The sequence below is a fragment of the Methylophaga sp. UBA3613 genome, assembly GCF_002375415.1.
In the GTDB taxonomy this organism is placed as follows: domain Bacteria; phylum Pseudomonadota; class Gammaproteobacteria; order Nitrosococcales; family Methylophagaceae; genus Methylophaga.
The window spans coordinates 517,939-605,052 of record NZ_DFLS01000004.1; the positions used below are offsets into that span (position 1 = coordinate 517,939).

At 44.4% G+C, this 87,114-nt stretch carries 68 protein-coding genes and 3 tRNA genes (1 of these 71 only partly in view); 45 read left to right on the forward strand and 26 right to left on the reverse strand.

Features of this window, described 5'->3' with window-relative positions; genetic code table 11:
• Both B3S93_RS04650 and B3S93_RS04655 read right to left on the reverse strand, forming a co-directional pair.
• Positions 1 to 113, reverse strand: partial view of a PA2778 family cysteine peptidase gene (locus tag B3S93_RS04650; protein ID WP_292399561.1) — the start only. The gene continues 883 nt to the left of window position 1, outside the view; 113 of the gene's 996 nt are visible here — the first part of the coding sequence; it begins with the start codon at positions 111 to 113; the stop codon falls past the left edge of the window.
• A gap of 14 nt (positions 114 to 127) precedes the next feature.
• Entirely contained in the window at positions 128 to 505 is a 378-nt protein-coding gene (locus B3S93_RS04655) for a DUF6627 family protein (RefSeq protein ID WP_292355742.1), read from the reverse strand.
• Positions 506 to 796: 291 nt separating this feature from the next.
• Here B3S93_RS04655 and B3S93_RS04660 point away from each other — a divergent pair, with 291 nt between their 5' ends.
• Positions 797 to 3,541, forward strand: coding sequence for a sensor domain-containing diguanylate cyclase (locus B3S93_RS04660; RefSeq protein ID WP_292399558.1), 2,745 nt, complete (start codon positions 797 to 799; stop codon positions 3,539 to 3,541).
• A gap of 17 nt (positions 3,542 to 3,558) precedes the next feature.
• Here B3S93_RS04660 and B3S93_RS04665 read toward each other — a convergent pair whose 3' ends face one another.
• Genes B3S93_RS04665 through B3S93_RS04675 form a run of 3 tightly spaced genes read right to left on the reverse strand, consistent with a single transcriptional unit; the run spans position 3,559 to position 7,895 of the window.
• Positions 3,559 to 4,614, reverse strand: a complete 1,056-nt coding sequence (locus tag B3S93_RS04665) for a TIGR01620 family protein (RefSeq protein ID WP_292399555.1) — start codon at positions 4,612 to 4,614, stop codon at positions 3,559 to 3,561.
• Entirely contained in the window at positions 4,614 to 6,023 is a 1,410-nt protein-coding gene (locus B3S93_RS04670) for a YcjX family protein (protein ID WP_292399553.1), read from the reverse strand. The genes B3S93_RS04665 and B3S93_RS04670 overlap by 1 nt, the downstream gene beginning before the upstream one ends.
• A gap of 39 nt (positions 6,024 to 6,062) precedes the next feature.
• Complete coding sequence (locus B3S93_RS04675; protein WP_292399550.1) at positions 6,063 to 7,895, reverse strand: sensor domain-containing diguanylate cyclase; 1,833 nt, start codon at positions 7,893 to 7,895, stop codon at positions 6,063 to 6,065.
• Between the two features lie 206 nt (positions 7,896 to 8,101).
• Between B3S93_RS04675 and B3S93_RS04680 the strand changes: the two genes are divergently transcribed.
• The 17 genes from B3S93_RS04680 (at position 8,102) to B3S93_RS04760 (ending at position 31,808) form a co-directional block, all read left to right on the forward strand.
• A complete protein-coding gene (locus B3S93_RS04680) occupies positions 8,102 to 8,623 on the forward strand; it encodes a MarR family winged helix-turn-helix transcriptional regulator (RefSeq protein WP_292399548.1) in 522 nt (173 codons plus the stop codon).
• Between the two features lie 25 nt (positions 8,624 to 8,648).
• A complete protein-coding gene (locus B3S93_RS04685; protein WP_292355729.1) occupies positions 8,649 to 9,107 on the forward strand; it encodes a YybH family protein in 459 nt (152 codons plus the stop codon).
• Positions 9,108 to 9,253: 146 nt separating this feature from the next.
• Positions 9,254 to 11,383 (forward strand): putative bifunctional diguanylate cyclase/phosphodiesterase, encoded by a 2,130-nt coding sequence (locus tag B3S93_RS04690; RefSeq protein WP_292399545.1) that lies wholly within the window; start codon positions 9,254 to 9,256, stop codon positions 11,381 to 11,383.
• 148 nt (positions 11,384 to 11,531) lie between these two features.
• Positions 11,532 to 12,971: a sensor domain-containing diguanylate cyclase gene (locus B3S93_RS04695; RefSeq protein WP_292354117.1), complete on the forward strand. Its 1,440-nt coding sequence runs from the start codon at positions 11,532 to 11,534 to the stop codon at positions 12,969 to 12,971.
• 205 nt (positions 12,972 to 13,176) lie between these two features.
• A complete protein-coding gene (gene nirB / locus B3S93_RS04700; RefSeq protein WP_292399542.1) occupies positions 13,177 to 15,606 on the forward strand; it encodes a nitrite reductase large subunit NirB in 2,430 nt (809 codons plus the stop codon).
• Between the two features lie 6 nt (positions 15,607 to 15,612).
• Positions 15,613 to 15,921 carry a nitrite reductase small subunit NirD gene (gene nirD, locus B3S93_RS04705; RefSeq protein ID WP_292399539.1) on the forward strand — a complete coding sequence of 103 codons (309 nt, stop codon included), beginning with the start codon at positions 15,613 to 15,615 and terminating at the stop codon, positions 15,919 to 15,921.
• 10 nt (positions 15,922 to 15,931) lie between these two features.
• Entirely contained in the window at positions 15,932 to 18,580 is a 2,649-nt protein-coding gene (locus tag B3S93_RS04710) for a nitrate reductase (protein WP_292399536.1), read from the forward strand.
• Positions 18,581 to 18,766: 186 nt separating this feature from the next.
• A complete protein-coding gene (locus B3S93_RS04715) occupies positions 18,767 to 20,014 on the forward strand; it encodes a hypothetical protein (RefSeq protein WP_292354125.1) in 1,248 nt (415 codons plus the stop codon).
• A 402-nt stretch (positions 20,015 to 20,416) separates the two neighbouring features.
• Positions 20,417 to 21,283, forward strand: coding sequence for a nitrate- and nitrite sensing domain-containing protein (locus B3S93_RS04720; protein ID WP_292354127.1), 867 nt, complete (start codon positions 20,417 to 20,419; stop codon positions 21,281 to 21,283).
• Positions 21,267 to 21,884: an ANTAR domain-containing response regulator gene (locus B3S93_RS04725; protein ID WP_292399533.1), complete on the forward strand. Its 618-nt coding sequence runs from the start codon at positions 21,267 to 21,269 to the stop codon at positions 21,882 to 21,884. The genes B3S93_RS04720 and B3S93_RS04725 overlap by 17 nt, the downstream gene beginning before the upstream one ends.
• 379 nt (positions 21,885 to 22,263) lie before the next feature.
• Positions 22,264 to 23,655 (forward strand): CmpA/NrtA family ABC transporter substrate-binding protein, encoded by a 1,392-nt coding sequence (locus B3S93_RS04730; protein ID WP_292354131.1) that lies wholly within the window; start codon positions 22,264 to 22,266, stop codon positions 23,653 to 23,655.
• A gap of 39 nt (positions 23,656 to 23,694) precedes the next feature.
• Complete coding sequence (locus B3S93_RS04735) at positions 23,695 to 24,717, forward strand: ABC transporter permease (RefSeq protein WP_292354133.1); 1,023 nt, start codon at positions 23,695 to 23,697, stop codon at positions 24,715 to 24,717.
• A gap of 9 nt (positions 24,718 to 24,726) precedes the next feature.
• The gene (locus tag B3S93_RS04740) at positions 24,727 to 25,518 is read left to right on the forward strand and encodes an ABC transporter ATP-binding protein (RefSeq protein ID WP_292354135.1); all 792 of its coding nucleotides are present in this window, start codon (positions 24,727 to 24,729) and stop codon (positions 25,516 to 25,518) included.
• A gap of 117 nt (positions 25,519 to 25,635) precedes the next feature.
• Entirely contained in the window at positions 25,636 to 26,913 is a 1,278-nt protein-coding gene (locus tag B3S93_RS04745) for an EAL domain-containing protein (RefSeq protein ID WP_292399530.1), read from the forward strand.
• Positions 26,914 to 26,948: 35 nt separating this feature from the next.
• A complete protein-coding gene (locus B3S93_RS04750; RefSeq protein WP_292399527.1) occupies positions 26,949 to 28,448 on the forward strand; it encodes a diguanylate cyclase domain-containing protein in 1,500 nt (499 codons plus the stop codon).
• Between the two features lie 166 nt (positions 28,449 to 28,614).
• Complete coding sequence (locus B3S93_RS04755) at positions 28,615 to 30,081, forward strand: NarK family nitrate/nitrite MFS transporter (RefSeq protein ID WP_292354141.1); 1,467 nt, start codon at positions 28,615 to 28,617, stop codon at positions 30,079 to 30,081.
• Between the two features lie 14 nt (positions 30,082 to 30,095).
• Positions 30,096 to 31,808 carry a bifunctional protein-serine/threonine kinase/phosphatase gene (locus tag B3S93_RS04760; protein WP_292354143.1) on the forward strand — a complete coding sequence of 571 codons (1,713 nt, stop codon included), beginning with the start codon at positions 30,096 to 30,098 and terminating at the stop codon, positions 31,806 to 31,808.
• Between the two features lie 350 nt (positions 31,809 to 32,158).
• Here the strand turns inward: B3S93_RS04760 and B3S93_RS04765 are convergent, their stop codons facing one another.
• The 3 genes from B3S93_RS04765 to B3S93_RS04775 are packed head-to-tail and all read right to left on the reverse strand — an operon-like array spanning position 32,159 to position 35,744.
• A complete protein-coding gene (locus tag B3S93_RS04765) occupies positions 32,159 to 34,099 on the reverse strand; it encodes a PQQ-dependent sugar dehydrogenase (RefSeq protein WP_292399524.1) in 1,941 nt (646 codons plus the stop codon).
• Between the two features lie 24 nt (positions 34,100 to 34,123).
• The gene (locus B3S93_RS04770) at positions 34,124 to 35,122 is read right to left on the reverse strand and encodes a zinc-dependent alcohol dehydrogenase family protein (RefSeq protein WP_292399522.1); all 999 of its coding nucleotides are present in this window, start codon (positions 35,120 to 35,122) and stop codon (positions 34,124 to 34,126) included.
• Positions 35,123 to 35,156: 34 nt separating this feature from the next.
• On the reverse strand, positions 35,157 to 35,744 hold the full coding sequence (locus B3S93_RS04775) for a TetR/AcrR family transcriptional regulator (RefSeq protein ID WP_292399519.1): 588 nt from the start codon (positions 35,742 to 35,744) through the stop codon (positions 35,157 to 35,159).
• A gap of 202 nt (positions 35,745 to 35,946) precedes the next feature.
• Between B3S93_RS04775 and B3S93_RS04780 the strand changes: the two genes are divergently transcribed.
• Together B3S93_RS04780 and B3S93_RS04785 are read left to right on the forward strand one after the other, a co-directional pair.
• A complete protein-coding gene (locus B3S93_RS04780; RefSeq protein WP_292399518.1) occupies positions 35,947 to 36,945 on the forward strand; it encodes a catalase family peroxidase in 999 nt (332 codons plus the stop codon).
• A gap of 64 nt (positions 36,946 to 37,009) precedes the next feature.
• Entirely contained in the window at positions 37,010 to 37,612 is a 603-nt protein-coding gene (locus B3S93_RS04785) for a cysteine hydrolase family protein (RefSeq protein WP_292399515.1), read from the forward strand.
• Between the two features lie 50 nt (positions 37,613 to 37,662).
• Here B3S93_RS04785 and B3S93_RS04790 read toward each other — a convergent pair whose 3' ends face one another.
• Positions 37,663 to 38,664 carry a cytochrome-c peroxidase gene (locus tag B3S93_RS04790; protein WP_292354155.1) on the reverse strand — a complete coding sequence of 334 codons (1,002 nt, stop codon included), beginning with the start codon at positions 38,662 to 38,664 and terminating at the stop codon, positions 37,663 to 37,665.
• Positions 38,665 to 38,849: 185 nt separating this feature from the next.
• Between B3S93_RS04790 and B3S93_RS04795 the strand changes: the two genes are divergently transcribed.
• A complete protein-coding gene (locus B3S93_RS04795) occupies positions 38,850 to 40,601 on the forward strand; it encodes a pyrroloquinoline quinone-dependent dehydrogenase (protein WP_292354157.1) in 1,752 nt (583 codons plus the stop codon).
• 78 nt (positions 40,602 to 40,679) lie between these two features.
• A complete protein-coding gene (locus tag B3S93_RS04800) occupies positions 40,680 to 42,125 on the forward strand; it encodes a sensor domain-containing diguanylate cyclase (RefSeq protein WP_292354160.1) in 1,446 nt (481 codons plus the stop codon).
• On the opposite strand, the gene B3S93_RS04805 is transcribed toward B3S93_RS04800, so the two are convergent.
• The 9 genes from B3S93_RS04805 to rnr all read right to left on the reverse strand — a co-directional run bounded on the left by B3S93_RS04805 (position 42,120) and on the right by rnr (position 53,763).
• Positions 42,120 to 42,548 carry a group I truncated hemoglobin gene (locus B3S93_RS04805; protein WP_292354161.1) on the reverse strand — a complete coding sequence of 143 codons (429 nt, stop codon included), beginning with the start codon at positions 42,546 to 42,548 and terminating at the stop codon, positions 42,120 to 42,122. The two genes, B3S93_RS04800 and B3S93_RS04805, sit on opposite strands and share 6 nt — an antisense overlap.
• Positions 42,548 to 43,378 carry a DUF3034 family protein gene (locus tag B3S93_RS04810; RefSeq protein ID WP_292399512.1) on the reverse strand — a complete coding sequence of 277 codons (831 nt, stop codon included), beginning with the start codon at positions 43,376 to 43,378 and terminating at the stop codon, positions 42,548 to 42,550. The genes B3S93_RS04805 and B3S93_RS04810 overlap by 1 nt, the downstream gene beginning before the upstream one ends.
• Positions 43,338 to 45,689, reverse strand: a complete 2,352-nt coding sequence (locus B3S93_RS04815; protein WP_292399509.1) for an EAL domain-containing protein — start codon at positions 45,687 to 45,689, stop codon at positions 43,338 to 43,340. Before B3S93_RS04815 ends, B3S93_RS04810 begins: the two co-directional genes overlap by 41 nt.
• Positions 45,670 to 46,335, reverse strand: a complete 666-nt coding sequence (locus tag B3S93_RS04820) for a methylamine utilization protein (RefSeq protein WP_292399507.1) — start codon at positions 46,333 to 46,335, stop codon at positions 45,670 to 45,672. The genes B3S93_RS04815 and B3S93_RS04820 overlap by 20 nt, the downstream gene beginning before the upstream one ends.
• Positions 46,336 to 46,380: 45 nt before the next feature.
• The gene (gene gdhA / locus B3S93_RS04825) at positions 46,381 to 47,733 is read right to left on the reverse strand and encodes an NADP-specific glutamate dehydrogenase (protein ID WP_292399505.1); all 1,353 of its coding nucleotides are present in this window, start codon (positions 47,731 to 47,733) and stop codon (positions 46,381 to 46,383) included.
• A gap of 148 nt (positions 47,734 to 47,881) precedes the next feature.
• The gene (locus tag B3S93_RS04830; RefSeq protein ID WP_292399502.1) at positions 47,882 to 50,602 is read right to left on the reverse strand and encodes a sensor domain-containing diguanylate cyclase; all 2,721 of its coding nucleotides are present in this window, start codon (positions 50,600 to 50,602) and stop codon (positions 47,882 to 47,884) included.
• A 281-nt stretch (positions 50,603 to 50,883) separates the two neighbouring features.
• Positions 50,884 to 50,959, reverse strand: a tRNA-Thr gene (locus B3S93_RS04835).
• A gap of 125 nt (positions 50,960 to 51,084) precedes the next feature.
• Positions 51,085 to 51,160, reverse strand: a tRNA-His gene (locus tag B3S93_RS04840).
• 434 nt (positions 51,161 to 51,594) lie between these two features.
• Entirely contained in the window at positions 51,595 to 53,763 is a 2,169-nt protein-coding gene (rnr, locus tag B3S93_RS04845; RefSeq protein WP_292399499.1) for a ribonuclease R, read from the reverse strand.
• Positions 53,764 to 53,803: 40 nt separating this feature from the next.
• On the opposite strand from rnr, the gene B3S93_RS04850 reads away from it, so the two are divergent.
• The 4 genes from B3S93_RS04850 to coq7 all read left to right on the forward strand — a co-directional run bounded on the left by B3S93_RS04850 (position 53,804) and on the right by coq7 (position 56,872).
• A tRNA-Leu gene (locus B3S93_RS04850) sits at positions 53,804 to 53,890 on the forward strand.
• 209 nt (positions 53,891 to 54,099) lie between these two features.
• A complete protein-coding gene (locus tag B3S93_RS04855) occupies positions 54,100 to 55,053 on the forward strand; it encodes a chemotaxis protein (protein ID WP_292354180.1) in 954 nt (317 codons plus the stop codon).
• A gap of 85 nt (positions 55,054 to 55,138) precedes the next feature.
• On the forward strand, positions 55,139 to 56,209 hold the full coding sequence (locus tag B3S93_RS04860) for a GGDEF domain-containing protein (protein WP_292354182.1): 1,071 nt from the start codon (positions 55,139 to 55,141) through the stop codon (positions 56,207 to 56,209).
• Between the two features lie 18 nt (positions 56,210 to 56,227).
• On the forward strand, positions 56,228 to 56,872 hold the full coding sequence (gene coq7 / locus B3S93_RS04865) for a 2-polyprenyl-3-methyl-6-methoxy-1,4-benzoquinone monooxygenase (protein ID WP_292354184.1): 645 nt from the start codon (positions 56,228 to 56,230) through the stop codon (positions 56,870 to 56,872).
• 7 nt (positions 56,873 to 56,879) lie between these two features.
• On the opposite strand, the gene B3S93_RS04870 is transcribed toward coq7, so the two are convergent.
• Positions 56,880 to 57,185 carry a PilZ domain-containing protein gene (locus B3S93_RS04870; protein ID WP_292354186.1) on the reverse strand — a complete coding sequence of 102 codons (306 nt, stop codon included), beginning with the start codon at positions 57,183 to 57,185 and terminating at the stop codon, positions 56,880 to 56,882.
• 82 nt (positions 57,186 to 57,267) lie between these two features.
• Between B3S93_RS04870 and B3S93_RS04875 the strand changes: the two genes are divergently transcribed.
• The 5 genes from B3S93_RS04875 (at position 57,268) to B3S93_RS04895 (ending at position 62,913) form a co-directional block, all read left to right on the forward strand.
• The gene (locus tag B3S93_RS04875; protein ID WP_292399496.1) at positions 57,268 to 59,661 is read left to right on the forward strand and encodes a Lon protease family protein; all 2,394 of its coding nucleotides are present in this window, start codon (positions 57,268 to 57,270) and stop codon (positions 59,659 to 59,661) included.
• Positions 59,662 to 59,816: 155 nt separating this feature from the next.
• On the forward strand, positions 59,817 to 60,233 hold the full coding sequence (locus tag B3S93_RS04880; protein ID WP_292354190.1) for a hypothetical protein: 417 nt from the start codon (positions 59,817 to 59,819) through the stop codon (positions 60,231 to 60,233).
• 203 nt (positions 60,234 to 60,436) lie between these two features.
• Positions 60,437 to 61,564 carry a hypothetical protein gene (locus B3S93_RS04885; RefSeq protein ID WP_292399494.1) on the forward strand — a complete coding sequence of 376 codons (1,128 nt, stop codon included), beginning with the start codon at positions 60,437 to 60,439 and terminating at the stop codon, positions 61,562 to 61,564.
• Between the two features lie 74 nt (positions 61,565 to 61,638).
• On the forward strand, positions 61,639 to 62,280 hold the full coding sequence (locus tag B3S93_RS04890) for an MBL fold metallo-hydrolase (RefSeq protein ID WP_292354193.1): 642 nt from the start codon (positions 61,639 to 61,641) through the stop codon (positions 62,278 to 62,280).
• 3 nt (positions 62,281 to 62,283) lie between these two features.
• Positions 62,284 to 62,913: a carbonic anhydrase gene (locus B3S93_RS04895; RefSeq protein WP_292399491.1), complete on the forward strand. Its 630-nt coding sequence runs from the start codon at positions 62,284 to 62,286 to the stop codon at positions 62,911 to 62,913.
• Between the two features lie 12 nt (positions 62,914 to 62,925).
• Here the strand turns inward: B3S93_RS04895 and B3S93_RS04900 are convergent, their stop codons facing one another.
• Positions 62,926 to 63,504, reverse strand: a complete 579-nt coding sequence (locus B3S93_RS04900) for an outer membrane protein assembly factor BamE (RefSeq protein ID WP_292354197.1) — start codon at positions 63,502 to 63,504, stop codon at positions 62,926 to 62,928.
• Positions 63,505 to 63,575: 71 nt separating this feature from the next.
• Between B3S93_RS04900 and fur the strand changes: the two genes are divergently transcribed.
• A complete protein-coding gene (gene fur / locus B3S93_RS04905; protein ID WP_413466493.1) occupies positions 63,576 to 64,004 on the forward strand; it encodes a ferric iron uptake transcriptional regulator in 429 nt (142 codons plus the stop codon).
• A 1-nt stretch (position 64,005) separates the two neighbouring features.
• Here fur and recN read toward each other — a convergent pair whose 3' ends face one another.
• On the reverse strand, positions 64,006 to 65,679 hold the full coding sequence (recN, locus tag B3S93_RS04910) for a DNA repair protein RecN (RefSeq protein WP_292399488.1): 1,674 nt from the start codon (positions 65,677 to 65,679) through the stop codon (positions 64,006 to 64,008).
• A complete protein-coding gene (locus B3S93_RS04915; RefSeq protein ID WP_292399485.1) occupies positions 65,673 to 66,545 on the reverse strand; it encodes an NAD(+) kinase in 873 nt (290 codons plus the stop codon). The genes recN and B3S93_RS04915 overlap by 7 nt, the downstream gene beginning before the upstream one ends.
• A gap of 171 nt (positions 66,546 to 66,716) precedes the next feature.
• On the opposite strand from B3S93_RS04915, the gene ndk reads away from it, so the two are divergent.
• The 7 genes from ndk to pgi are packed head-to-tail and all read left to right on the forward strand — an operon-like array spanning position 66,717 to position 74,000.
• Positions 66,717 to 67,148, forward strand: a complete 432-nt coding sequence (gene ndk, locus B3S93_RS04920; RefSeq protein WP_292354205.1) for a nucleoside-diphosphate kinase — start codon at positions 66,717 to 66,719, stop codon at positions 67,146 to 67,148.
• A gap of 10 nt (positions 67,149 to 67,158) precedes the next feature.
• Positions 67,159 to 68,265, forward strand: a complete 1,107-nt coding sequence (gene rlmN / locus B3S93_RS04925) for a 23S rRNA (adenine(2503)-C(2))-methyltransferase RlmN (protein ID WP_292354207.1) — start codon at positions 67,159 to 67,161, stop codon at positions 68,263 to 68,265.
• On the forward strand, positions 68,262 to 69,017 hold the full coding sequence (pilW, locus tag B3S93_RS04930; protein ID WP_292399482.1) for a type IV pilus biogenesis/stability protein PilW: 756 nt from the start codon (positions 68,262 to 68,264) through the stop codon (positions 69,015 to 69,017). Before rlmN ends, pilW begins: the two co-directional genes overlap by 4 nt.
• Positions 69,018 to 69,022: 5 nt before the next feature.
• On the forward strand, positions 69,023 to 69,949 hold the full coding sequence (locus B3S93_RS04935) for a RodZ domain-containing protein (protein ID WP_292399479.1): 927 nt from the start codon (positions 69,023 to 69,025) through the stop codon (positions 69,947 to 69,949).
• On the forward strand, positions 69,949 to 71,067 hold the full coding sequence (gene ispG / locus B3S93_RS04940) for a flavodoxin-dependent (E)-4-hydroxy-3-methylbut-2-enyl-diphosphate synthase (protein ID WP_292354211.1): 1,119 nt from the start codon (positions 69,949 to 69,951) through the stop codon (positions 71,065 to 71,067). The genes B3S93_RS04935 and ispG overlap by 1 nt, the downstream gene beginning before the upstream one ends.
• Positions 71,068 to 71,069: 2 nt before the next feature.
• Positions 71,070 to 72,338 (forward strand): histidine--tRNA ligase, encoded by a 1,269-nt coding sequence (gene hisS, locus B3S93_RS04945; protein ID WP_292354213.1) that lies wholly within the window; start codon positions 71,070 to 71,072, stop codon positions 72,336 to 72,338.
• Positions 72,339 to 72,362: 24 nt separating this feature from the next.
• Positions 72,363 to 74,000, forward strand: coding sequence for a glucose-6-phosphate isomerase (gene pgi, locus B3S93_RS04950; RefSeq protein WP_292354215.1), 1,638 nt, complete (start codon positions 72,363 to 72,365; stop codon positions 73,998 to 74,000).
• A gap of 48 nt (positions 74,001 to 74,048) precedes the next feature.
• On the opposite strand, the gene glgB is transcribed toward pgi, so the two are convergent.
• Entirely contained in the window at positions 74,049 to 76,220 is a 2,172-nt protein-coding gene (glgB, locus tag B3S93_RS04955) for a 1,4-alpha-glucan branching protein GlgB (protein ID WP_292354217.1), read from the reverse strand.
• A 106-nt stretch (positions 76,221 to 76,326) separates the two neighbouring features.
• Here glgB and glgC point away from each other — a divergent pair, with 106 nt between their 5' ends.
• From glgC to gcvH, 4 genes are read left to right on the forward strand one after another with little or no spacing between them, the layout of a single operon-like run.
• The gene (gene glgC / locus B3S93_RS04960; protein WP_292354218.1) at positions 76,327 to 77,595 is read left to right on the forward strand and encodes a glucose-1-phosphate adenylyltransferase; all 1,269 of its coding nucleotides are present in this window, start codon (positions 76,327 to 76,329) and stop codon (positions 77,593 to 77,595) included.
• A complete protein-coding gene (locus B3S93_RS04965; RefSeq protein WP_292399476.1) occupies positions 77,585 to 79,267 on the forward strand; it encodes a glycoside hydrolase family 57 protein in 1,683 nt (560 codons plus the stop codon). The genes glgC and B3S93_RS04965 overlap by 11 nt, the downstream gene beginning before the upstream one ends.
• 3 nt (positions 79,268 to 79,270) lie before the next feature.
• Positions 79,271 to 80,728, forward strand: a complete 1,458-nt coding sequence (gene malQ, locus B3S93_RS04970) for a 4-alpha-glucanotransferase (RefSeq protein ID WP_292354222.1) — start codon at positions 79,271 to 79,273, stop codon at positions 80,726 to 80,728.
• Positions 80,721 to 81,110: a glycine cleavage system protein GcvH gene (gene gcvH, locus B3S93_RS04975; RefSeq protein ID WP_292354224.1), complete on the forward strand. Its 390-nt coding sequence runs from the start codon at positions 80,721 to 80,723 to the stop codon at positions 81,108 to 81,110. The genes malQ and gcvH overlap by 8 nt, the downstream gene beginning before the upstream one ends.
• Here the strand turns inward: gcvH and B3S93_RS04980 are convergent.
• Positions 81,086 to 82,192 carry an anhydro-N-acetylmuramic acid kinase gene (locus B3S93_RS04980; RefSeq protein WP_292399473.1) on the reverse strand — a complete coding sequence of 369 codons (1,107 nt, stop codon included), beginning with the start codon at positions 82,190 to 82,192 and terminating at the stop codon, positions 81,086 to 81,088. The two genes, gcvH and B3S93_RS04980, sit on opposite strands and share 25 nt — an antisense overlap.
• A gap of 32 nt (positions 82,193 to 82,224) precedes the next feature.
• A complete protein-coding gene (locus tag B3S93_RS04985; protein ID WP_292399471.1) occupies positions 82,225 to 83,817 on the reverse strand; it encodes a M23 family metallopeptidase in 1,593 nt (530 codons plus the stop codon).
• A gap of 122 nt (positions 83,818 to 83,939) precedes the next feature.
• Between B3S93_RS04985 and tyrS the strand changes: the two genes are divergently transcribed.
• Positions 83,940 to 85,139, forward strand: a complete 1,200-nt coding sequence (tyrS, locus tag B3S93_RS04990; protein ID WP_292399468.1) for a tyrosine--tRNA ligase — start codon at positions 83,940 to 83,942, stop codon at positions 85,137 to 85,139.
• A 43-nt stretch (positions 85,140 to 85,182) separates the two neighbouring features.
• Here the strand turns inward: tyrS and B3S93_RS04995 are convergent, their stop codons facing one another.
• Entirely contained in the window at positions 85,183 to 85,680 is a 498-nt protein-coding gene (locus B3S93_RS04995) for a hypothetical protein (protein ID WP_292399466.1), read from the reverse strand.
• Positions 85,681 to 85,785: 105 nt separating this feature from the next.
• On the opposite strand from B3S93_RS04995, the gene B3S93_RS05000 reads away from it, so the two are divergent.
• On the forward strand, positions 85,786 to 86,808 hold the full coding sequence (locus B3S93_RS05000) for a helix-turn-helix domain-containing protein (protein ID WP_292399463.1): 1,023 nt from the start codon (positions 85,786 to 85,788) through the stop codon (positions 86,806 to 86,808).
• The last annotated feature ends 306 nt before the right edge of the window (positions 86,809 to 87,114 follow it).

Consider the following 87,114-nt stretch of genomic DNA (forward strand, 5'->3'; position numbering starts at 1 on the left):
TGATTCAGAAGATTTGTCTGAGGTGTATGACTGCAAGCGGTCAACAATAAGCTCAGTAATATTAAAACACCCAGCCGAAGCTGGGTGTAGAGAGAGCGATTATCTGTTTGCATAAGCTTAAATCAGATTAACGGACCGGTCTGACAAAAGGGAAAATGTCGGTTGCACCGATAGCGTCAGTAATAACAAACACAACAAAGATAAGTACTATTGCACCGAGTATCCCGCCAGCTGGCATGTCATTAATTTGCTCATTTAACTGGGCAATTTCAAAATCAGTCATGCTGTTGACACGATCCTGAACGGTTTCGGGGGCAACTCCCATTGACAATAGTTGTTGCTGAACATCGTCACGTTCCAGCATTGAAGACAATTGCTCGCGGTCATATGCAGATTGTTGTGATTGAATAACATCAGGCGTGCTGATCATTGCTGCCTGCACCGGTAAGGTGATGCTTCCGAAAAAGCCAAGCAAAGCAATCCACGCAAATACTTTTTGTTTCATACATCCCTCCGTTGATTTAAAAGGCCAAGAACTGGCCTGAATTTCAGCTTACCATGACTACGGTGACAAGAACTATATAAAACCAATTCTATTAACTTCAAGCATCAAAAAAAGCCCTAGTGTGATGAATTACCTTCGATTTTGATTATTTATTAGGTAGAGTTTCTTTATATTTTGCTTGATGGCAAACTTAAGCAAATAAGTTCAACGTCAATTTTTTGCTGATGATTGGCTCAATTTGATATTGATTCCCTGAAAAATGAATTCGTTCATTCAACGTATGCGCTATTAATGGAGCTGGTTATTCGCACTAATCAAAGCTTATTGCTTAAACCTTTTACCTTTGTAACGTCTTTTGTGGCGTTTTTGTTTGGTTTGGTTTTAACCTATTTCGTTGCAGGGAAAATGGCTGAGATGGAGTCTGTTCGTTTAGAGGCTGCTTATAACGTCACTTTTAATCAGGCCGTCGATGCCGTGGTCGGAAAAATAAATGCCTATGAGGAAATGCTACGAGCTACCCAGGGCTTGTTTTATGTCTCTCCTGATTTGTCTCGTGAGGATTTTGCCAATTTTTATCAAAGCCTGAAACTGGAAGAAAATTATCCAGGCATTCAGGGACTGGGCTATGTAGTTGCTCTCTCTCCAGAACAAAAACAGATGCATATTAATGCAGTCAGACAATCCGGGATGTTGAGCTATGATATTTATCCTCAGGGAGTGCGTGATAAATATACCTCAAACCTTTATATCGAACCTGTGACCAAGAAAAATATGCGGGCTTTGGGCTTTGATATGTATGCCGATATCACTCGAAGAGACGCCATGGATAGAGCGGTCAAAACCGGCAAGGCAAGCATTACCGAAAAGGTTTTTTTAAAACAGGATGGTTCAGACTCGACCATCAATGGTTTGTTGATGTATCTGCCTGTGTACATCGACGCGAGCGAATCAGACGTTGCCATTGGTAAGCGAACTATTCATTCAGGCTGGGTCTATGCAGTGTTTCGTATTGATGATGTTTTGCAGGATGTGTTGATGACACATAAGAATGTCGGCTTGCTAAACATATATGATGATGAAGCCGAAAAATCCGAAAGCCTGTTATTTTCTCAGCCTGGAGTAGCATCCGAAGAGTCATTTAGTTTGCAAAAAAGCTACGAGGTGGGTGGCCGTACCTGGTCATTTGTAGGCCAACCTGATCGGGAATTTGCTGATTCGATCCTGCGTAACAATACAGTGATAACCTGGATAATCGGAATCGTGATTTCCCTGTTATTTGCCCTGGTGATTGCGGCCATTGCGAAAAGCCGGGCAAACGCCATCCGTATTGCTTCACAAATGACCAAATCCTATCGACAGAATGCACGGAGACTGGCGCTGGCAACAGAGGCGGCTGAAATTGCTATTTGGGAATGGGATGTGGAAACCAATATTATTATGTTCGACAGTATGGCGAGCAAGGTATTTGGTCTACCCAACTCAACTGAGCAAATGGATTACGCGGAATTTGAAAAATTGATTCACGAAGCGGATCTGTTGCCTTTCCGAGTGGCTGTAGAACAGTCCATTCAACAGCATAAATCTTTTGACGTTCGCTCCAGAATACATCATGGTGCTGAGATTCGAATGATTCATACTTCAGCAGAACTCTATTTCAACGATGCTGGACAGCTGCTTTCTCTGGTCGGTGTCAGCTACGACATCACCGAAGACTGGCAGCACCAGAAAAGGATTCTGGAGACTGAGCAACGTTGGAAACACGCTCTCGAGGGCAGTGGAGCCGGGGTCTGGGACTGGGATGTGGCCAATAATGTTGTGGTGTTCTCTGATAAATTACTGGCCATGCTCGGCTATGCTCCGGGTGAAATTATCGGTCAGATGGAACATTGGCTGAAATTAATACATCCTCAGGATATCGAAAGGGTAACGGCCGATATCAACCGGATGTTTAGTGGGGAAAAACCGGAATATCGAAATGAGCATCGTATTCTCAGCAAGGATGGCAGCTGGAAATGGATGCTGGGCAGCGCCACGGTAGCCGAACGTGATGCCGATGGGAATCCGATTCGCGTTATTGGCACCAAAACCGATATTTCATGGCGTAAACAGGCTGAGTTGGCATTGCAACAAAGTGAAGAACGTTTCCGCAATGCGTTTGATACCGCCGCAATTGGCATGGCGATTGTTGGTCTGGATGGTCGTTGGTTGGAAGTAAATGGTGCACTCTGTCGAATGTTGGGATACAGCGAAGAAGAGTTGATGGATAAAACCTTTGTTGATGTGACACATCCAGACGATCTGGATTTGGATCTTGAGTATGTACGGAAATTACTCAATGGGGATCTCGAACACTATCAGATGGAAAAGCGCTATTTTCATAAAACCGGTGATGTCATTTTTGTATTGCTGAGTGTGTCGTTAGTTCGTAATGAAAAGGGCGAGGTCATCCATTTTATTTCACAAATTGAAGATGTAACCGCTCGCAAATCCGAATCGGATCGTATTCGTCAGATGGCATATCACGATACCTTAACGGGGCTACCAAATCGGCGTTTGTTTGATGAACGAATTGGTCATACTCTGGCACATGCGAAACGGGTGGGCTATCCCATTGCGTTGATGTTTGTCGATGTCGACCACTTTAAACAAATTAACGATACCCATGGTCATGATGTTGGGGATGAGATTCTTAAATCTGTTGCTGACAGAATGTCACACTGCTTACGACAGACAGACACCTTAAGCCGTGTCGGTGGTGATGAATTTGTTATTTTACTCACCGAACTCAAAAAGCCAGATGATGCCAAATTAGTGGCAGAGCATATTCTGGAAACGGTATCGAAGCCTTTAAATGTAAATACGCATGACTTTCGTATTACCCTGAGTATCGGGGTAGCAATCTTCCCAGGCGATGCTGAAAACGAAACGGTCAGCGAGCTTACCAAAAAGGCGGACCTGGCCTTATACGAGGTGAAATCTGCTGGACGTAATGGGGTGCATATATTCGGTTCAAATCACCTGATCGCTCAACTCTGACAGCCAGAATAGTCAGGTTAATCTGAGTCCTGTTCTGCCGTCAGCTTGGTTAATTTACGGCGTAACAGGTTGGCAAACATATTCAGTTTGGGTCTTTCGTCATTGGTGAAGGCGACTGGCCGAATATGTTGCATTGCATGGATACCGATTCTGGCCTGATACAAACCCACACCAAATCCCTGGGCCACGCTGCCCAGAATTTTGCCCCCCAAACCAATACCGACCTGTTCAGAAAAGAAACTAATGCCCGCCTGGCTGGCGTAACTGCCAAGTGCAATTTTGCATACCCGTAGATTTAATCGCCATTGAGCTAAGCGATTTAATCTGACGCCATAAATAATATTGATCTGGTTAATCATTTTCAGTGTTTTCCAGACCACTAACAAAGAATCAACAACTGCCAGCTGGCTGACCGCAATCATTGCAGCACTGCTGATACTGGTACGTTCAATAATATGGATTGCCTGGCGGTCCAGCTGCCGGTAGAAATCTTCACTGATACGATAGACAACTTCACTGTCATTTAGATAGTCAGGTAGCTTATCAACACAAGGTTTTAATAAATCAGCCTGTGGCTGACCATCGTAGAAAGTCTCTAGCGAATTCAGCCATTTTTTTGCATTGCCGATATGTTGTTCATGGACCAGTTGAGCAGCCTGTTCGCGGATCTGATCGGCCCGTTTAAGCTGTTTCTGGTTGCGGCGATACACCAGTAATTGCTGTACTACCAGACCTGCTAAGAAAGCTGCGAAGGCACTGAAGGCTAACCCCATCGCTTTGCTTTGTTGCCAGAGCATTTGTGCAAAATCAACTACATCCCAGGCCAACATACCGATTAACAGAATGAACAATGTGACGATCAACCATTTCAAACCACGATTACGGCGCGGCGGTATCAGTAATGTGTCGTCAAAATCGAGCAATGGATCAGTTTCCACCGAATCAGGCAGGTTGACCTCGTTGTTTTCGGAGAGAACTTTGAAAAAGTTTTCAGTTTCCTCGGGGGATATATCCGCTTTTTGCTTAGCTTCCTGTTGTGGTTTAGGTTTAAAAAAATCTTCTGTGGAAGCCATCAGAATTTATCTCCTATCAGATCCCGTAATACTTTATCCATCCGAATATGAGCCAGACGTCCGCCCATTATCAAGTCAGGGTTGAGCGGAGCTCGAAGTACGGGCGGATTCCAGCGTGATAATTGATGCCACTGATCGGGATCAGGCAGTTTGTCGGGAATAGCAGGGTGGCGTAGTTCGCCATATTGTCCATCCAGTAGTCTGGCAGTCAGATGATCATTATGATCATGTGTCGTTCGTACAGCGGCCGCTATCTCCGTTTCGATTTCAATACGATTTCTAACCGATTGTGGGCAGATATGGCTGATTATATCGTCGCACAGACGACGCAAAGATTCGTGCTGATTCATTAAAATTCGATCCGGTTTGGATGCCAGAAACAGAATTTTTTCGACCTGAGGGCTAAATAAACGGTTCAGAAACGCATTATGCCCCACGCGATAGCAATCAATAATCCGGCTGAAAGCAATCACCATATCGTCAAATTTTTCCTTGCCTCCGCTCAAAGCTTTCAGCACATCGATCAATACCACCTGACGATCAATGCCACGGAAAAAAGTTTTATAAAATGGCTGAACAAAGTTTTTCAGATAGGTTTTATAGCGTTGCTGCATGACTTTGTATAAGGAGTCATCATCGGCATTGTCTAATTCTTGCGGGCTGAGCGATTGCAGATTGAACAATGGAATAAACACTGGAAAGTCACTGCTGTCAGGCAATAAAGCCCTCCCAGGTTGAATAAATGTCAAACCTGCTGTTTTACATGTCATCAGAAAACTTCGATAACGAACAAATAATGCTTCAATTTGTTGTTCATCAATTGGGGCGAGCGGATCCAAATCATTAAACTCTTTTTGCATCTCTTCCGCGAGTTGATGACGGATGCCTTTGGAACAAAGTGCAGCAGTATCCATACTCCATTGCCGATAATCTTGCTGCAACATGGCAATGTCGAGCAACCATTCACCTGGATAATCACGTAATTCCAGCGTGAATCGACGGGTTTCTCCTGTAAAGGTCGGCAACATGGATTTCTTTTTGAATTCAATGATTAACCGGCAACCGCTGATATGAGTAGTTGATGGTGGCCAGGCAGGTGGATCACCTGCCAGGGCCTGAATTCCCTGTTGATAATCGAATAGTGGTAAATCATCCAGTGGCTGTAATTCGACATTTAACAGGCGTTCATCTCTGGCTGGCAGGAAGCCTCCCAGATTTGCATTACTGGAATATTTGAGTTGATGAATAAGGCTGGTAATAAAAGTCGACTTGCCACTACCGCTAAAACCGGTAATGCCAATACTCAGATGTTTATCGAGACTGCGCGCCACCCATTTGCTGGCTTGTTGATCAATTCCATCAAGTGTTTTATTGAGGCGCAGACCTAGTTTTTCAATCTTTGAATTCATAGGCATCAGCTTACATCAGACGCTTGCTGTCTGTCTGAATTAAGAAGCAGTTGAACGTTTGTCATGATACATACTGTTATCAGCATGCAGAATCAGCTCATCGGCATCCTTACCATCATGAGGATAACAAGCAATACCAATGCTGGCACTGATATTCAGCATCACGCCATCATTTAATTCATAACCAACCGATAACTGTTCCCGTAGCTTTTCCGAGACTTGCATGGCTTCTTCCAGATTACTGTGGTTAACAATAATGGCGAATTCATCTCCCGCCAGTCTGGCAGCCGTGTCTGACTGACGAATTGATTCACGAATACGTTGTGCCACCAGGATCAACAACATATCGCCATTTAGATGCCCATAGTTATCGTTGACTAGTTTGAAATCATTGAGGTCGATATAAAGCAGGCAAAAGGGCTGTTTATATCGGGCTGATTCGGTAATGGCCTGATTCAGTCGATCATAAAATAAAACCCGATTGGGTAACTGCGTCAGACTGTCATGTGTTGCCTGCCACTGTAGGGCGTTTTCAGATTTTTTACGCTCGGTAATATCAATGACAACAACCAGCATTCTGTCCTCGTTGATTGGCGAAGAGCGGGCCATGAAAAAATGCTGTTTGCCTGACAGATTCAGTTCGTATTCGTAATAATCACTTTCTCCACTACCCAGCGTTTTTTGTAACGCCAGTAACGTCCGCTGCGCCAGAAAGTCAGGTAATGTTTCAGTTATATGTTTATTAATAAAGTCCTGTTCAGACATCAGCAATGGCACACCATCGCCGTGTTCAAAATCAATGATTTTGCCATTTTTATCAATGGTAAACAGCAGATCCGGAATGGCTTTGATAATCGCCTGATTACGCTGATAGCTTTGCTGCAGAGCCGCTTTGCTTTCAATCAGTTGTTTGTTTATATCCAAACGCCGGCCAATTAACCAGGCGGTGGCCAGAATCAGTAACATTAAGGATAGTGCGGTCAAAAAGCTGTTACGGAGATGGGCAAAACGGTAGTTGGAAATTAATTCATCGACTACGGCTCGATTTTCACCGACAAAAACGTGTAACTTCCATTTGGGCAATGTCTGATAGGCAAATTGATAATCACCACTAAAATGCTGATAAATCCCTTCACCGGTTAAGGGTAGTTTGTCTTTATCGCTACGATCTTTTACGTAATCCAGAGTTTGCCCAACTTCGAAGTTTCTATAGGGGACTCGAAATACAACTTCACCTTCTTGATGAACAATCGATGAAAATAGCTGGGCATTGACACTGATACCACTGAGAGCCCATGAAAAGGTTTCGATATCGATAACGGCGGCGATGACCCCTTGAAAATTATCGTTCGAATCATAAAGACCCCGACTGATCACCATAACCGGATCTGAATGCCCCCGGCCAGGAAGCATGGGTTTTGAAGTGAAAACGCCATCCGTTTTTGAGTTCTGATGCACTTTAAAATAGTCTCGCCCGGATAAATCCAACTGACTACGCTGATGCATGGGATAGCGTAACAGCCCATCCGCATTGATATGCAATAGAGCCTGCATTTCAGGATTATTTTGAGAATATTTCTCAAGGAGATAAGTATGAGGTGCAGAATTTTTAATAAAATCGGGATATGAACTGATCAGTTTCAACGTTTGATCAATGGCTTCCAGTTTAGATTCCAGTAACTGGGTCTGCATCAATGCCAGCAACTGGTTACGTTGCTCGATCTGTTGGTTAATTTGTGAGGAGTAGGCTGATAACTGCGATTGATAATTTTGATAAATGACCAGCAACGTCAACCCAATCAGCACGAAGGTATAAAGCAGTAGTTTGCTATGAATTGGGTAACGTAATCGTAAAACAGGTTTAGCAGACACCGGACAAACCTAATTAGAAACGGCAGTGGCGATCGACGGAAAATGAACTCCGTTCGCTGGATCGAAATAAGAAAAAAGTTGAGTCAATACAAAACAATGGTGTTATCTCAGCAAACAGGACTGTTACATTCTGATTCAAATATATCATTAATTACTAACTGAATTGGATTTGACATGATTAGGTGGCTAACTATAAGCTAGCTATCATGTTACAAGTTAAAGATATTCCTAACGCTGAAATATTACAGAAGTTTGCCGATCGTTACCCGCAAACCGACATTAAAAATGTCATGACATTTTTGAATCTGCTGCGCGTCGGTTCTGATTTGTCTTTGGGATTAAACAGCTATCTTGCGGAATATGACTTGTTACAGGGACGATGGTGGGTTTTGCTATTGCTGATGCGAGAGGATAACCTGAGTTCAACACCCTCAGCGCTGGCTGAAAAAGCGGGGGTTTCGCGAGCCACCATGACCGGTTTATTAGATGGGTTGTTACGCGATAAATTAATCAGTCGCGTGCATGGTAAGCGGGATAGACGGCAGATACTGATTCGAATGACCGTTCTGGGACAGGCAAAACTTGATGAGGTAATGCCTGGTTATTATCAACGTGTAAATCAATTAATGCAGGCGCTGAGCGAAACTGAAACAACCCAACTTATGTCGTTATTGAAAAAAATCTATCAACAACGACATGTTTTTGAAGATGAATCTCATCTTAAATAATGTTCAAAAAAAAAAAGGAATCTCTATGAAATTTTTAAATCGTTTATTACCCTTAAGTCTGCTTATTCTGGCAGTGAGTGCATGCAGTAACCCCGGTGCTGACTATGATGCACAGGAAGTCATTAATTCTGCCAATGAGCAGTGGAATGCTGCTTTCAACGATAAGGATCTCGATGCGTTAACCGAACTTTATGCATCACAAGCCACTTTGTCGCCCGGTGATGGCAATGTGTTGAATGGCCAGCAGGAGATTGCGGCACTGTTTCAGGGCTTTTTCGATAATGGGCTGCACAATCATAATATAACCACTATCGCCACTTATTCATCTGCAGGACAAGTCAGTCAATTGGCTAACTGGTCAGCAGATGTTGAAGGTGAAAATGGTGAAACGATGACATTTAATGGTGTATTGATGACAGTTCTGCAACAGAACGACCAGGATGAATGGGAAGTCGTTTCACATATCTGGAATATGGCTGAATAAATCCAACAGTCTTTGCAGCAAAAAAAGCCGATCTCAATGATCGGCTTTTTTTATGCTTGAGAGTTATTGCAAGGAAAACTTGCCTAGGTCATAAAGGCTATGCTAAAAACCCTATTGATTTTATGGTTTTTATAAGGATATTTCCGGTGAGCGCCTTACTGAAGCAACAAAGACACTCTCTTTTGGAAATGCTGTTTGATCGAGTACATGAAGGCATCATTATTACCAATGCCGATAATATCATTGTTGATGTAAACGATACATTATGTTCCATCACCGGTTATAGCAGAGACGAATTAATCGGCCAACAACCCAATATTCTAAGCTCCGGCAAACAAAGTAAAGCCTTTTACAGCACAATGTGGCAAAGCCTGTCAGATAACGGTTATTGGTCGGGTGAGGTGTGGAACCGTAAAAAAGACGGGTCATTTTATGCTGAAGTGCTGACGATTCATCGCACCACTGATCCGCAGACGGGTGAGATGTTTCATTTGGGACTGGTTTCTGATATCACCATGTTAAAGCAGCATCAGGCCGAACTGGAGCGACTGGCGCATTATGATGCGTTAACCGCTTTACCTAATCGAAATCTGCTGGTGGATCGCTTTGAACAGGCCATCGCCCATAGTAATCGTACGCAAACATTATTAGCGGTATGTTTTCTGGATCTGGATAACTTTAAACCCGTTAACGATGAGTTGGGACATAACGCCGGTGATGAATTACTGATTGAAGTCGCGCAGCGTATCAAGAGCATGTTGCGACAGGATGATACCGTTTCCCGTTATGGTGGCGATGAGTTTGTCATGTTGCTTGGTGAAATCAAAAACCGTCAGGATTGCGAACTGTTGCTGCACCGATTAACTGAAGAGCTAAGCCGACCCTATCTGATTGAGCACAATACCATCCGCATCAGTGCCTCGATTGGTTATACCGTTTATCCATTTGATCAGGGTTCGATGCAAACCCTGATCGAGCACGCTGATCAAACGCTGTATAAAGCAAAACTGGACGGTAAGAAAACCTTTCGCATGTATGAAACAGGGAACGAAGCCTGGCGTGATGAAAAAACCGAGCAGCTTTATGCTATTCGCCGGGCTTTGAGTGAAAACCAGTTTCAGTTACACATGCAGCCAAAAATCAATATGTGCAGTGGGGAAGTGGTCGGATACGAAGCACTGATTCGCTGGTTGCATCCTGAAAACGGACTGGTGTTTCCGCAACAGTTTTTGCCTTTAATTAACGGCACATCGTTGGAAATTCAGTTAGGTGAGTGGGTCATTCGTCAGGCGTTGAGTTATTTACAACAATGGCAGGCCGACTCTAAACAATGGAATATCAGCATCAACCTGTCGGCCTATCATCTTGGAAGTAATGGTTTTTTAAAGAGACTTGGCGAGATCGTTAATGAGTTTCCAGCAGTGGATTTACAGTATTTCCAATTTGAGATTCTGGAAAGTCACGCTCTGGATGATCTCAGTCTGATCGTTGATGTGGTCCGTCGTTGCAGGGATGAATTCTCTATTGCAACAGTGCTGGATGATTTTGGTACAGGATATTCATCACTGAGCCATATCAGGACTTTGCCAGTATCTGCGGTAAAAATTGATCAGACATTTGTGCGGAACATGTTAAATGATGTGGATGACTGCAAAATTGTAGAAGGTGTTATTGCACTGGCCAGATCATTTGATTTGGAGGTTATTGCAGAAGGCGTAGAGTCACTGCGCCACGGTCAGATTTTGCTCTCAATGGGCTGTGAACTGGCTCAGGGCTATGTGATTGCCAAACCGATGCCAGTGACGGAATTAACGCATTGGAAGCAACAATTTGAATTGCCTGAAGAATGGTTCAGTTATCGCTATCATCGCCAGCATTTGAAATGGACACAGTTAAACCTGTTTTATTTGTATCTGGAATTAAGCCTGGAAAGCCTTGAACAGCGTTTTGATGTGGACCCCGAAGAACTTGAACTGTGGCCAATTCTCTCAATTAAACAATCGCATTGTGGTGTCTGGTTGGAGCGAACAGAAAATCTCCAACTTATTGATAAAGAATGTCTGCAAATTCTAAAAGAAAAATATCGAAGTTTTCATCATCTGTTAACCATGACGATTAAACTCTATCAAGCCGGTAAAAAACAAACGGCCATGCAGAATTTCCAATCGCTCAGAACACGTTATCAGGATATGCATCAATTTGTTCATGCCAAACTAATGCAAATGCAGCCCGCTGAGTTGAATGCGGACAATTTGCAGGCCTTAACAAAAAATTAGGGCCATTGTCGCTTTGGTCAGCCTCTGAAAGAACAACAAGCCTTGGGCTGATTGCAATAGAAATGGGGATGAAAGAGCAATAGCCACTAGGATCCTTACTCCAAATTCACTATGATTAAAAACTTTGTTTAATAACAGGCTGGCCGGAATGCAAAATCGGAAGAGAATTTTCACGCTGACAATCAGCGCGCTGGTTTTGCTGGGATTTATGGCCACCAGTCTGATTGGCTACTTTGTGGCGCGGGATTCCACCAGTGACCAGCTGCAAAAACAAATGCTGCCGCTGACCAGTGATAACATCTATTCCGAAATTCAGCGTGACCTGTTGCAGCCATTGTTAATCTCATCATTGATGGCGAATGATACTTTTATGATTAACTGGGCTGAGAATGGTGAACAGGATCCCCAGCGTTTAGCCGAATATCTGGCGCAGATACAACGAAAATACAATACGATTACCGCTTTTTTTGTCTCTGAAAAAACGCGCAATTATTATCATCCCAAGGGCATTATCAAACAGGTTGATGAGTCAGATCCGGCGGATAGCTGGTATTTCACCACGCGAAAAATCACTACCGATTACGATATCAATATAGATTGGGATACCGCCGAACCCAATCGTATGAGCATTTTTGTTAATTATCGCGTTCTGAATCAACAAGGTGAGTTAGTCGGGGTTACCGGTGTTGGCCTGTCGATGGAGTCAGTGGCTCAACTGATTGAAAACTATCAACGACGCTATGGACGGGAAATCTATTTTGTTGATCGTCAGGGTGAAATTACGCTGCGAAGCAGTCAGTTTCAAGATGATATCTACCTGCAAAACAAAACCGGTTTAGATCAATTATTTATACAGATCCTCAGTAATCCGAGTGCGTCGGTGAGTTATGCGGCGAAAAACGGTAACACTATCTACTTAAACAGTCGTTTGGTTCCCGAATTTGACTGGTTTTTGATCGTCGAGCAAATCAACGATCCCGCCGCTGACCGGATTGAAACGGCGTTATGGATCAATATTGCGGTTTCTCTGGCTATCAGTATCTGTGTATTAATGCTTGCCCATTTCACTATCCGGGGCTACCAGCGTCGTCTTGAATTGATGGCGACTAAAGATAAACTCACCGGGGCGACCAGCAGACAGGTATTCGACTGGGTCTTTAATAAAGCGCAAAAAACTGCGTTACGTAAGGATTGGTCTTTATCAATGATCGTGCTGGATATTGATCATTTTAAATTGGTCAACGATAAATACGGTCACCAGTTTGGTGATCAGGTTCTCAAATCGGTGTCTCGGCTTATAAAACAAAAAGTGAGAGATGTAGACGTTTTGTGTCGCTGGGGTGGTGAAGAGTTTTTATTATTGTTAGAAAACTGTGATCAACAACATGCAGCACGGGTGGCAGAAACGATTCGCGAAGCTGTCAGCGAGCATAAGATCCGGGTTAAAGATGACAGTATCAGCGTAACCATCAGTGCCGGTGTGACAGAGTTTCAACTGGGAGAAAGCATGGATGATCTGATTGAACGTTGTGATCACGCCCTGTATGAGTCCAAAAATAAAGGCCGTAATCGTATTACGGTTTATTAGGGCTTGTTGAGCTTTCTATGACAACAGAGGTGTTTCTGAAAGATAAACTGGCCCTAATTCACCATCTTTGTGCGTAGTGCACCGTTTTGCACCACAAAGTCGCATGTTACTTACCTGTTTAAAATTAATGTGTAATTAAATTAATAAGTTACCTGTTGGCACAGTGCTTGCTCAAGCATATTTAATCGAAATGCAGGAGCGATCCATGAAAGAAAAATTAGTGCTGATAGGTAATGGTATGGCCGGTGTGCGAACACTGGAAGAATTACTCAAGTTAGCACCTGAAAAATACGACATTACCGTTTTTGGTGATGAGCCTTACGGTAACTACAACCGTATTATGCTTTCACCTGTGCTGGCAGGCGATAAAACCATCGATCAGATCATGATCAACGATCGGCAATGGTATATCGACAATGGCATTACCTTGCATGCCGGTAAAAAAATTACCCATATCAATCGTGTAAAACGCCAACTGGAAACCGCAGAAGGCGAAGTCTTTGAATATGATCGTTTATTGCTGGCCACCGGTTCTCGCCCATTCATGTTGCCCTTACCCGGTCGTGATTTGCCTGGCGTTATCAGTTTCCGCGATATTGCTGATGTCGATACCATGCTGGAAACTGCCAAATCCCATAAAAAAGCCGTTGTTATCGGTGGTGGCTTACTTGGTTTGGAAGCAGCCAATGGTTTGATGATCCAGGGGATGGAAGTCACCGTGGTGCATATTGCTGATGTGTTAATGAATCAGCAATTGGATAAACCTGCTTCGGATTTAATGTTGCATGAGTTGGAAGCCAAAGGGCTTAATTTCCTGATGTCGTATGAAACAGCAGCGATTGAAGGCAAAAAACGGGTTGAAAAAGTCGTCTTTAAAAATGGCACAGAAATCGATACTGACTTAGTGGTGATGGCGGTCGGTATTCGTCCTAATATTGAACTGGCACAATCTGCCGGAATTCATTGTGAACGCGGTATTGTGGTAGATGACACCATGCAGACCTTTGATCCTAAAGTTTATGCAGTGGGGGAATGTGTACAGCATCGTGGTTCAACCTTTGGTCTGGTGGCCCCGTTATTTGAACAAGCTAAAGTCTGTGCCAACCATCTGGCTCAAATGGGTATTGCACGTTATGTCAGCTCCATTACCTCGACCAAACTGAAAGTTACCGGCATTGATTTATTTTCTGCAGGTAACTTTATTGGCGATGAAAGTACTGAAGATCTGGTGTTCAAAGATGCTGCCCGTCATATCTATAAAAAGCTGGTCATTCAGGATGACAAGCTGATAGGTGCAGTTTTATACGGTGATACCGTGGATGGGGCATGGTACTTCCAGTTGATGCGTGATGGCACTGATGTGTCCAGTATTCGTGAGAATATGCTGTTTGGTCAGCACCATATTGGTGACTCTGGCCATGGTGCGAGCAATTCTGTCGATGGATTGCCTGATGATGCCGAAATTTGTGGCTGTAACGGTGTTTGCAAAGGCGATATCGTTAAAGCCATCAGTAAACACAGCCTGTTTACTCTTGATGAAGTCAAATCTCATACCAAAGCTTCTGCATCGTGCGGTTCCTGTACCGGTCTGGTTGAGCAATTACTGGCATCGACGCTGGGCAGTGACTTTAACGATACGCCAAGTAAAAAACCCATGTGTGGTTGCACCAGCATGAGTCATGGCGAAGTGAAAAACGCCATTAAAGAACAAGGTTTGAAAACCATTTCTGATCTGATGGTCGCCCTGGAATGGAAAAATGCTGATGGCTGCCACTCATGCCGTCCAGCATTAAACTATTATCTGCTGAGCACTTGGCCAGACTATCAAGATGATCCTCAGTCACGTTTTATCAACGAGCGGGTTCATGCCAATATCCAGAAGGATGGTACCTATTCAGTGGTGCCACGGATTTGGGGTGGGGTTACCAACGCCAATGAGTTACGTGCTATTGCCGATATCTCGGATAAATATAAAGTACCCACCGTAAAGATCACTGGCGGTCAGCGCATCGATTTGCTTGGTGTGAAAAAAGATGATCTGCCGAAAATGTGGGCTGATCTCAGTGAAGCGGGCTTTGTTTCAGGTCATGCTTACGGTAAATCATTACGTACCGTGAAAACCTGTGTGGGTTCAGAATGGTGTCGTTTCGGTACTCAGGACTCCACCGGCTTGGGCATCAAGGTTGAAAAAATGACCTGGGGTTCATGGACACCGCATAAATTCAAAATTGCTGTATCAGGTTGTCCGCGTAACTGTGCTGAAGCCACCATCAAGGATTTCGGTATTGTCTGTGTTGATTCAGGCTACGAACTGCATGTCGGTGGTAACGGTGGTATCAAAGTTCGTGCGACTGATTTCCTGTGCAAAGTCGCTACTGAAGAAGAAGCGATGGAATACTGTGCAGCCTTTATGCAGCTTTATCGTGAAGATGCCCATTATCTGGAACGTACCGCACCGTGGATTGAACGGGTGGGACTGAAAAGCGTTCAGGCCAAAGTGGTTGATGATCATGACAACCGCAAAGTCCTGGCACAGCGGTTTTACGAGTCACAGGAAAAATCGCAGGACGATCCCTGGGCGGAACATGCTGCCAAACAGCGCGAAAACTATATTCCCATCAAGCAAGTAGGTTAACAACAGATGCAAAATTGGACTGAAGTAGGATCGGTAGAAAGCGTACCGCAAAAAGGCTCACGAGTGATGACAACGCCGGATGGGGATGTGGCGATTTTTCGGACCAGTGGTGATGAGGTCTTTGCCTTATTTGATCAATGCCCGCATAAAAAAGGTCCGTTATCCCAGGGGATTGTTTACGATAAACGTGTAGCCTGCCCATTACATAACTGGGTGATTGATTTAAGCAGCGGTGAGGCCACTGGTCCAGACGAAGGTTGCACCCGTTCATTTGATACCAAAGTCGAAGACGGCCTGATTTACATTGCACTCTGAGGATTGACTGTTGGCACAACACGCAACACAAACAACTTGTCCCTATTGTGGCGTCGGCTGCGGCGTTTTAGCTGCTCCGCAAACCGATGGTACGGTCGCCATAAAAGGTGATCCGTCCCATCCCGCTAATTTAGGACGCTTGTGTTCAAAAGGTTCTGCTTTAGGGGAAACCGTCGGTCTGGATAATCGTTTGTTGTATCCACAGGTAAATGGCAAACGGGTTGACTGGGATAACGCATTGAACCATGTCAGTGACCGGTTTAAACAGATCATTGATGAACATGGTCCGGAGGCCGTGGCGTTTTATGTGTCAGGTCAAATTCTGACCGAAGATTACTATATGGCCAATAAACTGATGAAAGGTTTTATTGGCAGTGGCAATATCGAGACGAATTCACGCTTATGCATGTCTTCTGCAGTGGCCGCGCATAAACGTGCATTTGGCAGTGATACGGTGCCGTGCAGCTATGAGGATCTCGAACAAACTGATCTATTGGTGATTGTCGGTTCCAATACTGCATGGTGTCATCCGGTACTGTTTCAGCGTATTACTCAGGCCAAGCAAAACCGGCCGAATATGAAAGTGGTAGTGATTGACCCCCGAAAAACGGCCACCTGCGATATCGCCGATTTGCATCTGCCATTACGGCCAGGTGCGGATGCGTTTTTATTTAATGGTTTGCTGAGCTATCTCAAACAGCATGACTGTATCGACTGGCATTATCTTGAGCAATATGTGGAAGGCTTTGCATCATCACTGGATTCGGCGGGAAAAACCGCGGCCAATATTCCACAAGTGGCACGTCAGACGGAAATATCGGAAGCCGATATAGCAAAGTTTTATCAATTGTTTGCTTCGACTGAAAAAACGATCAGTCTGTTCTCTCAAGGCGTTAATCAATCGACCAGCGGCACGGATAAATGTAATGCCATTATCAACTGTCACCTGGCCACTGGTCGGATTGGCAAAGTCGGTATGGGGCCGTTTTCCATTACTGGTCAACCCAATGCGATGGGCGGGCGTGAAGTCGGTGGCTTGAGCAATCAGCTGGCGGCTCATATGGAAATAGACAAACCAGAACATCATGATCGTTTGTCACGTTTCTGGAATACCGATCGCTTAACCAATACTGCCGGTCATAAAACTATTGAGATGTTTCATGCGATAGAGCGTGGCGACATCAAAGCTGTCTGGATTATTGCCACCAACCCGGTGGTGAGCATCCCGGATGCTGATCAGGTCAAGAGAGCGTTGGAAAGCTGTGAATTGGTCATTGTTTCTGAAATTGAAAAGCAAACGGACTGCACCGAATTTGCCGATGTACTGCTGCCGGCGCTTGGTTGGGGCGAAAAAGACGGCACTGTCACCAACTCTGAAAGACGTATCAGTCATCAACGGGCTTTTTTACCAGCACCCGGTGAAGCTAAAGCCGATTGGTGGATGCTCAAGGAAGTCGGCAAACGTATGGGCTTTGCTGAACAGTTTCAGTTTGAAACGGCCGTAGATGTCTTTCGTGAACATGCCAGATTGTCTGCCTTTGAAAATCAGGGACAGCGTGATTTTGATATTAGCGCTCTGGCCAATATCACCGAGCAGGAATATGAATCGTTGCAACCCATTCAGTGGCCAGTGACCGAAAATGCGCCTCAGGGCACAGCGAGAATGTTTACCGATAATCATTTTTATACCGCTTCCGGTAAAGCCAGAATGATTGCGGTTGACCCGCATTATCCGCAAAACGAAGTCGATGATACCTATCCTTTAGTGTTAAACACCGGCCGTATCCGTGATCAATGGCATACCATGACCCGCACCGGACGGGCACCCAGATTAAATGCGCATATCAGTGAACCGATGATTGATATGCACCCGGTCGATGCCGGCCACTGGCAGATCCAGAACAAGGCTCTGGCCCAGGTTGAAAGCAAATGGGGACGACTCACCGGAAGGGTGAATTTAACTCAGGATCAACGCCCGGGCAGCATCTTTGTGCCTATTCACTGGAATGGACAGTTTGCCTCACAGGCACGTGTCGACACATTGGTCGCACCCCTAACCGATCCCATTTCCGGTCAACCCGAGTCCAAACATACCCCGGTGAATGTACGTCCATTTTTGCCGCGCTGGCATGGTTTTATTTTATCCCGCAAGCCATTGAGCCTCACTGAAACAGCCTATTGGGTCAAAGTCAAAGGTCAGCAGTTCTGGCGCTATGAACTGGCTGGTGAAAACTGGGTAGAGCAACCACTTGAGTGGATTCAGAATATTACAGAACAGCAAGGTGAATGGATCGAATTCAGTGACCAGCGAGCTGGCCGCTATCGTGCTGCCAATATTGTTGATAATCAGTTACAGACTGTGATGTTTCTGGCTGCCGACCATTATCTGCCAGAACGTGGCTGGCTATCTCAATTATTTTCAGAAGAAACACTGGATGGAGCTGCCCGGCAGAGTCTGCTTGCAGGCCGTCCAGGGCCGGGACAGCAGGATAAAGGCAAAATGGTTTGTGCCTGTTTCGGTGTTGGCGAAACCACCATTAAAGACGCTATCCGTAAAGGTGAAGCCAAATCGGTTGATGATATTGGCCGATGTTTAAAAGCAGGGACCAACTGTGGATCCTGCATTCCCGAATTAAAACAGTTGTTGGCTAATTCCTGACAGCTGTCAGGGCAGAGCTTGTTTCTGCCTTAACAAATTGACGAGTGTTGTGTATTTACGATGATGCATTGCCCTCTGAACCGCCCAGCGCGTATGCAGCCATAACGACGTGGCAAATCAATCTCTATTTTTTTGATATTTCGGTCGCCGAAGGTATTTTCGCGGCCCGTAAATTAAGGAAGGATCATGTCAAAATTACCTACATATACTGCAACGACGTTGATGGCGAGCTTCATTGGCACATTTTCAATGACAGCGGCTGCAGCCGAACAAGACAGCTTTATCGAAGCCCTGACTGGCGGAAAGGTCAGTTTTTCTGCCCGTGCCCGTTATGAATCTGTTGAACAGGATAACGACCTGAAAGATGCCGATGCATTTACCGTGCGTTCTACCCTGGGGTATGAAACCGGCCGTTTAAATGGTTTTGGTGCATTTCTTGAGTTTGAGAATGTTACTGATCTGGGCGGTGATAATTACAATAGCACCACTAATGGTGAGACTGAATATTCAGTAGTGGCAGATCCGGATGGTACTGAAGTCAATCAGGCTTATCTGAGTTATCAGGGCTTTGATACCGTTGCGAAATTTGGTCGTCAGCAAATTACCTACCGAGATGCACCATTCCATCGTTATATTGGTAATGTGTTATGGCGGCAGAATCATCAAACCTTTGATGCTTTTTCGATTCAGAATACTTCTTTACCTGATACCAGGCTGAGTTACGCTTTTGTCAATAAAATAAACACTATTTTTGGGGATGATCGTGATGCTGGGATTATCAGAAATGGCGTAATTGATGTTGAAGCTCATTTGCTTAATGCCCAATACAGCGGTTTACCATTTGGCAAACTGGAAGGCTATGGGTATTTATTGGAATATGAAGATGCCGAAGCGACCTCTTCTAAAACATTGGGTGTGCGACTCAGTGGTGCTCCTGCGATCAATGATGCCTGGAATCTGGTTTATACAGCCGAATATGCCCGTCAAAGTGATTATAAAAGCGGCACCATGGATGCTCAGGATTATTATCTGGCAGAGCTGGGTGCCAAGCATAAAGGCTGGATGGCCAAACTCTCTTATGAAGTGCAGGAAGGCGATGGAACGGACAGTTTTAAAACACCCCTGGGCACTAATCATGCGTTTCAGGGCTGGGCCGATCAATTCCTGAACACTCCGGCACAAGGACTGAAAGATGCTTATTTAACAGTCGTTGGCAATGTGATTTTCGGAGCCAAACTGATTGTTTCCTACCATGACTTTGAAACGGACCAGGACAGTCTGGATGCCGGTAATGAGCTGGATGTTCTGTTGGAGAAAACCTTTAACCAGCATTACACCGTGGGTGTGAAATACGCTGATTATCAAGCGGATGATGAATTTCCATCGTTAGTGGATACTGAAAAGTTCTGGGTCTATGGACAAGTTAAGTTCTGATATCTCCTCGGTATTAGAGGCTGTTGATTTTTCATAGCTGCCTTTGTTGTACCAAGCCAGCCCTTCAGGGCTGGCTTTTTTTTATCTGTAATTCTGCTTCGGCGCACCAAAAATAAGCGATGGTCCGTTTACTACAGCCCATTTTAATGCATGACGTGACAAGATGAATTTTTAAGTTACTGATAAATAATAATTTTATCTCTGGCACAGCTTATGCAATATCGTTGTCGTTGCCATACAAAGAAGGAGGCCACAACAATGGGATACTTAGTTGATTTTTTCTATTTGATGAAAGAGTTATTCAAGCTGCTTTTGTTAGTGTTGATTTCTCCCTTAGGCTTAATGGCTGGTTATCTTTTCAGCTGGGAATAATCGGAACAACGACTAATTGAGAGTCAGGCTATGATAGTCAACCCCACCATTGCAGGTGCATTATCGGTAGCAGCATGTTTTGCTGCTACCAGACAATTCACCCTGAATTTCCGTGATAAACGACGTACAGAATTTGCCATTTCTCAACTGGTTAATTTAAAACAGTTAATTGATTTATCTCAGCAACATCGGGGCACCAGCAGTGCTGTCTGTGCTGGAAATGCTTCCCTGGTCGGCAAGCTGACCTTTCTGCAGCAACAAATCGATCAATTTATTCTCGGTGCACAAAACACCGAAATGCAAACGTTACCGCAATGGCAATCGTTTGTAGATCACTGGCCGCGACTTAAAAAGCAGATACTGGATCGCAAGCTGACTCCTCATCAGGTTATCCGGCAGCACAATGCGATGATCGAAGGCCAATTGTCTTTGTTTGATGATCTTAGCCGTTTGTACAACCTTCACCATTTTATGCTGGATAACATCACTCGCTTATCCGAAATCTGTCTTGACACTCTCAGAGCTGCTGAAATTCTCGGCCAAATGCGTGCCGTTGGATCGACCCTATGTGCCCGAGGTCAGGCAGGGGGCACCGAAACGATGATGTTGTCATTCCAACGTTTAACAGCAAACAGCAGGATCGGTGAATTACTCAGGGAAATTGCCGGAATTCGTAATAAAGACCTGGTGGGAATTCTGGCTGGTCAAAACGGTAAAATCGAACGCGATACAGATTTATTGTTACAGACCATTGATCAACAAGTGCTGATTGAAGGTTCGATTACCTTATCAGCCGATGATTACTTTAAAACGGCCTCCCGTGCCATTGATACGGTACTCAATGTGTTTTCTCTTATCATTAACTATGCTGCGGATAATCATGCGAAACTCAACTGACATCATGACACAAAATTTTAACTCCACATTGGTGTGCGATCGTTCTGATATAGCACAGCAATTAGTCGAACAATTGAGTGGCACCATGTTTGAGGTGACCAACCAATCGGCTTCTCTTCCTAAACTAGCCATGAAACAACTCGAATTTACTGGCATGTTCATTCTGGCCGTTCGTAATTGCGATAGTGACATGATGGCGCTTGTCGATATGTTACTCAGACAGCAGCCAATGCCAGTGGTTATTTTCACCGACGTTTATGACGCGCAGGTCGAAAAACAGGCTATTGAGCTTGGCGTCAGTGCGTATGTGGTTGATGGTTTACAACCGCATAGGGTGTTGCCGTTACTGAGCACAGCACGAAACCGTTTTCTGCAACAACAGACGATGCGTCAACAGGTGCAATCACTGGAAACCAAACTGGCAGAACGCAAGATTATTGACCGTGCAAAAGGCGTTTTGATGCAGCAGCGTCAGTGCAGTGAGGACGAAGCTTATCGTCTGTTACGCACCACAGCGATGAACCAGAACATGCGTCTGGCGATGTTGGCAAAACAGGTCTTGGCTACAGCAAACCTGCTGGAAACTCATCCTCATAACTGAGTTAAATAAAATGGTCTGTTACTGCACCATCTGAGTGCCAGACCTTTTGTTAAGCCCCAAAGCGACGCAAGTTGAAATTGATTATTAGTAAAGCGATTTTATAAGTGATTGAAATATATTATTTTTTAAATAGGTATGTGATTGGCATATTAACTGCAAATAGGACAGTGGGATCTGTTGTTTTTTCATAGCCGTTTTTGTTCTTGGCTATGAAAATCAGAGGGTCCTGGAACAATCCAACGCAGGATTGAAAACCGTGTCTGGAAATGATTTCCCCGGTATCGGGCAACGTCGCCGTTTTCTGTCCTCTGGCCTTGTTTTTATGATCTCCAGTAATGGAATCATCAGAATGAACTGGCCCTAAAAGTTGGAGCTATTTATGTCTTTACCTAAAGTAAATTCACATTCCATACGCCGCTGGTTATCTGCCGTTGGCATCATTGGTGTTATCAGTTTTTCGACAAACTCACTGGCAGCTCCGGGAGAGCTGGAAAAAGAAGATCTTCGCCTCGGTTTTATCAAGCTCACCGATATGGCGCCATTAGCAATCGCCTATGAAAAAGGTTTTTTTGAAGATGAAGGCTTGTACGTCACGCTGGAAGCCCAGGCAAACTGGAAAGTGCTGCTGGATGGAGTAATTAATGGTGCACTTGATGGTGCTCATATGCTTGCCGGACAACCGCTTGGTGCGACAATTGGTTATGGAACTCAGGCCGATATCATTACCGCCTTCAGTATGGATCTCAATGGTAATGCGATCACCGTTTCCAATAATGTATGGGAACAGATGAAACCGCATATCCCCACGGCTGAGGATGGCAAGCCCCAGCATCCAATCAGTGCTGAAGCTTTAAAACCGGTTATTGATAGTTACAAACAGCAAGGTAAGTCGTTCAATATGGGCATGGTTTTTCCTGTCTCCACCCATAACTATGAATTACGTTACTGGCTGGCAGCTGGTGGCATTCATCCAGGCTATTACGCACCGCACAAAGGTGACAGTAGTGGTCAGCTTAAGGCAGAAGCCTTGTTATCGGTCACACCTCCACCTCAAATGCCATCGACGATGGAAGCTGGAACCATTGAAGGTTATTGCGTGGGCGAGCCATGGAATCAGCAGGCAGTATTTATGGAGATCGGGGTACCGGTGATTACCGACTACGAAATCTGGAAAAATAACCCAGAGAAGGTGTTCGGTGTTAGCCAGCAATGGGCTGATGAAAACCCCAACACCCATATTGCATTAGTTAAGGCCCTTATCCGTGCTGCACATTGGCTGGATGCTGAGAATAATGCCAATCGTCCTGAGGCCGTTGAAATACTTTCACAAAGTTATTATGTCGGTGCTGATTATGATGTCATTGCTAACAGTATGACGGGCACCTTTGAATACGAAAAAGGTGATAAACGTGAAATCCCCGATTTCAACGTGTTTTTCCGTTATAACGCGACCTATCCATATTACAGTGACGCCATCTGGTATCTGACCCAAATGCGTCGTTGGGGCCAGATCCCGGAAGCCAAATCGGATAGCTGGTATACCGATATGGCAAAGAAAGTTTATCGTCCCGATATTTATCAAATTGCAGCAAAAGAATTGATTGAAGAGGGCAAGTTAGCTGTAACAGATTTCCCAGATTTCACCTCTGAAACGGGTTTCAAACCGGCTCAAAATGAGTTTATCGATGGTATCGAATTTGACGGGACAGCACCTAATGCTTACCTGGAAAAATTTGCCATTGGCCTGAAAGGAGAGGAGCAGGTGGATTAATTCCCCTGCTTTTCATAAAACGGACAAAGATGGACTCTTATGAACGATAAACTTATATATTTTCTGGAAATAACGGGGCTCAACTGGTTCGTCCCACTGGCGAAAATCGCTGGTGGGGAACCCGCCGGGTTTCAATTTCAACAGCTAGTAAAAATGATTGGTTTGCCATTGATAGCGATGCTTGCCTTTCTATTTTTCTGGCATTTTGGAGCTGCCAAAGTTGATACCAGTCTTGGCCAATTACCCGGACCGGTTCAGGTATGGGAGCAGGTTAAGGTGCTGAATGAAGAACATCAGGCTGAACGTCAGCGTGAGACAGATTTTTATCAGCGCCAGGAACAGCGGAATGCGAACAAACTGGCGAAAAATCCCGATGCCGAAATTAAAGTTCGGGACTTCAATGGAAGACCCACTTTTATTGATCAGATATGGACCAGTCTGTTTACCGTATTTGTCGGTTTTCTGCTGGCCAGTTTGATTGCGATTCCGATCGGTATCGTCAGTGGTTTAAGTCAAAATCTGTATAACGCAATAAATCCTCTGATCCAGATTTTCAAACCAGTGTCACCACTGGCCTGGCTGCCCATTGTGACCATGGTGGTCAGTGCAGTGTATGTCTCGGCCGATCCGATGTTCTCCAAGTCATTTATTACCTCGGCCATCACCGTTATGTTGTGTTCTTTGTGGCCGACCTTGATTAATACTGCGGTTGGCGTGTCCTCCATTGATCGTGACTTGCTTAATGTGGGAAAGGTGTTGCGACTGGGATATTTCACGACGGTGTGGAAAATCGTGGTTCCTTCTTCCATTCCGATGATTTTTACCGGATTGAGAATTTCGCTGGGGATCGGCTGGATGGTATTAATTGCAGCAGAAATGCTCGCACAAAACCCGGGGCTGGGTAAGTTTGTCTGGGATGAGTTCCAAAATGGCAGTTCCAATTCGCTCAGCCGTATTATGGTCGCGGTATTGGCGATTGGTCTGATTGGCTTTGCCTTGGATCGCATTATGCTCACATTGCAGAAGTTTTTCTCATACGACAAAACCGCAAATATTCGCTAGGAGCAGACAATGGAAAGTTATTTAAATATCGATCATGTCAGCATTGATTTTCCAACCGCCAATGGCCCATTTAGGGCGTTGGACAATGTGAACATCCAAATCAATAAAGGCGAATTTGTCAGTATTATTGGTCACTCAGGCTGTGGTAAATCGACCGTTATGAATATTGTTGGTGGTTTGTATCAGGCCACTGAAGGTGGAGTGATTCTCCAGGGCAAAGAGGTAAATGAACCGGGTCCGGATCGGGCTATCGTGTTCCAGAATCATGCCTTGTTTCCCTGGCTTACTTGTTATCAAAATGTCGAATTGGCAGTGAAATCGGTGTTTGGTAAAACCCGTAATCGTCAGCAAATTCGTGACTGGACATTGCATAATCTGGAATTGGTGCATATGACTCATGCCAAAGATAAACTACCCGCGGAAATTTCAGGTGGTATGAAACAACGTATCGGTATTGCAAGAGCGTTGGCAATGGAGCCAAAAGTCTTGTTAATGGATGAGCCATTCGGTGCATTGGATGCGTTGACTCGTGCCCATTTACAAGATTCGTTGATGGAAATTCAGGCAGATTTGAACAACACCGTTATTATGATTACCCATGATGTGGATGAAGCCGTGTTGCTGTCTGACAAAATCGTGATGATGACCAATGGTCCGGCAGCCAGTATTGGTGAAATTCTGCAGGTAGATCTTCCCAGACCCAGACAAAGACTGGACTTGGCAGATAATGCCGATTACAACCATTACCGTTCTGAAGTGATTAAATTTTTACATCAAAGGCATGCCAGGAAGGCTGCCTAATGCGTTGAAATGAGCTAAATAAGACGCGTTGGCATGGATGCAAGTGTGAATCAAACCTGCTCAACTTGGGCAGGTTTGATAATTAACAAAACTTCTCGGTGAATTGACCGCTATATTATGTTGAACACAGTTGCTTTCCAATCAGAATTTAAAGGTATGCCAATGCAGCAGATGCATGATGCTGAACAAACCTGTCTATATGTGACGGCTGATTATCATCATTTAACGTTGAGCAGTCATTTTCAGCCCATTTTCAGCATCTCGCATCGTCGTCCTGTTGGCTACGAAGGACTGATTCGCGCGGTCGATACAGAACAACAACCTCATTCACCACTAGAGCTGCTGGCAATACCCCAAACCGGTGTGGAAAACCTGTCTTTGGATCGATTATGTCGACGGTTGCATATGCACAATTTTGCCCGTCAGCCGAATGGTGAAACATGGTTGTTTTTGAACCTGAATTCACAATGTCTGGTTTCTGAGCGGCCGGATGCCGGCTTTATGAACACATTATTTGAACAAACCGGTATTACTCCCCATCGCGTGGTGATTGAAATTCTCGAAAGTGAAATTGATGACCGGCAATACTTACGTAGTTTGATTCGCCACTTTCGGGATTTGGGCTGCCTGATAGCGATTGATGATTTTGGTGCCGGGCATTCCAATTTTGATCGTATCTGGGAATTGGAACCGGATATTGTAAAAATTGATCGCAGCATGATCCATGGTGCGGGCACCTCGAGTCGAGTTGAACGCATTCTGACTGGGGTCGTTTCACTGATCCACGAAGCCGGTAGTCTGGTGGTAATAGAAGGGGTGGAAACTGAACGGGAAGCGCTGGTGGCTATTGCCGCCAACGCCGATATGGTTCAGGGGTTCTATTTTGCCCGCCCGCAACAACGTATCTCTCAAAACACGAAATTTGCTGAAGATATTGATCATCTTTTGAAAATTCAGCAACGCCAGCGTTTTAAAAACAGCCATCAAATGAATCAGGATTTCAAAAAGATCGAAACACTGTTTCGTCAGGCTGTCAGTGAATTTTCTATTACCAATGCCTTTGATACCAGCACGCTTATTTTGTTTAAGGAAAAGCGTGCGGTGCGCTGTTATTTATTGGATGAAGTTGGCTATCAGATGGCCAGAAATGTCTATTCTCCACATTACCAGCAAAAAATGGATACGCGTTTTACCCCGCTTTTGTCAGGTGATAATGCTAATTGGTCACACAAACACTATCATTTCAGAGCCATTGAACATCCCGGTGAAATGCAGGTTAGTCGACCTTATCTATCCGTTGCCGATTCCAGAATGTGCATCACGGTTTCCCAGACGGTAGTGGTACATAACAAGCTTTATGTGTTTTGTTGCGATCTGGACTGGCAGGACGATTAACGCTAAAAATCCTTAGCGGATAACAAGGGGGGGGCATGTTTGAGGTAATCAAAAAGTACCGACATTTTTTGCTGCCACTCAGTCTGGTGATTATCTTTGATGTCACGTTACTGGCAATGAATTATCATATTTCGGTTCAGCTGGAAGCTTCCTCAATCAATATCAATATTGCTGGTCGTCAACGCATGTTGTCACAGAAAATGACCAAAGCACTGTTGTTAATGCGTTATCAGCAGAGTCAGGGGCTTAGTACCGACGAGGCTTATCAGGAATTGATGGAGGCCATGTCCTTATTCGATCAAACTCTTAACGCCATGATGAATGGTGGTGAAACGTTAAGCGCCAATGGTCAACTTATTCAGGTTGAACAATTCAAGGAAACCGTAATTCAAAAAACACTGAAGCAGTCAATTGAGTTGTGGGAACCGTTGTACCGGTCTATTCAACAAATGCAGCTTAGGGAATCGGCGTTGGAGCAACTGGTGAATGCCATGGTGGCGGATAATCCGCAGTTACTTGCCCTGATGAATAAATTAACCAATCAACTCGAAGCTTCTGCTAAACGGCAAACATATTTGTTGAGAGGACTACAGAGCATTATTGTGATTTTGATTCTGTTGTCATTTGTGATGGCAATAAGTCGATTGATCCGTCGCGAGCAGTATTTCAGCAAGCTGATGGAAAAAAGCTCAGATATCGTTATCGTCATCAATTCTGCCAGTGGCAATATCACCTTTATTAGTGCGTCAGTGAAATTATTGCTGCAACACGAAGAACGTTATTATCTCGGCCAACACTACCACCGCCTGTTTGATCAGGAATCAGCGACACGCATCTCACATTTATTATTACTGGCCAAAAAATTTCGTCCTTTGCCTTATAGCCGCTGTGAAGTACAACTGGTCAGGGCTGACAATGCACTAATTGATGCGGAAATGTTACTTCAACTCAATCGTAGTGAAGATGGTCGCACCATTGAACTCAGCGGTGATATTCGTGATATTACCGAACGCAAACAATTGGAGCTGGCGCTCACCGAAATGGCGCATAAAGACAGTTTGACCGGTCTGGCCAACCGGGCACAGTTCAGCCTGCTGGCAGAGCAGGCCATATTACAGGCACAGCGTAAGGGTACTTCGCTGGCGATGATGTTTATTGATCTGGATAACTTCAAATCCGTTAATGACGACTGTGGTCATCATGTGGGTGATGCTTTATTAAAAGAGGTGGCCCAGCGCATTGGTCAGCGTTTACGTGCATCGGATACCGTATTCCGTATTGGTGGAGATGAGTTTGTCGTGCTGATTAGTGATGTAGCTAAAGATACGCATTTACAAACGGTAGGCGATAAAATCATTGCTACACTTTCCGAAAAAATGGTGATTGATAACTGCCCTTGTCAGGTGGGGGCCAGTATTGGCATTGCCCGTTATCCCGAGGACGGTGAAAACATTGATGCCTTGTTAAAAGCAGCCGATGAAGCGATGTACCGGGTAAAACAATCAGGCAAGAATGCAGTGGCCTTTGTCGCCTGACAATCTGCACAGCCATGGTGCAGCAAGAATAACTACGGCTTAAATAAGTGCATAAGATACCTGTTTAAATAATAAGTACTTAACAAAATCAATAGCTTATAAGTTGGCATAATTCCCGCTTTAGATGATGACCAATGTTGGTCAAACGTTCTGAAGTGAGAACACAATGTCTGCCTCAAATTTAAAATTTTTATCCTTCAGCGGTAACAGCCGCATTTTACATCTCAGCTGGATGGCTTTTTTTATCAGTTTTGTGGTCTGGTTTAACCATGCACCATTACTGGTTTCGATTAAAGAAACACTTGGCCTCACCGACCAGCAAGTTAAAACTCTATTGATTCTGAATGTCGCGCTGACCATTCCTGCCCGGATTGTGGTGGGGATGTTAGTAGATAAATACGGCCCCAAAATCATGTATTCATTGCTGCTGGGGATTTCCAGTATGTTGTGTTTCTTTTTTGCGATGGCCGACAGTTTTGAACAAATGGCCTTAGCTCGTTTTATGCTGGGCTTTGTTGGTGCCGGTTTTGTTATCGGTATTCGAATGATTTCAGAGTGGTTTCCAGCTAAACAGGTCGGTCTGGCGGAAGGCATTTACGGGGGCTGGGGTAATTTTGGTTCAGCTGCAGCGGCGATGAGTCTGCCGACGATTGCGTTGATGTTTGGCGGTGATGAAGGCTGGCGTTATGCGGTAGCGCTGACCGGCTTAATTGCATTGATTTATGCGTTTATCTATTACAACAGCGTTTCTGATACGCCAAAAGGGTCAACTTATTTCAAACCGAAAAAGTCCGGGGCAATGGAAGTTACCAGCAAAGGCGACTTTGTTTTATTAATTCTGATGACTCTGCCGATGTATGGCGCTTTGGCACTACTGGCCTGGAAACTGTCTCCAAACGGGGTCTCATTACTGACTGAATCAGTATCCATGCTGATTTATGCTGGACTAATACTGTTGTTTTTGTACCAGCTTTATCATATTTTTCAGGTCAACAAATCTATATTTCATACGCCGGTTCCAGAAATTCATCGTTACAAATTCAAGCAGGTCGCGGTGCTGAATCTGGCCTATCTGGCAACGTTCGGTTCTGAGTTAGCGGTGGTGTCGATGTTACCGCTATTTTTCAGTGAAACATTTGATATTACTGTTGTTCAGGCCGGACTACTGGCATCCGGTTTTGCCTTTATGAATCTGGTCTCACGCCCAACCGGCGGTTACTTCAGTGATAAGCTGGGTCGTAAATTGACGCTGACCATTTGTCTGGCAGGCCTGGCTGTGGGCTATTTTGTTATGGGCCTGATTACGCCTGAATGGTTTATTGTATTAGCTGTGTTGGCGACCATGTGCTGTTCGTTCTTTGTTCAGGCGGGTGAAGGAGCGGTGTTTGCTGTGGTACCTTTAGTGCAACGTCGTCTGACGGGACAAATTGCTGGCATGGCAGGCGCATATGGTAATGTCGGTGCGTTATTGTTTTTGACGGTATTGTCCGTGGTCTCAGCGCAGTTGTTTTTCTGGGTAATTGCTGCCACCGCGGTTGTTACCTTGATCGTAGTGCAATTTATGGATGAGCCGCGCGGCCAGATGGCAGAAGTATTGCCGGATGGAACCGTGCAAATGATCGACGTGCATTAAACGGGATCGAGATCATGCTGAAAGTCCGTTGCGGGCAATACTCGCGGGCCGGAGTGAAAGCCGAAAATCAGGATGCGATCGGTTTTTATGCCCCGGAGAACAGCTTGCTGCTGGAAAGCAAGGGTACCATCTGTGCAATTGCCGATGGTATCAGTAGCAGCGAACAGGCCCGCGAGGCCAGTCATGCCGCCATCACCGGATTTATTGCTGATTATTTCAGTACACCAGATACCTGGTCGGTCAAACAATCCGGTGGCAAGGTTTTAACGGCGATAAATGTCTGGCTGTGTGGCCAGAGTCATCAGTTTCGGGAAATGTCACGAGGCTTTGCTACGACCTTCTCGGCGGTGATTATCAAATCAGTTACCGCTCATCTATTTCATGTTGGCGATGCCCGTATCTATCATTATCGTAATAATACGCTGGAACAACTAACCCAGGATCACCGTATAAAACTGGATCAAGGAAAGGAATATCTGGGACGGGCATTGGGAGTCGATTATGCTTTGGATATCGACTATAAAAACCTGGCTGTGGAACAGGGTGATGTTTTTATATTGATGACGGATGGTGTTTATGAGTTTGTTGCAGACAATGTCATTAAACAGCAGTTAAGCGACAATGCTGATCCTGAGCAGTGTGCCAAAGAATTGTGTGAGTTAGCGTTGCAAAACGGCAGTGGAGATAATGTAAGCTGCCAAGTGTTTTGTATTGACGAGTTATCTGATCCCAAGCCGGATGAAGTCTATGCCCGATTGACGGCGTTACCGTTTCCACCAGAATTGTACGAAGGTGTCATTCTTGATGGTTACCGGGTGTTACGTGAGCTGCATGCCAGTTCCACCAGTCAGCTGTATCTGGCAATAGATACCCAAACCCAGCAGAAAGTGGTGTTGAAAACACCCTCAGTAAACTTTGAAGATGATCCGGCCTATCTGGAACGTTTTCAGCTGGAAGAGTGGATTGGACGACGAATTGACAATGCCCATGTCGTTCGCATCGTTGAGCAACAGCGTCCCCGACGCTTTCTTTATTATGTGATGGAATATGTGGCGGGCAAAACGCTGCAACAGAAACTGGATGATGAAGGGCCACTTAGTCTGAGTGAAGTCAGACAGATACTCCCACAACTGATCTCAGGACTTCGGGCATTTCACCGACTGGATATGCTGCATCAAGATCTTAAGCCCGGTAATGTCCTGCTTAGTGATGAAGGTGTGGTGAAAATTATTGATTTTGGTTCCACCCGAATAGCTGGTATCGCGGATGTGGCATCGCCGATAGAACGCAAAAAACTGCTGGGAACCAAAGAATTTACCGCGCCTGAATATCTACTGGGAGAACAGGCGGGAGTGCAGGCTGATCAGTTTTCTTTGGGCTCGATTATTTACCAATTGCTGAGCGGACAGTTACCTTACGGAAAGCGTTTCGAAAAACACATAAATCGTCAGCAATTGAGCCGCCTGAATTATAAATCTCTGACGCTAGTGACAAACGATATTCCTGTGTGGGTTGATAAAGCGATAGAAAAGTCCGTACAGCTTAATCCACAACGACGCTATGAAGCCTTATCCGAACTGCAGACGGACCTGCTAAAACCCAACCCGGCATTTTTACAAACTGAATTTGTGCCATTGATTGAACGTCATCCTGTGCGATTCTGGCAAACGTTAGCAGTATTAAGTTTGTTATTTAATCTACTATTGCTGTACCAACTATTGGGTTGATGGTGTCAGATCTTCATTTCTGATCGGTCACAAAGTAAAGAGGGGTCTACTAGGTGAGATTTCAGACTTCGCTTGATTTTAGTGATGGGAAACAACCATTGAAAACTCATTTGTATCAGAAGCAGTAATGCTAATAAACAATGAAAACTGATGATGAGAAATTGTTTAATACTGCGTTTGTTGAACATATATCACCCCACAACAACCAATCTAACAGTGTGGGAAAAATTAGCAGACAAATCTGAATTCAAGCTGAAGGATTTATTCCTGTTTAATACGTTAACAATCCATATTAGTAAAAACCAAAAAGCCGGGACAAGTCCCGGCTTTTTGAGAGATTTTAAATCGACTTATTTAATCGGCAGGAAATACAGTTTTCCGGCTTTCATATCGGGCATCAGAATATGTTTGCCATCGGCTGATAAAGCAATATCGGCTGCGGCTTCATACTCGTCGGTGATCAGTTGTGGCGTAGCTTTAGCTTCATTTAACTGCCATACCTTGCCGTTATTCCAGTCACTGATATATAAAAATCCATCAGTATCCCGAACCAGACCGTCTGCACCCCCAAAACCAGTGTTTACTTTGGTGGCTTTAGCGGAGTCAATATCCAGCTGGAACAAATCACCAGTGCCAAAATCAGCTACCAGCATCTTGTTATAGCCATCCATTAACAAACCATTGGGACGTTTGATACCGGAATTCTGGTTGATGATTTCAGTTACCTTGCCTTTGGCTGTAACTTGATAAATACCGGCATCTTTGCCGTTATCATCACCACTGTCGGACACATAGATATTGCCATGACCATCGATTTCGACATCATTGAGAAACACTGGTTTACCTGGAAAGTCAGCTGATTTAACCATCACTTCGCTTTTGCCATCCAGACTGATTTTCACCAATTGATCGACATCGGCAACGTATAAGGTGTTGTTAAACATATCGATGCCTTTTGGATCGTTCAGGCCATCAACTAACGTTTCAGTGCTGCCATCGGTGTTCACAACAGTGACTTTACCATCACCTTTTTTACCAAACTCACCGATTTCAGTGACAAATACCCGTCCATCCGGATGGGCGATAGCTGATTCCGGCATCATCAGATCTTCTATCGTGTTGTTGCCATGACTTGTGCTGGTGGTTTGAGCATCACTCTGTTGTTCACCGTAACTGACGCGGTAAATCACACCATTAAAATCATCAGAGACCAGCACCGAACCATCAGGTAATTGCAAGACGTCAGTTGGACGTCCCCACGCTTCACCATCCTTTAACCAGCCATCAATAAAGGTTTCATGACCACTGACTTCATTGTTTTCATCAAACGTGACACGCATTAACTGATAGCCAACCGGTTCTGTGCGGTTCCATGAACCATGCTGGGCAATGATGACATCACCTTTGAAATCTTCCGGGAACATGTTGCCGGTATAAAACTTCATGCCTAGTGCGGCGGCGTGTGCTTGAAATTCGACAACGGGATAAGTAACGTCTTTAGGCGGTGTTTTATCGGCCCAGTCTTCATGACGTTCTTTACCGCCGGCATAGTAGGGGAAGCCAAAGTGCATGCCTTTTTCAGGTGCAGCGTTTAATTCACCCGGTGGAATGTCATCACCCATCATATCGGTGTTGTTATCGGTGAAATACAATGTTCCGGTGTCCGGTTGGAAATCCATACCGACAGAATTACGAATACCTTCAGCATAGATTTCAACATCACTGCCATCTGGATTCATCCGGATAATGGTGGCTTCCTGACCTTTTACGTCGCAAATATTACATGGAGCGCCGACGGTGACATAGAGTTTGCCATCGGGTCCAAAGTCAATATAACGCCAGCCATGATGCGCTTTATCAGGCAGATCTTCATAAATCACTTCGCGCATTTCTTTAAAGGGTAGGCTCAGATCAAAGCCGGGCGCTGCATAGCGGGCAATACGGTTTTGTTCGGCAATATATAAGTTGCCCTGATACATGGCGATACCGTTACCGACTTTAAGGTCGTCAAGAATAGTGACCACTTCATCGGCTTTACGATCTTTATTACGATCCACTACTGCATAAGCTTTTTGGCCACGGGTACCGACAAACACGGTACCGGTGGACTGGCCCAGTGCCATTTGCCGTGCGCCAGGCACTTCTGCATAAACTTCAACTTTAAAGCCATCAGGTACATTGAGTTTATGCAGGTTTTTTTCGACATCAGCTGCATCGGCGAAGCTAGCAGTGCTAATTAAACCAAGCGAAGCAAGGGTTAAGGCACTTAGAGTCTTGAGGTTAAACTTCATAGGATTCCTCCATTGTGAAAAGCATTAGGTTTTTGATGTGGTGACAATGATTTTGCCAATTTGTTGGTTGGATTCCATGTACTGATGTGCAGCAACAATGTCATCCAATAAATAGGTTTTGGCAATAACCGGTTTGAGGTGGCCAGCCGCTAAGCCTTTTTCGATAAATTCCACACCGCGTTGTAAACGTTCGGCATCCTGGCTGATTTCAAACAAGGTATAACCACGGAAGGTGAGGCCTTTTGCCAGAGCAGTAAATAATGGAAAAGGTGTTGCGTCAGTGCTTAACGCACCGTAGACGAAAATTTGTGCGAATCGTCCACAGGCGTTGGCTAATTCATTTAATGCAGGCCCGGCGACAGGATCAAACACCATATCCGCACCTTTACCACCCGTAATCAGCTGGACCTGTTCGGTTATTTGCTGGGAGTCACTGACAATAACATGTTTGGCGCCATGTTCAAGCAACAAGGCCTTTTTAGCGGCTGTGCGGGTGATTGCTACTGGAAGGGCACCAACATGATTCGCTATCTGAATGGCGGCCAGACCGACACTGCTCGATGCCGCTGGAATCAGTAATGTCTGTCCTTGGGTTAACTGCCCGATATCAATCAGTGCACCCCAGGCGGTAAGATATTGCATCCACACAGCCGCTGCCTCATCGTCAGAAATACTGGCGGGTTGTTTAACAATGGCATGAACCGGCAAAACAGCTTTTTCAGCATAAGTTCCGTATTGATTCATTGAAAAAGCTGGAATCACATTAACCTTATCGCCAGTTTTGAACTGGCTGACATTGGAGCCTACCTGTTCAATAATACCTGACGCCTCGTAGCCTAGTCGTGCAGGAAGCTCGGGCATTTCCAGGTATTGGCCACTACGAAACATGACCTCGGCACGATTCAGACCGATGCTATTAATTTTCAGCAGCACTTCGTCGGCTTGCGGAGCGGACACCTGCATGTCGTCCAGTTGTAAAACTTCAGGTCCACCTGTTCGATGGAAACGAACAACTTTGCTCATAAAAATCTCCGGGTAATTGGTAGAAATAAATTATTTAGCGGGTGATCAATACACGATCAAAAGTCGTATCGATAAAAGCCTGCAGGGGACTGATGCTGGAATGCATCTTGGCGCGTAAAATGGCACCTTGCCAGCCTGATAGTAAAAACTCGGAAAGTTGTTCTATATCGGTATCTTCAGAGAGTTCACCACAATCGATAGCAGCTTGGATACACAGGCCAAATTGTTGTTTCCAGCCTTCGAACACTTGATCCAGCCGAACTCGGAATGTTTCATTTTGGCTGGATAATTCCTGTCCTAAGGTGCCAATCAGGCAGCCACGCTTACACTGACCTTCGCTGATTGTTTCCAGTCCATTTTGCAGATAGTTACGAATCCGTTGCAGCGGACTGACTTTTGTATCGCTGAGAAACGAGTCAATTTTTTCGTTATAGGCAATTGCGAATTCATCAATGATAGCCAGGCCGAAATCTTCTTTACTGGCAAAATAATAATAAAACGAACCTTTCGGTACGCCAGCGGTTTTTAACACGGTATTTAAGCCTGTTGGGTTAAAACCAGGACTGCCGATAACGTCGGTACCGACTTTGATTAATGATTGTCTTGTTTCGATGCGTGTCATATTAGACCGGTCGTCTAGTGAATGTGTGTTCACAGTAGACCAATCGTCTAGTAAATGCAAATCATGCTAAATCAACAGCGTTGAATTTTTGCTGCAATGTTTAAATCAACATGAACTAAGTTTGATGTAAAAGGCTCATAAAGCTTTAAGCTATATTTTCGTGCTCAATGCGGGCAGTAAATTCATCAAAAGGATAACGTTAATGGGCAGTAAAACATTGAAGTATTTGCCACTGGCATTGTTGTTAGGTTTCAATATAAATCCTGTTTCAGCAGAGCAAGCAGAAAAGTCGACAGTCGAGAAGATTGTTGATGTACAGCACGATTTATTCAAAGGACCCAGAGAAGGATTGCGTTCCAATCACACTAAAGGGGTGGTGTTAACCGGCGTGTTCCATCCGGCTGAGTCAGCTCGACAAATTACTTCTGCAGCACATTTGCAACAGCAGTCTTCTCCGATAGTCGTACGTTTTTCTAATGCAACCGGGTTTCCCGAAATTGCGGACAATGATCCTAAAGGATTAGCCAAAGGTATGGCGATGCGTATAGATTTGGGCGACGAGGAATATACCGATATGGTGTTGAGCTCAGTGCCACGTTTTCCGGTGGCAACACCAGAAGCTTTTTTGGAAATGCTCACAGCAGTCAGAGATTCTGCCACTTCAGAAGCTGAGACCAAACCTATTCAACAATTTTTAGCTGACAATCCTAAAGCCAAGCATTTTGTTGAATATCCCAAACCCTTTCCAGCCAGTTTTGCCAATCTGTCCTACCATGGCATCAATGCGTTTAAGTTTACCAACAGCGATGGTGAGTCGGTTTATGGTCGCTACATTGTGACACCATTAGATGGTGTGAAAACATTGGAAAAAGCCGATGCTGAAGCACAAAACGAAAACTATTTAATGAATGAAATTCGTGAGCGTTTACCTGAACAAGCTGCCGAGTTTCGTTTGTCGGTGCAAATTGCTGAACCAGGCGATGAAGTAAATGATGCAACGGTAATTTGGCCGGATGATCGCCAGGTGGTTGAGTTAGGGACTATTGTGATCGAGGCACCGATGGCAGATGCTGCCGAGTATGAAAAAGCGACGATGTTTAATCCATTGGCTTTGCCAGAGGGGATTGAGCCATCTTCTGATCCTATTTTATTAGCCAGACCGGGTGCTTATGCGTTGAGTTTTCAGCATCGCATGGATTGATCGGCAGCAAGACTGAAGCAAACCATACCGCGGGTAAATTTTTGAACATTCAAAGAGGACTGTTATGACACAAGCGTCACAAACATTAAGAGATATTGTCGGCTTAGGGCATCAGCCGGCAAAGTTGGGTAATTCAGCATTAATTATGATTGATTGTCAGAATACCTATCGAACCGGTGTTATGCATCTCACGGGCGTGGAAAAAGCTATTTTGGAAGCCAAAGCTTTGCTGGAACGTGCAAGGTCGTTAAATATCCCTATCATTCATATTCAACATGATGGTGGTGTGGGCTCACCTTACGATCTCACGACGGATATTGGTCAGATTTCCAATGAGGTGGCACCTCAAGACGGGGAATACGTTATTACTAAAAACTTTCCCAATGCATTTGTGCAAACTGAATTGGATCAAAGACTGAAATCACTGAATATTGAAAATATAGTGTTGGCAGGCTTTATGACACATATGTGTGTAAATTCCACCGCGCATGGCGGATTTAATCTGGGGTATAAACCTACAGTTGTGGCCAGTACGACTGCAACCCGCCCGCTTCAGGCTGCTGGTGGCAAAGTTATTTCGGCTGAACAGGTTCAGGATGGCGCGATTGCTTCAACTCGAGATTTATATGCGGCAGTAGTTGATAGGGTTTCAGACCTGTCTGATTAACAGCTCAATAGAAAAGCCCGCCAGTTATCAACTCTGGCGGGCTTTTTTACTTATTCCTTTTCAAATGGAACAGGAATCGGTGTGTCGCCAGTAGAGGGTGGCAATTGTGGTACGGCAAATTGAGGCTGGTCACCCGTCAGGGTTTTCAAAAATGCCGTTATGTTTTGAATGTCCTGTTTTTCCAGCTTCTGTCCCAGTTGCAGTCTGGCCATCACATCGACGGCATCTTCCAGTTTCCAATAGGCACCGTCATGGAAGTATGGGTAAGTCAATTCAACATTGCGTAAAGTTGGTACTTTGAATGAAAAGCGATCGGCATCTTTACCGGTCACTGCAATACGTCCTTCAGCCGGGTTTTCGGTCTGGTAGGGTTCCATAATCCCCATCTTCTGGAATGAACTGCCACCTACAGCAGCCCCGTTATGACAAGCCACACAACCGATTTCTTTAAATTTCTGATAACCGGCAATTTCAGTGTCAGTCAAGGCATTGTCACTGCCTTTAAGCCAAAGATCAAAACGGGAATTGGGAGTGACCAGGGTTTCTTCAAAAGCTGCTATGGCATTGGTAACCTGATCCAGAGTAATCTCATTACTGCCATAGATTTTATTGAATGCTGCAACGTATTGTGGAATCGAACGCAAAACATCAATGGCCAGAGAGTGGCTAAAAGCCATTTCCATCGGATTAGCAATTGGTCCGGCAGCCTGTTCCTGCAAATCGGCTGCCCGACCATCCCAGAACTGGGCCAGATTCATACTGGAATTGAGTACGGTGGGAGAGTTGATTGGTCCTTGCTGCCAATTATGACCAATGGAAGTCGGCAAGTTATCACTGCCTCCCATACTGAGATTATGACAGGAATTACAAGATATGAACCCTGAGCGGGAGAGTCTGGGGTCAAAAAAAAGTTTTTTCCCGAGTTCAACTTTGGCGGGTTCGGTAATAATAAATGGCTGTATCGGTTTGATGGGCTCATTTCTAAAATTATCTGCCAACACAAGGGATATATTTAAAAACGTTATAAGTCCTACCAGTAGTGTTTTATACATTACTTACCTCACTTATCTGATTAACAACAGATGTTGATAATTTGATTTTAGGGAGACTTATTATTTGCTGTAGGGTTATCGGGCTTTGATTTGATCTGGATCATAAGATCCAATTTACGGGATAAAAAATTCTTGTTCGATAGTAATTGTTATCATAACTAAAAATAATTAAGAGAGAGAAAACCATGCCTTTAAAACACATCTTCTGGTTGGGAGGGCTTTTAACTGTTTTATCCCTGCCAGTTTTAGCAACAGAGATTGAATGGCCGGTTTATGGTGGCGATGATCTACATCAACGGCACAGTAAGCTGGTCCAAATTAACAAAAGCAATGTTATGGAGCTGGTTGAAGCATGGGAATTTGATACCGGTGTAAATGAAACCTTTCAGGCAACACCGGTGGTTCAGAATGGCGTGATGTATGTTTCTTTGCCGTTTAACGATGTGGTCGCACTGGATGCCGCGAGTGGTCAACAATTATGGCGTTATGAGCATGATTTAGATGAAGATTATCCCATTTGCTGTGGTCCTGCCAATCGCGGTGTGGCTGTATCAAATGGTATGGTTTTTACCGGCACCATTGATGCCAGATTGATTGCATTGGATGCCAAAACAGGAGAAAAACGCTGGGATAATCGTGTTGTTGATGAAAACAGTGGTATTCAGGAAGATGTTAGTACGCTGGACGATACTGAACTGGGCAGCGTCTCCGGTACCTCGGGAGCGGGCATCAATATGGCCCCGATGATTTATCAGGATACAGTCATTATTGGCATCACCGGCGTGGGATATGGATTACATCTTGATGCTACGGATTCTGATTCACCTTTGGGCGCTGTAGTCGGTATCGCCGGGAAATATGGGCGCCGTGGTTTCATGGCAGGATATGACATCGAAACTGGTAAACAAAAATGGCAGTTTGACACCATCAAGTCTGAAAATTGGGAAGGTGATTTTGTTACCAAAACAGCTGATGGGGTGAAATTACCTCGCGATATAGCAAAAGAAAAAGCCGCTCTGGAACAGCACGGTGACGCCTGGCGTTATGGTGGTGCTTCGGCATGGAGTACGCCGGTTATTGACCCATATACTGGCATTCTGCATTTTGGTACCGGTAATCCATCACCGCAAATGGAAGGCTCATCCAGACCAGGTGATAATCTTTACAGCAGTTCATTACTGGCACTTGATGCCAACAGTGGCGATTATCGCTGGCATTACCAACAAGTCCCGCATGACAGCTGGGGTTATGATGTAGCCAGTCCGCCGGTTTTGTTTGATATTACCATTAAGGGGCAACCTACTCCCGCAATTGGTCAGGCTGGTAAAACGGGCTGGTTTTATGTACATGACAGACGTAATGGTAAGTTTCTCTATAAAAGCGAAGCCTTTGTCCCGCAAAAAAACATGTTTGAACTTCCCAGCAGTGAAGGAACGATTATTTATCCTGGTGTAATGGGCGGTGCAAACTGGTCTCCCGTTTCAGTGGATGCTCGCAGACGTTTGGTATTTATTGCCGCCATTCACTGGCCGGTGGAATATAAATTACACAAACAGGCTGCCAAGGATGGAGAAGAAGCGGTGCGTTATTCTTCGATGTCTCCTTTAAATACTCCTGAAAAACATGGTTTATTAACTGCAATTGATTTAGATAGTGGAGAAATAGTCTGGCAGGTCAAAACTGAAAATCCATTGATAGGCGGCGTTTTAAGTACAGCCAGTGGTCTGGTGTTCACCGGAGAAGGGAGCGGTGAACTGATGGCCTTTGATGCTGATTCGGGAGAAAAACGCTGGAGTGGTAAAACGGAAGCGGGCGTCAATGCGCCACCGATTACATACAGCGTTAATGGTAAACAGCATATTGCTGTTGCGGTGGGTGGCAATCGTCTGTTTGGTTTCAAAACTGGACAAAAAATCAAGGTATGGCGTTTACCCTGAAGAGTTACAGATTAATAAATCCTGATGAACGGAGTTCAGATGGCTGAATACGCTGCATATTATGGAAACGACTTATAGATGAATAGCATCCAGACCAGGATGATTCTACTTTGTGTCAGTCTGATTTTACTGACAGCTTTCGCGATGCAGCTGAGCCATGGTTGGTTTATTCATAAACATAATCAGCAGCAAATCCGTGAACAGGTGGCAAATGCTGCTTATTTTCTGCATCAGTACATCGACAGCCGGGAAACCAATTTACATTACGCCACCAGAGTCATTATTCAGGACTTTGGATTCAGAGAAGCTGTTGCCACCAATAATGTGCCAACCATTACCAGCATGCTCACTAACCATGCTGGACGCATTCAGGCAGATTTAATGTTGGTGCTCAATGATAACGGTGAGCTGATTGCAGCGAATGAGTTGGATTTTCCACTCTCTGATCTGGCCGATATCAACTGGCTGGCGGTTCATGGCATCAGTCAACAGGGTCAGTTTGTAGAAATAAATAATCGTTTGTATCGTTTATTCAGTGTACCCATAAATGCACCACATCAAGTCGCCATCAGTATTATCGCGTTTGAAATAAATGCACCTTTATTGGAAGAATTAAAGCTCAAAACCGGGTTGGATATTGTGTTTGAATCTACCCAGACAGATTTATTTTTAACGACACTGCCAATTCATAAAGCTGAGTTCGACCATCTTCTTCAAACAACTAATGAGCCTGACTTATGGTGGCAAAGATCTCAATTTTTATTGGAAGAGGTTAAGTTAAAAAACGTTAATAAACAGCCCATACAATTATTTTTGTTGGCAGATTTATCCATTTTTCATCGGGTTTTTGATCGACTGAATTATTCTCTGCTAGGTTTAACGTTATTTATTGTGATAATAAGTGTAGTGCTCAGTACTTTACTGGCCAAGCGGCTGGCAAATCCACTGTCCCATCTATACAAGGATTTGATTTATCGAGCGACCCATGATCATTTAACGACAATTCTAAATCGTCATGCTGCTATCGAACGGATCACCGAAGAGCTCGCGCGCTCAAGACGTAGCGACAAAATTTATTGTGTCGCATTATGTGACATAGATAATTTTAAAAAGATTAATGATACTTATGGTCATGCATCAGGTGACGAGGTATTACGCCGCTTTGCCAGTCGCCTGAAATCCACTTTGCGAAGCTATGATGTGTTGGGAAGATTTGGTGGTGAAGAATTCTTGGTCGCTTTGCAATTAAAACCGGAAGAGGCAACAGCATCTTTTGAAAGATTAAGATCTGTTATAGCGGATACCCCCATTCCAAGTGGTTCCCAGTTAATTCCGGTAACCATGAGTTGCGGTGTTTGTCTGCTATGGCCTGAAGAGCCTGTGCCGCCGATGGATGTGATTCTACATGCAGCCGATACGGCGTTATACAGAGCAAAAGAGCATGGACGTAATCAGGTGATTTTTACCCATGTTCCCACTTTCCCGGTTGTAGAAGCGGATATTGACGATAAAATTGAATTATAGATAGATAATGTTTTCACGCAATGGTGCCAATCGGGCAAGCAGCTGATTTTGAATGCGGTGAGGGATTCCCTCAGCCTCCATAGCATTAATCAATAAATCCACCAAGTGATTAAAATCACTTTCATTGATATTCATTCCAGTATGGATGTCCACCATATTGTCACCGGTATATTGGCATGGACCGTCTGAGATTGCACAAAAGTGTTCAATAAGATTTTCCCGAAATCGACTGACACGGGCTTCGGCAAAATAATGGAAAATTTGCTCATCCTGTCCAATTTCCCGGATGAGGTTTTCGACAATATTATTCACACCTTGCTCACCTCCAAGTTTGTTATACAAAGTGGGTTCTGATGTGCTGGCACAAGCAGTTAATGCCAAGTAGCAAGCCATAAAAAAGCTATATCGAAATTTTGTGAACATCAAAAGTAACCTGTAACAGAAAAATAAGCCCCTTTCTGGCTTTTGGCTCCGGCAATGTCACCCAAATCCAGCCAGGCTGCCGTCACACTGATAACTTTATTTGGAAACCAGGCCACAAATATGTTGGACCAGTCATCTTCTTTTAAATCAAGGTTATCGGGTTTTTGGCGATATTCAATGCCAAGGGCTAAATGGCGGCCAAATAGAATGGCTGTTGATGCTTCAAGAACAGTTTCGCGCTGATTTCCATTTGCTGCGTTACCAAAACCTAATAATCCAGTTTGATTGGCTTCTGTCGAGCGGGCCGTTACATTCCATAACCAGTTATATCCAGCAATAGCCCCAAGATGTAGTTTACTGGCAGACAGATAAATATCGGTTCCAGAATCATCATCTGCTCCCAATAGAAAGGCAACAGTGGGATCGTCAAGTTTTTTATGCTGAATTCCCAGGCTTATTTGTGGAAATCGACTATAGACAATATCTCCATAAAGTCTTGCTTTGACACCCAGTACTCTTTGCTTGATATCTAGATCTAAGGTATCGACATGAAATTTTTGCTTGGCGACTGAGAATTCAATTCGGTCATAGAAAGTAGCCTGTGCACCGCATACACGTAAATCATAATCATCTACGTTTGCACCGCTACAAAATACATTGGCTGCTATTTCATCACGGCTACCATAACCGGCTAATTGAGCCCAGGGAACAAAACCGCCACCACCGGTGCCTTCAATTTGGGAAATGCCCGGTGTGGCGATCAACTTGCCATCAGCAGCGTATAGCTGACTAGTGAGTAATACTGTCAGCAGAAAAAGAATAAGTCGCATTATTTTCACCTAACCAAGCAACGAGATCTTCAGCATCTCGTGGTTTACTTATTAAATAGCCTTGAACGCTATCACAACCCATTTCTTGCAAAAGAGAATAGGTCGCGGCATTTTCGACTCCTTCTGCCACCACCTTTAAACCGAGTGAATGAGCCAGAAAGATGGTTGAACGGACAATTTTCTGATCCGTTAGAGAACTATCCAGATTGCGAATAAAACTCATATCCAGCTTGAGTTCATCGACGGGGAGTATTTTTAATTTTGATAAAGATGACTGACCTATTCCGTAATCATCTACAGCAATCATATACCCGGCATTTTTTAAGGTTTTCAGTACCTCAATACCCAGTGCTTCGTCATACATAATATCCCGCTCGGTGATCTCGATAGTGACTGAGTTTGCGGGAATATCGTAAACCGCAATTTGTTTTTCGAGAAAATGACAAAAATCCGGATGAGCCAAATCCTCTGCTGACACATTAATTGCTGCGTTCAAAGCCAACCCATTATCGCGCCATCTACGTAATTGCTTGAGTGTTTCCTGGATAACCCAGTGGGTTAATTCAACAATGAGTCCAGATTGCTCAGCCAAGCCGATAAATTTATCCGGTGCAACTCGCCCCAGGCCTGGACGATGCCAGCGAATCAGCGTTTCTACGGTATCCATTTTGCCGTTTTTAAGCTCAACCTTTGGCTGGAAGTTTAAAAATAATTCAATATTTGTCGGTTGTCTCAGCAATGCTTGTAGCGCTTCAATAAGACTTAATTCTTCAAGATGATTTTCGTCTTCACCCGGCGTATAAACATGTATGGTTGTACGATTCAGGCGGGCATGATCAGCAGCAATTCTGACTCGACGAAGCATTGTTTTACTGTCATAACCATCGGCTGGATAACAACATACACCCGCATAGAAGTGAGCACTCAAACTGATATTACCGATTTGAAAGGGCTTATCCAGGTTATCGAGCAATTCTTCAACAACCTGCCTAGGACTTTGCCCCGGCAGTAACTGAATAACGGATAGAAACTCGATTCCTTCCAGACGCGCATTGGTTTTTTCCCCAGCGGTAGCAAACTGGTTAAGACGTTGGGCCAGTACAGTGAGGCAGGCATCGGCGACTTCAGGCCCAAGTCGATCATTTATCTGTCGGAAATTTTGTATATAAGTCGCCACAACAACACATTGACCATATTTCTGCATTGTTGCAGCAAGCGTGCTACGTATGGTGTGGATATTGAATAAACCGGTCAATGCATCATGTTTGGCCTGCCATGTAACGACCTGTTCACGCTGTTTGACTTCTGTACCCATGGTTCTGAGAGCTGCAGCCAAATCGCGGATTTCGCTGCTGGCCTGGCCGGGTTCCTGCCAGGCATCGTAATTCCCCTTGGCAAACTGGTTGGCGATACCAACAAGTTTGGCGAGCGGGGTGGTTAAGGTATGTGCAATGATGGTGCTGACAATGATAGATCCCAACATCACCAGTAAAACGATCAGTATTATGCGCGCTGACATATCATCATACTGCTGATAGATGGGTCTTAAGTCCGCTGATAACAAAATGCTGACAGGATTTATGCTTGTGGTCGCTGGCATAAAATCCGAATTGATAAATGTGGGTCTTTCCATCCAAAACCATTTTGTGTGTGCTGAATTTATCGTCTTTATAAATTCTGCATCATTGGGAATATTTTCCAGTGTGGAATAAACTGGAACTGAATGTTTAAGCAGGGTTATATCCAGACCGGTAAGTTGTTTGAGTTCATTAAGGGTTGTCTGATTCAGCTCAAATCCCACTAACGTATAAGCTATGGTTCTGGGAGCCATTATTGGCAAAAGGATTAACTCATAAACCCGGTTATCCAGCATTACAATATGTGCTGTTCCTGGTTTTTCCAGTAAATCTTTAACGACATAACTCAGTAGTGCTTCATCATAAATGGTCGAATGACTACTGGAGATGAGCCTACCGGATAAATCCGTTAACAACATTAAATCAGCATTAATTCGTGCACCATGATTCATTAATACACTGGCGATAGTGTCCTTGTCGCCGGAGGTTACTGCTTGTTTAAAACCAAAGTCGGCCGTCAGTACTCGTGCCGAATTTACCAGATTGTTTTCTGATGAACGGATGTATTGACGCAGAATATTCTCAGCCTTGATGGTATTTTGCCGAATTTGCTGCTGATTAAACTGGTTGGCAGACCACCACGAAATAGACTGAATGACCATTGTGGTCGCCAGGACAAGTGAAAGCGCAAATAGTAGAATTTGCGTGCGTAATTTAGTGATGCCCAGGCGCACCAAAGGTATCCTTAAAAGACTCACGCGGAGAAGGGGGGGCAATATTCAACTGAACTATGTGCTCACCATTATCATTTTTTTCAAGCTGATCAATTTCAAAATACTGACGGCTTTCGGCACCATCAGTTGTATAGGGATGCCAGACACTTATCCGGGGATTCTGCACAGTTGAGCTAAATTTTGCGTGACCTTGGTCAGATGACGACACAACCGTTTGGTGTTGTGCGATATAAATATAGCCAATCATTGAGTCGTGAATATTGCAGCCCACCACAACTACACCAGGCTTTTCAAATTGAATTGGCTTTTCCGGTTTGTCGGCATAGAGCCTGAGTTCAAACGTTTTTGCTTCTGAGAATGAATAGACATGATGTCGTATGTTGTCACTATTAGGAAAATCTACCGATTGACCTTGTTGAATAACAATTTGTTCAGGGACAAACATCTTATCTATCTGATCGATAACATTGATTGAATCTACTTGACCAAAGCTTTCGGGCGAACTCAATACCTCAATTACGGCACTGGAAACAGCCTGTTGTTGTTGATCAACTATTTTCAAAGTAATGGACTCTGCTCTGGCTGTTAATGCCTGACTTAATGCGGCGAGGCCTATACTCACAATTAATAGGTTTGTGAATTTCAAAATTGTATTCCGAATGTTAGTCTTTATCGTAAGGTGTAACTCAGGTTACACCAGTCCCTGTTCCATCATCGCATCCGCAACTTTACGAAATCCCGCAATATTTGCTCCTAGCATAAGATTGCAGGGGTGATGAAATTCAATGGCAGTCTCTGCACAGCGTTGATAGATATCCTTCATGATAATTTGCAAACGTTGATCCACATCAGCAAATGACCATTGCATCATACTGGCATTCTGCGCCATTTCGAGTTGACTGGTGGCTACACCGCCGGCATTGGCAGCTTTGGCTGGAGCATAATGAATCCCTGCAGCAATAATATGTGCCTGTGCTTCAGCAGTGCAGGGCATATTGGCACCTTCAACAATACAGCTAATACCGTTTTTGCACAGTGCAATGGCATCAGCTGCTGATAATTCATTCTGGGTAGCACACGGAAAAGCGGCATCTGCTTTAATACGCCATACCGCATGACCATCTTCAGGATACTGTTTGATAGGTGTGAATTCAGCGTCGGGGTGCGTTTCCCGGTATTTTGCCAAGGAGCAATTTTGATCCTCTTTTAATTCCCGCAGCAGAATTAAATCGATACCTTTTTCGTGATAAATCGTACCGGTGCTGTCAGAGCAGCTTATTGGCAATGCACCACATTGATAGAGTTTTTCAATAGTATGAATCGCCACATTCCCTGCGCCGGATATCAGACATTTTTTGCCGTCGAGACAATCATCATTGGCTTGCAGCATATTTTCTGTGAAATAGACTAAGCCGTAGCCTGTGGCTTCAGGGCGAACAAGTGAGCCTCCCCAGTTGATTGCTTTGCCAGTCAATACACCTTCAAAATGACGATTCAAACGTTTGTATTGCCCAAACAGATAGCCAATCTCCCGCTTGCCCACGCCAATGTCACCTGCAGGCACATCAATGGTTGCACCAATATGCCGTTGCAACTCATTCATAAAGGCCTGACAGAACCGCATGATTTCGTTATCTGATCGATTTTTGGGATCAAAGTCTGATCCACCTTTACCACCACCGAGTGATAAACCAGTTAACGCATTTTTAAATATCTGCTCAAAGCCCAGAAATTTAACGGTACTGGCATTAACCGAGGGATGAAAGCGGATGCCACCTTTGTAGGGACCCAGAGCGGAGTTGAACTGAACTCGATAGCCTTTGTTGACCTGAACGTTACCGTCATCATCTTGCCAGACAACTCTGAACATAATCTGGCGTTCCGGTTCAACTATGCGTTCAATGATATTTTGTTGAAGATACTGAGGATTTTTTTCCAGTAAAGGGCGTATAGATTGGAGAATTTCTTCGGTAGCTTGATAAAACTCTGGTTGACTTGGGCTGCTTCGTTGCAGCTTCTTCATCGTCGCCTCAATATAGGACATTCAAACCTCTTCGTTTAACCTGATAATGCATAGATACAATCTAACAGAAGTAATACTATTTTTCAGACTCAGCAAATTGTTACAGGTTCACCACTTGGAGTTCTGGAGGAATAAAAACACGTTGATTTTATTTATAAATATTGAGTTATTATTTTTCAAATCCACCGGCCTGAAATAAACCGACACCATCACGACCACGAGCTTTGACATCGTAAAGCGCCATATCGGCTTTTTTCATCAGCTGAAGAGCAGATTCATTTGTTTCAGGTAAATAGACGGCAATGCCGATACTTAAGGTCACCAATAAACGGATAGTGTCAAACTCAAGGTGGTTTTTCAGACTGTTTCGCAAATGTTCGGCTACTTTTACCGCAGCATCTGCAGAGCTTACCTCGTTCAGCAATACCACAAATTCATCGCCTCCAAATCGGGCAAGCGTATCTGTTGCCCGTAATGCTAACTGCATGCTTTCAGCAACGCGTTTTATCACCTGATCACCAACATCATGCCCGTAGGTATCGTTGATCTGTTTAAAATGATCGACATCAATAAACATCAGCGCAAGTGGATGTTTATTTCGCTTTGCGCCGAGTATTGCCTGGTTTATCCTCTCATCAAACAAACGACGATTTGGTAAACCAGTCAATGCATCATAGAGCGCCAACTTGCGCATTAATTCGTGTTCATGTTTTCTGGCCGTTATGTCCTCTATTTGTGAGACAAAATGCAACAGTTCTCCGTTTATATCATGCACAACTGAGACGCTGAGTAATACATCAATAATCTGATGATTTTTGCGAACGTAGCGCTTTTCCATATGATAGTGATCAATTTCACCGGCGACCAGTTGAGCGACAAACTGCTGATCGAGATCCAGATCTTCAGGATGTGTCACATCCATAAAAGTCATTTGTAATAATTCGCCTTCGCTGTAACCAAGCATTTCGCAACAGGCTGGATTTGCTTCCAGCCAGCTGCCATCCAGACCGACCAGAGCCATCCCGATCGCCGCCGTATCAAAGGCATTTCTGAAACGTTCTTCACTGATCCTAAGGGTGATTTCGATTTCTTTGCGACCACTGATATCGGTATGTGTACCTATCGCCCTTAGCGGATTTCCCTGCTCATCACGTTCAATCACTGTGCCACGGTCAAGAATCCATTTCCAGCTACCATCTTTACACAGCATACGGTGTTCGTTTCGGTACTCAGGTTGGCTGCCATCCAGTAACGCATCAATATCGCTGAATACCTGTTGACGATCATCTGGATGAATTCGATCTGACCATTCGCTGATATGAGGAGAAAATTCATCTGGCGTATATCCCAGCATGGAAATCAGTTTTTCCGAAAAAAGCACTTTGTCATTGATAATTGACCAGTCCCAGACGCCTTCGCCACTACCTTCCAGCGCATGTTTCCAACGTGATTCAGTTTGTTCAAGTTGTGTTTGATAAAGCCAGCTTTCTGTAATATCAAAACAAATCCCAATCATGCTTGTTGCTGAACCTGAGGCATCGAAACTCAAGGCCGCCTTTAGTTGCACCATTCGAGTATCGGTTCTGGACTGCACCAACACTTGAATATTTAACTCGAGACGATCGGACTTGCATTTGTGAAAAGCCTTTTCAACTCGTTGCTGATCAGTTTCCTCAAAATGTGCAAACCAGTTATCAAGTGTTAAATAAGGATTGGAATGTTTACTTTGTCCGAAAATGGTTAATTGATGCTCATCAACCAGAACATGCTGTTTTTGAAAATCCCACTCCCAAGTGCCCATGCCTGCGGTGTCTGTTGCCAGTTGGAGCTTCAGATGCTTTTCACGCAGGAAATTTGTTATTTCGTTGGCCCGGCGCTCTGCACGTTTTCGTCCACTTGCCAATAGCCAATAAACATAAGCAAGCAAACAAGTTATAAGCAATTGTATTAACAACATCGATATGGCAGATTGTTTTTCAAAGGCTTTTATAAAATTCTGATCAGGATAAGCCACAAACTTCCATTGGCGGCCAGCGAGTGTAAAGGTTTCGCTTAATTCAAAGGAACTGGTCTCGAAACTGCTTGACTGGAAAAGTACATCCATTGGTTCAGTAGTCACATCTGAGATTTTCAAGTGACTAAGTGTGCCATTTTGTGTTAATGATGCTTTCACTACATCACTGATCCGGAATACGACGTAAACCCAGCCAAGGTGAGGATTTTCAGGCTCTACTGAATCAAATAAAGGGAGATACATCAGAAGGCCTGTGACGGATTCATCAGGAATATCCTGTACCAGTTTGACCCCACCAGAAAGACTCACCTCACGACTAACAAGGGCTTCGATCATCGCAGCTCGACGTGTGGGTTCCGAATACATATCAAAACCAAAAGCCCTCAGATTGCGAGCTTGAAAGGGCTCAAGATACAAAATGCTGGTATAGAGCTCCCGTTTACCCTCTGGAGTAATGTTATAGTCCGGAAATCCTGATTGTCTTACCGATTCGATATGAACAAATTTCTCAGCGGGCGTAATAACTGGCACATATCCCAAACCTTGAATTCCGGGATAAAAGGCTTCCAGTTTGAGTTTTTCGGCGTAATTTTTAAATTCTTCACGGGTGATGCTGTCCGAAGACTCAAAAAGACCCTGAGTCGCCCGTAGCATCTGTTCGTAGCTTCGAATTTTTTCAGTAACGCTTTGGGTGGTTTCGTTAAAGGAGATAGCAAAGCGATCAGCAATTACCTGTTGATTTCGTTGTTTAACCTGATGATATTGATAAAAGGAAAACCAGCTACCTATCATTATGATTAGAATGGGGATAAAAAAATGTGGGAGTTTGGAAATATGTTTTTTTACTCCATTTATCCAATGAATCGCAATTTTCATTTATTTTATGTAGTTTTTGTCAGTCTATGAACTGATTTAATGACTACAATTTCCTTCTCAAAAGTAACTGGTTTATTTTAAGTTATATAAGTACTTTGAGATATAATTTATAGGATATTTTTATAAAGAAATCAGAGAAATAACTTTAAAGTTAAGTCTAAATAATAAATAGCTCTGAAGGAGTTGAATGTATATATATATTTATAAATATGATGGAGAGTTGACTAACTAGGGGCAAAAAAAAAGGCCATGTTAAGAAACATAACCTTTTTTCATTATTATGGAGCCGGAGATAGGACTTGAACCTACGACCCACTGATTACAAATCAGTTGCTCTACCAACTGAGCTACACCGGCAACAAGAGGCGCATTATACAAACAGTGTGGGGGGCATGCAAGCCTGAATCACCTGTTAAAAAATAATGCTGAATCGGTTATTTACTTTTCGATATTTTGATGTAAATAGTCGATGTCAAAAAAAATGGGGTGAGTGATGGGGCTCGAACCCACGACAACCGGAATCACAATCCGGGACTCTACCAACTGAGCTACACTCACCACAGAAATCTATTCAGAAAATCACTCGAAAGAAGCTGGGTGACCTTCAGGAAGTCGACAATTGTACTGCCTTTATTTTTCTGGTCAAGGGAAATGAGACCTTAGGGCCTGTTTATCTTTCAGAGCCACCACTGCTGGAAGCTGTTTTTCCGTCCAACAAGGCAGAAATGATGCGATGTAGTTGTTCTACATAAATCATTTCCAACACAGGAGGGCGGAAAAATAGTCCCAGCCCTACGGGTTAAGGCTGAAAATGCACCACTCTGCGTTACTCGTAGTTTTATTTAGAGTGACTACAAAAACGTCCGGAACGTTTTTGAGCGTAAGCCCCTTAGGGGTGAGATACATGGATGTATCTCACAAACTGCATTCCTCGCACCTTGATTGGCGCATTTTCAGTCACAACAGAGGCGGCTATGAAAGATCAACAGACCCTAAGCCAGTTCCAGGTCGATTTTCTTTTCATCCAGATCGACTCGTACCACTTTAACCTTAATGGAATCACCCAAACGATAGGATTTGCGTGATCTTTCACCCATCAAGCGATGGCCGCTGGCATCAAACTGATAGTAATCGTTTTTCAGTGCAGTGACATGAACCAGACCTTCAATGTAGATATCACTCAGTTCCACAAATAAACCAAAACCCGTAACACCGCTGATCACACCTTCATGAACTTCACCAACTCGATCACGCATATATTCGCACTTGAGCCAGTCAGCCACATCACGTGTTGCCTCATCAGCTCTACGGCTAGCCATTGAACAATGTTCGCCTAGCTGAACCATAGCTTCTTCCGAATAATGCCAGGCGGCCTTTTTCTGTTTAGTAATCGTATGCTTGATTGCACGATGTACTAACAAATCCGGGTAGCGTCGAATCGGTGACGTGAAATGTGCATAAGCCTCGAGACCAAGACCAAAGTGACCCAGATTATCAGGAGAATAAACAGCTTGTTTCATACTGCGCAACATAACTGTTTGTAGCAAATGTCCATCAGGACGATTGCTGACCGTTTTCAATAGAGAGGCATAATGGCCGGGCTCGGGCTCATCTCCACCCCCTAAAAACAATCCCAATTCCCCTAAAAACTCACGTAAGGCGGATAGCTTTTCAACCGAAGGCACTTCATGAACACGATATAAAACCGGCAGTTTGCTGGCGAGCAGATATTTTGCCGCGGCGACGTTGGCGGCAATCATGAATTCTTCAATTAACCGATGTGCGTCATTGCGTTGACGTGGTTCGATTGAGGAAATTTTCCGATTCTCATCAAACATAAATTGCGTTTCGGTCATTTCAAAATCAATTGCTCCACGTTTTTCGCGAGCTTTGAGCATGACATGAAACAGTTCATACATGGTTTCCAGCCCCGGAAGTACATGGGCGTATTGATTGCGTAATTCGCTATCATTTTCTTGCAGAATGCTGGCAACTTGCTCGTAAATCAGCCGTGCCTTGGAGTTCATTACTGCTTGATGAAATTTGTAGGATTCAATCTCACCTTCCTGATTGATGATCATTTCGCAGGCCATGCATAAACGGTCAACCTCAGGATTCAATGAACACAAGCCATTGGATAGTGCTTCAGGCAGCATTGGAATGACCTGACTTGGAAAGTACACTGAAGTGGCGCGTTCCTGGGCATCTTTATCGAGATTATCGTCAGGTTTCACGTAATAGGAAACGTCAGCAATAGCCACCCATAAACGCCAGTTACCAGAGTCCAGTTTTTCAGCATAAACTGCATCGTCAAAGTCACGCGCATCAGCACCGTCTATGGTGACTAGCGGTAATTCGCGCAAGTCGAGGCGATCTTGAATAGCATCCTGAGGAATGGTTTCACCGAAACTTTCAGCCTGAGCCAGTGCTTTTGGAGACCAGACATGCGGCAATTCAAAACTGCGAAGTGCAATATCGATTTCCATACCTGGCGCCATATGATCGCCTAATACGGAAACGATTTTGCCCAAAGGCGAGCGATGTTTATTCGGATGTTCAGTAATTTCTGCTTCGACTATTTGTCCGTCTTTGGCGTCCATTAAGTCGGGAACAGGAATCATAATATCCTGGCTGATGCGACGATTATGCGGAATTAAATAATAAAGGCCGGCATCTTCCTGCAAGCGACCAACCACGGTCTGGTTGGCACGTTTGACTATTTCAACAATCGCGCCTTCTCTTCGGCCACGACGGTCGGTGCCGCTGATGCGAGCTAATGCACGATCACCATGCAAAACCACCCGCATTTCACGTTCGCTGAGAAATAAATCCTCACCGCCTTCGTCAGGAATTAAGAAGCCAAAGCCATCGGGATGCCCCATCACACGGCCACTGACCAGATTCATTTTAGAGACAATGCCGTAAGCATTTTTGCGATTACGCAGAATTTGTCCGTCACGCTCCATGGCGCGCAGACGGCGACGAAGTGCCTCGGTTTGTTCTTCCCCTTTGATGTCCAGAAGTTTGGAAAGGTTTTTCCGGGAAACAGGGGCTTTGTGTTGTTTTAGGAGCTCGAGAATAAATTCACGGCTAGGGATGGGATTATCGTATTTCTCGGCTTCACGACCCTCAAAAGGGTCAGTTATGTTTTGTTCAGTCATTGACAGTTTTTATCTCGATCTATATGATGCGCGTCTTCTTGCCCAGGTGGCGGAATTGGTAGACGCGCTAGCTTCAGGTGCTAGTGTACGTATGTACGTGGGAGTTCGAGTCTCCCCCTGGGCACCATTCCGAATTTTTCTTTATTGTCACCAGACCATTTTAACTGCTATTGGTCCTTTCAGGTGAATCTTTCTCGTTCCACATTTCCATATTCTGATTATTAATGCTATTGAACCTGTTTTAAGGTTACGATATTGTGCAAGTTAACATACCGTATCAAGGTACATTCCTAGTGTGCCCAACGGAAAATCAGCCTTTGCACAGTGAGAATGGACATGGCAACTTTTATTGACTCGATTGATGAGCGTACCAAACTAGCAGGCACAAATCACCTTGAAGTTTTGCTATTCAGTCTTGGTACTAATGATGATACCGGACGAAATGAACTGTTTGGTATAAATGTGTTTAAAGTTCGTGAAGTGCTTAATGTCCCTGAAATCACAGGCGCCCCTGAAATGCCTGATGGCATTGAAGGTTTTGTAAGTCTGCGTGGCGATATGGTGCCGATCATTAATTTGCAAAAATTCTGTAAATTAAAATCTCATGAAACCCCAAAAATCCTGATGATCACCGAGTATAACACCCATGTACAGGGCTTTCTGGTGACTTCAGTTGATACTATCCAACGTTTAAGCTGGCAGCAGGTTAAAGAACCACCTCCATTGATTTCCAAACGTCTGGGCGGGCTGGTCACCGCGGTGGCTGAATTACAGGATAAACGTCTGGTCATGATCATGGATGTGGAAAAAGTACTGGCCGATACCGGCGACTTTTATGATGAGAATGCTTTTGAAGGCATTGAAAAAATTGAAAACGGTAAAAAATACAAAGTGTTATATGCCGATGATTCAAATGTTGCTCGTAAACAGATTACACAGACATTAGACAAGTTGGGCGTTGGCCATGTAGGCGTAGTGAACGGTGCACTGGCCTGGAAAATGCTCGATAAACTGGCGACCCAATGTGAACAGGAAAACCGGAACATTACGACGGAAATTCAAGTGGTGTTAACCGATGTGGAAATGCCTGAGATGGACGGCTATGTCCTGACACAGAAAATCAAAGCGGATCCGCGTATGGCCCATTTACCGGTGATTATGCATTCTTCCCTGACAGCGGTTGCCAATCAGGCAATGGGTCGGGGAGTGGGATCAGATGCCTATGTATCAAAATTTCAACCACGTGAATTGGCAGCAACCATTCGTGGTTTTATTGAAAGTACTCATTAGTGTTTTATACCATTTTAATATGGAGGCTGTTCCAACAGCGTAAATGAGTCTTTTCGATTATCCGAACTGTTGAAGGCAACAAATAATGCAACATCGTCATAGCAGTATACGAATTGTCGACAATCTTGCCGAAATTACCCGACATCACGATCGGCAGGTACTGGAAAAAAGTCTGCTCAAAACTCTCAATGAATTGTTTCCGGCACAATCACTACGTTTATTTAGAATCAAACGCCATGATCTGATGCACGATATCAGTCTGCTGGCTTTTTGTGTAAATGATGTTATTTCATCTTCCGAACAGCATCCCAAACTGAATCAGGAAACGGCGGATGAGCTTACTGCCGCAATGACAGAAGCGATTGATAAAGAAGATATTGTTTCTTATCGTCCTGCTGAAGAAACTGGCTGGAATGTGATTTATCCCGCATATGATTCACATGGTGAAATATTCGCCAGCCTGGTCCACCATTGCCAGGAATTGCCATCCAGCATTGACCAACGACTGGTCCATGGAATTCTCAGGGTGTATGCCAATTATCTGGCGTTAATTGATAAATCTCAACGTGACAAATTAACCGGTTTATATAACCGGGAAACGCTGGATGAAGAAATAACCAAGATTCTCGTCAATCAGAGCAGTGAACTTAACAAGCTGATGGCTTCACCAAATGATTCACGACGCCGTCGCTATGCTATTAAGCATTGGTTAGGCGTTGTGGATATTGATAAATTTAAAACCATCAATGATACCTACGGCCATTTATACGGTGATGAAGTGATCATTCTGGTCGCAAGGCTGATGACTTCGGGCGTTATCCGTGATGATGATCTGATTTATCGCTTTGGTGGCGAGGAGTTTGTGGTGTTACTTAAAGCTGCAAATGAAACGGATGCAATGCAGGCTTTTGAAAGAATACGCAGGGTAGTGGCGGAGCATAGCTTTCCTCAGCTTGGTCAGGTCACTGTCAGTATTGGTTTTGTGGAAGTTTCCGCACAATTATCGCCAACGGATGTTATTGGACAGGCCGATGAGGCGCTGTACAGCGCCAAAAACGAAGGTCGAAATCAAGTGCAAAATTACCATAGCCTGGTGGCAGAAGGTAAAATTAGCGAGCCGAAAAAAATAGCGAGTTCAGACGTTGAATTATTTTGAAAAAATCCCAGGAAAAATATGAGCTTACGTAATCTGTTGTTGGCTGACAAAATTATTATCGAACTGGATAAAGCATTAACTACTCTGGCTGGGACCCCACCATCAAGTGGCAGAGATAACCCGGCAACAAATATAGAAGAAACACCCCTTACCGATAATGAACGTCGGCAATCAGTTGCATTGATGCGAGTGAATCATGCGGGTGAAGTATCTGCCCAGGCTTTGTATCAGGGACAGGCATTAACGGCAGAACTGACCAATGTTCGCGAATCGATGCGTCAGGCAGCCGCTGAAGAAAACGATCACTTGTTATGGTGCGAAAAACGTATTGATGAACTGGAGGGGCGTACCAGCCTGTTAAATCCGTTGTGGTACGTCGGTTCTTTCGTGATTGGTGCCGTGGCAGGAAAAATTGGTGATAAATGGAGTCTGGGGTTTGTTGCCGAAACTGAAAAACAGGTTATAGAACATCTCGATGAGCATCTCGGCAAGATGAGTGATGCGGATCTGCGCAGTCGTTCAATTCTTGCGCAAATGCGTGAAGATGAAAGTCATCATCAGCAAACTGCTTTAGCTGCCGGCGGCGCTCAATTGCCATGGCTGGTGCAGAAAATCATGCAGCCAATGTCGAAAGTGATGACCCGCAGCAGTTATTGGCTGTAAGCTGACGTCAATAGATTGTCGTAAACTTCAATGAAATATTGAAACGTCCCGCCTGTTCTTCAGAAGGCTCAACTCTGACCACTTCAGCCTGTGCAACAAAGTCGGCCAGGTCCGGATTATGACTTTTAATGCTGATATCCAGTATTTCCCCCTCGCTAACCATTTCATCCGCTATCAAACTTAAACCGCTGGCGCTTAAATCGAGTCCTTCTGCCTGAAAACTTTCTGTGGTATCCGGACGCTTTATCTGTACCGGACCGTTGACGCGCATTCGGAAATAATTGCGTTTTTCTTCAAAATCCTGACCTGCCATAATTTTTATCCCTTATCGATGCAGTTGCCTATCAGATGCCCCTAGCCTAAGCTAAGTTCTGTTCATTCGTCCAGAGATATCCATGTCTGTAACTCACTTAAACGCGTCACAACTGTATCACGGCTGCAATCCGGCTGATCTGCCCTTCAAAACTACCGCTACAGTGGAGCCTTTAACAGGCTTGATTGGCCAGGACAGAGCCCGCGAAGCAATTGAATTTGCAGCGAATATTCAAGCAGATGGTTATAACCTGTATGTGATGGGGGAGGCCGGCATGGGTAAAAAGTCGCTGGTCAGTGAATATCTCACCAAACATACTGCCAACCGGCCTGATGCAGAAGATTGGGCTTATTTACATAATTTTGATTTACCTCAACAGCCTAAATCATTGTCATTACCCGCCGGTGATGGTGCGCAGTTAAAACTGGATATCGAGCGGGTTATCAAAGCGCTACAGCAACAATTACCTCACGCTTTTGATGACGAATATTATCGGGGAAGAGTAAGGGCAATTGAAGAAGCCAGTCGCCAGCACCGGGTACGCTTGTTTGGTGCACTGCAGACTGAAGCGGATAAACAGGGCGTTGTACTGCTTAGAATGGAAGATGGCAGTTACGCCTTTGCAGCTCAGCATGAAGGGGAGCCTTTATCTGGCGAAGATTTTGAAGATCTGCCCTATGCCAAGAAAATGGAAACGGAAGAGGCTATCGCGAAATTACAGGTGTCAATGCAGGATACCCTGATTGAAATTCATGAATGGGAACATGACACGGTAAATAAGATTACCGCGCTGAATGATCAGGTTGCGTTAGAAGTGATAACCCGGCAAATCGATTTTTTACGCCATGCTTATCCAAAATCCGAGCCGTTACAGAATTATTTTGATGATATGCAATTTGATATTCAGAGGAATATCGAGATGTTCCTCAAAAATGAAGAGAGGCAGGAAGATGTTAATGTCGATAATTGTCTGAAGCGCTATCAGATTAACCTGATTGTGGATAATGCCGATCTGCATGGAGCTCCGGTGGTGTATCTCAATCAACCAAATCATCAGAATCTATTGGGCTGTGTTGAAAACATGGCAATGATGGGTGCACTGGTGACTGACTTTACCTTGATTAAGGCGGGCGCATTACATCGTGCCAATGGCGGCTTTTTAATTGTTGATGCCGAAAAGCTTCTGGAGCAGCCTTTTGCCTGGGAGGGGTTGAAGGCAGCGTTAAAAGCTTCCGAAATACCCCTGGAAAACCTTGAACGAACCTATAGTCTGGTGGCAACGGTTTCACTAGAACCTGAACCAATCCCGCTTTCAGCCAAAGTGATTTTACTGGGGAACCGGGATCTTTATTATCAACTGTATGAATTGGATCCCGAGTTTGCTGGATTATTTAAAGTGCTGGCTGATTTGGAAGATGAATTACCGCGTACGGCTGAAACACATATGCAAATGGCAAAATTGATTGCCTCAACAGCAATGAATGAGCATTTGCCCGCTTTGCAGCAGAGTGCAGTGGCATTAATGATTGAATATGCAGCGAGATCAATTAATGATGGGCAACAAATGTCGCTGCATATTGCTGATATGACTGATCTGTTGCGTGAAGCCGCCTATTGGACTCGCAAATACCAACAGGCTGAAATTACTGCTGATGCGGTGAATCATGCCTGGCAACAGCGTCTCAGAAGGGTGGATCGCGTTCGTTCAGTGGTTTATCAGCAAATACAGCGGCAGATTATTCAACTGGATGTGAATGGCAAGCATATCGGTCAGGTCAATGGCTTATCGGTATTGAGCATCGGCAGTTTTCATTTTGGTGAACCTACCCGCATCACTGCCAGTTGCCGATATGGTGATGATGCGATTATTGATATTGAAAGAGAAGTGGAGCTGGGGGGCAACCTGCATGCAAAAGGTGTGATGATTCTGGCTGCTTATCTGGGGTCTTTTTATGCGGCAGATAAACCGCTATCCATGGCTGCCAGTATTGTGTTTGAACAGAATTATGGTGAGATCGATGGCGATAGTGCAACAGTCGCTGAGCTGTGTGCTTTATTATCTTCTATTGCCAGAATTCCACTCAAACAATCTATCGCTATTACCGGATCAATGAACCAGTTCGGGCAGGTTCAGGCTATCGGTGGCGTTAATGAAAAGATTGAGGGCTTTTATGATGTCTGTTGTCTGGTGGGAATGACAGGCACACAAGGCGTGATTATTCCCCGCAGTAATATGCAGCATCTGATGCTGAAACCCGAAGTCAGACAATCCGTTGAGAATGGTCTGTTTCATATTTACGCTGTCGATGACATCAGCGATGCTATCAATGTGCTGAGTGAATATGAGGCTGGCGAAGCAGACGAACAGGGCAACTATCCTGAAAACAGTTTTAATGGCGCTGTCGCGGCAAGACTGGCCAATTGGGCGGAGCTGCACAAGCATGATAAAGACAGTAGCCATGAAGCAAGTGATTAGGGCTGATTTTATCTTCATCACCGCCTTGTCGGACAAGAAATAGTCACCAGCAATAGCGGAGATGAAAGATAAACAAGCCTTAGGCTATAGTTACGGTCAGGTCAGCCGTTAACCTCTACAGGCAAACACGCATAAATTGTATAGGTATGTCAGTTATGAAAAATCAATTTTTTATCAAGTCTATAGGTTTGATGCTTGGTTTTATGGTGTTACCAGTACAGGCGTTAACACCTGTTCCCGTGCCGACTGAGCCAATTTATTATGAACCGCCGGTAGTGCAAATTACCGATGAAATCCGCAAGCATAGCTGCGTTGAAATTGATGGTGCTATCAACCAGCTTCATCCATATCGTTATAGTTACAAGCCTGGCTTTTACGAGGATGGCAGTAATAAACTGGCCGCGACATTAATTGCTTTTGATACGATCCCGATTGTTGAGGGATGGTTGGGTCTGGCCTATCTGGGATATTCTTCTCTGGTAGATGAAAAAGAGGCCAGAAGAACACAGCAAGTGGAACAGAAAATAGCTATGTTGCAGCGGGTAAAAGCTGAAAAGCATTGCTTTGAATAATTAGATTATTTCGCTGTCTCATCGCATGGTTTTACTTGTAGTAGGCTTCACTTCTGGGGTAGTATCAGTTTGTAAAACTACCCAAAGAGGTAAACGCAATGAGTAGCACAATAGATATTAAAACAAAGTGGTACGAGAGCAATCACGCAACAGTTGATAGCATTAAAGCTAAGTTGCAATCCGCAAACGCAGTGAGAGATAAAATGAAAAAACTGCCTTGGTACAAAGCGGCACAGAATCCTGTAAAGCATTCTGAACGTCCGTGGTATGAAGCGAACATGGTGAAGCATCTTGATACCAAGAAAAAATGGTATGAAGCCAATTTGCGTACTGCTGTTGAAGCAGTGCGGGCGAACCGTCATTGGTATGAAGCGAACCTGGATAAAACGCCTACACAAACCCATTGGTATGAATTTGCTGATTCACAATACAGTGATTTGAAAAGGCGTTGGCAACAGGCCAACCTGGCAAAATTCCGTGAGCAGCACAGTAAATGGTATGAAGCCAACCTGGATCAGACGCCAACGGAGAAACACTGGTATGAGTTCAGTGATGAGCAGACTGCCAGTGATAAAAAATGGTATGAAGCCAACCTGCAAGCGGCTCGGGAAAGCCATCAAAAATGGTATGAAGCGAACCTGCATCCCGATCCACATGCGGATATCAAAAAGAAATGGTATGAAGCTAATATCAGTCTGGCACGTACCCAACAAATCAAGCGTGACTGGTTTGCCTACAATACCCATGTTGCTCGTGAAAATTCCAAATGGTATGAAGCGAATCAGCGTCCAGCTCAACAGCGCGATACGCATTGGTACGAAGCCAATATGGTGGATCATCTTGATAGCAAGAAAAAATGGTATGAGGCCAATTTACGCACAGCAGTAGAAACGGTTAGAGCGAATCGTCACTGGTATGAAGCCAATTTGGACAATACGCCTACGACTACCCATTGGTATGAGTTCAAAGAAGCGGGCGATACCGATTGGAAAAAACGCTTCCAAGAAGCTAATCTGGCCAAATTCCGTGAACAACACAGTAAATGGTATGAAGCCAATCTGGATCAGACGCCAACCGATAAACACTGGTATGAATTCAGTGATGAGCAGACGGCCAGTGATAAAAAATGGTATGAAGCCAACTTGCAGGCCGCTCGTGAAAGCCATCAAAAATGGTATGAAGCGAACCTGCATCCCGATCCACATGCAGATATCAAAAAGAAATGGTATGAAGCTAATATCAATCTGGCCCGTACCCAAAAAATTAAACGTGATTGGTTTGAAAACAATATGCGTTTAGCGCGCGAAGCGCAGAAAAACAAAGATAAATAAAACGTCTTACATGTCATTATTAAAAACAGCTGGTTTAACCGACCAGCTGTTTTTTTTTGGGAGAGTTATACAGGATGAAAATCACCTGCTTTACCGTTGGTGCATTTCAGGTCAATACCTATTTAATCGAGGATGAGACGACTGGTGATGCAGCAGTAATCGATACCGGCGAAACAGATGAATTAGTGCAAAAGTTGCTGTCAATCAATCCTCGTCCCCGCATACAGATGATATTGCTAACACATGGTCACCTGGACCATGCAGGAGGCCTGGTCTACTTACAATCGCAATTTGATGTGCCGACCTACCTGCCGCGAAACGAGGTTCCATTATTTGAGACATTACCGATACAGGGGGACTGGTTTGGCGAGCCAGCATTTAATCGGCCATGTGGACGAATTGACCATTTTGTCGACGATGGTGATGAAATTCAGCTGGGGAATACCAAACTGAGGTTTATCTCGACCCCTGGGCATACACCAGGCCAGGGTTGTTACTATGACGAGCAGGATATCTTTGTCGGTGACACCTTATTCTCTGGCAGCGTTGGACGCACTGACCTACCTATGGGGAATCCGGCTATAATGCAGCAAAGCTTACAACGGTTAATGCAATTACCCGGGCATTTGCGAGTGCATAGTGGTCATGGACCGGTCACAACCATTTCCCATGAGAAACAACATAATCCTTTTTTAACGTTTTTGAGACATGCATAAAAAATGGCGAATACAGATAGATTAATTGAAGGTTTTCAACGTTTTAAAAAACAATACTTTGGTCAGGACAGCCGACTTTATGCCAGTATGAAAACGGGGCAGCCAGCGAAAACCTTAATGGTTGGCTGTTGTGATTCTCGAGTTGATCCCGCGATTTTGACAGATTGTGATCCTGGGGATTTATTTACCGTCAGAAACGTCGCCAATCTGGTGCCACCCTGTGAGAATGATGGTTTACATCATGGCACCAGCTCAGCACTTGAATTTGCCGTTAATAATCTTGAAGTCGAAAACATTATTGTCATGGGGCATGCCAACTGTGGTGGTATACGTGCGCTGTGGGATGATGATGGACAACAAAACTCAAAATTCATCCATCAGTGGGTTTCAATTGCACAACCGGCAAAGGACTGGGTTAATTCGCACGCTGATGGCGATGAGGCCAGTCAGTTAAAGGCCTGCGAACAACGTGCAGTGCTAGTTTCGCTGGATAATTTGATGAGTTTTGAATGTGTTCAGCAACGGGTAGAAGAGGGTCGTTTGACCTTACACGGCTGGTATTTTGACTTGGCAGCAGGAGAGTTGCTTTGTTTTAATTCCCAAACCGGCCAGTTTGAACCGGTTCAGGAATAGCGTTTCAGGGACTTACTGAATATCTGGGAGCTGACCTGCAGGTTGTGTTCCCATTGAGTCATCTAAGTTTTCCGGCAGAGCTTCTTTCTGCTTTTTCTCAGCGGCATCAGTTTCGTTATCGTCTTCGATAATCTCTGCTTCATCTTCGCCTAGGCCAAACACATTAAATATGCCATTGAAGAAACCGGTTTTCTTCTCGTTTAACGGAACCACCACGTTAGTATCAGTGCGCTGTTCTTCCGTTAATTGGATGTTTTCAACAATCTGGGTATTGCCATCAATGTAGTCAAGCGTTTCTGCTTCATCAAAATACAAAGTGATGCGACGCTGCTCGCGTGTACCGTTTCCGGGGTGGAAACTGTATATGTAATCCCAGCGATTCGGATGGAATACATCAATTAACATCGGTGTTCCCATCACAAAAGATACCTGGCTTTTAGTCATGCCAGGTTCGAGCTTACTGAGCATTTCCTGTGTAACCTGATTGCCTTGTTGAATATCAATTCGATAAACACCAGGGATTTTGTCTTTGCTACAGGCGCTGAGAGTGAGAATAACCAAGGAAAGGCTATAAATAAGCAGGCTTTTCATTTAGTATTTGTTTCTGTGTTGATGACCAAAGTGCGATGATACGCTATTCGTAACTATTCTACGAGGCAACAATAATAATGGAAAGACAAGATTTAAGAAAAGCGGGATTGAAAATTACTCTGCCACGTTTAAAGGTGCTGGAGATTCTTGAACACTCCAAACAGCGCCATTTAAGTGCTGAAGATGTCTATAAGGCTTTGCTGGAAATGGGAGAGGAAATCGGTCTGGCAACTGTTTACCGAGTGCTTACGCAATTTGAGGGTGCAGGGCTGGTTTCACGATTAAATATTGATGGTGGACATGCGGTCTTTGAACTGGAAGATGGCGAACATCATGATCATTTGTTCTGTGTGAAATGCAATCGCATTATCGAATTTTATGATGAGGTGATTGAAGAGCGGCAAAGAGAGATTGCCAAGGCGAATGGGTTTGAAATGACCGATCACAGCCTTTACATCTATGGCATTTGCAACCGCGAAGACTGCAAAAAAGAACGATAAATCAGTTTTGTCCCTGATCCAGCATCTCCTCAGCATGTGAACGAGTTTTCTGGGTCAGGTTCATTCCGCCCAGCATCCGGGCAATTTCCTCAATGCGTTGTTCACGATTAAGTTCGCTGATTTCAGTATGGGTTTTATCTTCACCCAGAATCTTTGTAACCTGCAGTTGCTGATGAGCTTGTGCCGCGACTTGAGGCAAATGAGTAATACAGATCACCTGCTGGCTTGATGCCAGTAATTTGAGATGTTGACCAACAATTTCAGCAACGCCGCCGCCTATTCCCACATCAACTTCATCAAATATTAACGTAGGAACGCTACGTTTTCCTGCAGTAACTACCTGAATGGCCAGGCTTATCCGTGCTAATTCACCTCCCGATGCAATTTTGCCCAATTCTCCTGCCGGCTGGCCGGGATTGGTGCTGACCAACAATTGAATTTGATCCGCACCATGTTCACTGAATTTGCCATCTTCAAAGGGTGTGATAACAAATTCTATACGGCCAGCAGGTATGGCCAGTTGTTGTATGGACTGGGTAATGGTCTCCGCCAGAGGTTTAGCATGTTTTTCTCTGTTTGCACGGATCTGTGCAGATAAGTCCAGACATAATTTTTCCTGGGCTTTGAGTTGCTGAGACAACTTTGTCTGATTTTGCTGGGATTTTGACAGGCTATCCAATTCATCACACAAAGCCTGATAATGGGCAGGTAAGGCCTCAATTTCAACATGATGTTTACGCGCCAGATCATGTAACACAGCTAACTGATCTTCAACGGCTTCCAGCCTCGCCGGATCCAGATCCGCACTGTCCAGATAATGACGTAGCGAAGTGGCCGTTTCATCAAGGTTGATTGCCGCACTGTTCAGCGTCTCAATGATCTCGGTAAAACGGGGTTCGTATTGTTGTAACTTTTCCAGCTCGGTCAGTGCTGAACCAATCAGATCGTAAGCCGCACCATGCTCCTGCTCAAATAAATTATGCAGTGTTGATTCGCTGGTATGGAGAAGTTGAGCAGCATGTGCAAGCTGTTGCTGGTCCTGTAGCAGTAAGTTGATGCTCTCGTCTGTCAGTGCTAACGGTTCAAGCTCACTGACCTGATAGTTTAATAATTCCTGACGTGCCAGTTGCTGTTCAGTTTGCTGACGGATTGCAGCCAGTTGCTGCTGAATTTTTTGCCACTCGGCATGGGCTTGTTTTAATGATTTAAGCAGGGCTTTATTGTTAGCGACAATATCCAGAAGTTCGCGCTGAGTCTCCGTCCGTAACAAGGATTGGTGTTCATGCTGTCCATGAATATCAACACTTAATTCACTGATATTACGTAGTTGGGTTAATGCAACCTGTCGGGCATTGATATACGCTTTGGAGCGACCATCACGGCTGATTGTTCGGCGCAGATGACATTGATCTTCATCATCAAGTTCTTGTTCTTTAAGCCACTGTTGAAGCGGCAAGTTACTGCTGATATCAAAACTGGCTTCTATTTCAGCACGTTCACTTCCATGGCGTACCATATTTGAATCAGCACGATCCCCCAGTACCAGACCAAGGGCATCCACCAATATGGATTTACCGGCCCCGGTTTCACCCGTTAGTGAAGTCATGCCGGATTTAAAAGTTAAGGATAAATCTTCTACCACCGCCAGCTGGCGAACAGTTAACGCTATCAACATGTCAGTTTTCGGCCCCATTCCAGTTTGGCACGCAAAATTGAATAATGATCATGATCTTCAAGATGCAGTAAATCTATACGGTTTAGATGACGCTGAATTCGGACAGTATCGCCAGGTTTAAGCTCGTGGCCAGGACGTCCGTCACAAGTGACCATTGCTGTGGTAATGTTATTTTCACTTAATGTAATGTCAATAATGCTGCTGCCCGCAATCACTAGAGGACGATTGCTCAAAGTGTGTGGACAAACTGATGCTAACACCACCGCATCCAAATCAACATCAAGAATCGGACCTCCCGCTGACATGGCATAAGCGGTTGAGCCGGTGGGCGTAGCAACCACTAATCCATCAGCACGTTGGCTGTTTAAAAACCGTCCATTGATATGGGTTTCAAATTCAATCATATGTCGGCTTTGATGTGAATGCACCACTACATCGTTCATGGCAATGCTAATTGGATCTTCAGCATTATTCAGGTGGGCTTGTAACAAAAACCGATTGTCATGCCGATATTGGCCGTCAAGAATTCGACCTAACTGAGATTGCAGATTATTCAGGGTGACATCAGCTAAAAAACCCAGCCGGCCAACATTTACGCCAACAACCGGTAAATCAAATCCTGCCAGGGCTCGTGAGGCAGATAGCATGGTGCCATCCCCGCCAATCGCTATAGTTAAATCACATTTTGAAGGAAACTCTGCGATCGAAATAACTTCCAAATCAGGTAAAAAACTTATCGGCTCGTTGCAAAATACCTGTAACTCTCTGGATATCAGGAATTCATTTATTTGAATTACAGCAGTTTCCAGGACAGGATCATCCTTACGGATGAACAGGCCGATACGTTTAAATGTGTTATTCATCATCGAATTTGCATTTGAGTTTTATCAAAAAATAGTCAGCTGATGGTAATGGTTTTGTCATCAAATCCAAAGCAAAATTGACCGCTTAATAAAAACTCGGTGAACGTTACTATCTCTGAGTCTTATAGATGCTAGAATATGTCGATTTAATCCAATCAATCAATGAGGATACACATGGCGACTGAACGTACTCTGTCAATTATCAAACCGGACGCGGTAGCAAAGAATGTTATTGGTGAGATTTACTCACGTTTCGAGAAAGCTGGTCTGTCTATCGTAGCAGCCCGTATGGTGCATCTTACACAGCAGCAAGCTGAAGGCTTTTACGCGGAACATAAAGAACGTCCATTTTTTGGCGATTTGGTGAGTTTTATGACTTCTGGCCCTGTCATGATTCAGGTTCTGGAAGGTGACAATGCGGTTATTACTCATCGCGATCTGATGGGTGCAACCAATCCTGCTGATGCGGCACCTGGCACCATTCGTGCTGATTTTGCGCAAAGTATTGATGAAAATGCTGTTCATGGTTCTGATTCTGCTGAAAGTGCAGCACGTGAAATTGCGTATTTCTTTACTGATGATCAATTGTGCGCTCGCACACGCTAATCAATAACTGATGGCAACTGCACTGACCAATCTGCTTGGTCTGGATCTGAAAGGTCTGGAAGGGTTTTTCATCGAAATCGGTGAGAAACCCTTCCGTGCGCGTCAACTTTTACAATGGATTCACCAATATCGTGTCACTGATTTTGCCCAGATGAGTAATCTGAGCAAATCGTTGCGCGAAAAACTGAGTCAGATTGCCGAGATACGCGTACCCGAATTGTTACACGAGCACATATCCACTGATGGAACCCGTAAATGGATCATCAAAATGGATGGTGATAATTCCATTGAAACGGTATTTATTCCGGAAAATGGTCGTGGGACTTTATGTGTGTCCTCTCAAGTGGGATGTGCCTTAACCTGTACTTTTTGTTCAACCGGTCAACAAGGTTTTAATCGCAACCTCAGTGCTGCCGAGATTATTGCTCAGTTGTGGATTGCCAATGAGGCTTTAGGTAAAGACCCCAAAGGCAATCGAATGGTCACCAATGTGGTGATGATGGGCATGGGAGAACCGCTGACAAATTACAATAATGTGATTTCAGCGATGAATCTTATGCGTGATGATTTGGCATATGGTATTTCCTGGCGACGGTTAACATTGAGCACCTCAGGTGTCGTGCCAATGATTGATCGTCTGAAAGAAGATTGCCATGTCAGTCTGGCCATATCATTACATGCTGCGAACGATAAATTACGCAGCGAGATTATTCCGTTAAACGATAAATACCCGATTGCTGAATTATTAGCGGCTTGTAAACGATATGTGACGGGTGAGCAATTGCGTCGTCACATCACAGTTGAATACGTGATGCTCGCAGGAATTAATGACTCGGAAAAGGATGCACGGGATCTGATCCGGATTTTGAAAGGCATACCGAACAAAATCAATCTCATTCCATTTAACCCCTTCCCGGGCACCGATTACCAGTGCTCTTCAAAAAATGTCATTAATCGTTTTAAAGAGCAGTTGATCGCGGCCGGTCTGGTTGCGACTGTACGAAAAACCCGTGGTGATGATATCGTGGCAGCCTGTGGTCAACTGGCAGGCGAAGTTCAGGATAAAACTCGTCGTACTCAAAGATTAGCTGAACGGGAGGTTGTTTTCGTCCGATGAAATCATTTTTGAAAATAGGTTTTCTGGCGACATCAATCATAATGCTTACCGCATGTGGTACAACCGGGCCACGTGAGCATATTGCGCCGGATCCCAAGGCGGCTGAATTGAATATGCAATTGGGATTGAGTTATCTGCAACGTGGTGATTATGAAATCGCCATGGAGAAGCTTAATAAAGCGTTGAAACAAAATCCAAATTTACCCAGTGCTCACAATACTATCGCCTTGCTTTATCAACGACTGGGTGAAGATGAAAAAGCCGAAAAACATTTTAAAGAAGCAGTTAGCAGAGCTCCGGAATATTCCGAAGCACAAAATAACTATGGTGTGTTTCTGTGCCAGCAAGGCAAATATGTAGAGGCTGAAAAGCGGTTTTTAAAATCCGTGGAAAACCCGCTCTATCAAAGTGCTGCCATGGCCTATGAAAACGCTGCACTCTGTACCAGACAAATTCCGGATCTGGTCAAAGCTGAATCCCATTTCAGACGGGCGTTACAGATCAATCCAAATCTGAGTAAATCATTAATTGGGATGGCTGATTTGAGCTATGAACAAAAGAATTACATGCAGGCACGCGCTTATGTTCAGCGTTACAGTAGTGTTTCTCCGTGGACACCACAGGCTTTACTAACCGCGATTAAAACTGAATCCAAATTGGGCAATGAAGACGCCGTATCAAGTTACGAGTTAATTATGCGAGCCCGTTTTCCGGATTCTGATGAAATGCGCATGGTCAATGAAGGTATTTAACGTTTATGACTGAGAGTCATTCAGAAGAACCAAATGTTGTTTCATCATCAGTGGACGTTGGTAGACGACTGCGGGAAGCTCGCGAAGCAAAAAAAATCTCGGTTTCTGATGCGGCAGCCCAGTTGAGGGTGACTCGCAGCGCCATTGTCCATCTCGAAGAACAAGACTGGGATAAGCTGCACGGTCGAACCTATGCCCGTGGTTATTTCCTGAGTTATACAAAGTTTTTGGGGCTTCCACAGGATGAAATGCTGGCAGGTTTTAATATCGAATTCACCGAGACTGATAAAAGAAGCCCATCGGTAGCACCAATTCAACAGATTAAACCTGCAAAATCAACATTCCCCTGGCTGCCTTTGATATTGCTGATTACCGTGGCAGTTTTGACCTGGTTTGCCTACCAGCAATGGCAGGCGACGCAAATTGTACAGAATAATGAGCCGGCAGAGAGAACACTGCTTGAACCATTGGATGAGCCGGAAACCGAGAATAATGTTAATCCTGTTCCAGTGACTGAGTCTAATGATATCAGCCTGGAGGAACAACCTTTATCACCAGATGAAACCGATACATCTGAGCCAACTTTGGATACCGCGGATACCGCCCTCGATGAACCATTTGAAGCTGAGATAACCCCACCTGCAGAAGTTGAAGATGCAGAACCTGCTACAGCAGAAGCTACAACTGAAAAGAACCTTATCATTGGTTTGGATGCAGATTGCTGGGTTGAAGTCAGAGATGCCAGTCAGCAAGTTCTGATTAGTCGTGTGGTCAGAGCAGGTAATACGGTCGAATTGACCGGTACGCTACCTTTACAAGTTTCATTGGGGCAGGCGAATGCCGCTTCTGTCAGATTTGATGGCGATATCATCGATATTACTGAATACACTCGCGGTAATGTGGCTCGATTTACCTTGGGAGAAGATTCTTAATGCAAACTGCTTCACCGATAAAACGTCGAAAATCACGTCAAATTATGGTTGGTAATGTCCCGGTAGGCGGTGATGCGCCGATTGCCGTTCAAAGCATGACCAATACCGAAACAACAGATGTTGCTGCCACCGTTGATCAGATCCAGAGATTACAGAAAGTGGGTGCTGATCTGGTTCGGGTCTCTATCCCTTCAATGGATGCGGCAGAGGCTTTTGGTGCGATTCGTAAGTTAGTGGATATCCCTTTAATTGCCGATATTCATTTCGATTATAAAATTGCGCTGCGGGTGGCTGAGCTGGGTGTTGATTGCCTGCGTATTAATCCGGGCAATATTGGTCGCGAAGATCGGGTGCGGGCTGTTGTCGACAAGGCACGAGATTTTGGTATTCCAATCCGCATTGGTGTCAATGCCGGTTCATTGGAAAAAGAATTACAAAAAAAATATGGTGAACCAACGCCTGAAGCTTTAGTCGAGTCGGCCTTACGCCATATTGATATTCTGGATCGCCTTAATTTCCCGGATTTTAAAGTTAGTTTGAAAGCATCTGATGTGTTCATGACAGTGCATGCCTATCGTCAACTGGCTGACCAGATTGAGCAGCCTTTGCATCTGGGTATCACCGAAGCAGGAAGTCTGCGCAGTGGAGCAGTCAAATCAGCGATAGGTCTAGGTATGCTACTTGCGGAAGGCATTGGCGATACCATTCGAGTTTCATTGGCCGCTGATCCTGTCGAAGAAATTCGCGTCGGTTTTGATATTTTAAAAAGCCTGCGCATTCGCAGCAAAGGAATTAACCTTATTGCCTGCCCATCCTGTTCCAGACAGGAATTTGATGTGATTTCAACAGTCAACGCTCTGGAAGCCAGACTGGAAGATATTATTGAACCGATGGATGTGGCTGTTATCGGTTGTGTGGTAAATGGCCCAGGTGAAGCTAAAGAAGCGGCAATTGGTCTGACTGGCGGTTCACCCAATCTGTTATATCGTGATGGTAAACCGCATCATAAATTAGATAATGAATCATTGGTTGATCAGCTGGAAAAAGAAATTCGTCAACGGATTTCGCTGCGAAGTGAACAACCCGAAAAAGTAATTCCGATAAAGGACATAAGCTAAAGGTGGCAGAGATTATCCGTTCTGTCCGGGGAATGAATGACATTCTTCCGGAAATGACGCCGTACTGGCAAGTAGTGGAAACCAGCCTGAAACAGGTTCTCGATAGCTACGGTTATCAGGAAATACGGTTACCCATTCTGGAAAAAACCGAATTATTCAAGCGGTCTATAGGCGAAGTCACGGACATCGTTGAAAAAGAAATGTACACCTTTGATGATCGTAATGGTGACAGCCTCACTCTGCGTCCAGAGGGCACCGCTGGATGCGTCAGGGCGGCCATGGAACATGGTATGTTCAATCAGCAACAACGACTCTGGTATATGGGGCCCATGTTTCGCCATGAACGTCCTCAAAAAGGTCGCTATCGCCAATTCCATCAGTTAGGTGTCGAAGCCTATGGCTTCAGTGGACCCGATATCGATGCAGAGATGATCCTGCTAACGGCCAGGTTATGGAAAAAGCTCGGATTAAAAGATATTACCCTGCAGATAAACTCTCTGGGCAGTACAGAAGCTCGTATTAAATATCGTCAAAAGCTGGTTGAATATTATCAAGCTAATCATGAGCAACTTGATGAGGACAGTCAACGGCGTTTATTGAGCAATCCTTTACGCATTCTGGACAGTAAAAATCCTGAAATGCAGATGCTTAACCAGGCTGCACCTAAGTTGATAGATTATCTAGATGCAGAGTCAGCTGAACACTTTGAGCAATTATGCGCTACCTTAACGGAAGCCGGAATTGCTTTTGAAGTTAACCCCCGACTGGTCCGTGGACTGGATTATTACGGCAAAACAGTTTTCGAATGGGTAACCGATCAACTGGGTGCCCAGGGAACAGTATGTGCGGGCGGGCGCTATGACGGACTGATAGATCAACTTGGCGGTAAGGCTTCCACTGCGATAGGTTTTGCCATCGGGCTTGAACGTTTGATTTCACTACTGGAAGCGGGTGGAGTACTGCCTGAAATATCCGGGCCTGACGTCTATCTGGTTGCAGTAGGGGATGTCGCCGCCGCACAATCATTATTATTAGCAGAGAGTCTGAGAGACCAACTTCCTCAACTTCGCTTGATTAGCCACTGTGGTGGTGGTAGTTTTAAAAGCCAATTTAAGCGGGCTGATCGCAGCGGAGCGCGCTGGACCTTAATTTTGGGGGAAGAGGAAATGGCGCAGCAAACCATTGGTGTGAAAACCATGGCCACAGGCGAGCAACAGACGTTAGCCTGGTCTGAACTAGCGAATTTTCTTTCTGCTTCGGCATTCAACTAACAGTTAACAAAAATAAGTAGAAATATGACGCCACTAAATATCGCCGAATGGCAATCACTTGATAGACACTATTCCGATATCAAATATCTGTCGATGCGTGAACAATTCGCACTGGATTCAGGACGTTTTGAACGTTTCTCAATTCGCTCTGGGGATTTACTGCTCGACTATTCAAAGAACCGCATTACTCAGGAAACCATCGATAAGCTAATTGCGCTGGCAGATGCGGTTAATATTCAGGAATGGATAGAACGAATGTTTTCGGGTGATCAGATTAATCACACCGAAGGTCGTGCTGTTTTACATACGGCATTGCGCAATCGATCTAATACACCGGTTATGGTGGATGGTCAGGATGTCATGCCGCAGGTCAATGCAGTATTGGACAAAATGGCTGCTTTCTGCGAACAGGTGCATTCTGGTAAATGGTTAGGATTCAGCGGTAAAAAAATTACGGATATCGTTAATATCGGTATTGGTGGATCTGACCTCGGCCCAGCCATGATTTGCGATGCGCTTGAGCCTTATGGTATTGATGGCATTCAGGCCCATTTTGTTTCCAATGTTGATGGTACTGATCTCAGTACAACACTGGAAAAACTGAATCCTGAAACTACACTTTTTGTTGTGGCCTCGAAAACCTTCACGACTCAGGAAACCATAACTAACGCTCAATCAGCACGGAACTGGTTTCTGAAGGCAGCAACTCAGGCTGATGTGGCAAAACATTTTGTTGCCGTATCAACCAATGCTAAGGAAGTTGCCAAGTTCGGTATTGATACTGCCAATATGTTCGAAATATGGGACTGGGTGGGTGGTCGATACTCTTTATGGAGTGCTATTGGTCTACCGATTGCATTGTATGTTGGCATGGATAATTTCCTACGATTGCTGGATGGTGGACATGAAATGGATAAGCATTTCCGTACCAAGCCATTGGCAGAAAATATTCCGCTGATTATGGGAATGCTGGGGATCTGGTATATCAATTTCTTTAACGCCCAGACCCATGCAATCGTTCCCTATGATCACTCACTGGCGCGTTTTCCGAGTCACATGCAACAGTTGGATATGGAAAGCAACGGTAAGTTTATTAACCGTCAGGGCGCTCGCATAAGTTATAAAACGGGACCGGTTATCTGGGGCACACCTGGTACCAATGGCCAACATGCTTACTTTCAACTGATTCATCAGGGTACACAGTTAATTCCGGTGGATTTTGTGTTACCGGTCAACAGTCATTATCCTGAATGTGATCATCAATCCATTTTATTGGCCAATGGTTTGGCTCAATCAGAAGCATTGATGAAAGGTAAAACGGCTGAGGAAGTCAGAGAAGAGTTGGTCAAGGAAGGCTATGAAGGCAAAGCCCTGGATGCATTATTGCCGCATAAAGTCTTCCCGGGTAATCGTCCGAGTAATGTATTGTTATTTCCTAAATTAACGCCGGAAATGTTGGGACAGCTTGTCGCTCTCTATGAGCACAAAGTATTTGTTCAGGGGGTTATCTGGAACATCAATTCGTTTGACCAATGGGGTGTTGAGCTTGGTAAACAGCTTGCAAAAGCTATTTTGCCGGATTTGCAGAGTAATGCCGAAATCTCAGTACATGATAGTTCTACTACCGAGCTTATCAGACTGATCCGTACCTTGCGCCAATAGATAAATCAAAGCGGCTCGTAACTGACGAGCCGCTCTCATCATCAAGAGTTAATGCTTTTTACGAATAATCAATCCAGCCAAAGGTGGTAAGTTCAAAACAATTGAGTAAGGTCTGTCAGACCAGCTTATTGAATCGCTCTGAATTACCTGACTAACAGAATAATTACTGCCACTGTAGTACTCCGAGTCAGAATTGATGACAACCTCATATTCGCCTGCTTCAGGCACACCAATGCGATAATTATCCCTCACGACAGGTGTGAAATTGAACACTGCCACAGCGATGGAATCCTGTCCCTGTCGCAGGTAGCTTAGTACGGACTGTTCCCGATCATTGCAATCAATCCATTCGAACCCATGTGCATCAAAGTCATGATAATGAAGCGCCGGGCTCTCTCGGTAGACTTTATTTAAATCAGTGACCAGCTGTAATAGGCCCTGATGTTTTGGGTAATCCAGTAAATACCATTCCAGTGCTTTTTCACTATTCCACTCACTGCCCTGACCAAATTCTGATCCCATAAATAATAATTTTTTGCCGGGATAGCTGTACATAAAGGTATAAAGTAATCGCAGATTAGCAAATTGCTGCCACTCATCTCCGGGCATTTTGTATCGCATCGAACCTTTACCATGTACAACTTCATCATGTGAAAAAGGCAATACAAAATTTTCGGTAAATGCATAAAGCAAACCAAAGGTAAGCTGATCATGATGATAGCGACGATGAATCGGATCCTGTTTCATATACTCAAGGATGTCGTGCATCCAGCCCATATTCCACTTCATCGAGAAACCCAGTCCGCCCATATCTGCTGGTCGAGAAACCATTGGATAGGAGGTGGATTCTTCCGCGGCGATAATACAACCAGGGTGAGACTGATGCAGTATGGTATTAACTTCTTTGAGAAAGCTGATGACCTCAAGATTCTCACGGCCACCATGAATATTAGGTAACCATTGACCTTCCTGACGTGAATAATCGAGATAAAGCATCGACGCGACTGCATCGACGCGTAATCCATCTATGTGGCATTCTTCCAGCCAGAAAAATGCACTGGATAACAGGAAGTTACGAACCTCGTTGCGGCCGTAATTAAAGATTAATGTACCCCAGTCCTGGTGTTCTCCACGACGGGGATCTTCATGTTCATAGAGCGCGGTACCATCAAACTTGGCAAGGCCGAAGCTGTCTTTGGGAAAATGTCCAGGCACCCAATCCAGTAACACACCAATATTATTTTGATGGCATTGGTCGACAAAATATCGAAAATCATCCGGTGAGCCGAACCTGCTGGTTGCAGCATAATAACCTGTGGTTTGATAACCCCAGGAAATATCCAGAGGGTGTTCGGTGATCGGTAAAAGCTCAATATGAGTGAAGCCCATTTTACGGACGTATGGCACCAGTTTGTCGGCAAGTTCGCGGTAACTGCAGAAGCTGCCATCACTGCGCTTTTGCCAGGAACCGAGATGGACTTCATAAACGCTATGTGGCGCATGGAGCCATTTTGTATGCTCTCTGTTGGACATCCATTCTTTGTCCTGCCATTGATAGTTGCTGTCAAAAATCACTGATGCAGTACCGGGACGAAGTTCTGCCTGCTGGCAATATGGATCCATTTTCAGATGCAGACTGCCATCATGATAGTTACGTATTTCAAATTTGTAGAGTTCACCAATTTCCAGACCTGGAATGAATAATTCCCATACACCAGTACTGCCTCTGGAACGCATGGGATGACAGCGTCCATCCCAACGGTTGAATGTGCCGACAACGCTGACACGTTGGGCATTGGGTGCCCAGGTGGCAAACATCACACCTTGTACACCGTTTACTGTGCGCTTGTGAGATCCCAGAATTCGGTAGGCATGCCAGTGTTTACCCTCCGCAAACAAATACAGATCGTAATCCGAAATTTGCGGTGGGAAGCAGTACGGATCGTAATGACTCTGAATTTGATTTTGTGAAGTGGTACGATGAATCTGGTATGGCGTTTCTAAATCATCAGAACGGCCTGTCCACTCAAAAATATCTGTACCCTCAACCCGCTTCATAGGCAGATTGTTTCCTACCGTGGCGGATTCGGTATGAGGTAAGAAAGCCCTGACATACACGCCGCTTTTGGTCGGATGACGACCCAAAACTGCAAAAGGATCATGATGTCTGGCTTCTATGATTTTAAGTTGGTCATCTGTCAAATTTTGTTCAAAAACCATAGATATACTGTCCCGTAAATTTTTCTATTGCTGTCCACCTTAACGATGTGGCACGCTTAAAGCCATTACAACATATTTCACTGCATAGCTGGCTGGAGATTTGAATATGCCCAAAAATAATAGCACGCGTTTTGTCAGTCGACTGACCAGAGATACTCTGGCGTTGATTCTAGCAGGCGGGCGTGGTTCACGTTTGAAACAACTGACTGGTTGGCGTGCAAAACCCGCTGTACCCTTTGGTGGAAAATTCAGGATTATAGATTTCCCTCTATCAAACTGCGTCAATTCGGGGATCCGCAGAGTAGGGGTGTTAACACAGTATAAAGCGCATTCATTGATAAGACATATCCAACAGGGCTGGGGCTTTATGCGTGGTGCTTTGGGAGAGTTTGTCGAGTTGTTGCCAGCCTCACAGCGTACCGAGCAGGGTTGGTATACCGGCACCGCCGATGCGGTATATCAGAATATCGACATTCTACGCAATCATGGCCCTGAGTATGTATTGATCCTGGCAGGCGATCATATTTACAAAATGGATTATGGTGATATGTTGGCTGAACATGTTGCGCAAAATGCCGATATGACTATTGGTTGTATCGAGGTACCATTGGACCAGGCCAGAGCTTTTGGGGTCATGTCGGTTGATTTGAATCACCGTATTATCGCTTTTAATGAAAAACCTGCAAATCCAACGCCGATTCCGGGGCATGATGATGTTGCATTGGCTTCAATGGGGATTTATATTTTCAATGCTGGTTTCTTGTATGAGCAGTTGATAAAGGATGCTGACAATTCAAGATCCAGTCATGACTTTGGTCATGACATTATCCCGTCCTTAATTGAGAAATATAAAGTTGTCGCTTTTCCTTACAAAGATGTGCAGGGCAATGATCCAGGATACTGGCGTGATGTGGGAACAATAGATGCTTTCTGGTCGGCGAATCTTGAATTAATTGGTGTTACACCAGAACTGAATCTTTACGACGAAGAGTGGCCAATCTGGACGCATCAGGCCCAATTGCCGCCTGCCAAGTTTGTTTTTGATGATGACGATCGGCGGGGTATGGCTGTTGATTCAATGGTCTCAGGGGGGTGCATTATTTCCGGATCCGTTGTGAGGCACTCGGTTCTGTTTTCCAATGTAGAAGTCCATAGTTTCAGTCTGATAGAAGATAGTGTGGTATTACCGGATGTCTCTGTGGGCAGGCACTGTCGCCTGAAGAAAGTTGTGCTTGATAAAGGCTGTATCGTCCCTGAAGGAACGGTTATTGGCGAAGATCCTGAACTTGATGCTCAACGTTTTGAAGTTTCACCCAATGGTGTTGTATTAGTCACACCTGAAATGCTGGGGCAAAATTACCGTTATGTCCGATAAATTAAAAGTCGTTTTATGCTGGCACATGCACCAGCCGCAATATAGTGAACCGATGGGCGGAAGCTATCAGCTCCCTTGGACCTATTTGCATGCAATAAAAGATTATGTCGATATGGCCTGGCATCTCGAACAAATCCCTGAGGCTCGGGCGGTGGTTAATTTCGCACCTACCTTACTGGAACAGATTGATGATTATGATCAGCAACTGAAAGGCCGCTTTAAAGGAACAGGATGTCTGAAAGATCCTTTGTTAATTGCGCTGGATTCACCGGTGCAACCAGTTCATATTGAAGAGCGCCAAACAATACTAAATGCTTGTCTGCGCGCCAATGATGAGAAGCTTATAGCGCCGTTTCCAATATTTGCAAAACTTGCTGAAATGGCATGCTGGGTCTTGGAAGAGAAGCAGCGTCTGGCCTACCTAAATGATCAATTCCTGGTGGATATGCTGGTTTGGTACCATCTGGTGTGGATGGGCGAGTCAGTGAGGCGCAACGATATTCGTATTCAGGCCTTAATGAAAAAAGGCCAGCAATTTAATTTTCATGATCGCCGGCAATTGATGATCGTTATTGGTGAGTTGCTGAGTGATGTTATTCCACGTTATCGACGACTCGCAGAGGCCAAAAAAGTTGAGTTATCGGTAACGCCTTACGCTCATCCGATAGTGCCATTATTACTGGATATTAATAGCACGCTGGAAGCGATGCCGGATGCCCTGTTGCCACAAATTCGGCAGTATCCTGGTGGAGATGTCCGCACCGATTGGCATATGGAAAAAGGTCTGGAAGTATTTGAGTCATTTTTTGGTTTCCGTCCCAAAGGCTGCTGGCCATCTGAAGGTGCAGTTTCAAAGCCAACTATTGAGTCGATAGCCAAACATGGCTTTAGTTGGACTGCCAGTGGTGAAAATGTCTTACGAAACAGTCTGCAGAAAAGTGCTTTGCCTGACAGTAGCATTCATAAGCCTTATCAACTAGAAGCGGTAGGTCCTGCATGCTTTTTCCGAGATGATGGTTTATCCGATTTAATTGGTTTTACCTATACCAAATGGAGTGCTGAAGATGCTGTTAACGACTTTATTCATCATCTGACTAATATTAAAGCTACGACAGAGGGTGATGCCGATAGAGTTGTTTCAGTCATTCTGGATGGAGAAAATGCCTGGGAACATTATTCCTATAATGGGTTTTATTTTTTGCAAAGCCTGTATAAACAGCTTTCCAGACATCCGGATATAGAATTGACCACTTTCTCAGATTGTCTGGAGAATGGCGTTAAACCCGCATTATTACCTGAAATGGTAGCTGGTAGCTGGGTTTACGGTACTTTCTCCACCTGGATTGGTGATGTTGATAAAAATCGGGCATGGGATCTGCTGAGTCAGGCTAAACAGGTTTATGACGAAAAAATTGCTGCTGCAGAGATTGATGAAGATCTGCTACAGGCAATTGATAAACAGCTGGCTATTTGTGAGGGATCGGATTGGTTCTGGTGGTTTGGCGATTACAACGCAGCAGACAGTGTCAGTGATTTTGAACGACTGTTCCGTTTGCATTTATCAAACCTTTATCAAATGTTGGGAGAAGAAGTGCCTCAAATATTGTCAGAGGTTGTGTCATTAGGAGGAGGAGAAGCCGAGCAGGGTGGCACAATGCGTCGTGGCGGCTAATTAATGAAACAGGCTCATATCTTTGATAATCGTCGGACCGGTGTATTGCTGCATATCACCAGTTTACCCAGTAGAAACTTAGGGGCAGATGCCTACCGTTTTGTGGATTTTTTGCACCAATCAGGGGTAACAGTCTGGCAGATGCTGCCATTAGGACCTACCCATGATGATGGTTCGCCTTATCAATGTTTATCGGCTCATGCTGGCAATAACAAACTGTTATGTGAAGCTTATATTAAAGCTCAACCCTGGGTGCACACCGAAGATCTGGCGGGTAAAAAAATCTACACAATCGTGGCAAATGCTTACAAGCAATTCTACGAAAATGCTAATGAGGCTGACTGGGCTGCCTTTGATAGTTTTTGTCAGCGACAGGCATTTTGGTTGGAAGATTATATTCTGTATCGTGAAATACGTAATCTGAATCATGCACTACCATGGTTTGACTGGCCAGTTGAGTTTCGTGACAGAGACCCGGCCACGCTGAAAGACTTGGCTGAGCAACGTGCAGAATCCCTGAATATTCGCCGATTTGAACAGTTTCTGTTTTTCCAGCAATGGAACAATTTAAAAACCTATGCCAATCAGAAGAACGTCAAATTGTTTGGTGATATGCCAATTTTCGTTGCCCATGACAGTGCCGATGTATGGGCAGCACCGGAATTGTTTACCCTCGATGAGACAGGGCAGGCCACAAAGGTAACCGGTGTTCCGCCTGATTATTTTTCTGCAACGGGACAACGTTGGGGTAACCCGCTTTATGAATGGCAGGCGCACATTGACGAAGATTTTGATTGGTGGGTAAAACGTTTGTCGACTCAGCTCGAGCTGTTTGATTTAATCCGTATAGATCATTTCAGGGGGTTTGAGTCATGTTGGGAGATTCCGGCCAGTTGCGAAACGGCAATGGAAGGTGAGTGGGGTAAAGCCCCAGGTGAAGCGTTATTTAATAAATTGGTAGCAAACTTTGGTGAGCTTCCTCTTGTTGCCGAAGATCTGGGAATAATCACTGAAGAAGTAACTGCGTTACGAGAACAATTTGCCATGCCTGGCATGAAGATTCTGCAATTTGCCTTTGGGGGTGATGCTGACAATCCTTATCTTCCACATCAACACTGCAGGGATAGTATTACTTATACCGGCACTCACGATAACAACACCAGTCTTGGATGGTATCATGAGCTTGATGATGCAACCCGGCATCATATGCATCAATATATCGGACCCAGCGATGAAGCAATGCCCTGGTTACTTATCCGGGTAGCATTAAAATCAGTCTCTCAACTTGCCGTTATTCCTATGCAGGATTTACTTGAGTTAGGTGGTGAACATCGAATGAATGTTCCCGGTACCATGGAAGATAACTGGATGTGGCAGTTTGAGTGGAATATGCTCTCTGAATATTGCTCAGGTAATTTAAGTGCCTTAAACAAAATATATGGACGTATCATTGATGAATAATATAGAAGATTATTTTTTTAGTGAGTCTCATATTTGGCTGGAAGAGCAAGGTGATGGAATTTTTACACTTGGTATCACTGAACATGCTCAGAATAGCCTTGGAGATATTGTATTTGTGGAGTTGCCTGCTGAAGGGCAACAGTTTGCAGCGGGTGAAGAGTGTGCAGTCATTGAATCGGTAAAATCAGCCTCGGATGTGATTATGCCGATTAGTGGTGAAGTCATTGCAATAAATCAGCAACTGGTCGAAATGCCTGAACTGATTAATCAGGAACCTTTTAACAATGGATGGATTGTGCGGTTTCGCTCTGAGGTTCCGTATGAAGAAATAGCTGCAGAATTAATGTCTTCCGCTGACTACGAGGCTTTTCTGGACCAATAGATGGCACCTAATATACTGGGTTGCCTAGCACCTGTTAAATGGCGCAAATCAAGTGCGTTATGTTGCAAAGTCTGTTCAGCAAACCATGCAAAGGCGGCCGACTCGACCCATTGTGGATCTAAACCGATTTCAGCGGTAGTGCCGACAATAATCGGCGCTAAATCCTTCCTTAGTTGCTTAACTAAAGCAGTATTTTTTGCCCCACCACCACAGATATAAAGTTTGTCTGTTTGAGCGGCGTATTGATGAATAGCATCTGCAATTGTCGACGCGGTTAATGCCAAGAGTGTGGCTTGAATATCCTGTGGTGGTAGATCTGCGCAATTAGCAGCAATTATCTTCTGCATTAACCAGTTTTGGTTAAATAATTCACAACCTGTGCTTTTAGGGATTTCCCGTTTGAAATAGGGATCAGACTTTAAAGTTAATAACAGGGATTGATTAACCTCCCCAGCTTCAGCCCATAGCCCGTCATTATCAAAAGCCTGATGTTTATGCTTTTGTATCCAGGAATCCATCAGAGTGTTACCTGGCCCGGTATCAAATCCTTGAAGTGAACTATGTGGGGCTTTGGTTAAGATGGTGATATTACTAATGCCACCAATATTGACGATGACCCTGTTTTCGCTATCAGAACGAAACATAGCAGCGTGGAAGGCTGGAACTAATGGTGCTCCCTGACCTCCATTTACCATATCACGCTGACGGAAGTCACATACTGTGGTTATACCGGTTTTTTCCGCAATAACATTACCATTGCCGATTTGCATGCTAAAGGGATAAATTGAGTCAGGAGAGTGAAAAACTGTCTGGCCATGACAACCAATACCATCAACTTGATGGGGTGACACATCAGCAGATTCCAGCAGATTAAATATCGCGTCTGTATAGGCATGGCCAAGCTGGATGTCGAGCTCGCCCAACTGGGATAGCTGACATTGTTGAGAGCGGATTAATGTTCTTAAAGCAGTTTGCAGATCTTTCGAAAAATCCGCACTATGAAAACCAATTAATTTCGGTTGGTCGGTCGGTGATGTCTCGATTAATGCAACATCAATTGCATCAAGACTAGTGCCTGACATTACACCGACATAAAGTCCCATTATTGATATGGCTAGTCTTGACGAAATGCCAATGTTGGAACTTGCAGATTATCCAAGCTGGCAAGCAATGGTAGTGACAGCGTTTTGAACTCTGCCAGATATTGACCAGGAATCGGTTCAGCTTTAGGTAAAGTGACGGTTAATGGGTTTTTATGCACGCCGTCGATTCGGAATTCGTAATGCAAATGTGGCCCGGTTGCTAGTCCACTGCTACCAATATATCCAATGACTTCACCTTGTCTTACCCGTTGGCCAGCGCGAATACCACTCTTATATTTAGACATATGGGCAAATAGCGTGGTGTATCGTCCACCATGTGACAGGATAACTGTACGACCATAACCGCCCTTATTACCAACGAATGCTACTTTGCCATCGCCAGTTGCCAGAATAGGCGTTCCAGTTGCAGCAGCGTAGTCAACGCCACGGTGGGGACGGTTAGTTTTTAATACAGGGTGTTTACGATTTGGATTAAAGCCTGAACTTATACGTGAAATAGGAACAGGGGTACGTGTAAATGCTTTACGCATGCTGTCGCCGTCTGGGGTGTAAAAACGACTTTCACCATTGCTGTCAGTGAATCGAATAGCTCGGAAGGTTTTGCCGCGATTGGTAAATTCTGCTGCCAGGATTTCACCATCAGCAATCTTCTCTCCATCCAGGAAGTTTTCATTATAAATAACTTTAAAACTGTCACCCTGACGTAAGTCCAATGCAAAATCGATATCCCAACCGAAAATGTGCGCCATTTGCATAATCAATTTATCTGACATGCCGGCTTTTTGGGCATCTAAAAAGAGTGAGCTTTGAATTTCACCCGCAACCAGTTGGCGGTGCTTATCGAGTTCTCGTTCAATGAGATCTGTTTCAAAGCCTTTTTCAGTTGACGTTAAGGTCAATGTTTTCATTGGAGTTAATTGTAATTGCAGCTGTTTCAGTTCCAGCTTCTGCTCATTATCCGTCACTGTTCCAAAACGAAGCACTTGACCGGGTCTGAGATTGAGAAGGGCTTTTGCATCTTCACCAGCCGTCTGGGCAACAACATAAACATCACGTGCAGTTAAACCTGCACGGGGAAAAATCAAGGAAAGGTTATCGCCTGATTTTACTTCAATTTCTTGCCAACTCAGTTCGTCTGAAGCGGTTTCACTGTCAGCTGGAGAATCTGATAAGGCATCATTTAAGATAGTAATATCTGATGCATTTTCAGGGGCTGCTTTCGGTTGATTCAGATGCAGCCGTTCAATTTCAGCAGATTCACTCAAAGCAGCATTCGTGGTTACAGGTTGATCTTCTTCAATGGTAACAATATCAGCTGAGGGTGTAGGTTCCGAAGAGGGCTGAGAGGGTAAATTAATAGCTGTTTCTAATTCTGAGGTCGTGGCTTCAGTATTTTCAGGCATGTTCGGCAGCTGTACTGGCTGAGTTTGACTTGTCGTGGCGCTTGGTTCGCTTGTAGCAAGTACAATCCCAGTGATGAATATACCGGTTAATGCCAGTAACGACAAAATAGTGATATGTCGGTTTTTATGGGGAGACAGCGATTCAGATTTAAATAACTTTGATTGCTGTGATGAGCTCAGAAGTCTGTTACGTTTCTTCATGGGCATTCCCTGTTTATAGTAAATTCGTGCAATTCTCTCAGCATTTACACAGAATTGAAACCCCTTCAGGTCAAGATCTTGTGTTATATTGCCCGCCAATTTTTAATGTGCGGAGAACGATGATGACAACTGTACAAGAAACCTTGGCAGAAATCCGTCGTGGAGCAGAAGAAATTCTGGTTGAAAAAGAACTGATAGAAAAGCTGGAAAGTGGTAAGCCACTGCGTATTAAAGCTGGTTTTGACCCTACTGCGCCGGACTTGCATCTTGGACATACGGTACTCCTTAACAAGTTGCGTCTGTTTCAGGAATTGGGACACGAGATTCTATTTTTGATTGGCGATTTTACTGGGATGATTGGCGATCCAACCGGTAAAAATGTGACGCGCCAGCCATTAACGCCTGAGCAGGTCAAATGCAATGCGGAAACTTACCAACAACAAGTATTCAAAATTCTGGATCCAGCACGCACTCAAGTCGTTTTCAATTCGCATTGGATGAACGAGTTATCTTCTGCCGATATGATTCGGTTAGCTTCTCACCATACCGTTGCCCGTATGCTGGAGCGTGATGATTTTCATAAACGTTACACAACAGGCCAGTCTATTGCTATTCATGAGTTTTTATATCCTTTAATTCAAGGATATGACTCTGTTGTGCTTGATGCTGACGTAGAACTTGGTGGAACAGATCAGAAATTTAACTTGTTGATGGGACGAGAATTACAAAAGGCTTATGGAAAATCACCACAATGCGTTTTGACGATGCCACTTCTGGTTGGGCTGGATGGTGTGCAGAAAATGTCCAAATCGCTGGTTAACTATATTGGTATTGATGAAAGTCCGAAGGATATCTTCGGCAAACTCATGTCAATTTCTGATGAACTGATGTGGCGTTATATTGAACTGCTCAGTTTTAAGTCATTGGATGAAATTGCTGATTGGAAGCAATCAACAGCAGAGGGAAGGAATCCGGTTGAGATTAAAAAGTTATTTGCTGAGGAAATTGTTTCTCGCTTTCATGGCGAAGATGCTGGACCACAAGCTCGTCAGGATTTTGAAAATCAATTCAAAAAGGGTGAAATCCCAGATGATATCACTGAGGTAACTTTGGCTGTTGGAGCTGAAGGTATGCCAATAGCCAATGTTCTTAAAGAGGCCGGGCTGACAAGTAGCACCTCAGATGCAATGCGAATGATTCAGCAGGGGGCTGTCAAAATCGACGGCGAAAAAGTAGAGGATAAATCCTTATTAATTAAGATGGGTGTCGAAGGTGTTTTTCAAGTAGGCAAGCGTAAATTTGCCCGTATCTCTACCACTTGATTCTTTGTAAAATATTATTTATTAGCCTGGTATGAATCTGCTGTCACATCAGATGTCGACCACATCGCTTACAATTTTTTGCGCTTGAATCGTTTTCAAGAGTGGTCAGAAATATAATAACTGCAGCTTTACCAAAGCCATAACTGGTTATTAATAGACTTGAATATAAATAGATATTAAAAGCTGTGAACCAGACACCTGCAGGAGTATATGTTTCTGATAGCGGATCCAATTCAGGAAACATTGCATACAATAAAAAAAGACTGGAATTGGTAAACGCCCCCGTTACCATCGCCCAGCGAACATGCCATGGCAATCCAATCCTTGCAGCATAAAATCCCAGAATCAAAGCACTCATTAGTAAAAAGTCGATATGTGCCTGCAACACACGCATAGGTTTACCCGGAAATAAAGTCTCCAGAAAACCAATCTGGTTATAGATACCAACCAGTGACCAAGCCAGTAATAAAGCCATCAGTATCCACAAGCAGGCACCTCTTATCAGCACCACATTACCAGCGTGGTTATCATTCTGTTTCATGCTCTCTCCTGTTATTATTCTGAAATACAGCAGCAGTATGCCGAGCTTAAGATGAGTATTCTTTACTCTAACGGCAGAAATCCTTGTACATTTGGGTGATGAGTTATGACAAACGCACTGATTGCTCCTCCAGGCCAGATAGCTGATGGTCCTGATTCGCTTGTTCGTCTTGATGGGCAGCGTTTCTGCACTGAGCAACAACCCAGCGCTCAGCGGGTAGAGTGGCTGAAGGAAGTCATTGGCCGGGAATATGCCAACGTCGATATTACGCCGCCTCAGGAAATGGTGCTGTTCAATGATATGTTGATTTATCCCTGGCAAGAAGGTGTACGGCTATCACCCATTCAATCCAATGCAATTACATTGGAGCGATTACCTCAAGAGCCTTCCCATTCAAGTCAGGATTGCTATTTCATGGTCCTGCTTACTTCCGGGAAGTACAAGTTGGAGCAGGGTGGCAGAGAAGTTTTTCTCAAACCAGGTGAAATGACGATTTATGATGCGACTCAGCCGCACAGAATTACTATTCCAGAAGCTTTTTCCAAGATATTAATTTCTATCCCCCGCAAGATTCTGGATCAACGGCTAAATAATATTGGAAGAATTACAGCTACCCGGATTCCTTCGGCTGAGGGCATTGGTTCTGTCACCAGTAGTTTTATTCAATCTACCGTTAAACAACTGGAACAATTTTCCAGGTCACAGTTTCAATTATTATCGCAGCCAGTGGTCGATATGTTGACCTTGTCATTAGGGCAGGTTATTGAAAATAAGCTGACAACAACCAGCCACCGTCAGATTATGTTGATACGTATCAAACAATATATAAAGAGTGCAATGAGCGACCCAGAACTCACAGCAACAAAAATTGCTGATGCGACAGGCTTATCGAAACGTTATCTTAATAACCTATTCAACGAAGAAAATACTTCGCTGATGCGCTTCCTGACTGAAGAGAGATTGGAGCTATGTCGGCATTGTCTGGCAAACGTTTTTTATTCCCGTCTTTCTATCACCCAGATTGCTATGCGATACGGTTTTAACAATATGTCGCATTTCAGTCGAGTTTTTAAAAAATATTACGGTTGTTCGCCTAGGGCATATCGTCAATTATTTACCAATTCCTAGATTCGCCTCGTATCAAAGTAAGTATAAAGTATCTCTCTCTTGGCGCACGTGGAGTGCTATGACCCAAAAAACGACTGGATTGAGAGTGGCAAATGAGTAAATTGTAATTATTTAATCAGTATTTTTCTTATCAATTCATAAGACTAGCGTAACCCTAAAACAATCAAGAAAAACTTCCTGTTGACGTATTCAATTCAACCTGTAGAATGCGCCGTTCTGTTTCGACAGGCGGCCCTCAACGCTGATAAATAAACGTTCTGAGGGTTGACAGACTGAGCGAGGTCTGTATAATTCTCGCTTCTTTGC

Excerpts from the sequence above, each read along its gene's own strand:
- B3S93_RS04655 (WP_292355742.1), bottom strand. The coding sequence starts at position 505 with ATGAAACAAAAAGTATTTGCGTGGATTGCTTTGCTTGGCTTTTTCGGA.
- B3S93_RS04660 (WP_292399558.1), top strand. The coding sequence starts at position 797 with ATGGAGCTGGTTATTCGCACTAATCAAAGCTTATTGCTTAAACCTTTT.
- B3S93_RS04665 (WP_292399555.1), bottom strand. The coding sequence starts at position 4,614 with ATGGCTTCCACAGAAGATTTTTTTAAACCTAAACCACAACAGGAAGCT.
- B3S93_RS04670 (WP_292399553.1), bottom strand. The coding sequence starts at position 6,023 with ATGAATTCAAAGATTGAAAAACTAGGTCTGCGCCTCAATAAAACACTT.
- B3S93_RS04680 (WP_292399548.1), top strand. The coding sequence starts at position 8,102 with ATGTTACAAGTTAAAGATATTCCTAACGCTGAAATATTACAGAAGTTT.
- B3S93_RS04685 (WP_292355729.1), top strand. The coding sequence starts at position 8,649 with ATGAAATTTTTAAATCGTTTATTACCCTTAAGTCTGCTTATTCTGGCA.
- B3S93_RS04695 (WP_292354117.1), top strand. The coding sequence starts at position 11,532 with ATGCAAAATCGGAAGAGAATTTTCACGCTGACAATCAGCGCGCTGGTT.
- nirB (WP_292399542.1), top strand. The coding sequence starts at position 13,177 with ATGAAAGAAAAATTAGTGCTGATAGGTAATGGTATGGCCGGTGTGCGA.
- nirD (WP_292399539.1), top strand. The coding sequence starts at position 15,613 with ATGCAAAATTGGACTGAAGTAGGATCGGTAGAAAGCGTACCGCAAAAA.
- B3S93_RS04715 (WP_292354125.1), top strand. The coding sequence starts at position 18,767 with ATGTCAAAATTACCTACATATACTGCAACGACGTTGATGGCGAGCTTC.
- B3S93_RS04720 (WP_292354127.1), top strand. The coding sequence starts at position 20,417 with ATGATAGTCAACCCCACCATTGCAGGTGCATTATCGGTAGCAGCATGT.
- B3S93_RS04725 (WP_292399533.1), top strand. The coding sequence starts at position 21,267 with ATGCGAAACTCAACTGACATCATGACACAAAATTTTAACTCCACATTG.
- B3S93_RS04730 (WP_292354131.1), top strand. The coding sequence starts at position 22,264 with ATGTCTTTACCTAAAGTAAATTCACATTCCATACGCCGCTGGTTATCT.
- B3S93_RS04735 (WP_292354133.1), top strand. The coding sequence starts at position 23,695 with ATGAACGATAAACTTATATATTTTCTGGAAATAACGGGGCTCAACTGG.
- B3S93_RS04740 (WP_292354135.1), top strand. The coding sequence starts at position 24,727 with ATGGAAAGTTATTTAAATATCGATCATGTCAGCATTGATTTTCCAACC.
- B3S93_RS04745 (WP_292399530.1), top strand. The coding sequence starts at position 25,636 with ATGTTGAACACAGTTGCTTTCCAATCAGAATTTAAAGGTATGCCAATG.
- B3S93_RS04750 (WP_292399527.1), top strand. The coding sequence starts at position 26,949 with ATGTTTGAGGTAATCAAAAAGTACCGACATTTTTTGCTGCCACTCAGT.
- B3S93_RS04755 (WP_292354141.1), top strand. The coding sequence starts at position 28,615 with ATGTCTGCCTCAAATTTAAAATTTTTATCCTTCAGCGGTAACAGCCGC.
- B3S93_RS04760 (WP_292354143.1), top strand. The coding sequence starts at position 30,096 with ATGCTGAAAGTCCGTTGCGGGCAATACTCGCGGGCCGGAGTGAAAGCC.
- B3S93_RS04765 (WP_292399524.1), bottom strand. The coding sequence starts at position 34,099 with ATGAAGTTTAACCTCAAGACTCTAAGTGCCTTAACCCTTGCTTCGCTT.
- B3S93_RS04770 (WP_292399522.1), bottom strand. The coding sequence starts at position 35,122 with ATGAGCAAAGTTGTTCGTTTCCATCGAACAGGTGGACCTGAAGTTTTA.
- B3S93_RS04775 (WP_292399519.1), bottom strand. The coding sequence starts at position 35,744 with ATGACACGCATCGAAACAAGACAATCATTAATCAAAGTCGGTACCGAC.
- B3S93_RS04780 (WP_292399518.1), top strand. The coding sequence starts at position 35,947 with ATGGGCAGTAAAACATTGAAGTATTTGCCACTGGCATTGTTGTTAGGT.
- B3S93_RS04785 (WP_292399515.1), top strand. The coding sequence starts at position 37,010 with ATGACACAAGCGTCACAAACATTAAGAGATATTGTCGGCTTAGGGCAT.
- B3S93_RS04790 (WP_292354155.1), bottom strand. The coding sequence starts at position 38,664 with ATGTATAAAACACTACTGGTAGGACTTATAACGTTTTTAAATATATCC.
- B3S93_RS04795 (WP_292354157.1), top strand. The coding sequence starts at position 38,850 with ATGCCTTTAAAACACATCTTCTGGTTGGGAGGGCTTTTAACTGTTTTA.
- B3S93_RS04800 (WP_292354160.1), top strand. The coding sequence starts at position 40,680 with ATGAATAGCATCCAGACCAGGATGATTCTACTTTGTGTCAGTCTGATT.
- B3S93_RS04805 (WP_292354161.1), bottom strand. The coding sequence starts at position 42,548 with ATGTTCACAAAATTTCGATATAGCTTTTTTATGGCTTGCTACTTGGCA.
- B3S93_RS04810 (WP_292399512.1), bottom strand. The coding sequence starts at position 43,378 with ATGCGACTTATTCTTTTTCTGCTGACAGTATTACTCACTAGTCAGCTA.
- gdhA (WP_292399505.1), bottom strand. The coding sequence starts at position 47,733 with ATGTCCTATATTGAGGCGACGATGAAGAAGCTGCAACGAAGCAGCCCA.
- B3S93_RS04830 (WP_292399502.1), bottom strand. The coding sequence starts at position 50,602 with ATGAAAATTGCGATTCATTGGATAAATGGAGTAAAAAAACATATTTCC.
- rnr (WP_292399499.1), bottom strand. The coding sequence starts at position 53,763 with ATGACTGAACAAAACATAACTGACCCTTTTGAGGGTCGTGAAGCCGAG.
- B3S93_RS04855 (WP_292354180.1), top strand. The coding sequence starts at position 54,100 with ATGGCAACTTTTATTGACTCGATTGATGAGCGTACCAAACTAGCAGGC.
- B3S93_RS04860 (WP_292354182.1), top strand. The coding sequence starts at position 55,139 with ATGCAACATCGTCATAGCAGTATACGAATTGTCGACAATCTTGCCGAA.
- coq7 (WP_292354184.1), top strand. The coding sequence starts at position 56,228 with ATGAGCTTACGTAATCTGTTGTTGGCTGACAAAATTATTATCGAACTG.
- B3S93_RS04870 (WP_292354186.1), bottom strand. The coding sequence starts at position 57,185 with ATGGCAGGTCAGGATTTTGAAGAAAAACGCAATTATTTCCGAATGCGC.
- B3S93_RS04875 (WP_292399496.1), top strand. The coding sequence starts at position 57,268 with ATGTCTGTAACTCACTTAAACGCGTCACAACTGTATCACGGCTGCAAT.
- B3S93_RS04880 (WP_292354190.1), top strand. The coding sequence starts at position 59,817 with ATGAAAAATCAATTTTTTATCAAGTCTATAGGTTTGATGCTTGGTTTT.
- B3S93_RS04885 (WP_292399494.1), top strand. The coding sequence starts at position 60,437 with ATGAAAAAACTGCCTTGGTACAAAGCGGCACAGAATCCTGTAAAGCAT.
- B3S93_RS04890 (WP_292354193.1), top strand. The coding sequence starts at position 61,639 with ATGAAAATCACCTGCTTTACCGTTGGTGCATTTCAGGTCAATACCTAT.
- B3S93_RS04895 (WP_292399491.1), top strand. The coding sequence starts at position 62,284 with ATGGCGAATACAGATAGATTAATTGAAGGTTTTCAACGTTTTAAAAAA.
- B3S93_RS04900 (WP_292354197.1), bottom strand. The coding sequence starts at position 63,504 with ATGAAAAGCCTGCTTATTTATAGCCTTTCCTTGGTTATTCTCACTCTC.
- recN (WP_292399488.1), bottom strand. The coding sequence starts at position 65,679 with ATGTTGATAGCGTTAACTGTTCGCCAGCTGGCGGTGGTAGAAGATTTA.
- B3S93_RS04915 (WP_292399485.1), bottom strand. The coding sequence starts at position 66,545 with ATGATGAATAACACATTTAAACGTATCGGCCTGTTCATCCGTAAGGAT.
- ndk (WP_292354205.1), top strand. The coding sequence starts at position 66,717 with ATGGCGACTGAACGTACTCTGTCAATTATCAAACCGGACGCGGTAGCA.
- rlmN (WP_292354207.1), top strand. The coding sequence starts at position 67,159 with ATGGCAACTGCACTGACCAATCTGCTTGGTCTGGATCTGAAAGGTCTG.
- pilW (WP_292399482.1), top strand. The coding sequence starts at position 68,262 with ATGAAATCATTTTTGAAAATAGGTTTTCTGGCGACATCAATCATAATG.
- B3S93_RS04935 (WP_292399479.1), top strand. The coding sequence starts at position 69,023 with ATGACTGAGAGTCATTCAGAAGAACCAAATGTTGTTTCATCATCAGTG.
- ispG (WP_292354211.1), top strand. The coding sequence starts at position 69,949 with ATGCAAACTGCTTCACCGATAAAACGTCGAAAATCACGTCAAATTATG.
- pgi (WP_292354215.1), top strand. The coding sequence starts at position 72,363 with ATGACGCCACTAAATATCGCCGAATGGCAATCACTTGATAGACACTAT.
- glgB (WP_292354217.1), bottom strand. The coding sequence starts at position 76,220 with ATGGTTTTTGAACAAAATTTGACAGATGACCAACTTAAAATCATAGAA.
- glgC (WP_292354218.1), top strand. The coding sequence starts at position 76,327 with ATGCCCAAAAATAATAGCACGCGTTTTGTCAGTCGACTGACCAGAGAT.
- B3S93_RS04965 (WP_292399476.1), top strand. The coding sequence starts at position 77,585 with ATGTCCGATAAATTAAAAGTCGTTTTATGCTGGCACATGCACCAGCCG.
- malQ (WP_292354222.1), top strand. The coding sequence starts at position 79,271 with ATGAAACAGGCTCATATCTTTGATAATCGTCGGACCGGTGTATTGCTG.
- gcvH (WP_292354224.1), top strand. The coding sequence starts at position 80,721 with ATGAATAATATAGAAGATTATTTTTTTAGTGAGTCTCATATTTGGCTG.
- B3S93_RS04980 (WP_292399473.1), bottom strand. The coding sequence starts at position 82,192 with ATGTCAGGCACTAGTCTTGATGCAATTGATGTTGCATTAATCGAGACA.
- B3S93_RS04985 (WP_292399471.1), bottom strand. The coding sequence starts at position 83,817 with ATGAAGAAACGTAACAGACTTCTGAGCTCATCACAGCAATCAAAGTTA.
- tyrS (WP_292399468.1), top strand. The coding sequence starts at position 83,940 with ATGACAACTGTACAAGAAACCTTGGCAGAAATCCGTCGTGGAGCAGAA.
- B3S93_RS04995 (WP_292399466.1), bottom strand. The coding sequence starts at position 85,680 with ATGAAACAGAATGATAACCACGCTGGTAATGTGGTGCTGATAAGAGGT.
- B3S93_RS05000 (WP_292399463.1), top strand. The coding sequence starts at position 85,786 with ATGACAAACGCACTGATTGCTCCTCCAGGCCAGATAGCTGATGGTCCT.